The organism is Peribacillus simplex, from assembly GCF_030123325.1.
Lineage (GTDB): Bacteria > Bacillota > Bacilli > Bacillales > DSM-1321 > Peribacillus > Peribacillus simplex_D.
Window position 1 is genome coordinate 167,501 of record NZ_CP126106.1, and the last position, 85,000, is coordinate 252,500.

Sequence of the window (85,000 nt, forward strand, 5' to 3'; positions counted from 1 at the left end):
CGCGTCCAAGCAGTTAGGCCGGAAACGAGGCAAATCCCGTTTCCATTAAGGCGGAGCTGTGATGGCGAGGGAAATATAGTACCGAAGTTCCTGATTCCACGCTGCCAAGAAAAGCCTCTAGTGAGATGTAAGGTGCCCGTACCGCAAACCGACACAGGTAGGCGAGGAGAGAATCCTAAGGTGTGCGAGAGAACTCTCGTTAAGGAACTCGGCAAAATGACCCCGTAACTTCGGGAGAAGGGGTGCTTTTTAGGGTGAATAGCCCAGAAAAGCCGCAGTGAATAGGCCCAGGCGACTGTTTAGCAAAAACACAGGTCTCTGCGAAGCCGCAAGGCGAAGTATAGGGGCTGACACCTGCCCGGTGCTGGAAGGTTAAGGGGAGAGGTTAGCGCAAGCGAAGCTTTGAACCGAAGCCCCAGTAAACGGCGGCCGTAACTATAACGGTCCTAAGGTAGCGAAATTCCTTGTCGGGTAAGTTCCGACCCGCACGAAAGGTGTAACGATCTGGGCACTGTCTCAACGAGAGACTCGGTGAAATTATAGTACCTGTGAAGATGCAGGTTACCCGCGACAGGACGGAAAGACCCCGTGGAGCTTTACTGCAGCCTGATATTGAATTTTGGTACAGCTTGTACAGGATAGGTAGGAGCCTGAGAAGCCGGAGCGCCAGCTTCGGTGGAGGCGTTGGTGGGATACTACCCTGGCTGTATTGAAATTCTAACCCGCGCCCCTCATCGGGGTGGGAGACAGTGTCAGGTGGGCAGTTTGACTGGGGCGGTCGCCTCCTAAAGAGTAACGGAGGCGCCCAAAGGTTCCCTCAGAATGGTTGGAAATCATTCGTAGAGTGTAAAGGCACAAGGGAGCTTGACTGCGAGACCTACAAGTCGAGCAGGGACGAAAGTCGGGCTTAGTGATCCGGTGGTTCCGCATGGAAGGGCCATCGCTCAACGGATAAAAGCTACCCCGGGGATAACAGGCTTATCTCCCCCAAGAGTCCACATCGACGGGGAGGTTTGGCACCTCGATGTCGGCTCATCGCATCCTGGGGCTGTAGTCGGTCCCAAGGGTTGGGCTGTTCGCCCATTAAAGCGGTACGCGAGCTGGGTTCAGAACGTCGTGAGACAGTTCGGTCCCTATCCGTCGCGGGCGCAGGAAATTTGAGAGGAGCTGTCCTTAGTACGAGAGGACCGGGATGGACGCACCGCTGGTGTACCAGTTGTCTTGCCAAAGGCATAGCTGGGTAGCTACGTGCGGACGGGATAAGTGCTGAAAGCATCTAAGCATGAAGCCCCCCTCAAGATGAGATTTCCCATGGCGCAAGCTAGTAAGATCCCTGAAAGATGATCAGGTTGATAGGTCAGAGGTGGAAGCATGGTGACATGTGGAGCTGACTGATACTAATAGATCGAGGACTTAACCTACGCTTTTTAAAAAATGAAATACCTTCTTATTATCTAGTTTTGAAGGAATGAAAATTCTTCAAAAATGAATATAGTCTGGCAATGATGGCGAAGAGGTCACACCCGTACCCATTCCGAACACGGAAGTTAAGTTCTTCAGCGCCGATGGTAGTTGGGGGTTTCCCCCTGTGAGAGTAGGACGTTGCCAGGCTATTCATTTAAATCTTTAAATGGGTTTTAGGAAACATTATATTATTCCGCAGTAGCTCAGTGGTAGAGCATTCGGCTGTTAACCGAACGGTCGTAGGTTCGAGTCCTACCTGCGGAGCCATATGCTTCCATAGCTCAGTAGGTAGAGCACTTCCATGGTAAGGAAGAGGTCAGCGGTTCGAATCCGCTTGGGAGCTTCCCGATCTATCTATGAACACAAAACAGTTCGGCCCGTTGGTCAAGCGGTTAAGACACCGCCCTTTCACGGCGGTAACACGGGTTCGAATCCCGTACGGGTCACCATTTTAAATCATTAATCCGGAGGATTAGCTCAGCTGGGAGAGCATCTGCCTTACAAGCAGAGGGTCGGCGGTTCGATCCCGTCATCCTCCACCATTTCATTCTTTACTTGCCGGTGTAGCTCAACTGGTAGAGCAACTGACTTGTAATCAGTAGGTTGGGGGTTCAAGTCCTCTTGCCGGCACCATTTACAACCATATATTGCGGAGGGGTAGCGAAGTGGCTAAACGCGGCGGACTGTAAATCCGCTCCTTCGGGTTCGGCAGTTCGAATCTGCCCCCCTCCACCATTTTAATAAAATCCTGTGGATCAGTTATATATTCTCTGTATTGGGGAAATATATGATTACCACCTTTTTATTTTGTTGATTTATCATTGCATATCATATATTGGGCTATAGCCAAGCGGTAAGGCAACGGATTTTGATTCCGTCATGCGAAGGTTCGATCCCTTCTAGCCCAGCCATTTGCGGAAGTAGTTCAGTGGTAGAATACAACCTTGCCAAGGTTGGGGTCGCGGGTTCGAATCCCGTCTTCCGCTTAATAAATTTTAAATCCCTTAGGGGCCTTAGCTCAGCTGGGAGAGCGCCTGCCTTGCACGCAGGAGGTCAGCGGTTCGATCCCGCTAGGCTCCACCATCAACTACATACACCAAAACTTACGTCTTAAGCCAAAAATGGTTTAAGACTTTTTTTTTGTTTAGGCTCTTTTCGTAAAGATTGTTGTTTTAAAACGAAACGATTTAAGGTTGATTGGAGCGCAAGTGCGAGACTCCTGCGGGGGAGCGGCGGGACAGGTGAGACCCCCCAGGCGTTCACGCCGAGGAGGCTCACCGCCCGCCACGCGGAAAGCGAGCATCTGGAGGGGAAATCAACCACACCGCTTTACTTGGTAGATAGCAACAAAGTATGCGAAAACAGCCTTTGTTTAAGACATAATTGGGTAAACTAAACCCCAGAAAGATATTATTTCACACAAAACATATGTGATAGGAACGTGCATCTTTATACATGGAAATGTCGAGTTGAACCAATCGGCATATACGATATAAAATGATGGAAAGGGGGAATTGTATGTCTATTCAGAAAATTTCCGTCATCGGTTTGCCAATGGACCTTGGTCAAGCAAGGCGAGGGGTGGATATGGGACCTAGTGCCATTCGCTGCGCAGAGATCGTCGAGCGTCTTGAAAAGTTGAATATAGAAGTAGAGGATTTAGGGGATATAATTGTTGGCCGTCCTGAAAATGCAGATGAGCCTGGTACAAATCTAAAAAACTTACAGCTTGTAGCGAAGGGTAACTCCCTGTTAGCTACAAGAGTTGATGAAATAATAGAAGGAGGTTCCTTTCCGCTTGTATTGGGAGGAGACCATTCAATAGCTATAGGTACACTTGCAGGAGTCGCTAAGCACTATGAAAATGTAGGTGTGATTTGGTATGACGCACACGGGGATTTAAATACGGAAGATACTTCACCATCAGGGAATATACACGGTATGCCCCTGGCTGTCAGTATTGGGCTTGGACATCCGGACCTAATCAATATCCATGGTTTTGCTCCAAAAGTGAAACCGGAAAACATCGTTATAATTGGAGCAAGGTCATTGGATGAAGGGGAAAAAGAACTTATCCGTGAAAAAGGGATTAAAGTATTCACGATGCATGAGATCGACCGCTTGGGAATGACACGCGTCATGGAAGAATGCATTGATTATTTAAGGGAGAGAACGGATGGCGTCCACCTTTCATTGGATTTGGATGGAGTCGACCCAGCAGATGCACCCGGAGTGGGGACACCGGTGATTGGTGGTATAAGTTATCGGGAAAGTCATTTGGCCATGGAAATGCTTGCGGAATCCAACTTGATTACATCAGCTGAATTCGTTGAAGTGAATCCCGTTTTAGATGAGCGAAATAAGACGGCGATCGTGGCCGTGGCCCTAATGGGTTCGCTATTTGGTGAAAAATTACTATAACTGAAAAAAAATAAAAGAAACAGTAACCGGCTTGTAATGGGTTACTGTTTTTTATATGCTAGAAGACGTAGGTTTATTTACCAGGGTGTATGTAATAGGAACATATATATAGATAAATGGTTGCAAACGTATATCCATATTCACTTGAGGGCGCGTCTGTCTGTGAGATCTCCATTTTTAGTTAAATGGATGTATTGGATGATTAGAGAATCCAGTTTGCTGCTAACTTCAACAACTTCATTATCCACCATCGAAGAACGGGAAGCCAAAAACATCATTTTCTGTCTGTATTGTTCAATATGGTCCAAAATTTGTTCTGCAGTCATATAGAGAATCACTCCCTTGAATTTTACAATTTCTTACTATATAACCCTGTTTTTTTTTTCTTAAACATAAAATGTAAAACTTTGTTAAAATTAATGTATTAAATTTTTGAAACCTTTTAGCTTACGGTTCGTAGTAATCGTATAGCCGCATGAGCGGGGGTAATACCGGAAAATGGATGCACTCATTAAAGAGAGAATTAATCAAGTATTAAAGGGAGACCATAATGCATTTGGGGAAATTGTCGAAATATACAAGGACAAAGTGTTCCAAATATGTTTCAGGATGCTCGGTAACAGGCAAGAAGCAGAAGATTTGGCACAAGAGGCCTTTGTAAGGGCCTACGTGAATATTCGAAGTTTCAATATACAAATGAAATTTTCTACATGGTTATACCGGATTGCGACCAATCTTTGTATTGACCGGCTTCGCAAGAAAAAACCGGATTACTATTTAGATGCAGAGGTGGCAGGAACAGAGGGATTGAATATGTATTCCCAAATTGCATCGGATATGGCGAAACCCGAGGAAGAGGTTGAATCTTTAGAACTACAGGAAACCATTCAAGTGGAAATAATGAAATTGCCCGAGAAATACCGATCGGTTATCGTATTGAAGTATATTGAAGAGTTATCCCTAAAGGAAATCAGTGAAATACTCGATTTGCCGGTCGGTACGGTTAAGACGAGGATACATCGCGGTCGGGAAGCCTTGCGTAAACAACTGCGCCATTTATAAAAAGAAGGTGAGAAAAATGAACTGCCATGAGGAAATCATTGAATATATGCATGATTATTTAGATGAGGACATCAAACCGGAGCATAAAGAAGTTTTACGGGAGCACTTGCATAACTGTGCTGAATGCCGGGATTACTTTCATGAAATGAAAAAGGCGGTCGCTCTTGTACAAAGCACTTCCCATATAAAGGCCCCGGATGACTTTACAGCAAAGGTTATGGCTCAATTGCCAAAGGAAACGAAAACAACAGGTGCCAAACGTTGGTTCAAAAGCCATCCCTTCATGACAGCGGCAGCGATGTTCATCATATTGATGACAGGATCTGTTTTTTCCACTTATAATCAGGACGAACATTTTTCAGTATCAAAGCAGCCTAACTTAGTGGTCGAAGGTGAAACGGTGATTGTGCCTGAGGGTGAGACAGTCAAGGGAAATGTGGTAGTTCAAAATGGTAACATTCAAATAGATGGTGAAGTAGAGGGAGATGTGACAGTCATAAATGGGCATAAATATATGTCAAAAGCAGGGAATGTGACTGGGAGCATCCATGTTATTGACCAAGCTTTTGAGTGGATGTGGTATAAAGTAAAGGATACTGCAACCTCGCTGGTTCCTGCTAAAGAGGAGAAAAAGGAATAAGGAATGAAAGCTGGGAGGGGGCACCGTTTTTTCATTTACGGTGACCTCGCTCAGCTTTATTTTTTAAAAGGAAGGGAACCCTTTTTCATGATTCGTTTTTCCTATGTAAATTTCTCACACTAGTTTTTAGATGTATCATTTAAAAAATGGTATACTATTAAGGTTATCGTATAAAGATTGTAATTTGTATTTGGAGTAATACTGACTGGAGGAAACAACATGTCTTTAACCAACTTGACTGTTTGGGACTATGTAGTAAATTTCATTGATATTCTCCTTGTATGGTTTGTGATATATAAATTGTTAACTATTATTCGGGGCACGAAGGCTATTCAGCTGCTAAAAGGAATTTTTGTAATTGTCATTGTAAAAAGCTTAAGCAACCTGTTTGGTTTCAATACACTCGGATGGTTAATGGCACAAGTCATGAATTGGGGAGTATTGGCGATTCTCGTCATTTTTCAACCTGAACTGAGAAGGGCACTAGAACAATTAGGACGCGGGAAGCTCTTTGCAAGGGGCACCGTTCCAGAAGAGAATCAGCAAGAGCGTTTAGTCGAAGAAATCCTAAAGGCGTCCACCTATATGGCAAAAAGGCGGATCGGAGCCTTGATTACGATAGAAAAAGGTACGGAGCTAGGGGATTATGTTGAAACGGGGATACCTCTAAAATCCTATATTTCTTCAGAATTGCTCATTAATATCTTCATCCCTAATACGCCGCTCCATGATGGCGCAGTTATTTTACAAAATAACCAGGTGGCAGCTGCAGCTTGCTATTTGCCATTATCAGAGAGTCCATTCATATCAAAGGAACTTGGCACACGGCATAGGGCAGCCATAGGCATGAGTGAAGTTACGGATAGTCTTACGATTGTCGTTTCAGAAGAAACGGGAGGGATATCCGTCACTAAAAACGGGGAACTTTACCGGGATTTGAATCAAGAATCATTTAGGGCCATGCTTACAAGTGAACTGGTAGTGGAAAACATCAAATCAACTTCCTCAAGCATCTTTAACTGGAGGGGGAAAAAGAATGGATAAATTCACCAATAGCGCTTGGTTTATGAGAATCGTAGCTTTTGCCTTGGCGGCACTTTTGTTCATTTCCATTAACTTTGAGATGGAGTCGGATAAAAAATCACTTGGTTTATCGACTGCCCCTGAAATCAGTACGGAGACCATCGAAAATGTACCGGTTGAAGTGTACTATGACCGTGAGAATTTAGTGGTGAGCGGAGTGCCGGAGACGGTGGATGTTACTCTAAAGGGAGCAAAAAGCCTATTGATAAATGCGAAAAACCAAAGGGATTTTAAAGTGTATGTAGACCTTTCCGATCCTGCAATCTCAATGGGGGACAGAACTGTCACATTTAAAATAAGTGATTTGAATGAAAAATTAGTGGCGACGATCGATCCGGAATATGCGGAAGTCAACGTTCAGGAACGGGTGACGAAGGAATTCTCCGTTGAAGCCGAGTATAATAGCTCTCTACTTGAAGAGGGATATACCGCTGGTCAGCCAACAGTCAGCCCGAAAACTGTCAAAATAACGGGTGCTAAAGATGCAATTGAACAAATTTCCTATGTAAAGGCAAACCTTGAAATAAGTAAGGGGCTTAACGAAACGGTGAACGGCAAGGCAACAGTTAAAGCTCTGGATAGGGACCTGAATAAGCTGGATGTGACGATCGAGCCATCTACTGTTTCAGTTTCCTTAAAAGTGAGCATTCCTTCCAAGACGGTGTCGATAGCACCGAAGCAAACTGGCAAGGCAAAGGATGGCATTAGGATTACGAGTATAAGTGTCGACCCAAAAGAGGTCACCTTATTTGGTTCGGAAACGAGCCTTGAGAAAATAGATGTAGTAAATCTTCCTGTAAATATCTCGAAAATTGATGGTGATACAGAACTGGAACTCGATCTTGATAAACCGGAAAGTGTACAAAAAATGTCCTTGGGTAAGGCAAAGGTCAAGGTTCGTACAGAGAAAGTCGAAGTGGATGAAGAGAATGCAGAGCCAGTCGTAGAAGAGGAAGAACCAGAAACCGAACCAAAACAAGAAGAACAAGTAGTCGAAGAAGAAGCAGAAGAAGATGAACCGGCTGCCATTGAGTCTAAAACTTTCAACAATATACCAATAGTGCCTGTGGGCATGAAGGATGACCAAAATGCCGAATTGGAATCCGATGTAACAAGCATCACTTTGCTTGGTGAGGCGGATGAATTGAAGAAAATAACTAAAGACGACATTAATCTTACAGTAGATGTGAGTAATTTAGATGAAGGTACGCATGATGTGGATTTGGCGGTATCAGTGCCTGAGGGAGTGGAGTGGGAACTGGATTCTAAAACGATTTCGGTCACCATCACACCAAAAGACGAAGAGACATGACTTTTCTTTAACATCATCATTAAATTCAGTAACGATTCGAAGAAGGAGCGATAAAGATGGGTAAATATTTTGGAACAGACGGAGTCAGGGGTATAGCGAATAGCGAATTAACACCGGAGTTGGCATTTAAACTAGGCCGTTTTGGTGGCTACGTGCTTACTAGAAATACAGAAAAGCCCAAGGTGCTGATAGGGCGCGATACTCGTATTTCAGGTGAAATGCTGGAAGGTGCGCTTGTTGCCGGTCTTTTATCCATTGGGGCTGAAGTGATGCGCCTGGGTGTCATTTCGACACCGGGAGTTGCCTATTTAACAAAGGCCTTAAGTGCTGAAGCAGGTGTCATGATTTCCGCTTCTCATAATCCGGTAGCGGATAATGGCATTAAATTCTTTGGACCGGATGGGTTTAAGTTATCCGATGAACAAGAAGCGGAAATTGAAACACTATTAGATATGGAAAAGGATGAACTTCCACGCCCTGTTGGCGGAGATTTAGGCCATTTGAACGATTATTTCGAAGGAGGACAAAAGTATCTCCAGTACTTGAAACAATCAGTGGATGAAGATTTTACAGGCATTCATGTTGCTCTTGATTGTGCACATGGGGCGACCTCTGCCTTGGCCATGCATTTGTTTGCAGATCTTGATGCGGACATCTCTACGATGGGGGCATCTCCCAATGGCTTGAACATTAATGATAAGGTAGGTTCCACCCACCCTGAGGCACTTGCTGAATTCTTAAAAGAAAAAGGTGCGGATGTCGGACTTGCATTCGATGGTGACGGAGACCGCGTCATTGCGATAGATGAAAAAGGAAATATAGTGGACGGCGACCAAATCATGTATATCTGTGCGAAATACCTTAAAGAAAATAACCGTCTGAAACAGGGAACAGTGGTTTCCACGATCATGAGCAACCTTGGTTTTTATAAAGGTCTTGAAGAGCATGGCATACAAAGCGCCCAGACGGCAGTGGGGGATCGCTATGTGGTCGAGGAGATGCGAAAAGGCGGCTATAACCTTGGCGGCGAACAATCCGGACATATCATCTTCCTGGACTATAACACGACAGGCGATGGCTTATTGACGGGCTTACAGCTTGTGAACATCATGAGTGATACCCAAAAAACCTTATCAGAGCTCGCTGGCGAGATGAAGAAATATCCACAAACGCTGATCAATGTCAGAGTTACCGATAAACACGCTGTAACCGATAATGAAAAGGTACAAGAAGTCATCAAGGCAGTCGAAGAGGAAATGGACGGAAACGGTCGTATTTTAGTGAGACCATCCGGTACTGAACCGCTAGTCCGTGTTATGGCTGAAGCACCGACAGCTGAGGAATGCACTAATTATGTAGATCGCATCGTCGCAGTTGTAAGAGCGGAAATGGGAATGAACGAATAACTGATTCTATGCATAAAAGGAACGTAATTTCCTTTTATGCATATTTTTATTAAGAAGTTCTTTTTTTAGGTCTTGGTAATAAAGAATTGACCTATGTCCCTTGTTTAAGGTATGATTATCCTGATTTACAACTCATTTTCTAAAAATGGTTGTGTTAAAAAGGAGGGTAGGCAAGGAGAAACGGATTCACAAAAGCGCCTGAACTAAGTCTGGACGAGAAATGGCTTAGTTGACGAGGAGGAGGTTTATCGAATGATCGGCGGATACCTCCCGGCTGAAGTGCACAGCCGCAGTAATTCCAATCTTAAAACAGTAGGGCAACTTACTGCACAAAGGGTTGGAAATGCACAATGGGAAAAAGTGCTTTAGGGCATTTCCTTTATAAAAATATATATCAGAGATGAGGGGGCAGGGATGCCCCCGTGCATTCCTGTCCCCTCTAATCGGTTGGAGGAACAGAAATTATGTGTGGAATTGTTGGATATATTGGACTTAACGATGCAAAGGAAATTTTATTAAAAGGTCTTGAAAAACTTGAATACCGCGGTTATGACTCTTCTGGGATTGCTGTGCGCAATGAAGCAGGCGTTACAATCTTTAAGGAAAAGGGAAGAATCGCGGACTTACGCGGAGCCGTTGATGAAAATACTATGGCACATACTGGAATAGGACATACGCGCTGGGCCACCCATGGTGTGCCAAGCCGTGAAAATGCCCATCCTCACCAAAGTAATTCAGGTCGATTGACTTTAGTTCATAATGGTGTCATTGAAAACTATGCGATTCTAAAACGTGAATATTTGAAGGATGTTGCCTTTAAAAGTGAAACGGATACGGAAGTCATCGTTCAACTTATAGAGAAGTTCGTAAACGAGGGCATGGAAGTGGAAGAGGCGTTCCGTCAAACACTCACTCTTTTGGAAGGTTCATATGCCATTGCCCTATTGGATGCTGAAAATGATGAAACCATCTTAGTCGCAAAAAATAAAAGCCCGCTGCTAATCGGTGTCGGAAAAGACTTTAACGTTGTCGCTTCGGATGCAATGGCCATGTTGCAAGTCACAGATCAATTCCTTGAACTGATGGATAAGGAAATGGTTATCGTGACAAAAGAAAAGGTAACGATCAAGAACCTTTCCAACGAAGAAGTCATGCGTGCTCCGTACACTGCTGAACTTGATGCAAGTGATATTGAAAAAGGTACGTATCCGCACTATATGCTCAAAGAAGTCGACGAGCAGCCAGCTGTAATACGTAAAATCATTCAAGCATACCAAAATGAAGAAGGTAAACTTGCAATCGATTATAGCATTACTGAAGCCGTAAGTGAGGCTGACCGTATTTATATCATCGCTTGCGGAACCAGCTATCATGCAGGGTTGATTGGTAAGCAATTCATCGAAAAAATGACTGAAATTCCGGTTGAGGTCCATGTGGCATCGGAATTCACTTACAATATGCCGTTATTATCGAAAAAACCGCTATTCATCTTCATTTCACAAAGTGGTGAAACTGCAGATAGCCGTGCCGTGTTAGTGTCGATCAAAGCGCTTGGTCATAAAGCCCTGACCATCACGAACGTACCTGGCTCTACATTGTCACGTGAAGCGGATTATACGCTCTTGCTGCATGCTGGCCCTGAAATTGCCGTTGCCTCGACTAAGGCTTATACAGCTCAAGTGGCAGTCTTATCGATCTTAGCGAATGTAACTGGCCAATTCCGTAACATGGAGTATGATTTCGACCTTGTAAAAGAGCTTGGAATCGTTGCGACAGCAATGGAAGCCCTATGTGATTCGAAAGAAGAGATGGAAGACATTGCCCGTGAATACTTGTCCGTTACGAGAAACTGCTTCTTCATTGGCCGTTCTCTTGACTACTATGTTGTGCTTGAAGGGGCCCTTAAGCTGAAGGAGATTTCATACATCCAGGCGGAAGGCTTTGCTGGCGGAGAGCTTAAACATGGAACGATCGCCTTGATTGAAGAAGGAACACCTGTCATAGCCCTTGCTACGCAAGCGGGTGTCAACCTAAGCATCCGTGGTAATGTTAAGGAAGTGGTTGCCCGTGGCGCCAACCCTTGCATCATTTCCATGAAGGGGCTTGAAGAAGAGGATGACCGTTTCGTCATCCCGGAAGTGAATGAACTATTAACACCCCTTATCTCTGTTATCCCGCTGCAGCTCATTGCTTACTACGCAGCCTTGCACCGCGAATGTGACGTGGATAAACCACGTAACCTTGCGAAAAGTGTAACGGTTGAGTAAGTCGGAATGAATGCAATGTATGTTTTAGATTTAAAATGAAATCTAACTGTTTATAAAAAGTTGCGAAGCTTCACCCCTTTGGCTATGATTAGCCAAAGGGTATTTTTTTTATGTCTAAAAGAACGAGAACCTCTCAAGTTGGCAAGTGGTTTAAAGCAGGCCGAGGAATCGGTGCGCAGTGTAAATAAAGTCATTTCATACATATTGATTATGATACGGATGAGGGGAAAATGACATTATTCAAAAAAATTTCAATTTTAGGAGAGAGTGACATGGAAGTTTTTGCAGAATTTTTAGCGAAGATTGATGACCCGCAACATCGGGACCGAACGGAGGAAGTTTTGGCTTGGGTAATTAACAAATATCCAAATTTAATTCCGAAAATCGCGTGGAATCAGCCTATGTTTACCGATCATGGCACATATATCATTGGCTTTAGCGTAGCCAAACATCATTTGGCCGTGGCCCCTGAAATAGCAGGGATTAATCATTTCTCTGATGAAATTGTGCAGGCTGGCTATGATCACACCAAGCAGTTGGTGCGCATCAAGTGGGATCGTCCGCTTGATTACTCATTACTTGAGAGAATGATCGAGTTTAATATTTTGGATAAGGCTGACTGTTCAACTTTTTGGCGGAAATAAAAAAATCGGATTATTTAGAGTGAAATTAATTTTAATCAAACTTTAACTAAACCAATAGATTTTAAAAACAGCTGCCATTGCAGCTGTTTTTATCGAATCGCGAATTTCTTCATGAAATAGGAAGCAGGTTGCTAAAAGTCTTTCCCTTTGCGAGTTCACGGATATAGTCCCATCATGCATATCAATGATCTTTTTCACGATGGATAGACTAATTAAGCACGCCCATGCCAGGTCAGCTTTATAAAATAGCTCGAATATGTGAAATTGGTCTTTCTCGGAAGTGCCAATTCCATTATTGGAAATCTTTATGGATGCTGAATCATCAATCTGTTGTGAATCAATCGTGATTTTCCTCTGATGGCGGGTGAATGTAATACTATTGTGTATGAAAAGTTGTCCATACTGATATTAATGGAGTTAATTGCAATTGAAGGACATAGTCTTCCAAGGCAAGAACAGTGTTTCAGTGTAGATTACGAGTTTCTTTCTCTGTACTCCTGATTATGCCGGTGCATGATTGTACGGATTTCCTCTCTTTAAATACAAAAGCTTGAAAAAACCGATAGTTATGGTGATTTATTCAAGCGCATTCTCTCAATACAGTCTCTAAGTCTCTCAAAATCAATTCTTTTTGGAACGGAACTCCACACAAATACTTTTGCATCATATTTTTCAATAGACATATATAAGCGATCAGTGATTATTAAATCAGGATGTTCACCTTCGTTACAGAGTTGAATATGACTGGATATCCTTTTTATTTGATTAATGATATATTCGCTTGGATTTCCTTCCAGGATTGAAAAGATTTTAATCTTGATTGGATTGTTGTCCACTTTAAAATTAATTGTCCGCTTCAGTAATCCATTATACCTGCCCAATAATCTCTCCCGATGTTTCAATATTCTCGAAAGCGCCTTTTTCTTGGCAAGTTGATCATAGAAACGATTCATTAATTCCACTTGATTAGGGGAATCCTGTTCAAAAGCTATCTTATATGGATCCTCTTTAAATAGAAAGGTAGGCCCATCAAAAATCTGAGTATAGTAATGAAGGTATAATAGATTGGCAAACAAGGCACCATACTCTTCCGCGTCAATTTCCATCGAAAAGAATTCCATGAAAGTTTCCAACCAGTGTATGGTCGTTTGTACAAAAAGATTTTGGTTATGATGCTGGGCAAAATTCATGATTAAACTGATTTGGGGATTTTTTTTATCATAAAATTCAAAACAACTAATTACAGTAAAGGAAAACATCATTTCTAAAGTGATTTGCTCTTCCGTTAAAGTTGTTAACTCTTTAAATAGAGGTTCTGCCAATCTTGAAAATGATTTAAATAAATGATGATGTTTCGTGAATGATTCATAGGTGGGATCTTCTTCAATGATAAACCCCAACTTAGCTCTAGTAATGGATATGGCCAGCCAATACAACACATGCTCAGGGATGTTTTCCCTGTCTCCTTTTAGCATCCCAAGGATTTGCTCTCTGTTGACAGAGGAGAATGGCCAAACCTCGCCCCAGCATGAATTCCAATAAAACAAGTAGAAGAAATATCGAAATTGCTTTTCCGTACCATTGAAAGTCGCCATATGCTGTGTTGTATACTGTAATTTGAACTGATCTAAAAGCGGTTTAATTTTATTGATTCGTCTGTACATGGATGCATAGCTTGTATAATTCTTTTTTGAGAAGGCATGTATGTCACCAAACTTGTTATAGAATATCTGATCACACGCCTTATACGTTAAAGAATGTTCTAAATACCGCCTCTCGACCGATTTGATTGAGAAATTATCCTCTGTCTTTAAATAAAAGTTTTTATGCTCAAGTTCAATGATTTCTGCTTCTGGTCCAATTTCTTTCAAGTCATGTTTTAGTTCGTCAATAAATTTTAGGATTGTCCTATCCGATGCATTTAAGCTTTTTGCGATATCAGAAATGGAACAAAATTGATTTATTGAATGCAAGTAGATTAAAATCCGTACTTTTTGATAAACTGAACGATCTAAAAATTTATACATCCAATCACTTCCCCTCACTCTAAAACGTTATAAAAACTCCAATCACCTTTTGTAATTCTTATTACCCAATCCTTTTATACTAGAAACATCATCTTCTACAATGGCAAAATTATATAATTTTATCAATGAAACTACCTTCCATTCTTTTCATTCTTTTCATTCTTTTCATTTCTTGCCACAAAAATGGAAACATCCCACTTTTTAATGACATTAAAACCATATAAAAAGCAATGAACCCTTATCTAATTTATAAGTTTTTTTAATGTTTTTCGAAAATACGAAATGAGATTATGGTACATGGTGCAATACTTGAACTTGCATATTTAGGGAATCAGTCCTCCAGATCAAAGATCATGTACTGCACAATCATGCCTTTTAATCGGTTCCAATGGCTAATAGAGAAATAAAGTGCCGTACCTGATTAATGGTATCGGGATAAAAATGGTGAGTATCGTAATGTGATGGCTTAAAAAGTGAATATTGTGCTGTAGGAAGAACGGAGCATGAACTTGAAAGGTACTCCGCCCATGGTAAGCGGTATCTTTTTTACTTGCTTGACACAGAGTTCATATATGTACTTAACAATAACCAAATTTGAAAAAATCCGATTATTCATTCGAATATTAACGAGTGAATAGTTGGCATTTTTCGAAAAATGCTTAATTAAGGTACTAAATATGAACACTTCATTCTCTTGTATATCGCGATGAACTGTAATTATTATGGGTTGTAGAAACCCTGCGGCATCATGAAAAATTTCTATAGGATTAGAGGTGAAAAATAATGGGAAGCCAAACAAACGGAAAGAAGGTAGAACCAGGACTTATTCTTAACAAGGGTCGGTAGTGGATTTTAATAACCGGCAAATCTCAGGTTTTTCCGCGATAGTCTTTTAGGACCATCTTATTTTTCAATCTAAATGGCATCATTTTTATGGCAATGTAAGAAAGCCCACCAAATGATTGAAGGAGGGTGGAATGGTGAAAAAATCAATTATATATATAAGCATATTAATAGTTTTACTTGGAACAAATTTATCAAATGTACATGCCGAATCAAGCAGTTCATATGGTTCTGACTCAAATGTAGGGTTTTATGGAGAATATATTCATAAAAAAGATTCTGACAGTAATAAATCCCCCGAATCAGGTGTATCTGGAAATGAATCAAATGAAAATGGGGCATCAAATGATGCAGGGCTTGAAAAATTACCCCAAACGGGTGATCAATCGAGCACTCAAAATATGTTTTTGGGAGCTCTAGTAATTTTGTTAGCTTTCTTTCTTTTACAAAGAAAGTCATTAAGAGTCATAGATAAATAAAAGTCATGGAGGGAAATACATTGAAAAAACGGTTAAAAGTACTTACAGGCTCGGCTTTAGCAACATCACTAATTTTAGGCGGTTCAATTTCGGCATTTGCGGCAGATGGAGGGGAGTATAATTCCTCTAGTACAGTGAAGTTCAAACCGTATACAGGAATCACGAAGCCGGTTGACCCGAATGATCCAGATAAAGAGGTGAAACCTGAAAATCCGGATGGTACAGATCCAAATCCAGGAACGAATGGTCCATTAAGTATCGACTTCGCTTCAAGTTTAGACTTTGGCGAAAATGAAATTTCAAACGTGGATCAAGTATATTATGCAGCGCCCCAGAAAGTTAACGTCACAGATGATCTAGGTGCAGTCACTCAAGAAAATAGAGCCAATTATGTTCAGATTTCGGATAATCGCGGGAGCAATGCAGGCTGGACTTTAAAAGTGAAACAGGAAGGCCAATTTGAAAACGATGCTACACTGAACCCTGTTCTGACAGGAGCTGAAATAAAATTCACTGATGGTGTGCCAGTAACAAATATGGAAAATGTAACTGCGCCTACCGTTTCCGATATGACCTTAGATCCCTCAGGAGCCGAATCATTAGTGATGACAGCGGCTGAGAATACTGGTGCAGGAAAATGGCTTGATGTTTTTGGGACAGTGGAAAATGTGGACGGTGAGGCTAAAAATACTGCGATTACATTATCCGTACCTGGGAGCACTCCAAAGGATGCAGTCGAATACAGTACAAAACTAACATGGGTTTTAACGGATTCACCGGCAAATAACTAAACTAATAAAAGGGGGAGTTCACTATGAAAATTGCAAAATATCTTGTTGCTTCAACGTTATTGGTCACAGGTTTCGGAATCGCAGGACAAGGAGCCTCAGCAGAAGGCGGAGAATATGAATCTGGCGGTACCATTACATTTGCGCCATATACAGGTATCACACCTCCAGTTGACCCAGAAAATCCAGGTGAAGAGGCTAACCCGGAACCTACCCCAAATCCAGGGACAAGTGGTCCATTAAGCATTGATTTCGCTTCATCATTTGATTTTGGCACTCAGGAAATCACAACACAAGACATGGTTTATAATTCTGCTGCACAAAAAGTCAATATTACGGATGATCAAGGAGGGACCACGCAGGAGTTAAGGCCTAATTATGTACAAGTCAGTGATAATAGAGGTACTGAAACAGGCTGGACACTACAAGTACGACAAGATGCACAGTTCGAAACCACTGATAATGATGTATTGGATGGTGCAGCCATAAAAATCTTGAATAATAATGTAAACACATCTTCGACTTCTCCAGTACCAAGTACAGTCCCTGCTGAAATCGACTTAGTACCAGGGACACCATCAATAGTGGTGGCAGCAAAAGATGCTGAAGGTGCCGGTACTTACGTTTCTCGTTTTGGTAAAGCAGATGATGGCAACATGGATAAAAGTGTTCAATTATCAGTTCCAGGCAGTACGACAAAATATGCAAAAGAGTATAATACGACACTTACCTGGATTCTGACTGACACACCGGCAAATTAAAGTGACCGTGGTGCATTCATAGAGAAGATGATACATCGTATGAATTAAATACGGTGTATCACTATTTTATGACTTGTAGAATATTTCACTAGATTAAACTGGAATATTATTGAGCGGAAGATCATGAACAACACTTTTTCAATGGGAATAGAGGTGGAAACATAGGTATGAGAAAAGGACGTCTAACATATAAACGGAGATCCAGAAGGGCTTTAAAGGATTATTCATATATAGGGATATGGGGCATCATATTGGTTATTATGCTGCAGCAAATGAATATAAATGGTTTTTTCAATCTTGAATCCGCAGCCGCCGCAGCTACTGTAAGGCTATCATCGGAACAAAGTACTGTAAGTCTAGGTGATCAAATAAGGCTAGAGGTGAACTCGACCATAGAAGAAGCTGGAATTATTTCAGTAAAGGTTCCTGAAGGGTTGGCATATGACCAAGATGCTACAAGGCAATCATTACAAAATAATGGTAGTCCACCTATGGTGGATTATGAATCTGCTAAAAAAGAAATCACTATAGCGTATAGTGAACAACAAATAGGTGAAAATGAAGTTCATTTATTCTTTCAGGCCCAAAATGCCGGAAACTTTGTGGTAGTTGCGACATCTGATGGGAAGCAATCAAATGAGATCAGCATAGATATAGAGGCCATGGAAAAGGATGTACCAGATATAGAGGGGGGAACGATAAAAGAAGATGAGGCAAAGGCTGATGATCAAGAAATAAAGGAAGAGCCTGAAGAATCCAGTCAAGTTGTTGGAGAAAAGGAAGAACCTGAAGAATCCAGCCAAGTCGAGGAAGAAAAGGAAGAGCCTGAAGAGCCCAGTCAAGTTGTGGGAGAAAACGAAAAAACGGATGGTGAAAATGTAGATGCCGATCAAGAGGATGCATCAATTGATCAGAGTGATCAAGAGAAGGAACAGGATAATGAAGCTATAGCTAAAGAGGAAGAAGATCTTCCAGAAGTGGATCCTTCCAATAGTGTTGAAGGCAATATCATGGCTGCTGCTTTATCCGCTGACGAAAAAGACGTTGATAGTTGGGATACTTTTGTAGCTGCGGTGAAAAACACTTCCATATCTAAAATAAATTTAACTAAAGATATTGAAAATCCAAGTGCTCTTGGAGATACTCAAGGATTATCGACTTACCAGGTAACCAGAGACTTGGAGATTAACGGAAATGGACATAGGCTTTCCTTTAGAGACTCATCCATTTATTTAGGGAATCCAACCAATGGTATGGGTAACTTCCATATGCACGATATCGTATTGGCACAATCCTATTTAAGTGGACATTCAGAAGATATAGTCGGCTCAAGGCTTTATGACTCATACACAGGAAAATGGAAATACCGATTTGGAAATATTACTACAGAGCCCTCCGTACAAAGACTAGCTAGGGCTAAATATGCCGAAGTAACGGTTTATGGAGAAATGAATATTGATACACGCGCCGAAAATTTCTATCTGGGCAGCTTCAAAATGGAAAATGGCACGAAGTACATCGGGAATGTAAATTTTTATAATTTTTCGACATTTTATTACGAGTCCGCTGCAAGATCAGGGGATACTGGGGAATCCAGGGAATTTACAATCGGTGATGAAAGTATTGTTCGGCTAACTCAGTCTCAAAAATTAGGGACAACCTATCCCGCAGTCTATCTGTATTACAAAGATATCACGGTAGGGGAAAACGCTAAGCTAGATATCAACATGCCCGGAAATGCTGTTAGATTCAATTATGGAGATGGTTCATTTACTGTAAAAGGCGGTGCTTACGTTAATTTAACAAGCAAGCAAACTTCTGGATCTGTTGTTGAATATTATTCAAGCAATAATTCTTTCCATGTTGCTCCAGATGCAGAATTATATGTTATTGGGAATAGTAAAGATCCATTAATTAATTTAGGACCTCTTACCAGCCATAGGGGAAATAGCTTCACATTGGATAATCCGAAACAATATGATTTGCGGAATATAGGAAATAATACCGCGGTTGGTTTGGGAGCAAATACCTCTGCAACAGGATATGCGAATACTTTTGAAATCAATGAATCCGATATCGATTTATGGAAAACTGGCAGTAACGTTTTGGGGCCATCCGACTTCTCATATGCGGCAGTCGAAAACTTTACTGCTACCGGCCGTCATTCTACTACTGCCGGCCGTCAAACGGTAGTCTCCTCTGAACCGGCATTACAATCCGGGTTCAATACAACGTACTATAGGCGAATTGCGGGAATGAATACAAAACCTATATTAGAGTTTGAACCAGTGACAGATGCTGATTTAACCATTAAGGCAAGGGTGAAAATCGGGGAAACACCTGATAATGATGGCCTGGATGAGAACGGTGCCGTTCATTATATGGATGTATATGCTTCCGAGAATCAGGCCAGTGTTGATATCACTGATACACATGGTATAGTTCATCGGGATTTAAAAACGGATGCAAATGGCTATGTGCAGTATATGGATTCGATTTTTAATGTCGGCGGCCAAAAGATGTCTGGAGTATCAACAAGAGGGCCTTGGGTACAAGTTGGACAATCCGAAACGACAGTATTTGATGTAACCCCCCCAACACCGGCAGAGGTATCACTTCTAGAGATTGAAGAAGGAACATATCAGATAACTGGAACTGCTGATGAGGTGGGAGCAACTGTCCTTGTTGAAGTGGATGGGGATTCGTTAAAGGATGCTGAAGGGAATCTAATTAAAACGGCAGTAGCGGAAAATGGAACATGGACCATTGATTTACCAACACCATTGGCCGTAGGCCAAACTGTACAAATATTACTGAATGATAATACCGGTGAAATTACAGGGTTATCCGATGTTCCAATAACGAACAATATTATGGGGAATGTAAACCCGACTGTATCCATTGAATACCATGATGCCATTTTTAAAGCAGGTCCATTATTTACAGTGGCGGAATACTCAGGAAGTTTAACATTGCTTGCCCCTGACTCTTTATCATTTGGTAGTGATGTTCAAATATCTCCACAATCTAAACGGTATCAAATTGAATCGATGAATCAGAAACTTGGTGTACAGGATGATCGGAAACATAAATCCACTTGGAAGCTGAAAGCAGCCTTAGTGGATGAACTTTACAACTCTGCTTATGATAGTACGTTAACTCTGGTTTATTCAAATAATGGTAGTGACACAGTTCTTTCAAATACAGGATCGCTAATTTATGAACATCTTAGTACCGATGATGAACCACTATTTATAAATGACTTATGGTACGGAGACACAAAAAATGGCTTGTTTGTCGAGGCGAAGGCTGGAGAAGCTAGGGTCGGGGAATATGAGGCAAAGATTAAATGGTCATTGGAAGATACTCCAGCAAATGAGTGAAAATGGATGAAGATAGTCAAAGAACCTTATCAAATTAACCTTAATAGATCTTGATATTTTAATAATACTGCTAACAGGTGCCCCTGCAAATGGTATAACAAGTTGGTGTTTGTATAATAAATGAAGATGATACATTGTAAAGTAAGCCGCATCAACTTGGAGGTGCTGTCATATGAAAAAGAAATCCATTTTCATTTTATTACTAGTAAGTTGCCTATCTATCATTTTCACTTTTACTATCCTTAAGGCTTCGGCTGCGGAATTCAATTTTGCCGTGGAGACAGTCATCCCAAAAAATCAAGTGGATAAAAAAAAGACATATTTTGATTTGATGATGAAGCCAGGACAAAAACAAGTGCTGGAAATCAACTTGCGTAATGATACAGAGAATGATGTTAAAATAAATCCTCTTATCCATAGTGCAACGACAAACCTTAATGGTGTAGTTGAATATGGAGAGAATGATATAGAATCGGATTCGACTTTGCTGTACAAGATGGAAGACATAGTGAAGACGGAAGAGGAAATTATCATTCCAGCTAAAGGAAACTACAAATTAAAAATGGATGTAGTGATGCCAAAAGAAGATTTTGATGGTGTATTAGCTGGTGGCATAATCCTTCAGGAGAAAACTGAAGGTACCGGTGATAAAGAGAACGGGAATAATAAAGGTTTGTCCATTGAAAACGAGTTTGCCTATGTCGTCGCCATTTTATTAAGGGAAAATGAAAATGAAATCAAACCGGAAATTCAATTGAATGATGTGTTCCCAGATCAAATAAATGCAAGAAACGTAATCAATGCTAATATCCAAAATATCATGCCCATGTATATGAATCAAATGACCGTGAAAGCGAAAGTGACCAAAAAGGGAGATAGCCAAGTCTTGTACGAGTCTAATAAAGAGGGCATGCAGATGGCCCCAAACTCTAATTTTGATTATCCGATCTCACTGCATGGTGAAAGGCTTCAGGCCGGTGAATATACATTGGAAATGACCGCTGCCTCCATGGGAGAAGAATGGCATTGGAAACGTAATTTTAAGATTGATGGGGGTCTAGCAAAGAAGCTTAATGATAGTGATGTGACCATTCAAAAGGATTATACGTGGCTTTATGTAATAATAGGGAGCATCGTCATATTATTAGCCTTAATATTATGTGTTATTTTTATGCGAAGAAAGAAAAAAGAGAATGATGAGAATAAAGAACAAATAGTAGAAGAATAGATCGAATGATGTTATATGATTCCATATTTGAGATGCTAAAAAAAAAGAAAGTTATAATATGTGATGTTTTAACAATCATTTCATTCTTTTTTCTTTTATTAATAGGATTTTTGTTGGTTCTTTCACCTTGGGTACAAGAAGCGATGATCAAAAAGGAAATCACAAAGTACAATATAGTTAGTTTTTCTGAAGAGGAAATCCAAGATAATATTGATCATAAAAAGCCTTTTCCTGAGAATGCGAGTATAGAAGCTCCTGATTTTCTAAAGGTATTAGCGAATATTTCTTCAGTGAAACGAGAAGACGTGATAGGTGCAATAGTAATTGAGGGTGAAACCGTATCTTTACCGATCTTACATGGTACGAATACACAAAATTTACTTGTAGGTGCCACGACAGTTAAAAACGGTCAAGTAATGGGTAAAGGAAATTATGTGCTGGCTGGGCATCATATGAGAGATGACCGCCTGTTGTTTGGGCCTTTATTAAAGATTGAAAAAGGCGCATATATCCATATATCGGATAAACGGAAAATATTCACCTATAAAGTGAAAGAAAAGAAGATTGTCCATGAGACGGACGTTAGTGTTCTTGCAGATACACGAAGTCCTGAACTTACTCTGATCACTTGTGATGTTACGGGGATCGATACGGACAAACGTGTCATCGTTAAAGCGGAATTAGTAGATACGAATGATAATTCCAATCAGGCTGAATTCGAGGGAAAGTATGGATACGGAATGGGTACAGAGCCGACTTTGCATTCAAATGTCACTTATTTCCTTTGGGTTTTATTAGTGGTAGGCTTACCGTGTGTTCTGATGTTCATCATGTTAATCATAAAGAGACGAAAAGATGAGGTGAGATAGTGATATCTCGCCTTTTTCCTTTGTTCACAAATAATCTTCAAGCTAGCATATTTAAATTTCACTTTTCAATATGAATATAATAATAAATGCCTATATAAGCTAAATACTTACCGCTTTTAACCGATTAAATATGGAGATACAAAAAACAGTATAAGTTTGGTGGAAAAAATGATTATTTTGAATGAGTCCATTGTGTCGCCAATTCTTCTAAAGGTGTTGGAGGAACAGCAAATTCCAGTGCTGGAACAGGGGCAATGGGGAGACACATTAACATCAGAAAAGCTAAACATTCAAAAGGATACTGAATTTTTCAAGTCCATGGAAATGGACAAAAGAATTCTTACAAACTCTGAAAATGGCATAACATTGTTAGGTCATTTCCAACCGAATAGTAATGAATACATATGGTCAAAGCTATTGAAGGATAAGAATCAGGTGCGAAATTTGACGAAATTTTTATATCCTGATTTCTATTTCCAAGATATCGATTTATCCATAATAAGTGACCTGGATAAAAATCAAATACCGTTTCTTTTTAGAAGAAATGGTAGAAAAGTTCATTACCGAAAAATAAATAATCGATGTGAACATTTACAAAAATCTCTTTAACTTTGTTTACGGGAGGTTTTTGTTTGGATGGATGCGTGTGGGAGGTCATGAATCCATTACCTGAAATAGATAGAGCTCATTGGTTAATGCTTGGTTTTAAATGAATTTAGAGAGTATTAAAAATTGCTGGAAAAAAGTTTCCCCAAACTATTTGCAATCGCTACCATTTAATGTTATGCTTAGTCTTAATTATTTTTGTTCGGTACTAAGGATACTAAAAGTACTACTTTTCGTTTTCGATGATGACTTAGAGCAAGGATAGTAATACATTGTGCTTAGATGCACTAGGAGGCAACAACAATGGAACAAGGTAAAGTAAAATGGTTTAACGCAGAAAAAGGTTTTGGATTCATCGAACGCGAAAACGGAGACGACGTATTCGTACATTTCTCAGCTATCCAAAGCGAAGGTTTCAAATCTTTAGACGAAGGTCAAGAAGTTACTTTTGAAGTAGAACAAGGTCAACGCGGACCTCAAGCTTCTAACGTTCAAAAAGCATAATTTCAATAACAAAAAAAGACGGATCCTAATTATAGGGTCCGTCTTTTTTTGTTATGTGAAAATACATAACAAAAAACCCTGCCCAACGATGGGCAGGGTAAATGGTACAAGTAAAGTAAAACGCTTAAAAAGGTTTGCCTAAGTATATCACAGTTTTTCTAAAAAATACTAAATTAAATATATTATACTTATCAAGGCATCGATAGGAAATTACTGAAATCGTTGGATTGAAGGAACGTGAAGGAATTTATGTCCCTTCTTTTTTTTCGCCTGAAGTATGGAAGTTTCGGTTCAGGAGATTCATGGAGTCCCTGGAAAGAGGACAGCCTGCCCTTTGTGTTCAGCAAAATTCCAGGGGAACGACTGCGAAGGGAAACAAAAAACGATGGCCCACATATAAAGACATATAGGCACTTTCACTAAGCCGCTGTGAGGAAGGAGAAAAGATTCTTGTACATTCAAATATAGATTTGAATATTCAGGGAATTGTGTTATATTATAATCAAACGCAGATTTGAATGAGAGGTGTGAGAAGATGGCGGAACTGAAAGATATCTGTGATGTCCACCTGCATGATGAAGTGAAGGTTAATCGCATTCACGAGGAAATGAACCAGGTGAATATATCCAGCATGTCGAAGCTGTTTAAAGTTATCGGAGATGAAAATAGGGCGAAGATAGCTTATGCGCTCTGTAAGGACGAGGAATTGTGTGTGTGCGACCTGGCCCATATCATTGGTGCTTCGATGGCTACAACGTCACATCATCTTCGTACCCTTTATAAACACGCAATCGTAAAATACCGAAAAGAAGGAAAGTTGGCTTTTTATTCTTTGGATGATCACCATATAAAGCAATTAATCCTCATTGCATTAGAACATCAGCAGGAGGTAAGGATCGATGGCTGAGTCCCCATTAAAAATCTATCGTATCCAAGGTCTATCCTGCACGAATTGTGCGGCTAAATTTGAGAACAATGTCCGTGAACTAGAGGGTGTGGAGGATGCTAAAATCAACTTTGGTGCCTCGAAGATTTCTGTACAGGGCAGTGCGACTATCGAAGAGATCGAAAAGGCGGGTGCTTTTGATAACCTGAGAATCCGCGGTGAACAGGAACAGGTAAAGCAAAAGGAACCATTTTGGAAGCAAAAAGAAAATATAAAAGTGGTGTTCTCGGTTATCCTTTTGCTGATCAGCTGGACATTGGATAATCGATATGCTGATGGAAGCATCATGCCGGTGATCGGTTATGCGGCTGCAATCATAGTTGGGGGATATTCATTATTTGTCAATGGATTGAAGAATCTTGTCAGGCTTCGCTTTGATATGCACACCCTTATGACGGTTGCCATCATCGGGGCGGCCGTGCTTGGTGAATGGGGCGAAGGGGCGACTGTCGTCATCCTCTTTGCGATAAGTGAAGCACTGGAAAAATATTCGATGGATAAAGCCCGTAATTCTATAGAATCATTAATGAACATCGCACCTAAAGAAGCCTTGATCCGTAGGGGGCATCACGAAATGATGGTTGCTGTTGATGAGATTGAAGTGGGCGACATCATGATCGTTAAACCGGGTCAAAAGCTTGCCATGGATGGCAGGATCATGAAAGGGGCCTCGACACTTAATCAAGCAGCCATTACTGGGGAATCCGAGCCGGTTTTTAAAACGGTTGAGGGTGAAGTGTTTGCCGGAACCTTAAATGGTGAAGGGTTGCTCGAAGTGGAGGTCACGAAGCGAGTCGAGGATACGACTATTGCAAAAATCATCCACCTTGTTGAAGAAGCACAGGCCGAAAAAGCTCCTTCCCAAGCCTTTGTGGATAAATTCGCAAAATTCTATACGCCGGCCATTATGCTAATTGCCTTGGCCATTGCCGTGTTACCACCGATTGTGATGAACGGGGATTGGAGTGAATGGATTTACCGGGGGTTGGCTGTACTTGTTGTCGGTTGTCCTTGTGCTTTGGTCATTTCTACACCCATTGCCATCGTGACAGCTATCGGAAATGCTGCGAAACATGGTGTGCTGATTAAAGGCGGGGTCCATTTGGAGGAAGCGGGGGCCTTAAAGGCGATTGCGTTTGACAAAACGGGTACTTTAACAAAGGGCGTACCTGAAGTGACTGATTTCACAGTGTTAGCTGATGAGTTGAATGAACAGGACGTGTTGGCTATCGCGGCTGCTTTAGAAAGCAGGTCACAGCACCCCCTTGCCACGGCCATTCTTCAAAAGGCGGAAAACCACGATGCGGACTATCATTCTTTATTGGTAGAGGATTTTACTGCGATCACCGGTAAAGGTATAAAGGGGAAAATCAATCAAACAATCTATTACATTGGTAAACCAAACCTTTTTGAAGAAGAGGCAGGTTTAGTTTTCTCTGATGATGCGCTTAAATTAATCAGCGGCTATCAAAATACAGGGAAAACGGTGATGGTGCTTGGCGATCAAGTGAAGATCCTGGCACTCATCGCGGTGTCTGATGAAATAAGGGAAAGCAGTAAGGAAGCAATTCGGAAACTGCATGCATTGGGCATTGAAAAAACGATCATGCTGACCGGGGATAATATCGGAACAGCTAAAGCTATTGGAGCGGCAGCTGGCGTTCATGAGATCGAGGCGGAGCTATTGCCACAAGATAAATTGACAATCATCAAACGATGGAAACAAAAATATGATCGAGTGGCCATGGTAGGCGATGGTGTCAATGATGCCCCGGCCTTGGCAGCTTCCACGGTAGGAATCGCAATGGGCGGGGCGGGTACAGATACGGCCCTTGAAACAGCCGATATTGCCTTAATGGGTGATGACTTATCGAAGCTGCCTTATACAATCCGCTTAAGCCGCAAAACATTAAAAATCATTAAGCAGAATATCACGTTTTCATTGGTGATTAAAATCCTGGCCTTATTATTGATAGCGCCGGGCTGGTTAACACTTTGGATGGCGATTTTTGCCGACATGGGTGCGACGTTATTGGTTACATTGAATAGTCTTAGGTTATTGAGGATAAAAGAATAGAATATTATGGGCTCCCTGGTGCATCTTAAGGTGCATCAGGGAGCTCTTATTTATGAGTTTTCCAATTGTTTCATGTGAAACTTTGAAAAAAGTGATCGGTCCCGTTATTTTTTGTTGAATTTTCTTTTATAGTAAAGGGAAATCCGATAAACTTGGGCAGCAATCGTAATGCATATAATGTCTGGTATGCTACAATGTGGCTGGCTTTTAGGCAGTATGATAGGTTTGTTTAAGCATAATATAGGGAGTAAGGTATGTACGGAAGGGATTTGAAATGATGGAATTACAGCAGAGGGCAATCTTGGTTGGAGTTAATCTCAACGGTCAAAAGGATTTTGAGTATTCCATGGAGGAATTGGCCAATTTAACGGAAGCATGTGAGGTAGAGGTTGCAGGGACCATCACACAAAATTTGCATCGGGTGAACTCATCACATTTTATCGGCACCGGGAAGATCGAGGAAGTAAAAAATCTCTTTGAGCATAAAGAAGCTAATGTCGTCATTTTTAATGATCAGCTCTCCCCTTCGCAACTTCGTAATCTGGAGAGGGACATGGATTGCAAGGTGATCGACCGGACAATCTTAATTCTGGACATCTTCGCGCATCGGGCGAAAACGAAGGAAGCTCAGCTTCAGGTAGAAGTGGCAAAGCTTCAGTATATGCTCCCGCGTCTCGTTGGTTTGAGGGAGTCATTAGGCCGTCAGAGTGGCGGGGTCGGTACAAACAAAGGTGCAGGTGAAAAGCAGTTGGAGCTTGACCGCAGGAGAATCGAGGAAAATATAAGTGTTTTGAATAAAGAACTGGAAGACCTTGTTGCACACCGGCAAACGCAGAGGAAACAGCGGAAAAAGAATGCCATCCCTGTTGTATCCTTAGTCGGTTATACCAATGCAGGAAAATCTTCGATCATGAATGCTCTGATTGAGATGTTCCACCCAACGACCGAGAAGCAGGTGTTTGAGAAGGATATGCTGTTCGCTACGCTTGAGACATCCGTCCGAAACATCCCGCTGCCGGATAAAAAGGAATTTTTATTGACGGATACAGTGGGGTTTGTGTCTAAATTGCCCCATCATCTCGTGAAAGCATTCCGCTCCACATTGGAAGAAGTGGTAGAAGCGGACCTGTTGATCCATGTTGTCGATTTTTCCAATCCTAATCATGAGCAGCAAATAGAGATAACGGATAAGACTTTAAATGAGATAGGCATTAAAGGGATTCCAACGATTTTTGCTTATAATAAAGCGGACCTTACCGATTTGGATATCCCCCAGGTGAATCGTGGTTCTGTGTATATGTCAGCGAAAAACAAAGTTGGCATCGAGGAATTGATAGATCAAATTCGCAAGCATATTTTTGTCGACTATATTCACTGTGAAATGCTGATTCCATTTAATCAAGGACAGCTGGTTTCTTATTTCAATGAAAATGGTCACATAACGGAAACAGAATATGAAGCAATCGGATATCGAATAAAGCTTGAGTGCAAGAAAACGGATTATGAGAAATATAAACGATACGTTATTCATCCGGAATGAACCTGCCTGTTGATAAAATGTTAACGGTTTGTTGATAAGTGGAAAAGTCGATTCATTAATGTGGATAACTTTTGGTGGAATGCTTCTGTTCTGCAAAAACAAAGAGAATAACGCCATATAATATGTGAATAAGTTGTGGATAAAAGTGAAAAGACCCAGGAAACCAATATTTGAGTTTCCGGTCTTTTTTTTATGTGGACAAAGTGTTGATAATTAGGCCTTCAGAAAAAATCATCCAAGGAATATCAATAAGTAGGATGAAAAGTACGTTTGAATGTAGAAAAATGACGATGTTTATCACTTATTGTTAGGAAATATAACATGATTATTACATATTGCATATCTAGCATCTGGAAATACTTTACACTTTGTATAATGTAACTTACTTTTTAACATTATAAAATAAAGAATACTCAATTCTCTGATTTATCATCAGGATTTGAGTTTTTAAGATTAGTAGGGGGGGCTTTTTGTGTTAGAAGGAAGCAGGGACCGAGGCGTGACCAGTGAGAGAATGATAGAAAATAATAAACAAAACGAGAGAATTTTGGCTGGGAAATCGCCATGACTGCTAGTTGAATACATTGATGAAAACCATGTTGGCAATGCTTTCAATCGTTTAAATATGAGGACAGTGGAAAGAAATCAATTCCTCCCTTTTTATTTTTCAAAAATAAATGTTTGGAAGGAGAAATAGTGGATGAGTATGACGAGCCCGTTAAAAGGTGATCTGGAGATTAACTTTCAGGAAGCGGAGAGGGGTTTATCCCCAAGGGAAGCTTTGGAAGAATCGAATCGATGTTTATACTGCTATGATGCCCCATGCATCCAAGCCTGTCCGACCGGAATAGATATTCCAGGTTTTATTAAGAAGATAGCTTCAGGTAATTTTAAAGGGTCGGCCAAGACGATCATGACAGCCAATCCTGTCGGTGCCAGCTGTGCGCGGGTATGTCCGACTGAAGAGTTATGTGAGGGGGCATGTGTCCTGAACCATTCTACAAAGCCAATCATGATTGGCAATCTCCAGCGTTATTCCACAGATTGGGCCATCCAAAATAAACAAGCCCTATTCAAGGCCGGGAAGAAGAATGGCAAAAAAGTTGCCATTGTAGGAAGCGGTCCGGCGGGTTTGTCTGCAGCAAGGGAGTTAGCCTTGCTTGGCTACAGTGTAACCATTTTCGAAGCTGAAAAGAATCCAGGCGGATTAAATGCTTACGGAATTGTATCGTTCCGTTTACCTCAAAGCATTTCTTATTGGGAAGTTGAACAAGTAAAGAGTTTGGATGTTGATATTAAAACGAATACAAGGGTCGGAGTGGACGTTTCCGCAAATCAGCTGACTGCCGACTATGATGCGGTCATTTTAGCGATCGGCATGTCCGATGTTCCTAAGCTTGGAATTGAAGGGGAGGATTTGGCTGACGTTTATGATGCAATCGATTTCGTGAAAGCGACGAAAACAGGGGCAATCACTGATAAATTCATTGGGAAGAAGATGGCGGTTATTGGGGCTGGAAACACGGCGATCGATGCCGCGACCTGTTCTGTACGCCTGGGCGCCGAACAGGTGAGCATTATTTATCGTCGTACCCAAAAGGAAATGACAGCCTATGATTTTGAATATGAGTTTGCCAAACAAGAAGGTGTCGGGTTTCACTGGCTGACTGCCCCTTCCAGGATACTCTCGGATGAAAGCGGACAAGTTACGGGCATCGAGTGCGTGAAGATGGTGCTTAGCGCGGCGGGGGAAGATGGCCGGCGCCGTCCAGTCCAAATTTCCGGATCAGAGTTCGTCATACCGGTCGATGGGGTCATACGTGCTATAGGCCAATCCAGGTATGTAGGGTTGATTGAACAGTTCGGCATCCAACATGATGATGGTGTCGTAACATTGGAGGGTGATTCCTATAGGACATCGAATGAAAAGATTTTTGCGTGCGGTGACGTGATCTTCGGTAAAGGCCAAGGTGAGGCAATGGTTGTTTCAGCTGCCCAGCAAGGGAAGAAGACAGCCTATGAAATTGACTCGATTTTGATGGGTGAAGCGGTGGATATTGCTTAATAACTATGAAAATTAGGAGGCTTATCATGGCTGATTTATCAATTGATCTTGCAGGTATTAAATCCCCCAATCCTTTTTGGCTTGCTTCTGCACCACCTACTAATTCGGGTTATCAAGTCCAGCGCGCATTTGAAGCTGGCTGGGGTGGAGCTGTTTGGAAGACATTGGGTGAACCCATCCTGAATGTCTCATCACGTTTTGCAGCGGTCGGCTTTAATGGACAGAGAGTTGCCGGGTTCAACAATATAGAATTGATTACGGATCGTCCACTTGAAGTGAATCTGAAAGAAATATATGAAACGAAGAAGAGGTTCCCTGATCATGCAATCATTGCATCGGTGATGGTGGAGCCACAACAGGAAAAGTGGCATGAAATCATCAAGCGAATAGAAGATGTAGGGGTCGATGGTTACGAGTTGAACTTTGGTTGCCCGCATGGTATGGCAGAGCGTGGGATGGGAGCTGCCTCGGGACAGGTTCCCGAGCTTGTGGAAAAGCAAACATACTGGGCGAAGGAAGCTGCATCCAAACCCGTCATCGTCAAGCTTACACCCAATATAACCGACATTACGGTTACGGCTGAAGCGGCGGTGCGCGGCGGTGCGGATGCAATAAGCATGATCAATACGATCAACAGCTTGGCAGGAGTGGACATCCATTCATGGAATACGATTCCCCATGTAGGCGGCAAGGGGGCTCACGGAGGGTATTGCGGTCCCGCCGTGAAGCCGATTGCTTTGAATATGGTGGCTGAGTGTGCAAGGAATAAAATGATCAATGTTCCCATTTCCGGAATAGGCGGCATTTCAAACTGGCAGGATACGGTGGAATTTTTATTGATGGGTTCGACTGGAGTTCAAATTTGTACGGCTGCCATGCATCACGGTTTTAGAATAGTAGAAGACTTGATTGATGGCCTGACCAATTACCTTGATGAAAAAGGGATTTCTTCTGTGATGGATATTGTCGGTAAGTCCGTACCGCGCTATTCCGATTGGGGGAATTTAGATCTTAATTATAAGGTCGTTGCGCGCATTAATAATGATGTGTGCATTAACTGCAATAAATGCCATATTGCGTGTGAAGATACATCTCATCAATGTATAGATATGTTAAAGGACACGTCAGGCAGCTCCTTCTTGAGAGTGCGCGAAGAAGATTGCGTAGGCTGTAATCTTTGCTCGATCGTCTGTCCGGTCGATGGGGCGATCGATATGATCGAATTGACAAATGAATTACCGCCAATGACATGGAATGAGCGCCAATCGTTCCTTGGGGGCATAAGCAGTGAACGTGTTGATTTCGTAAAATGATGGAGGGGTCGAAGATGAAGAAAATCATTAAAAATGGAACGATTGCAACCGCTGCAGATACGTATCAGGCGGATATATTGATTGAAAATGAGAAGATTGCAATGATTGGCAAGGACCTGTCGGCTGAGGGGGCTGAAATCATTGATGCAAAAGGCGCTTATATTTTTCCGGGAGGCATTGATCCGCATACCCATCTCGATATGCCGTTTGGAGGGACAACGACAAAGGATGATTATGAAACGGGGACGATTGCTGCTGCATATGGAGGCACGACAACGATCATCGACTTTTGTCTGACTGAAAAAGGGGTGCCATTAAAGAAAGCAATTGAAACATGGCATGAAAAGGCCAATGAAAAAGCGGCCATAGATTATGGTTTTCATTTGATGATCAGTGAGATTAATGATGATGTATTGGCTGAGCTGCCAAGTATCATCGATAATGAAGGGATTTCTTCCTTTAAAGTGTTCATGGCTTACAAGAATGTCTTTCAAGCTGATGATGCCACATTATACCGCACTTTGCTGCAAGCAAAGGAACTTGGGGCACTTGTCATGGTTCACGCTGAAAATGGTGATGTCATCGATTATCTTACAAAGCAGGCGCTTGCCGAAGGTAACACCGATCCAATTTACCATGCACTGACAAGGCCTCCGGAGCTTGAAGGGGAAGCGACTGGACGGGCAGCTAAACTGACGGAAATGGCAAATGGTCAGCTCTATGTGGTTCATGTCACCTGTGAAGATGCGGTTGAAAAAATCACTGAGGCAAGAAATAAAGGGGTGGATATTTGGGGGGAGACTTGTCCGCAATATTTGGTTCTTGACCAGTCTTATCTTGAAAAGCCCCATTTCGAAGGATCTAAGTATGTATGGTCCCCGCCGTTAAGGGAGAAGAAAAACCAGGAAGTGCTATGGAATGCTTTGAAAACGGGGCAGCTGCAAACGATCGGCTCCGATCAATGCTCTTTTGATTTTAAGGGACAAAAGGAGCTTGGACGTGAAGATTTCACGAAAATACCGAACGGTGGTCCAACGATTGAGGACCGCATGAGCATCCTCTTTTCTGAAGGGGTCATGAAAGAGCGTATTACCTTGAATCAATTCGTCGACATGACCTCTACGCGTGCTGCCAAACTATTTGGATTATTCCCTAAGAAAGGGACGATTGCAGTGGGCTCGGATGCTGATATTGTCATTTTTGACCCGAAAGTTGAAAGGGCCATTTCTGCAGATACTCATCACATGGCTGTAGATTATAATGCGTTTGAAGGTATGGAAATTACAGGTGAACCGGTTTCCGTTTTATCGAGAGGTCAATTCGTCATTAAAGACAAACAATTTGTAGGCGAAGCTGGAAAAGGGCAATTCCTGAAACGGGCAAAATATAAAGCGGCGCTGAAGCCGGATACCGGGAAAAAGCTTCCAGTCTAATTTCGGTAAGGAATGTTGCAAATTAATTTAGGGGGATTATCTATGAGTGAGAAGAAAGAATATTTAAAGTCTCCCGATTTGCTGCCTATACCTCATAGTGAGAAAAATATAAGTGCAGCCGGATTTGGTTTCATTTGGGTGGGCATGGCTGTAGTATTGGCTGCCTTCGCAATCGGTGGGAACGGTGTTCAAAGTTTATCCTTAGGCTGGGTCGTTCTTGCAACGGTCATTGCCTGTGTGGCTCTCGGCTTTTTGATGACAATGACAGGAGATATTGGTGTTGAACATGGAATATCATTCCCGGTCTATATGAGGGCGCCGTTCGGTACGATTGGCACCCACATCCCTTCGGTTGTACGGGGTTTTGTAGCGTCATGCTGGTTCGGCCTCAATACTTACTTCGGAGCCACTGCAATGAACGCTATCTTCACAACCCTTTTTGATTTTGATAATTGGTTTATATGCTTCCTCATTTTTGCCGTTTTACAATTAGTCAACACGGCAATGGGAATAAAGTCGATAGAACGATTCGCCGACTTGGCGGCGCCCGTTATCATTTTAATTTCTGGCTGGATGTATTTCACTCTATCCGATCAGGCAGTGGCCCAAGGAAGAGATGTATGGTCCTGGATTGAAAGTCCGGTCACTGGCGGGGCTGCCGCCACGGCTTTCATGGTAGTCATCATGGCTAATATGGGATTTTGGGGCACGTTGACTGCGGATATGCCCACGCTTTCCCGCTATATAAAGGCACCAAAAAATGAAAAAAATTGGTTCAAGCGCAATAAGGGGCAAATAATTGGGAATATTATCACCTATCCCATCACACAGACGTTCATGGTAATCATCGGAGCGGTTTCTTATATGGCTGTTTCCAATTATGATCCTGTGGTTGCCATACAGGGATCAGCAAGTGGAATTGCTCTCGGCGTCCTTTTAATCATGATCGTATTCGCTCAATGGTCGACGAATACTACGGCCAATGTCATTCCCGCAGCTACCATTTTCTCCAATGTCATGGGTCCTAAAATGCCATTTTGGGCGGGAGTCGTTGTGGCGGGGTTTATTGGGATAGTGGTTCAGCCATGGAGCCTGTTCGGCATCATAATAGAAGTTTTATTAATAATAGGTGGAATCCTGGCATCCATTGTCGGCATCCTTGTAGCGGATTACTATTTCCTCCGTAAACGCAGAGTGAATGTAAAAGAACTCTATGAGAGTGAAGGCCAGTATAAATACTTGAATGGTGTGAATTGGGCAGGAATCATTTCTTGGGTGATTGGAGGAATCGGTGCCACGATTTTTTCAAATTATTCGTTTATTATTGGCTTACTTCTCGGCGGTGCAAGTTATTATATATTAGCTAAATATTGGTGGTTCAAGCAATATGAACAAGCTGAAATCATTGATCCCAGCGATGAGAAATATTTAGGCATTTCCGTAGGCAGGGATTGGAATATCGAAAAGGATCCAAAACTTGAGGAAGAGATGGTTTTTCCGGCTTCAACCGGCAAAGAGAACGTATGAAAAAAGGGGGGAAGGAAATGTCCGAATATCAAGAGTATCGCTTAGAAAGGGAACAAATCGACTTTTTACTTGAAAGAGGATATCGAATCACCCGGGTTTCCGAAAGTTTAAGTGGAGCTTTTCTCGATTTTGAACTGATTGAAGGAACGAAGCAGGAATGGAAGCAATTGAACATCAAAACCCCGGAAGGAAGGAAATACTTCTCTACATTGCTGTTCAAAAAATTGAATTGAAATAGTTATGGAACAGGCCTATTCCTCGCGAATGGGTCCTTTTTCTTGTATCTGTTCGAGTTTTTTGTAGAATTTTGACGTTAGATTTTCTAACAAGTGTCTGGAGATTTAAAGGTTGTCCGTTTATAATAGATTTTAAAGCAGTTTTATAAAAGGATGTGTATGGATGAATACATCGATTACAATCGAGGAAATTCTAACACGCAAGCATTTTAATCTGACGGATATAATTGCGGGTAGCAGTGGGATAAAGCGCCAAGTGAAGTGGGTACACTGCATGGAAGTCACCCAAATCAGCCATTTGTTAAATGGAAATGAACTGATTCTGACTACCGGTTTAGGGTGGAAAGATTGCGATGACACATTTCTATCCTACTTAAGGCAGTTAATTGAATGCGATGCAGCTGGACTCTGTATAGAGATTGGCGCCAACACCATGGCCGTGCCGCAATGTGCGATCGATCTCGCAAATGAACGGCAATTCCCTATCATCCTATTTCATGAAGAAGTCCCTTTCGTAGAAATCACGCAGGATATTCATTCCCTTATCATCAATAAACAATATGAGATGATCTCCAACCTAGAAAACTACTCCCAGCAGTTAAATAAAAATCTCCTCGAAATTGACCATTATGAACCAATTCTAAAATTTCTCCACAGCTATTTAAATGTACAGGTTATTCTTATCTTTAATGAAAATGATATAGCCAGCATTCCAAAAATAAAGAAAAAAATAACCTATCAAATGGTGGCGGACATATACGAAGAGAAGCGGAAATTGGATAAAACCGTTCTTGGACAGCCGATTCAAGTGCTGGGTGAAAATTATGCGGAACTGCTCATTTACAGCAATGACAGAGAGTTGACTGATTTTGATTCACTAATCTTGGATCGAACGGCTACCGCATTGGCACAGCATCTATTAAGGGAGTTATATATAGAAGAAAAGAAAATGTCGGAAGAAAGTAAATGGCTTACAAATTGGATTGAAGGTGAATATAGTGACGAAGCAATCCGGGAGAGGCTTTCCTATATTGATCCGAAAATGCAGTTGGATGGCGGAATTGTTTGCATTTGCAAACAACACCCAAAATATAATAAAAGTTCCACAAAATTAGATGGAACCTATTTTAAGATAATGTTTAGAACAGTTTTTGAACAGTACGGCTTTCAGATATTTTCCATGGAAATACATCAGCATCTTGTTTTTATTTTAGGTGATAATCGTGCATCTGAAGATTGGAAATCAAGGGTTACAAGCGCGGTGGATCGAATCATGAAAATGGATGTAAGCGGGCGTAATCGCATGGGTCTGCTTTCCATTGGGTTTGGAAAGCATGTTCAAAGGTTAAGTGAGATTTATAAAAGTTATGAAACGGCCCGTGAGACTTTGCTGCTTCAGGATACATTACCAGAGGATAACAGGAGCTTCTTTTATCAGGACTTACATATGCATCGCATGATTTCGCTCATAAATAAACATGGTAATCTGGAGGAAACGGTTTACGAATATTTAGGTCCGGTCATTGAATATGACAAGCAAAACAATGGTGAGTTAATGCCTACCCTGAAGACCTATCTTGCTTGTAACGGTTCCAAACAGGAAACATCGAAACAACTATTCATTGTCCGGCAAACGCTATATCATAGGCTTGAAAAATTGGAGAAACTGCTAGGTTCTGATTTTATGCGTTCGGATAAGCGCCTAGGCCTTGAATTCATGATTTTTGCATTGGACTTCTTACAATACAGCAGCAGGCAGATAAGCGGAAAATATGTAGACAAATATATTGGGAGATAAAAAAATAAGTACGGCTGAAGGGTGTCCCGGGGACATCCTTTTTTGAATGCAAGGAAATAATGCTGACATCAAATTTGCCTATATAGCAGCTTCTTGATGTCAGCATCTTATATTAATATTCATCTTTTTTGGAAAGGCAGCGGTCACATTCCAAGAGGTAGGATTCAGCTTGTTCAGTGATATGGGTCCCGCATTCCGAACATTGTTTAGGCGGCAGTGCCCTGAAGAATTCCAATGGGTTTTTGGTTTGCATGATGATTCCTCCTTATGATTTGGTTTAATTTAGTCTTCGTGTTTCGAAAGGCAGCGGTCACATTCCATTAAGTAGGATTCAGCTTGTTCAATGATATGGGTCCCGCACTCCGAACATTGTTTAGGCGGCAGTGTCCTGAAGAATTCCAATGGATTTTTCGTTTGCATGATGATCCCTCCTTCTTGATTTGGTTTAATCAGTCTTCGCGTTTGGAAAGGCAGTGGTCACATTCCATTAAGTAGGATTCAGCTTGTTCAGTGATATGGGTTCCGCACTCCGAACATTGTTTAGGCGGCAGTGTCCTGAAGAATTCCAGTGGATTTATAGTTTGCATGATGGTTCCTCCTTTTTTTATTTGGTTTAATCAGTCTTCGCGTTTGGAAAGGCAGCGGTCACATTCCATTAAGTAGGACTCAGCGTGCTCAATAATATGGTCACCGCACTCGGGGCAATGTTTAGCAGGGATATTGTTAAAAAACTCAATCGATTTTTTCATTTGCATGATATTTCCTCCTTTTAATGGTAGATATATTTTCCGATTGCTTTATTCTTCACGTTTGGAAAGGCAGCGATCGCATTCCATCAGATAGGAATCTGAGTGGTCCACATGTGTTTCACCACACTCCGGGCAATGTTTAAATGAATCGATTATGAATAAATCTGATTGATTTGCTTGCATGTCTCGCTCCTCCTCTTTATAGTACAGTTTTGGTTATTTGTTTGTTGTTATAATACAGTATATACCCGAATTTGGAAATTGTATAGGTATTTTACAGAAAATTTGAAATTTTTTTCATTGATAGTGTGAAAACCTTATAGGAAAGGGATTTATCATCCATTTACTTTTGTATTTTTCTTCACGGCAAGTAGGGAATGGAAGAAATGATGCTTTTAATGAAAGGGAAAAACAAAGAGGGAGCGAAAGGGACAGACGATTTTCAATTGGTTGAGCAAGGTATTAATGTAACAGATGTGGAACAGGAAAGTTCAGTGATAAGTGAATGCCTGTTTCAAAGCCTATGTAACACATAATAGCTTGTTTTAAAATGAAGGCAATATTCAAGTGAAAGCGATTATTTGTAAGTAAATGCTTATTTAACAATCAGAAAAAATGTCCGTGTGGTTTTAGTACATCAGTAAAGAGGTAACTTGCTAGTAGAAGTACAATAATGGGAGGTAGCATATGTCGAAAGCGATGATTATCATCAATCCGTCTTCAGGTAAGGAAAAGGCAGGAAAGATTTTGCCGAAAGCAAAAGAGGCCCTTGGTGAGATTTATGATGAGGTAAGCGTTTGTAAAACGGAGGGCGAGGGGGATGCTACGGATTTTGCAAAGGAGGCCTGTGCAGAAAGGTTCGATGCTGTCATTTCCATGGGTGGGGATGGAACGGTGAATGAGATAGTGAATGGCTTGGGCGAGCAGCAACATCGGCCTATTTTCGGAATCATTCCACTAGGAACCATTAATGACTTCGCGAGATCTTTGGGTATACCCCTGAATCCCAATGCAGCCATTGAGATATTAAAGGATATGCATATTAAGGAATCGGACATAGGGAAGATCAATGACCGTTACTTCATGAATGTGTTGGCAGTAGGGGCGATCGCCGAGGCTACCTATAATGTTACCGTTGAACAGAAAACCCGTCTAGGGTCTTTTGCATATTTCATTGAAGGAGCAAAAGCGATCATTAAAAAGACTCCATTTCCTTTAACGGTTGAACATGATCAGGGAAAATGGATGGGCGAGGCTCATTTACTAATTGCAACAATGACTAACTCTGTCGGCGGTTTCGAACAACTTGCACCAGAGGCGGAAGTGAATGATGGAAAGCTGCACACATTCATCATTAAGGATTTATCTCTTCCTCTCATCGTCAAGATTATTCCCAGTTTGATCAGGGGGGAGATCAAGGAGCATGACGAAGTTGAATATATTAAAACATCCAAGCTCCATTTAGCCACTTCAGAGGAACTGGCAGTCAATATCGATGGCGATGAAGGCATCCTTCTTCCTTTCCAGGCAAATGTACTGCACAAACATCTTCGTCTCTTTGTCCCGGGAACTAAATAAGTTTTTTTAGTCCCAACTTGTTATTTGGAATGTCCCTTCATAAAGACCATTTTCATTCATCAAGCGGGAAAAGCTGATTATGGTTAGCCAATCAGCTTTTTTTCTGTTTTATGTGTAACCAAGTTTGTTGATGGAGTGGATTTTATATATATCCAATCACCTCGAACTTCAGATATTATAACAGGTATCATTATTCAGGAGGATTCTAGGTTAGAATAGTTAATGCATGAATGAATGGGTATAAATATGTTACGCTAATAGTTATGAGAATAGATGAGAGAGGAAGTTTGATGTTTGTATGGAGTTTTTTCTTGTTATATTAGCCCTTCTTATATTGATTGGAGTGTCTAATGTAATTAATCATTTTATACCCTTTATACCTGTACCATTAATACAGATAGCACTGGGTGTCATATTTGCACTTTTACCCCTGGGTATGCATGTTGAGATGGAGACGGAATTATTTTTGCTGTTATTCATCGCGCCACTATTGTTCAATGATGGCAAAAATGTACCCCGAACAGCACTATGGAAGTTGAGGGCACCCATTCTAATGCTTGCACTGGGCCTTGTATTCATAACGGTTTGGGCAGGCGGGTATTTAATTAATTGGATGATCCCTTCGATTCCATTGCCGGCAGCATTCGCTTTGGCGGCCATTTTGTCACCCACGGATGTTGTGGCAGTGAGCGCTTTGGCGAGTCGGGTCAAGTTACCGAAGAGCATCATGCACCTTCTCGAAGGAGAAGGACTAATGAATGATGCCTCAGGTCTAGTTGCCTTTAAGTTTGCCGTTGCGGCAACAGTCACTGGTGTTTTCTCCTTAGTCGACGCAACCTTCAGTTTCATATGGATTGCAATTGGTGGGTTTGTAGGTGGAGCAATACTTGCTTTCATCATTATCAGGCTTCGTGTATTTCTTCGCCGTTTAGGGATGGAAGACGTCACGATGCATATGCTGATCCAAATCCTAACTCCTTTTATTATTTTCCTCGCTGTGGAACATTTCCACCTTTCTGGGATTTTAGCAGTCGTGGCTGGGGGAATTGTCCATGCCATTGAACGAGATCGGGAAATATCACCAACTGTGGAACTTCAGGTCGTATCAAAGAGTACATGGTCCGTCATTTTATATGTATTGAATGGTCTTGTATTCGTTTTGCTTGGCTTGCAAATCCCAAGCGTTGCGAAAACTATCTTTCAAGATCCAGCCTTCAATAATGGACAAGTGATCCTTTATATCGTGATCATTACACTTTTCCTCTTCGCTTTGCGATTCATTTGGCTTACGGCTGCCTGGTCGATTGGCTGGATGACGAAAAAAGCAGGCGCCCAAAAACCTGACTTCAAAGCGGCCGGAATCATTACCATTTCCGGTGTTCGCGGAGCTGTAACGTTAGCGGGTTCGTTTTCGATTCCGTATGTGTTGGCGGATGGAAGTCCTTTTCCAGAGCGTTCGTTAATCATCTTCATTGCAGCAGGAGTCATTTTGCTGACCTTGATTGTTGCGAGTGTATTTCTGCCAATAGTGGCACGGTCCGAAGAAGAGGAAGTGGTGGACAAGCAGGCTGACAAAACGAAAACTGCTGCCATTCACTCACATCAAGCGGCCATTCGGGTGATTGAGTCACAAATGACAGATGAAAACCGGGAAGCGGCTTTATCGATCATTTCGAGATACTTTACCAAGATCAATGAATTATCCTATGTAGAACAGGAGAAAGAACCTGCTGCATTAAGGGAAGAAGAGAAAGAACTTCGCTTCAAGGCCCTTGAAGCAGAGCAAAGATTCCTGGATAAGCTCATTAAGGATGAAAAAGTGGACCGGGAGACGGCGTATATATGCAAGGAATACATCCAGCGTATGGAAAGTGCCGTAACAAATCGACTGAAGTTCCGTTTTTTCAGGTCGGTAACGCTTTTCAGAAGAAGCATGCTAAGGGTTTTAAAATTATTTTTCCCTAATAAAAGTGAAATAAGAAAAATCAATCTTGAGAGATTGGAAAAGGTCAGGGATCTTAAAATCAGGATGTATAAAGCGGCCATCCAAGAGATACAGGCCGGAATTACAGCCGATAATCATAGGACATCCTCGATGATCATAGAAGAATATAAAGTGCTGATTTTAAAATGCAAACGTGAAAATAGAGGCCGGACCCCGAGTAAAATGGCCGATTATGAAAGAGAGCTGTTCTACAAAGCGATCCAGGCAGAACGGGACGAAGTGCAGGATATGTTTGAAAAACGAGTAATTTCCCGTGATGTTGCCAACATACTCCGCCAGCAAATCAATTTACGGGAAGCACTGACAATCAATGAAAATACACATTGATTTACTTAAGGAGCACTGCCTATATATTCGGCAGTGCTCCTTGCGGTTTGTGAAGGGAATATCGGACTCGTCATCGAATCATTAATGTATCCAATAATTGATGAAAGGGGGTGTGCTCAATGAAACAGGACAAGGAAATCGAGACCATCACCTTAACGCCTTATTTACCGGAACATCTTCACCAGCTTTCCCAGTTTTATTTACCGGATACACAAACCCCTTTTTCAGCTCTCCCCGAAGAGTCACTGAAATATTGCCGGGAAGATTACGACAGGAATCCTATCGTAATATTGGCTGAGGGTATTCCAGTTGGTTTTTTCGTTTTACACATTGGCGAGAATATCACTCCTTTCACCAACGATAAAAAAGCGATATTACTCCGTGGATTTCTTGTTGATCAAAAGCATCAAGGTAAAGGGGTTGCGAAGAAAGCCTTGCAAATCCTTCCGGAATTCGCAAAAGGGATTTTTCCAAACAAGGATTCGATCATCCTGGCAGTGAATGTCAGGAACGTGATTGCAAAATCTCTATATTCGAAATCGGGGTATCAGGATACAGGGATTCAAAAAGCAGGCAGAAGCGGGTTGATGGAGATAATGGAGTATCGATTAGATATGATGAACAAGGATATGGAATAAGGAACGAATAACAAATATTGTTGGATCTGGACTTTTCCAAGAGGAGAGGTCTTTTTTTGTCCAATTTGTTACAGGTTTCATTACGAAACCAATGAATTAGAAGGGCGGCTTTTAATAATGCTGCTGCCTTATGGTACACTTTACTTAATGCAAAATTCGTTAATCGAGGTGTAGTCCCAATGAAAACAGTCGTAGTCGTAGGTGGAGGCATTACCGGTTTATCAACCATGTATTATTTACAAAAAACAGTTAAAGCGAGGAGTCTCTCCGTACGATTGATATTAATAGAAGGAAATGAGGAACTAGGCGGTAAAATAAGGACTGTGCACAATGGTCCATTTAAAATTGAAGCGGGTGCCGATTCGATTGTCGCTAGGAAACAAAATATAAAACCATTTATTAAGGAATTGAACCTAGAGGATGAAGTTGTCTATAATGCGACGGGAAAATCATTCATCCATACAGATGGGATGCTTAAGGGAATCCCCGAGGATGCCCTATTCGGAATACCAATGAGCCTGGAGTCGCTGGCGAAAAGCGATCTGGTTTCCGCCCAAGGCAAGGTTGACGCCTTAAAGGATTTCTATACAAAAAATGAGACGTTTACGAAGAATGACTCAATTGGTTTATTTCTTGAAAGCTTCTTTGGTAAGGAATTGGTGCAAAAGCAGATATCGCCTGTCCTATCGGGTGTTTACTCAGGAAAATTAAATGAATTGACCATTGCCAAAACACTCCCGGAGATGCTGGATTATAAAAATGAATATGGCAGTATAATACGCGGTCTATCGGAAAATAAGCAGAAATACCAAAGTAAGGGAAATAAGAAGTTCCTTTCGTTTAAAAATGGCTTATCAACATTGGTTGATAGAATTGAGGAAAGCCTCGATATGGTGGAAATTTTAAAAGGGATTAGTGTGGATAAAATTGGAAGAGGAGATGAAGGGTACATCATTTCATTGGCAAACGGTGAAACGCTGGAAACGGACTTCATCGTATTGAGTACACCGCATACAATTGCCCAGAAATTATTGGGTGATCGGGAGTTGGATGAGGACTTCGACGGCTTGATCAATAGTTCGATGATTAGCGTTTATCTTGGATTCGATATCCCGGACAGCATGCTTCCTAAAGACGGGACAGGTTTCATTGCAGGTGATAATAGTGATTTGATCTGCAATGCATGTACATGGACAAGCCGGAAATGGGAGCATACTTCTGAAAACAGTCAGCTTTTGGTAAGGCTTTTTTATAAAAGCTCTAGTCCGGACTATGAACGCTTAAGGTCCCTTACAAACCAGGAATTGATCTCTGTGGCTTTACGCGATATTAAAAACAGTCTAAGCATTTCCGGGAATCCAGTAACGAGTGAAGTGACGAAATGGCATGAAAATATGCCGAACTACCATATTAAACATCCTCAAATCGTTCAATCACTGGAGGCGAAAATCTCCAAGGGTTATCCGAATGTCTTACTTGCGGGCTGTTCATACAATGGTGTCGGAATACCGGACTGTATCGCTGATGGGGAAAAGAAAGCGCAAGAGATATGTCTGAAGTTGTAAAAGGGGGACTGCCAGGTGGCGGTCCTTTCTGATTTACTATTGGAAGTGAAGCATAGAGAATAGTTGACCTCTCGTGATTCTTCCACAGAGACTCGGTTATCATCTTGGTGTTACAATCGGGCCGACTGCAAGATCTTTCGAGGGCAACAATTGTAATCATTTCAAGTCGATTTCGCTGAAATGGACTCGTGTTAAAAAAGTATCTTTATCACTCAAGTTTTTGGATACTACCATTTTAAAAACTAGGCAAAGAGTTCTATCTAAAAGTTAAACAAAGTTGATTGGATCGTAAGGTACGAGACTCCTGCGGGAAAAGCGTGTCCAGTGAAGACCCCGCAGGCGCAAGGGCGCCGAGGAGGCTTCCGGACCGCCCGCGGAAAGCGAGTGCCTGGAGAGAAAATCAACGTTCCAATTATACAAACCATTAAAAAACTGTAGAGGATTTTCATCGAGTTTGTATACAATCTGAGACTGCCTAGTGGCGGTCCTTTTTTGTATTCCCGCCTGGAAATTCCGTTTGAAGTTTCCTGCATTTCCTGTATAATGATATTCGTAAAATTAAACTGAAAGTTTACTTATATAAAACTTTATCTACTGTGGGTTTACTATAAGTAAACCGATTGAGGGTAATGGGATGCAAATTGGAAAAAAAATAAAGAACCTTCGCTTGAAAAAGGGATTGACCCAGGAAGAATTGGGGGAAAGAACGGATTTAAGCAAGGGATATATTTCACAGTTGGAAAGGGATCTTAGTTCCCCTTCAATTGAAACTCTTTTCAATATTTTAGAAGTACTCGGCTGCAAGCCGAAGCAGTTCTTCGATGAAGAGGATCAAGTCCAAAAAGTGGTTTATGAAGAAGAAGCACAAACATTTTTCATCGATGAAGAACGCGGGTATCAAATCCAGTGGCTCGTGCCTGAATCGAATGAAAAGGAAATGGAACCTATTCGGCTGACTCTCCAGGAAAAAGGGGAGTTCAAACAGTTTGAACCATCCTTGTCTGAAACTTTCGGTTATGTATTACGTGGAAGAGTCATTGTAAAGCTAGGTACACACACGTATTTTGTCAAGGCAGGGGAGTCGATTTATTTTCATGCTTCAGATGAACATCAAATCATCAATGATTTTGAAGGTCCGTCAGAGTTATTACTCGTGGTGACGGAATCATACTTATAGAATTCAATACAAAAGCAATCGTTGAAGATTGATGAGTAAGGTAATGGAGAGAGGGAAGAAGCTATGTCAAACGGGAATATAATACGCTTCGATCAGGTTACGAAGCAATTTGATGATGATACGGTAGTTCTCGATAATGTAAGTTTTGAAATCGAGAGAGGGAAGTTCTATACGCTCTTGGGTCCTTCCGGATGTGGGAAGACCACGATCCTTCGCTTGATTGCCGGATTTACGGAAGCCTCCAAAGGTGATATTTACTTCGAAGGAAAAAAAATCAATGATGTGCCAGCCAATAAAAGGCAGGTGAATACGGTATTTCAAGATTATGCACTTTTTCCGCATTTAAATGTATTTGAAAATGTAGCATTTGGTCTTCGGATCAAAAAAATGAAGAATTCGGAAGTGGAAATCAAGGTGAAGGAAGCCCTAAGCTTTGTTAATTTGGAGGGGTATGAAAAACGGGAGATCAGGGAAATGTCCGGCGGTCAGCGGCAACGGGTAGCGATTGCCAGGGCGATTGTTAATGAACCTGAAGTCATCCTACTGGATGAACCGCTATCTGCACTCGATTTAAAATTGCGTACAGAAATGCAATATGAATTGCGGGAGCTGCAACAGAGGCTTGGAATCACGTTTATCTTCGTCACTCATGACCAAGAGGAAGCATTGGCGATGTCAGATGAGATTTTTGTCCTTAACAAAGGGAAAATTCAGCAAAGCGGGACTCCTACGGATATTTATGATGAACCGCTGAATCGGTTCGTTGCTGATTTCATCGGTGAGTCTAATATTGTAAAAGGAAAAATGATTGAAGATTACCGTGTGGAATTCGTTGGCAGACAGTTCGAATGTGTCGACCAAGGATTGAACAGTAATGAAGCTGTCGATATCGTCATCCGTCCGGAAGATTTAGAGATTACTTCCGTAGATCGCGGAAAACTGCAAGTTCGGGTGGATTCCCAGCTATTTCGCGGTGTTCATTATGAAATCAGCTGTTATGACCATGATGGAAATGAATGGCTTGTCCAATCAACGAAAAAAGTGGCAGTTGGAGATGAAATAGGTCTTTATTTCGATCCGGAATCGATTCATGTCATGCGATTGGGTGAAACGGAAGAAGAATTCGATAAACGCCTGGAAGCGTATCATGATGGGGAAAGTCATGAAGAATAAAATATCCCGGAATATTTACTTCATACCCTATATCTTATGGATTGCTTTATTCGTGATCGCACCCATTTTGTTAATCCTTTACTATTCCTTCTTTGACATTGAAGGCAATCTATCTTTGATTAACTATCAAAAGTTCTTTACGCCTGTATATTTAAAAATGACTTTAAGCTCATTTTGGTATGCTTTCCTGATTACGGGGATATCCCTTTTAGTCGCTTATCCGACCGCTTATTTGTTAACGAAAACAAAGCATAAGCAGTTGTGGCTTTTGCTGATCATCGTTCCTTCCTGGATCAATTTACTTTTGAAGGCTTATGCCTTCATTGGTATTTTTGGCACTTATGGTGTGGCGAATGGTTTTCTAGAAGCGGTAGGAATCGGAAAGCAGCAGATTCTCTTTACGGATTTCAGCTTCATATTCGTTTCGGTTTATATTTTCATCCCGTTTATGATCTTACCGATATTCAATGCGCTTGATAAAATGAATCCAACCCTTGTGGATGCGGCCAATGACTTGGGAGCGTCCCGTTGGATGACATTCCGCCGTGTCATTTTCCCATTGACGTTAGATGGTGTAAAGACGGGATGCCAGGTAGTCTTCATCCCGGCACTTTCATTGTTCATGCTTACAAGACTGATTGCCGGTAATAGAGTCATTACGCTTGGTACGGCTATCGAGCAGCACTTCCTTGTGACACAGGATTGGGGAATGGGTTCCACAATTGCGGTATTTTTGATTATTATAATGTTCCTGATTATGTTTGTAACGGGTAACCGAAAGCAGGGTGTATAAATTGGGCAATAAATTATCACCAATATCAAAAGCGTTTCTCGTTTTGATTTTTCTCATACTCTATGCACCGATTTTCTTTTTAGTCTTTTACTCTTTTAACAGCGGTGGAACGATGTATGACTTTAAAGGGTTCACGATGGAGTGGTACAAGGAACTATTCCAAGATACAAGGCTGCTGATCATTGTATTGAATACACTTGTGATCGCTTTATTATCCGCACTGATCTCAACGATCATAGGGGTGATGGGGGCGATTGGAATTCGGTCCTTTACGAGCAGTAAATCTAAGAATACGGTATTATCATTGAATAATGTATTGATAGTCAGTCCCGATGTGATCATCGGTGCTTCCTTCCTGATTTTATTCACGATGGCCGGGATCAAGCTTGGATTTTACTCGGTACTGTTGTCGCATATCGCCTTCAGCATCCCGATCGTAGTGCTGCTGGTCCTTCCGAAACTTCAGGAAATGAGCCCTACTTTAATTGATGCGGCCCGAGATTTAGGGGCAAGCCGGTGGGATGTATTGACGAAGGTGATTCTTCCATACATCTTACCAGGTATCTTTGCTGGTTTTTTTATGGCATTGACTTATTCACTTGATGATTTTGCAGTTACGTTCTTTGTGACCGGTAATGGCTTCTCCACCCTTTCTGTGGAAATCTATTCACTGGCCCGCCGTGGGATTTCATTGAATATCAATGCACTATCGACACTGCTGTTCGTCGTGACACTGCTGTTGGTTGTCGTATATTACTTTATAACTCAACGTGTAAGGCAAACGGGAATGGGGGGGAAACGATGAAAAGGCTTGTCCAAATGTTTTTGATCATTTCCCTCGTATCCGCTTTGCTGCTATATGCGATTTCAAGATTGAATTCATCGCAGGGGTTTACGAGCAGCAATACGCTTACCATCTATAATTGGGGCGATTACATCGATACGGATCTAATCGAACGTTTTGAAGAAGAAACAGGGATAAAGGTCATTTATGAGACGTTCGATTCGAATGAGGCCATGATGACTAAAATCGAACAGGGCGGTACTACTTATGATATTGCCATTCCGTCTGAGTATATGATCGATAAGATGCGGCAGGAAGACTTGCTGATTCCCTTGGATCATTCCAAGCTTCCGAATTTGAAAAACATCGATGAGCGGTTCATCGACCTGCCATTCGATCCGGAGAATAAATATTCCGTCCCTTATTTCTGGGGAACTGTTGGAATTGTTTACAATTCCAAGATGCTCGGCGGCAAAGAAATAACGGCCTGGGCGGATTTATGGGATAAAGATTTAAAAAATGAAATCCTTTTGACGGATGGGGCTAGGGAAGTGATGGGCATGGGTCTGAACTCTTTGAATTATTCATTGAATGATATAGATGAAGAACACCTTCAAGAGGCAAAATCCAAACTTGATGCCCTCACCCCGAATATTAAAGCGATAGTGGGAGATGAAAGCCGCATGCTATTGGAAGCCCAGGAAGCGGCGATCGGCCTTGTTTGGTCGGGTGTCGCTTCTGAAATCATGGCAGAAAATGAAGATCTCGAATACGTTGTTCCAAAAGAGGGGTCCAATTTATGGTTTGATAATATGGTCATCCCGAAAACAACCAAAAACGTGGATGCGGCTCACCAGTTCATCAACTTCATGCTGGACCCGAAAGTTGCGGCACAGAATGCTGAATATGTAAGTTATTCGACACCCAATAAAGAAGCACTGAAATATATGCCTGAAGAAGTGGTGAAGGATGAACGTTTCTATCCATCACCGGAACTGACAAAGAAACTCGAAGTGTACGAAAACCTCGGGAAGAAAAACTTGGCCCATTACAACGAACTCTTCCTTGAATTCAAGATGCATCGTAAATAACACAAGAAGAAAAGCATCGTGTAGGAATTCCCTCCGTACACCATGCTTTTTCCCATTCCGTTACCTGTATATCAAAAGTCGATATAACGGTATAATTTCGTTTTTTGTAGTGATCAACCAATCTCAAAGTAACTTGGTAGTAGAATGAAATACTCTAAAATATCTGTAGAGATATAAGTATGTTAGTATAATGATAGGTTAGTGCATATTGAAGGTAAGATTAAAATCTTAAGGATTAATTAATATTTCCACGCTATCATTATAGAAAAATTAAGGGAGAGTATTCATGAAACTATTAAGAAGCACGAAGGCATATATTTGGGCAGGGAGCATTTTGATCATTGCGGGGATCATGGCATTTGCGATGATATCGTCCACGGATAAGACAATGGCGAGTATCGATGGCGAGAAAATCAATAAGGATGAGCTATATGATGCGCTTGTTGCGGGGTACGGAGCAGATACTTTGGACTTGTTGATTACGAATAAATTGGTTGAATTGGAAGCGGAAAAAGCGGGAATTAAAATTAAGGATGAAGAAATCCAGAAAGAAATTGATACTATGGCTGAGTCCTATGGTGATGAAAAGTCGTTAAAAGAGCAATTGGAAGCAAGCGGTTCTTCCATGGATGCCTTAAAAAAGGACATCGTGGTTTATCTGCAAACGAAAAAACTGGTCGAACCGAGAATTACCGTGACGGACGATGAAATCAGTACGTATTTTGAAGATAATAAAGAAACATTTGATCAAGCTGAACAAGTGGAAGCTAGTCATATCTTAGTAGAAGACGAAAAAACGGCTAAAAAAGTTGCGAAAGAAATTGCAGAAGGCGGTGATTTCGCTAAATTGGCAGCTGAATATTCCACTGATACACAAACGGCGGATAACGGCGGAAGCCTGGGGTATTTTGGGAAAGGTGATATGGTGGAAGAGTTTGAAGATGTTGCCTTTGATCTTGATATAAATAAAGTCAGTGATCCAGTCAAAACCGATTATGGCTACCATATCATAAAAGTAACCGGTAAGAAGGAAGCAAAAAAAGCTAATTTAGATGACAGTAAAGGTGTAATTAAAGAAACGCTTCTTTCTGAAAAATTACAAGAGGAATATCCCGTTTGGTTAGCGGAAGTGAAAAAAGATCATGAGATAACGAATAAATTAGAGGACTCTAACTAAGGTTATCAAGTGAAGTGATATACCGAACAAAGAAGCTGAGGCATAACGCCTCAGCTTTTTTAATGACTTGTACAATTTGGATGTTGATTTCCGCTCCAGGCACTAGCTTTCCGCGGGCGGTCGTGGAGCCTCCTCGGCTTGCGCCTGCGGGGTCTCCCCTAGACACGCTTTTCCCGCAGGAGTCTCGTACCTTCCACTCCAATCAACTCCGTTATTAGATTTAGATAGAACCATACCTATTGAGTTGAAGTTGTTGCTTTTGGGTCAAATGGCTCGTGATGAAAGGTAAGTTATCCGACCCCCATTTGCCTCAGCTTTCTAATGGCTTGTACAATTAGGACGTTGATTTCCGCTCCAGGCACTCGCTTTCCGCGGGCGTTCCGGGGAGCCTCCTCGGCTAGCGCCAGCGGGGTCTCCCTTGGACGCGCTTTTCCCGCAGGAGTCTTGCACCTTCCGCTCCAATCCACTTTGTTATTAAATTTAGATAGAAACCATACCTGGGAGTTGAAGGAGTTGCTTTGGGTCAGTTGGTTCAGGAACATCATTTGATGAAAGGTACATTTTCCGGACCCCTTGTGTCTGCAAAAAAAAGCTGAGGCATAATGCCTCAGCTTTTTTATATATTAGAAGTTGGATGAAATGGATTTTTGATTGGATAATCCTGATTTTTTAACGATTTCATCACTTTCTTTTTCATTTTTATCATTATCGGATTTCAATGATTGTGATGGTGTTTCTTTCAGCTGTTTACCGGCAACGACCACTTTTGAACTGATGTCTTTCAATTCACTTGTTGCGTCTTTAGCTGTACCAAGGGCATCAGTGGAGATATCCTTTACTTCGGATACTTTATCCACCACGTCTTCATTAACGGTTTCATATAGTGTTTCAACGTCATTGATTGCCTCTTTAATCGTCTCCGTTGCCCCTTTGACTCCTGATACCATCTGATCCTTCATTTCGCTGGGATTTTCCTTGACCTGTTCAATCATATTCATGGAGTTGTCTTTTAAAAGGACGGCAGAACGCTTTACTTTACTTCTTGTATTGGAGTCAAGCAAGGTCAACGCACCACCAACAAGCCCCCCAATCAGAATCCCTTTTAAGAGTTTGCTATTCGGTTGAGTTTCGATAGTTGATTGATTTTCGATGGTTGATTGAGTCATTTATATTTCCTCCTTTAGAATAGTAGATTGTGTGCTTACTTTGGGTTTTCCCTTATTTACCATAAGTTAAACTGGAAATAATAAACTATCATGGGATTGACATAATAAATAAAACAATAGTAATCTACATATAGTTAAATGACTGAACTACTTTTCGGGAGGTGCAACGATGACTAATGACAAAGTTTCTGGATTGATTGATCGATATATGAGGGTTTCCTTCTATGTCAATAAGATGGGTGAGCTTTTAATAAAAGACCAGATTTGTGATGTGCTGACGAATGAACAATACTATACTTTACGGTTCATTCAACAACAGCGGTTGTGTACATCGACGGAAATCAGTGATGCCTTTTATATTAATAAGAGTGCCGTCACGTCCAACATCAACAGGCTGGAAGGCAAAGGATTGATAGAACGGGAACAGGACCTGGTTGACCGAAGGGTCTTTCACTTGAAGCTTTCCAAAGAGGGGGAAGCATTGTTACAGGAAACGGAAAATAAGATTCATAAATTGGTAGAGAGCATCATGACGAAATTCGATTATGAAGAGATCGTTAAATTCCTTGATACATATGAGAAGCTTTCACAAATTTTCATTCAAATGAAAAATGAGGAATGGGAGGAAGTATAAATGAGGGGGATCATTAAGGGAAGATGGCTGGTCATTATCGTTTGGGTTGCAATTACAGCAGGATTATTGTTTGCGGCACCGAATATGGCGGAACTTGTCCGGAATAAGGGACAGCTGGATGTACCGGCAGAGTATTCCTCCGGGATGGCCAATGAGCTAATGAAAGAGATCCAGGATAAGGATGAGTCACAAGTGGCTCTCGTATTCCATGGTGATAAGAAGTTGTCTTCCTCGGAATTGAAGGAGATTGAGATAGCGATCCAAAAGCTTGAAAAGAATAAAGCAGAGCTTGGCATCAAAGAGGTCATGACCCATTTTAAAGAGCCCTCGCTAAAAGATCAGTTGGTCTCGGAGAATGAATCAACAGTTTTGACTTCCATCACGATGGTCAAGGGGGACCGAGAAGCTAAGGACGTGATCGATGCCCTTTATAAAGAGTTGGATCAAGTGGATGTCGAGCATTATTACACAAGCAGCTGGATGATCGATGAAGATCTTAATGCCAACTCCCAAGAGGGGCTGAAGAAAACTGAAGGCATCACGGTCGTCTTCATTCTGGCTGTATTGCTGATAGTCTTCCGTTCAGTGGTGACACCGATCATTCCGTTAGTAACAGTCGGTTTCACTTATTTATGTTCACAATCCATCGTCTCATTCCTGGTGGATATATGGGACTTTCCGATTTCGTCTTACACCCAAATATTCCTGGTAGGTATTTTATTTGGAATCGGGACTGATTATTGCATCCTGCTTCTTAGTCGTTTCAAGGAGGAGCTATCGTCACGGGAGTCCTTGCCTGAAGCGATCGTGGAGACATATCGTACCGCCGGTAAGACTGTCTTCTTCAGTGGGCTGACCGTAATGATTGGCTTTGCGGCAATCGGTTTTTCTACTTTTAAGCTCTATCAATCTGCGGCGGCCGTTGCCATAGGGGTTTTCATTTTAATGATTGCCCTTTATACGATCGTTCCATTTTTCATGGCGGTTCTTGGCAAGAAGCTATTTTGGCCGGCAAAAGGGAAGCTTGAGCATAGTGAAAGTAAACTATGGGGAATTCTCGGTAACTTCTCCTTGAACCGCCCATTGTTGGCGCTTATGATCGTTGCAATCGTCTGTGTTCCCTTTTTGTTTATGTATGATGGGAAGATTTCCTATAACTCCCTAGAAGAAGCGGGCGATGATGTTCCTTCCATCATGGCATTTAATATCATTTCCGATGAATTCGGGCCAGGACAATCCATGCCAACACAGATTGTCATAAAAAATGACGAACGCATGGATTCGGAGGATTACGTCGCACTTGCTGAAAAAATCAGCCAGGAAGTCGTCAAGGTGGATGAAGTCGATGTAGTTCGTTCCATGACCCGTCCGACAGGTGAACCCATTAAGGACTTATTTGTCGCGAACCAGGCCGAAACTTTAGAAAAGGGAATCGGGGAAGGAAATGAAGGCATTAAACAAATCAGTGATGGATTAAAAACGGCAGGCAGTGAGCTTTCCGATTCAGGACCGCGCTTGAAGCAAGCGACGGACGGAATAGGGGGTCTCATATCCGGGACCAATGAATTAAAGAGCGGCGTAGGTCAGGTGGAGAAGGCGTTAACAAGCATTGAAGCAGGCATTCGCGATGGATCCTCAGGGACTGGGGACATTAAAAACGGACTGATTGAGGTCAAGGCAAACTTGGAGAAGCTCGCCACCGGAAGCGGACAGCTCCTCGAAGGCTATGAACAATCAGCTAATGGGTTAAGTGAACTCACAGGGGGATACAAAGAGATTCAAACTAACCTTACGGGCGTATCACAAAGCCTTGCTGGGTTAAATCCTTCTTTTGAGCAAATGGAAGCCGCACATCCAGAATTACAGGCTGATCAGTCCTATCAAACGATCAAGCAAACGGTGCAAGGGGCACAGGGTGGCTTGGAGCCAATGGCAGCGGGCCTTTCCGAGCTCAATAGGAATCTTGGTTCAGTGTCCGGGGGTTTGAATACGGCGAATCAAAATATGGCAGAGATCGTAAAGGGTCAAAATTCTCTAGGAGAGGGCCTGAACCAATTGATTTCAGGTGTTGACACATTACAAAAAGGTCTAAGCACCATGGCCAATGGTCAGGGGGAAGTCATAAATAACCTGTCAGGATTTAAAGGTGGCCTTACCAGCTTAAGTAATGGGCAGCAAGAGCTCCTAAATGGTTTTTCAAGCCTTGGCGGGCAACTTACCGATTTGACAGATGGCTTAAATGAAAGTGCGGATGGTCTGAATGATGTCCATGATGGACTATCGTCCGCACAGGGTTATTTATCAGGGCTGGCAAAAACGGATAAAACGGTAACAGGCATGTACATTCCCAAAGAAGTAGTGGAAAGCGAAGAGTTCAGGGAAGCATTGAACGCGTATTTATCTGAAGATGGTAAAATCATGACCATGGATGTGGTATTCAAGGCGAATCCATATTCCAATGAAGCAATCGAGCAAATCAATTCGATTGAGGCAACCATTGAAAGAGTAACGAAAGATACAAAGCTTGAAAATGCGCAGGTGGCGATAGGGGGAATCACAAGTACACATCATGACTTGGGCATGATGTCTGAGGAGGATTTCTCGCGGACGGTCGTTTTGATGCTGTCGGGTATCGCAATCATTCTCTTTTTCATGCTGCGATCACTGGTCATGCCGGTCTATTTGATTGTGTCGCTCGTTTTGACTTATTATACAGCGGCAGCCATTACAGAGTTGGTTTTTGTTAATATTCTCGGTTATGCCGGCATCGGCTGGGCAGTTCCTTTCTTTGCTTTCGTCATCTTGATTGCTCTTGGCATTGACTATAGCATTTTCTTGATGGATCGCTTTAACGAGTGGAAAGATAAACCGGTCAAGGAAGCGATGTCACTGTCCATGAGAAAAATGGGAACGGTGATCATCTCAGCGGCTGTCATTCTGGGCGGAACCTTTGCTGCCATGATGCCAGCAGGTGTTTTATCGCTCTTGGAGATAGCCACTCTAATTTTGGTGGGGCTTGCTTTATATGCGTTTGTCATATTGCCATTGTTTATTCCTGTTATGGTTGCGACGTTTGGAAATGCAAATTGGTGGCCGTTTTTGAAAAATAAGGAGTAAAGGGAAGTAACCATTAAATAAAAGGAAGGCATCCTAATGGATGCCTTCTTTTATAGTTCACCACGACTGCTTCACGATGAACATGAAGCTTATGTATTCCTTTTTGGCATATCGAATCATAATTGGGGAATTCTTGTTTTATATTTCGCGATGATCTTTTGATTGTGTTCATCTGCCCCTTCGATATTACTGCTCAGGAATACGGGAGGGGTCTCCCCTGATTCAATAATCGTTTGGATGACTTGCGTGAAAATCATATTGAGGAGAACGGCGCCGATCACGGTCGATCCAGAACCAAAAGATATATTATTTGATTTCAGTAATGTGTCACCTTTGGCAATATGATTGTCTATGACCAAATCAACGACATCGTGGAGATAATGCTTTTGTTTATGCCGTGAAGGACAACTTTTTGCATACTCCGGTGATGTTAGTCCAATGACGAAGGCCCCTTTTTCTTTTGCGATAGTGGCGACATCTATGGGAACGGGATTTACGCCGGATGATGAAATGACGATACAGACATCACCAGGACGGATATCCTCATCATGCATGAATTTCTCTGATAGGTCATTTTGCCGTTCAAGTTGGGATGACCTTGAAGCTCCCTTAAAAAGCATCAAATCTTCAACGAAAATAGGACGAATTGCGGCTAACCCACCTGCCCGGTAGAATACCTCTTCGGTCAAAATATGAGAGTGTCCGCTTCCGAATAGATGGATGATTCCATCCGACATCACCGCTTTTGAGATATGGTCCACGGCTTCCTTAATTGATTGCTTTTCCTGTTCTCCCACAATTGTGAGTAAAGCCTGCACTTCTTCAAAGTATGTGTTCATATTTTGTGACACCCTCCGATTACCTTTGGCAATTAAAATACTTTAGTGATGAAAATATTCAATTTTATCTGCTTATAGTGATAGTGAACTTATACCTGTCCGCACGATATGCCGATTTAACATATTCAAGGGGAGTTCCATCCATTAGGAACGTATGCCTTTGAATGAATAGTATGGGTGAGTGCTTAGGAATCGCTAAATGGGTGACTTCTAATTCAGAAGCAATCGATGATTCCAAAGTTTGTGTAGCATAGTCTATTTTAAGTTTAACGTAATTCTCCACATATTGGTAAAGGGAGAGGTTAATGATTTCTTCCGTTAATCCTTTAATTAAATTGGCAGACATGTACACGGTCTCGAGCGCCATTGGAACATCATCAGCCAACCGAATGCGTTTTATTTCATAAACGGGAGCATAAAGGGAAATGTGCAATTCACTGGCAATCTTCTTATCAGCCGGAATGATTTCAAAGCTCAGCAGCTTACTGCTTGGATTTAATCCCCTGGCTTTCATATCCTCGGTGAAGCTGGTCAACCCATTGAGCTGCTGCTCCAATTTCTTATCGGCGACAAAGGTTCCCCTTCCTTTTTGACGGTATAAGTATCCGTCATTCACTAAATTATTTATGGCTTGCCGGACGGTCATCCGGCTAATTTCGAATTGCTCGGCATATTCACGTTCAGATGGAAGGGCATTGTGCGCTTGGAACTCACCGTTTTCTATTTGTCTTTTTATTTGTTCTTCGATTTGAAAATAAATCGGAAGAGGTGAGTTTTTATCAATCATCGACTTTCGCTCCTTTTAGGGTATTATCACTCCGGATAACGCTTTTTGGTCTGCGATAATTGTAACACTATTATGTTTTTTTAGGATAGATGCAGGGAAGTCCTCGGAAATGTCACCGTGCATCAATTTCTTCAAGGTTTCGGCTTTTTCTTCACCAGATATCAGCAGCAGAATTTCCTTGCTTTTCATGATGGTTGAAATGCCCATCGTAACGGCATGTGTAGGAACTTCGTCTATGGAATCGAAATAACGTGCATTCGCTTGGCGCGTTGAATCTTCAAGTGTCACGACATGTGTACCCGATGTGAATGAAGTTCCAGGTTCATTAAAACCAATATGGCCATTTTGCCCAATACCAAGTATCTGAAGATCGATCCCTCCCACGGAATCAATCATTTCGTCATACCGTTTACATTCTCCGTTGGTATCATCGGCTGTGCCATTTGGCAGGTGAGTACGCTCTTTATTTATATTGATGTGAGTGAATAAGGAGTCATTCATATAATAATGGTAACTGTTTGGATCATTTGGTTTTAAGCCGATATACTCATCAAGATTAAAAGATGTTACATTTTCATAAGAAGTATGATTATTCACATGGTCTTCAATCAAATTATCGTACATTCCTTTTGGGGTGCCGCCTGTAGCAAGGCCCAATTTGATATTTGGATTCCCTTTGACTTTTCCAATCACTATTTCTGCAGCTGTCCGGCTCATTTCCATGTAGCCCTGCACCTGTATGATCTTCATTATACATTCTCCTTTTTAAAAGCTAAATTTCCTCTGCAGAACGTCATTTCAACGTCCAAGCGGTCATTCAATATTACAAGGTCGGCGTCTTTACCAACCTGGATGCTTCCTTTTCTGTCAAAAATCCGAAGCTGTTTGGCAGGGTTTTCTGCCGTCATTTTTATAATGTCAGTCATGGAACAATCGGTATATTCCAATGTGTTCTTGATGGCATCGTTCATTTTCAATATACTGCCGGCTAGTGTACCGTCTGAAAGCGTTGCTTTCGTTTCGTTCACATACACAGGCTGACCACCTAAATCATAGGTTCCCTTTTCAAGCCATTTGGCACGAAGCGAGTCCGTTATCAAGATCATGCGTTCACTTGTAATTTGGTTATATGCCAGCTTCACCATTTCCGGCCTGCAGTGAATGCCGTCAGCAATAAGTTCAACATATAGCTCGTCTCGTAGATAAGCAGCTCCCAAAACACCAGGTTCGCGGTGATGGAGTCCCCGCATCCCATTATAAAGATGTGTAACGTGGGTAGTACCTGCCTGGATTGCTTCATCTATTTGGTCATATGTTGCATCTGAATGTCCAATGGAGGCTACGACGCCAGTTCCCCTTAAGTGGGCGGCTAGATCTAATCCATTTGGTTGTTCAGGAGCAAGCGTTACAAGCTTGATTTGATTTTCGGCCATTTCCTGCCACTTTTTAAATAGAGTGACATCAGGATCAATGATATAATCCTCAGGCTGCGCTCCTTTACGGGCTGGTGAAATGAAAGGACCTTCTAAATGAATCCCAACTATTTCAGCGTGTTCTTCCGTTTGATTTTCAATATATTTACCAGCATTAAGAAGTGCTGATTCAATGGCTTCGGTAGATTGAGTCATTGTAGTGGCCAGAAAGCTCGTGGTTCCTTCTTTGGGAAGAGTCTCCGCCATTGTTGATAATGCTTCATGTGTGGCATCCATTGCATCGGAATTAGATGCCCCGTGAATATGAATGTCGATGGCACCGGGAATTACCTGATAATCCGGTGAAAGAGTAATGACCTTTGCATCATCTTCCTGTTTGTAATGGCTGACTGGACCAACCTCGGCAATTTTTCCATCCACGACTTTAATATACCCATTTTTGTATGTTTCCTTTTCGCCATGAACTATTAGATTATTAATAATGAATGTTTTCATACATAATCTCCTTTATGAAAGTAAAACTTAATGAATGAGTCATGAAAAAGTCTCATATATTTTGCCCTCATTTTATCGTTTTTATCAAAAGTTGTCTAGACCAGTTAAGGAGTATAAGGAATAAAAAAGATATAATTGCTTTATTTTCGAACAATATAGTATATTTTCAAGTAAATTGGTATAGACATCTATATATTTTCTGTGCTAATATAATCCAAAGAAAAGTTATTATATTGATAAAATGAAAACGCTTTATACGTCTTTTCGTTCTGCTGAATCAAAAGAAGTTAGGAACAAGGGAGATGAGTTCGATGTTAAATTTTTTACAAAAGATTGGGAAGGCTTTAATGTTACCGATTGCTGTTTTGCCGGCAGCGGCTTTATTGCTTCGTTTAGGGCAACCGGATTTACTTGATATTCCATTTATGGCTGCCTCGGGAAAAGCGATTTTTGATAACCTTGCCATATTGTTCGCTTTAGGTATAGCAATTGGTTTATCAAAAGATGGAAGCGGTGCTGCGGCATTAGCAGGTCTTGTTGGTTACTTTGTTTTAACGAATGGTACACAAGCGATTAACAAAGATATCAACATGGCTGTATTAGGCGGTATTATATCGGGTATAGTTGCAGCTCTTCTATATAATAGATATTCCGAAATAAAACTCCCTGAATGGCTTGGATTCTTTTCAGGGAAACGATTCGTCCCGATCATCACTTCGCTGGCGATGATTATACTTGCGGGAATATTCGGTTTTGTTTGGCCGCCGATTCAAGATGTAATCAATAGTGTCGGAGACTGGATTACAGGTGCAGGGGCATTGGGTGCCGGCGTATTCGGCGTATTGAATCGCTTATTGCTTCCAGTAGGATTGCATCATGTCTTGAATAGTATGGTTTGGTTCGTTTTTGGTGAATACAATGGAGCGACAGGTGATATAAATCGTTTCTTCGCAGGGGACCCGACTGCAGGGCCCTTCATGACCGGTTTTTTCCCGATCATGATGTTCGGTCTTCCAGCCGCAGCATTTGCGATGATTGCAGCTGCTAAAAAAGAGAAACGTAAATTGGTGACGGGGATGCTTGTTGGGTTAGCTTTCACTTCTTTCCTAACAGGAATCACTGAACCTATTGAATTTTTGTTCATGTTCATCGCACCGGTGTTATATGTAATACATGCCCTTTTAACCGGGGTCTCCCTGGCACTTGCTGTCATATTGGATATCCATCATGGGTTTGGATTCTCCGCAGGGGCCATTGATTATTTCTTGAACTTTGGTATAGCGCAAAAACCGCTATGGTTAATACCGATTGGCTTGGTATACGCGGCAGTTTACTTCGTGATTTTCTATTTTGTCATCAAGATCATGGATTTAAAAACACCTGGCCGTGAAGACGATGAGGAAGTTGTGGAAGAAGAAACAATTGTGAAAACAGGGGATAAATATACCGATATGGGATCGCTTTTCATTCAAGATCTTGGCGGTAAAGAGAATATAATGCTAATTGATAACTGTGCAACGCGCTTGCGTTTACAAGTGGCCGATTCAGGAAATGTGAATGAAGCAGCCTTGAAAAGGCATGGTGCACGCGGTGTCATGAAGTTGAATAAATCGAGTGTGCAGGTCATTGTTGGAACGAATGTTGAATTCGTTGCAAATGCAATGAAACAACTTGTCAAGAATGGCGTCGATCCAAGCAAAGTGAAAACAAGTCCATCTGCACAAGTGGCAGAGGATAAAATGGAAGAAAACCAAGCTTTGGGTGCAAATGACTTTGTCCTTCCGATTGAAGGAACCGTTTTACCGATCGAACAAGTTCCCGATCAGGTGTTTGCCATGAAAATGATGGGGGATGGCTTTGCTATCGAGCCAGTCAACGGAAAACTAGTATCCCCAATCGATGGGGAAGTTCTAAGTATCTTCCCGACAAATCATGCACTGGGATTAAAAATGGATAATGGTCTGGAAATTCTGATCCATGTTGGGTTGGATACAGTTAAACTAAATGGCGAAGGCTTTACATCCCTTGTGCAAGAAGGTCAAAGAATAACAAAAGGAACACCTCTTTTGGAAATTGATTTAGATTTCATAAAAAGGAATGCACCATCAACGGTCACTCCTATTATATTCACTAACTTACCAGAAGGAACGGCAGTGAAATTGCAAAAGTCAGGGATCCAGAAACAAAATACACCAGATATCATCCAATTGGAAAAACTATAAAACGTATCAAAAAAGGGGTGTCGACATCCCTTTAGACTTTAGACTGTAGGCAAACTCAAGGAAAAGTGAGTTTGCCTGCAGTTTTTTTATGGCTTGTACAATTTGGATGTTGATTTCCGCTCAAGAAACTCGCGGGGCCATATCAAGGTATGTGGTCGGTTCATCCAGTAATAAAATCTCCGTTTTCTGTGCTAAAGCCATTGCCAGCCAAACTTTTTGTCTTTAACCACCGGAAAGTTTGCGATCTCCCGGTTTCGAAATGAAAGGGTTTTTGTGATATCCATGGCCCATTCAATCGTTTCTTTATCTTCTTTCGTTAGTTTATTTACGTTATTGCGGTGCGGATACCTATTGCTTGGCGTGGGGGAGCTGGAAGGCACCCATAAAAGCGGCATGAACGAAAATGCTTTGGAATTATCAAAACGTTTATCCATGAAGGATGGCAGAGTGAATGTTCAATTCAAGGAGTTTGAAGGGGAAGGGCATCTTTCAGTTTTGCCACCTTTGATTAACAGGGCCTTACGTTTTGCGTTGAAGAGAAATGTGCCATGTAAGGAATAGGTCTTTCCCAGTAAATCCATGGAAGGAACTTGATATAGAGACGCTGGTCAATGTTTCCGGAGTGTTACGGGAAGAAGTACAAACCAAGAAAGGCAAATAGCAAATATTGTTCTTTGGATTGCAGCAACAAGGGAGGAAAAATCGGAAAGGAACATATCGTGTTGATTAGGATGGGGAATTTCCATCTGGTTAATTTCCTGCAATCATTATTGCGGCCATATATGATAAAAAAAAAGAGCCTGTTGATTGGAAACAGGCTCTAAAAATTATATTAGGCACTTTAAGACTCAGCGGAAAAGAGTCTTAAGCATTCGAGCATATGCCGGTTATTTCTGAAGCATCAACGATACGCTGAACTTCCGATCCCTCAAGTGTCTCTTTTTTCAATAACTCTTCAACGAGCTCTTCATATTGTAAGCGATTCGACTCAATCAACATTTCCGTTTCAGAAATCGCTTTTGTGAATAATTCCTGCATCTTTTGCTCCTTCTCACCTTTATTAAAGGTGAGGGTAAATCCATCTTGAAGCATTCCGGTATCGACCATTTGTTCAAGCAGGTGCTTCGCCTGTTGTACATCTCCGCCTACACCGATGCTATGTTCTCCTAGATACATTCTTTCCGCCACGCCACCTGCTAAGATCATTTTGACTTGATCAAGCAATTCACTGGCTGTTGCCAGATGGAGTTCTTTTGGTATTGGCGCTACATATCCAAGGGCTTCCCCACGCGGAATGATGGTCGCCTTTCGGACGGAACCGGGCTTTGTCAAAGCTGCAATCAGGGCATGTCCACTTTCATGAATGGCCACGCGCCGCTTCGTATCCGTGTCATTCAAGGTACGTGATGTCGCTCCAAGTATCGTACGGTCAATGGCGTAATCAAGGTCCTGCTTACGAATCATGTCCTGTTCATTCCTCAGGGCATGACGTGAGGCAGTATCGAACAGGGAGCTTAAGTCAGCGCCGGAGAAACCGGATGTACTTTCAGCCAACTCATCCAGGGAAGCCAGGACATCTGTCGCTAGACGCTTTCCCTTCGTATGGATATCGATGATTTCCTTTCTTCCTTGTGTATCTGGAAGTGGAACTTGGAAAGAAAAATCGATCCTGCCCGGACGTAGAAATGCCTCATCGAGCATATCTTTCCGGTTGGTCGCTGCAATGAATAAAATGCCTTCATTTGGATGGCCTCCATCCAATTGCACAAGCAGTTCAGTTAACGTTTTTTCGCCTTCTTCCCCGCCATGAGCTTTCCTTTTACCAGCCAACGCGTCTACTTCATCGATGAAAATGACAGCTGGCGATTGCTTACGTGCATTTTGGAAAAGGCTGCGGACACGGGCTGCACCGACTCCAACAAACATTTCGTTGAAGGCTGAACCGCTCGTTGAGAAGAAGTTTGCACCAAGCTCTTTTGCAATTGCCTGTGCAAGCAGCGTTTTCCCCGTTCCAGGGGGGCCATATAATAAAATGCCTTGAGGCGGCTTAATTCCAATTTTAGCTGAACGTTCAGGTTCCTTCAGTGTAGTGAGTGTCTGTAGGATTTCCTGTTTGATTTCGGATTGCAAACCGCCTACATCATCCAAAGTTATCTCTGGCAGGGGCTTTGGGGTGGAAAGGCTTTGTTTTTTACTGCCGATCCGCAATCCGTTCTTTGATTTCTTCTGTATTATGACACCGGTTGTGACGAGAGCCGCCATTAATCCGCCTAAAATCCATAATGCAGATTTATTAGTTGATGAAAAAGAATATTGAACGTTATAAGTTTCGACAAGTTTATTGATCATTTGACTGTTGGGAGGAATATTGGAAACATATTCTCCATCTGGCGTGGAGATGTGAAGAGTGCCATTTCTTTTTTCTTCAATGGTGACTAGGGCTCCATTTTGGGCTTTAATCGTCTTTTCCACCGAAGAAAAGGGAATGACCATATCCTTTGACTGAGTAACAACATACCAACTGACTCCAGCAATTATCACAATGAGAGCCGTAAGGAACGGCAGCAATTTCGAAACTAATTTAGAGTTCGAGTTCAATTTTTCATCTCCTTTATGAGTATATATCCAGTATAAAATTTTTAAACATGTAATCTATAGGTCTTTATACCTTAAATTAAAGGTAAATAATGTGAAATGGGAGAAATAATATTTATTATGGAAGTTTAAAGAGTCCGGAATTAAGAAATATTTAATCTAACCAGCATATTAGACTTTTTAAAAGCTAAATGCTAAAGTGAAATGGTCTAAGTCATGAAAAAATAAAATGGTAGAAGAGTGTGAAGTTCTATGAGTAAATTTATAAAAGACTATATGATTACGATGAAGGATATCGTTAAAGAAGGGGATCCCATTCTGCGTCAGGTGACGGATGAAGTTAGCCTGCCAATTTCGGATGAAGATCGTGAAACATTGGAATGCATGATGCAATACCTGAAAAATAGTCAGGATCCAAAACTCCAAAAGAAGTTCAACTTGCGTGAAGGAGTTGGGTTGTCTGCAAATCAGATAGGCTTGAATAAACGCATGTTCGTCATGTATTTTCCCGACGAAAAGGGGAAGCTGTTTGAATATGCCCTTGTAAATCCGAAAATCATCAGTCATTCGGCCACAATGATCTATTTACCGCAAAGTGAAGGCTGCCTTTCTGTCGACCGTGATATTAAAGGTTATGTACCGCGTTATGAACGGGTTAAAATTAAAGCGGTGGATGGTAATGGCGAGGAAATAGAGATGCGGCTGAAGGGCTTTGCTGCAATCGTTTTTCAGCATGAGTTAGATCATTTAAACGGGATGATGTTTTATGACCGGATCAACACCGAAAATCCTTTCAAGCTTCCGGAAAACGTGGAAGTGAAAAGTCTGTAAGGTCAAAAAAGGCAAAGCGCCATGCTTTGCCTTTTTACCGTTTTATGGCTGCGGAAGCATATCCTCTTCCATATGCTTTTGCAAATCACTGAATATGGCCAGGGTGATTTGCTGGTACCGTTCTGAAGTGAAGTGGATGCCATCAACATTGATCAAGCGGACCAAGTAGCCGGAGGATTTGAACACCTCTAGTTCCGCTGCAAGGTATTTCAATAGTAGTAGAAAGGTTTTTCGGAAAAAAAGCGCTGCAAGTGCAGCGCTTTTTGTTTATTGCAATGATTCCTTTTTTGAAGGTGTTTCCACTCTTGTTTTTCCCATGAAGAACACAGTGACTGCAGCAAGACCGATCGGAATGAGGGCCAAGGTGAATATCAATGAAATCGAATCGGACATCGCATGAACGATTTTATCCAGGATAAAGTCCGGAATCTCGGCACGTGCATCCGATTGGAAGAGCTCACGTGGGTCATCCATCAATCCGGCTGTATCCGGACCTCCTTGCATTCCTTTAAACGCATCCGTCATTTTACTGGTGAATACATTAGTCTGAATCGCTCCATAAATCGTTACACCGAGTGTCATCCCAAAAGAACGGAGGAATGAGTTTGTGGAGTTGGCCGACCCCCTGAACCTAGGTTCCAAGTTGTGAATGGACGCAATAGGCAAAAGCGAGAAGGAAAAGCCCATTCCAAATCCAGTCAGAATCATGTACATGGTTAATAAAGTCCTGCTGGTATCAGGGGTGATGGTCCCTAATAGAAGCATTCCTGCAAAATAACAGATGACGGAAATCGTCATTAAGTTGCGAAAGCTTGTTTTTGTATTGAATATCCCGCCAACTGCACTGCCGATTACAGAACCAAGCATCATGGGAGTTAGGATCAATCCGGCATTTGTTGCGGAACCACCATAGACTGCCTGAACGAAAATCGGGATATAGACGGTTAAAATAATGAATGTACCGCCATAAAGAATGGCTAAAATCTGAGAAGTGGCAAATAATCGCCTTTTAAACAGCCATAATGAAATGATTGGATCTTTGGCTCTTTTTTCGAAAAAGAAAAATGAAACGAAGAAAACCACAAAACTGGCAAACAGACCTATGATAGGAGAGGAACTCCAGCCATACTCCCCGCCCAGTTCGAGAGCGAACATTAAGCTGATAACAGCAATGACGAGAGTTGCTGCGCCACCCCAATCAATTTTTTGCTCTTGGTTGTTGGGTGACTCCTTGTAATAATTCCAGATGAAAAATAAAGAAATGACCCCAATCGGAACATTGACGTAGAAAATCCAGTGCCAGCTGGAGTATTCAGTAATATAAGCACCTAAAAGCGGTCCCAATACACTTGAGGCCCCAAATACAGCGCCGAAAAGGCCAGTTAATTTCCCGCGTTTTTCAGGTGGGAAAATATCAAAAATGATCGTAAAGGCTATAGGCATCAAAGCGCCTCCGCCTATCCCCTGGATTGCACGGAAGATACTTAACTGCACGATGCTCTGAGCCATGCCGCATAATGCGGAACCGACCAAAAAGACTATAAGTCCAAAAATAAAAAACCGCTTTCTTCCATACATGTCGGAAAGCTTACCGAAAATCGGCATACTTGCCATAGTTGCGACCATATAGGCAGATGTCACCCATACAAACTTATCGAACCCGCCTAAATCAGAAACGATCGTTCCCATTGCAGTCGCAACAATCGTATTATCCATTGCTGACATCAAGATACCCAATAGTAAACCGGCAACAATGAACTTTTGTTTTTTTTGATTGTTCATTTATTTTCCTCCTTCAAATCAACCAGCTAATGAATTTCCTTTACATGGTTGAAGGGTAAACGTTAAGATGAAACAAAATATTTATCTTGAAAATCAAGATAAATTTAAGTGTAAAAGGGGTGGCATTTTATGTCAAGCGATAATGGGTTGAATGCAGCTCTGTTAGAGAGTTTAACACACAGATTGCAGCGGTATGGAATGAGGTCCGTTTTATTTCAACAAAACATGGCCCAGAAAATAGGGGTTTCCCATACGGACTTGAAGAGTGCTGAAATATTGAATGAAACAGGACCGATTACCGCCGGTGAATTATCCAAAATTACAGGATTGAGCACGGGATCGGTTACGGCACTGATCAATCGCCTTGAGAGATCCGGTTATGTTAAAAGAGAACGAGATCAATTGGATGGAAGAAGGGTAATGATTGCACCGATACCCGAAAGGCAGGAACAGATTAAATCGCACTATCAATCGCTCTCAATGGCAACCAAGGAGTTATGTTCGGCTTATAATGAGCAAGAGCTAATGTTAATCAATAAATTTATTGAGGATATCACAAAAATCATGGACAAAGAAAATGACAAGTTAATGAGTGAGCGTGAAAGGTAGCTGATATATAGGCTGCCTTTTTTATTTTTAGCGTGGCTTATCATCCGAAAGGAAAAGGGGTAGAGCTGAATATTTTGGAAGAGAATGCACAATGTTATGTTTCCATTAAAATATATATTGATAATGAATTTCATTATCTGCTAATATGAATCTACAAATCATTTCAAAGGGAGAATTCAATATGAAGAAAGCAAAGGCGTCATTAGCAGTCTTACTATCAACCAGTCTATTATTTGGCTGTGCGCAGAAACAGGAAGGAACTGAACCGGCAGATGATAAGGCCAAAGAAGTGGGTGCGAGTAAGCTAGATGGTGTATCTAGCGAGTACCGGGAATATGCCATTGGTGAAATAGAAGAGTTCGTAAACGCAACGGAAGAATTCACTACGGCCGTATCTGCCGGTGATATTGAAAAGGCGAAGGAATTATACGCACCAGCACGGATGCATTATGAGAGAGCGGAACCCATCGCTGAAGTTTTTGGCGATCTTGATCCCAAAATCGATGCGCGTGAAGGGGATGTCAAAGATGAAGAATGGGGCGGTTACCATAGGATTGAAATGGGATTATGGAAAGAAAATACAACGAAAGGATACGAAAAGTATGCAGAGCAATTAATGAGTGATGTCAATTTGCTTCGTGCCAAAGTTGAAACGGTTGAGGTAACACCCGATTTGTTGATCACGGGTGCGGTGGATCTATTGAATGAAGTTTCCACGAGTAAAGTGACAGGAGAAGAGGACCGATACTCCCATACCGATTTATATGATTTCGTGGCAAATGTTGAAGGTGCAGAGAAGATCTATGAACTGCTTACTCCAGCTCTAAAAGAAAAGGATGAGAAGCTTGCTGAGGAAATCCAAAAACGTTTTGACGATGTATACGGCTTGCTTGAAAAGCATAAGGAAGGGAATGGATACATCTCATATACGGATTTAAAGGAATCTGAAGTCAAAGAGTTAAGTCAAGCAATTGATGCATTAGCTGAACCACTTTCACAAATAGGAATTGTAACGGAGGAATCTTAATTGAAAGAACATACGCCGAAAGATGAAACCGGACTTTTTACAAAAAAGGTGAGTCGTCGAAATATGTTGAAAACGGCAGGGGTCGGTGGAATCGGAGTCGTGATAGGGGCATCCGGGTTTGGCGGGCTGCTGACACTTTCTGAACAAAAGGCGAAGGGGCAAACTAAGGATATTGTTCCTTTTTATGGAGCGCATCAAGCTGGTATCACCACTGAAGCGCAAGATAACCTTTACTTCGCATCATTGGAAGTAACCACGGATAAAAGATCAGACTTAATCCAGTTATTTAAGGATTGGACAGAGGCTGCGGCTCAGATGACAGCGGGGAATTTGATTGGTGAAGCATCACTTAATACGAATATGCCCCCAAAGGATACGGGTGAAGCGAAAGAATTATCACCTTCCAATTTAACGATCACTTTTGGAGTGGGTCCGACCCTGTTTTCGAAGGATGGTAAAGATCGATTTGGTTTGAAATCAAAAAGGCCTGCTGAATTAAAGGACCTGCCCAAATTCCCTTTAGATGCTTTAGAAGAAGAATGGAGCGGTGGGGATATTTGTATTCAAGCATGTGCGGATGATCTTCAAGTGGCTTTCCATGCCGTCCGGAACTTAGTGAGGATCGGCAGAGGAAAAACGATCATTCATTGGGCACAAACAGGTTTTCAACGGACTAAGCAAGCCGATTCACAAAAAACGACACCTCGAAACTTATTCGGGTTTAAGGATGGGACGGTCAATCCGGATACGAATGATGATAATGAAATGAATGAGCATGTTTGGGTGAAGGGTGAGGACGGTCCTGACTGGCTTGTTGGAGGCAGTTATATGGTGGTGCGCCGAATCCAGATGTACATTGAAGTTTGGGACCGGACTATATTGAAAGAACAAGAAAATACATTTGGCCGTCATCGCGACAGTGGAGCTCCACTAGGAATGAAAAGTGAGTTCGATACCGTTGATCTCGAAGCTAAAGACCCAAATGGAAATCGGATCATTCCAGAAGATTCACATGTGAGTCTCTCCAGGGGGGACGGAAAAGCAAAGATATTGCGGCGTCCCTATTCATATGCAGATGGAATGGATCCTAAAACAGGGAGCTTCAATGCAGGCTTGCTATTCATTTGTTTTCAGCGAAACCCAAGTAAACAATTCATACCCATACAAGAGCGACTGGCGAAAAATGATAAGCTCAACGAATATATCGTTCACAGGGGCAGTGCCATGTTCGCTTGTTTACCAGGTGTGAAAAAGGGTGGCTATATCGGGGATTCCCTTTTTGGATAAGTATAATTGCAAATGAGGACGTGAAAATCGCCAGCATGGATATTATCCAGTTGGCGATTTTAGTTCATGAAAAAGGAGGGACCACTATGACCGTTTCTAGATGGAAGAGTGGGATATTGGTTTTAGTCGTCAGTCTTTTATTTCTTTCGACTGATATAAAGATGGTTTCGGCGGGTGAAAACCATGATCAGCTCTTTGTTTATATTGGCGATAGTTTAATGAAGGTAAAATCAGGCGACCTTGAGGAAGTATCGAAAAATATCGCTCTATTCGAGCAAGATTGGAAAACGATAAAAACGGACAGCGAGAGTGCGAGGAAAGTCGACGAGAAACTATCCGCTGTAAAAAGTGCTGTGAGCGACCAAGCCTCCACAGATGAAATCAAAAAGCGATTATCGGCATTATCAAGTACTCTTGTTATTTATGATACAAACGAAAACCCTGTTGACAAGACTGACTATAAAGAACGGTTACAAGCGATACTTCCATTAATAGATAAGTTGGAGGCTTTGATAACTGAAGGTGACTTTGATCAAGCTAAAGTTCAATATACCAATCTTTTGAATCAATGGACCGATGCAGAGGTCATTGTCAGGGAGAAAAGTGTTGCTACATATGGTGAGTTTGAAACGAAAATGGCCTTTGTGCGGATAGCGATTACCCAAGACCCACCTGATCCGGAAAAAGCCCAAAAAAGTCTAACTGAATTGAAGGGTCTAATCGAGAATTTCCTTGCGGGTAAAGTTGAAGAAGGAAGCCAGAAGAACACCTATTCACTTGGGGATGTAACACAACTTTTACAAGGAAGTGCAACGGATATTGAAAAGGATGAAATCGATTCTGCCGTTGATAAGCTAAATGAAATCTTAACAATTTGGCCTAATGTAGAAGGGGAGGTTTCCACAAGGGACAGCAAGCTTTACAGTGATATGGAAACGAAAGTCCCGACCGCAATCAGCCTATTGCAATCGAAAAATGTAAAGGCGGATGAAGCAAAGGGAATCGTATCCGATTTAAACACAAGGTTACTCCCTTTAATTGATGATACGGGCTATACAACATGGGATGCCGCTCTGATCCTTTTACGGGAAGGGCTGGAAGCACTCTTGATTGTAGCTACATTATTGTCTTTCCTTAAGAAAATCGGGCAAGCGGACAAACAAAAATGGATTTGGACAGGGGTTGGTGCGGGTTTAGTTGCCAGTTCCATATTGGCGGTCATAATCAATATCGTTTTCTCTCAGATCACGGCTGCTTCAAGCCGGGAATATATTGAGGGAATCACTGGGATAATAGCAGTATTGATGATGTTGACAATTGGTCTTTGGCTTCATGGTAAATCGAATATCCATGCCTGGAACCGGTATATCGGCAAGCGAATGAACCAAGCCATTGCGACGGGAAGCATCATCTCTTTCGCTTTAATCAGTTTTCTATCGATATTCCGTGAAGGTGCCGAGACGATTATCTTTTATGCTGGAATGGCTCCTTATATGGATTTAAAGCAGCTGCTGAGCGGGATTTTCCTGGCCTTCCTCATTTTAGTGGTAATTGGTTTCATCATGCTGCGGTACAGTGTGAAATTACCGATGACCCTATTCTTTAAAGTGGCAACGATACTCATATATGCCTTGGCTTTCAAGATTCTTGGAGTCTCCATCCACTCACTTCAGGTTTCTCAAGTGATTCAGACAAATACGATCAGCTCCTTCCCATTTGTAGAAACGATGGGTCTTTATCCAACAATGGAAACGCTGGTGCCGCAAGGTGTATTATTATTGCTGATTGCATTGGCCACCATTTGGGTCAAAAAGAGTAATTCCTTACGTGCAACCGAATAATAAAATGGGACTGACAAATGTCAGTCCCATTTTATGTGTGGGATTAGCGAATAGATCGGCGATAGGAATATTGCTTCCAGTGATAAAGGATGAAGCAGCCGATGCAGAATCCAAGAATGGCTATGAGAGAAGCCATCCCGACCATCAAGGTGAATATATAACCGGTAACGTTCCAACCGAGCAAGAAAGAAGTGAATCCAAGTCCTAAGCAAACGACTGCTATTGCCTGGTTGAATTGTTGCTGTGAATGATCTTCAGGAATATAATCGGAGGGTTTCTTTTTCAGGAAGAGCTTGGCGAGACGCATCACTGGATTGAAATTAAAGAGAAGACCCAAAAGCCCTGCTGTTAAAGGAATCACTAATATCCATATTTGTCCCGTAAATAAGGCGGTGGCTACGCTTAACAAAATGACCCATTGATTCGTTCGTACTAAGGGACGGGGAATGGAACGGATTTCACTTGCCATATTAATACCAACCTTCCTTATGTGTTTTATAATATTTTATCTTTGTTTTAATCACTTGTGAAGTGGAAAGCTAATAAAATAAAACAAAAATCTCACCTTATTTATAATTATTTTAATCTAGTATTGATTATCATTATAAAAGTGTTATAATAATACAACAAGCAATTAAAGTGAGGAGGACAGTATAAATGGTAGCAAAAGTTTGTGAAACATGCGGAACACCAATAAAAAGGCTAAAGCATTCTTCCCTATGCCAATGCGGTCCTAAGATATTGAGCAATCAATTCTCAGTTAAAACAAAAAAATAAATCCGTGGATTAAATGATAAAATTAAACCGATTATTCAATTAATCGGTTTTTGTTTTTCCATTGAAGGGTAAAAAGAGGGTAATAAATATTTTTCAATTCAAATAAAATAATGTACGATTATGGAATAAAACGTCATGGAGGAAATGACCTGCTTTCAGTTTGTTAAACCATCACGTGACGGTTAGGAGGGGTTATGTTGGGAACGAGACTTTAAAAATTGGCGAGTTGGCGGAAATGGCGAACGTTACGAAACGAACCGTAGATTATTATACGAACCTAGGCTTGCTTAAAGCAGAACGTTCCGCCTCTAATTACCGTTATTATTCAGTCGGCGAACTTGAAAGGCTCCGCCGTATCGAAGGATACAAAAGAGAAAACCTTTCATTGGAAGATATTAAAGAACTACTTAAAAAGGATAATGAAGACACATCAGCAATTGAGGAAAAAGGTCTTCAACTCAAGAATAAAATGGATGGCCTGAACGAGGAACTTCAGGAGTTCATCACCTTGATTGAAAAGGATGGAAAAAGTGAGCATCATCTAAAAAAACAGATATCCAGTGAAAGCATGGCCTTGATCCAATCATTACTATTGTTGCTGGTATGATTAAAATTTATCTCTATAGTTTTATGCACGAAGGTGCATATTAACGATATAGGCTAAATGGTTTTGGTTCATGTAATAAGGCAAAAATCGCTTTTGAAACGAAAATAACCATTTATACAGGAGGTGCTTGGGATTAAGCCGTACATGTTAATCCGAAGGTCAGAAGGATTGACACTATATGGCGAACCCGCACATATTGGAGATTTTTATAAAATTATTAGCAGTAGCTGTATTAATAGCATTAACCGCATTTTTCGTTGCATCGGAATTTGCAATCGTGAAAGTCAGAAGTTCCCGAATCAATCAATTGATTGAGGAAGGGCATAGAAATGCCATCGCAGCCAAGAAAGTGACATCCCATATCGATGAGTACTTATCTGCCTGTCAATTGGGTATTACGGTAACGGCCTTAGGTTTGGGGGTGTTGGGTGAACCGACGGTCGAGGCGATCTTGAAACCATTGTTCACCAAATGGGGATTAGAGGAATCCGTAAGTCACATCATCTCGTTCCTGATCGCGTTCGGTTCAGTAACATTCCTTCATGTTGTAGTCGGTGAATTGGCACCTAAAACGGTTGCGATTCAAAAGGCTGAAGAGGTAACCTTGCTTTTTTCAAAGCCGTTAATTCTCTTCTACCGCATTTTATACCCATTCATTTGGTTACTGAATGGTTCTGCGCGCCTTCTGACAGGCATGTTCGGATTAAAGCCAGCATCTGAGTCAGAAATGGCCCATTCTGAAGAAGAACTGCGCATCATTTTATCGGAAAGCTATAAAAGCGGTGAGATCAACCAATCGGAATACAAATATGTAAATCAGATATTTGAATTTGATGAGCGTATTGCCAATGAAATCATGGTTCCGCGTACGGAAATGACCGTTATCGAAAAAGGCATGCCATTATTGGAAGTTGTTGAACTTATTCAAGAAGAACAATACACAAGGTATCCGGTCATAGACGGTGATAAAGATAACGTCGTGGGAATGGTCAATATCAAGCGACTTTATACAGCGACGATTACAGAAGATAATGTTACAGCTTTGACGGTGGATTCCTTTGTGACACCCATCATCCGTGTTCTTGAAACGATCGCCATTCATGATTTGCTGCTGAAAATGCAGAAGGAACGGATCCATATGGCAGTTTTGACTGATGAATATGGCGGAACGGCCGGTCTTGTTACGGTTGAAGACATCCTTGAAGAAATCGTTGGGGAAATCCGTGATGAATTTGACCAGGATGAACGTCCGCTCATTCAAAAGATTGATGAAGGGCATTATGTATTCGACGCTAAAACACTGGTTGAAGACGTCAATGATACCCTTGCAATCGATTTGCCGGAGGAAGATATCGATACATTGGGAGGATGGTTCCTGACAGGCAGATTTGAGATTGCTGTCGGGGATAAAATCGAATACGCCGGATATGAATTTACTGTAAAGGAAATGGACGGCCACCATGTTTTATATGTTGAAGTGAAGAAGATAAAATAAACAGGATCACAACAAGAGCCGAAAGTGGAAACTTTCGGCTTTTATTAGGTGCGAACAAGTCTATTTGGTGTTTATGGCAATGGTCAAGGCAGACTGTTACTTAATTGGAAAAGGAATTCCTTAAAAATTACACTGAAGGTAACCATTTCAGCTTGGGAAATGTTAAAATTGACTTGGAGCAATGAATCTATCTATATATCATTTTAAGGTTTCAAAGAATAAACGTAACACTAATGATAGTTTTAAGATTTATTTTGCAATGCCGTTTATTTATGGCTGGTATAAATAAGTATCGAAGGTGGGCGGGAAAATGGGTTTTAAGAAGAAGCAAATGGTGGGATTTGGTTTAATCTTGCTTTTCTTGGCTATTTTACTTTCTTTCATGATGGTTACGCTTAACAATTTAAAGAGCAGCATGACTGAAATAGTTGAAAATCGCTATGAAAAAGTTCAAGATTCGATGGAAATCCGTCAGCTTTTTTCCAGGTCGGACCGTGAGATCCTGTTTGCAGCTAATGATGCAAACAAAGAAGAAAGAGCAGAGAGCCTCGAAATCATCAATGAGAATCATAGTTTGATTGAGTCTAAAATTGCTGGGTTATCAGGTTCGTTAAATAAGGCGAAAGCAAAGCAATTATTGAAAGAGTTCGAGACTCAATATGCTTCTTACTCCATAACGGAGGCTGAGATCATCCAAAAGATAAAGTCGGGAGACTCTTCGAGTCTAACAAGCCTGATGGATGACCAGAGGGAAAAACGAACGAAAGTCATCAGTACGATGGACGACTTTAAGGATTATCAAGAAGGTGTCATGAAAGATACATTAAGTAATTCGAAACAAACCTATGAAGATATGATCGGTTTTGTAATTTTTGCTGTTATTCTCAGCATTTTGGTTATTTCCGTAACAGTTGTTTGGATGATTCGCAGTACATCGAAAGATCTGCAATCGATTACGAAGGTCATCGAAAATATCGATTATAAAAATTTATCGGTCATACCAAGAGTTCCGGTTCGGACTACTGATGAAATTGGTGATATAGCGAGATCGTTCAATGATATGGCGGAATCGCTTGAAGACTATAATCGAAAAGAGAAAGATTTCACCGAAAAGATCAGTGAACAGAACTGGATCCAGACCCGTGTTGCAGATATAGCTACCATGTATCAGCGCATTGTTGATGTGGAAGTTCTGGCTGACCGGTTCATTACAAGGCTTGCACCGATGATGGGAGCTTCAATTGGAGCTTTTTACGTCAAACGGGGTGAGGGTGTGGATATGCGTTTTGTAAAGCTTGCCAGCTTTGCTGGAGATGGCGAAGACTCAGGCAGACGTGAATTCCGTCTTGGCGAAGGGTTGATCGGACAATGCGCCCTTGAAAAGAAATCCAAAGTCATTGATGATATCCCTGAAGATTTTCAATTGGTTACGACAGGATTGGGGGAAGTTAACCCGAAAAGCATTGTCATTGCGCCAGTCGTTTTTAAGGATGAAGTTGTGGCGATGGTTGAACTGGCAAGTTTGGAGACTTTTACGAAGTTGCAAAAATCTTTCCTTAACCAGGTTCTTGATACTCTAGGAATCACGATTAATAATGTAGAGGGCCGGATGGAAATAGAGCGTTTATTGAAAGAATCACAAGCACAGACCGAAGAGTTACAGGCTCAATCGGAAGAATTGCAGTCACAGTCAGAGGAAATGCAAGCCCAATCGGAGGAACTGCAAACCCAGGCTGAAGAGTTGCGAATGATCAATGAACAATTAGAAGAGAGAAATCGTGAAACTGAAGAAAAATCGAAAGAGCTTCAAGTCGCAAAACAAAATCTTGAAAAACAAGCGGAAGAATTAAAGTTAAGTTCAAAATATAAATCTGAGTTCATGGCAAATATGTCCCATGAATTGCGGACGCCGCTCAATAGTATTCTGATTTTATCAGAAATGCTTTCAGATCCAAATGATAGTAAATTAAATGAAGAGCAACAGGAATTCGCTCGTGTCATTAATTCATCGGGCCAAGATTTATTAACGTTGATCAATGACATTTTGGATTTATCAAAAGTTGAAGTCGGAAAGCTTGAAGTTGTCTTTGACGAAATGAATTTGAGTGAACTTCCTGAGTTATTGCACCGTAACTTCGACCATGTAGCGAAGAAAAAGAACATTGACTTTATAATAGAAAAAAGTAAAAACGTTCCGGATATTTTCTTTACGGATGAACAGCGCTTCCAGCAAATTTTGAAAAACCTATTATCCAATGCATTTAAATTCACGGAAAAAGGTTCTGTGTCCGTCCAAATCCAAAAAGCTGATGAAGAAAATGTAGCACAATGGATACAGACAAAAGGAGCTAGCAATTGGGTTGAAATTAAGGTGACGGATACGGGCATCGGAATATCAAAAGAGAAGCAAAAACTTATCTTTGAAGCGTTCCAGCAAGGTGACGGAGCTACTATGAGGAAATATGGCGGTACGGGCCTAGGGCTATCGATTTGCCGGGAGTTTGCCAAACTTCTGGGAGGCTGGGTCATTGTAGATAGTGAAGAAGGGCAAGGCAGTACCTTTACTTTCTTTATTCCAAGCATGCCAGAGGGCTTCAAAAATGTCGGTGAAGCAATAGCTGCTTCTCCGGAAGTGGCAGCAGCTAACCACGATGATACTGCAGCGCCTTTTGGCGGTGAAGGAGAATCGGATGTAGTTATAATGGATGAAGAAGATCGGGATAAGGCCAAACCATTCTGCAATAAAACAGTACTGGTCGTCGATGATGATCACCGTAATATATTTGCGCTGAAAAATGCGCTGAAGCATGAGGGGATGGAAATCCTTACAGCTGAAAACGGCTACGAATGTTTGGAACTCCTTGAAAAAGGAAACGATATAGATGTTATATTGATGGATATCATGATGCCAGGCATGGACGGTTACGAAACGATGACAAGAATTCGCGAGCAAAGTAAGTTCGAGGATCTTCCAATCATCGCGCTAACTGCGAAAGCGATGAAAGGCGATAGGGAAAAATGCCTTAAGGCCGGCGCTTCCGATTATGTCAGCAAGCCATTGAAATTGGATCAGCTGCTATCCGTCCTAAGAGTATGGCTGACTAATTGATTGATAGTACGTACGGGTAAGGAAGGTTTTGCATGAAGGATACTTTAACGATTGAAGAAAGAGAAGATTTGGAAATCGAATTATTATTAGAGGCCATTTATTCGGTTTCTGGCTTTGACTTTCGTAAATATATGCGTTCTTCAATAAAAAGAAGAGTTGAAAATAGAATGAGACTGGACCATATTCGCAGGATTAGCGGAATGATAGAAATGGTTTTATATGAAAAAGGGTATGTCGAGAAGCTTTTGAGAGATTTTTCAATAAATGTCACTGAAATGTTTCGCGATCCGGAGTTCTTTAAAGCCTTTCGTTTGAATATTGTACCGCTCCTGAAAAAACTTCCTGAAATCAGAATTTGGCATGCGGGTTGTTCGACCGGTGAAGAAGCCTTTTCCATGGCTATCATCCTCAAGGAAGAAGGACTTTATGATAAGGCAAGGATTTATGCCACTGATATGAATGATGAAGTTATCCGTCATGCGGAAAAAGGGATATTACCTTTAAATAGAATGCAGTCTTATACGAAAAACTACTTGCAAGCTGGAGGTAACCAGGAATTTTCGGAGTATTATACAACCGATTATCAAAATGCGTATCTTCATTCGGATCTCCTTAAAAACATTGTGTTTTTCCAGCATAATTTAGTTACTGATGGTTCGTTCAATGAGTTTCATATCATCATGTGCCGGAATGTGATGATTTACTTTACCGGTGAATTACAGACCTATGTTAATCAGTTGTTTTATGACAGTCTTTGCAAAGATGGCTTCCTTGCGGTTGGCAGTAAGGAGACGCTTCATACATCATCCTTTTCGGAAGATTATGAGGACTTTGACTCAAAGGAACGAATTTATCGGAAATTGTAAAAAGAAAGAGTCCGCATATAAGCGGACTCTTTCTTTTTGATTTAGTGCATTATTTTCACTTTTTTTTGCATTTCTATGTTTAAGGTGCCGGAAGAAGGGGTATATATAATGAGTTGGTCTCCATCCAGAATCGCTGCCATGGTTTATCATTATCAAATGAGACAGAACTTCGTTATAATATTTAAGGGAGTTTTAGAAAGTACCGATCCATATAATGAAGATAAATGTTGCCGCTCGATATAAGCCAAAAGGGGAATGAAAGAATGACGATTTTAATCGTAGATGATAACCAGGTTAACCTTTTCGTTATAGAGAAAATTCTAAAACGAGCTGGCTATACGGATTTTCTATCATTAACTTCAGCTGTTGAGATGTTTGAATATTTACAGATGGATAGTCCGCAACCTAAAGAGACTTCAGTTGATATCATTCTGCTTGATATCATGATGCCGGAGATCGATGGGATAGAAGCGTGCAGGAGACTTCAAAGTATTCCTCACCTTAGAGATATACCCGTCATTTTTGTGACCGCCCTTGAAGATTCAAATAAGGTCGCCGAGGCACTTGATGTTGGTGGAATCGATTATATAATGAAGCCTATCAATAAAATAGATTTACTTGCGAGGATTCGCGTAGGGTTAAGACTTAAATATGAAAAAGATTGGCATAAAATGCAGGATGAAAAAATCCGCAATGAATTGGATCTTTCCATGCAGGTTCAAAGCAGCTTATTAAGTGAACCCATTATAAATGACCACTTAACTATAAGGGCATCATACTTACCTGCGAATAAATTAGCAGGGGATATGTACTACTGGCACCGCATCGATGAAAATAGGTATGGGATCATCCTGTTGGATATGATGGGGCATGGCATATCCGCCTCACTTGTGTGCATGTTCATTTCCTCCGTATTGAGGGATGCCATCAGGACACATACAGATCCAGTGGCAGTAATAAACGAAATGAATCACTGGATGAGTACCCTTAATAAAGAAGATAATCAAGTGCATTATTATTTTACCGCGATTTATATGATCATTGATACAGAGCAAAAGACAGTGGAATATGTAAATGCCGGACATCCTCCGGGATTTGCTTTAATGGACGATGGGAAAGTGGCCTCACTTTCAAAAGGGACATGTCCTGTTGGGTTCTTCTCGGAAATGAAAATAGAGAAATCCGTCATTCATTATGAAGAGAAGATTCAGCTGATGCTATTTACGGATGGAGTCATGGAAGCGATAGATCGAGAAGGGACGGAAGGACTCGACCAAATAAAAGAAGCGGTCTCGACGAGATGGTTTGATTGTAAAGAATCTCCCCCTATCGATTTTTTGATGCCCCCGGAAATGCAGCAAGATCAACCTGATGATATGTGTGTTGTTGTTATTCAAGCAAATTGAAGAAGGAAGAGGCGGCAGATTATCTGCCGCCTCTTCTCTATAAAAAGGGGGGGCACTTTTATATGAAATGAGAATGTTCGTTAAGAGTGTGAATCCTGTATTCGGCTATTTGCAATTAACGGTCATCTTTCAATTTACTAATGCCATCTTGGAGATTGCCTTTTAATTTATCGACTTTACCTTCTGCTTGTAAGTGAGGATCATTTTTCGCGTTTCCGACTTGGTCTTTCGTTTCACCTTTAACTTTATTTACAACACTTTTTACTTTGTCTGATAAACCGCTCATCATGTTACCTCCTTTTTCTTTATATGCTATATATACCCATGAAGTGTATGGGTAAACCTGATTTATATGAGAAAGGAGTTTAAGAAGCGATTATTGCCCTTTTGCTTAACCTTTGGATGAACTGATATGACCGATCGATGATATGATCTTTGTCATGATCCAACGAGGCCACATGATATGAATTTTCAAGGGGCGCCATCTCCTTATCACCGGACATGACAGCATCGTAAATCTGATAGGAGCAAGAGTCTGGTACAACGTGATCTTCTGGAGAATGAAAGATTAGTATTGGGCAAGAAACGTCTACTAGTTTTTGACTAGTATGTTCCATTATATCGAGCAATTGATTAATCGCTTTTGCCGGAACTTGGTCATATGTGATTTCTTTAGTTGTATCGTCTTTTATGTCAGGCTTGCCTTCAGGAACGAAGCGCGGAACCGATTGGTTACGATATTTTTCATATTCAGGAACTTGGAGAGCGGCATTGATGGTGAGAATTCCATCACAAGCCACTTTTGTCGCTAAATCGAGAACAAGGGCGCCTCCCATTGATTGTCCGATGGCGAATACATGGGTGCATGTTCGCTTTAATTTTGCATAAGCCATTTCAACATCTTGTATCCATTCCTGATAATGACTCGTTTCCATTTCATATTCATCCGTTCCGTGGCCCGCCAGTCGAGGAGCGAAGACAGTAAAGCCTTTGGCGGCGAATTTTTCACCTAAATACCTTACACTTTGTGGCGTTCCGTTAAAACCATGGCAAATAAGAATGCCGATAGAATTGCCGGGTAAGAAAAAAGATTCCGCACCTGGTATTACCATTGCTGCTGTCATAATCCCATCTCCTTTAATTTAGCTAAGTTTTATTGAAAGAAAGTTCATAAATAAAATTAACTATTCCGATTATTTTACTTGGTTATATAATAGCATACGGAAAAATGTGAAGTCAACTTGGTTATATTCCGAATTTCATTATCATTATGAAGCATTAAAAAAAGGATATAAAGATACTTATTAGACCTATTCCATGTATCGTTGCCATTCTTTCTACTATATAAGTACTGTCTTGTATTTGTTGATAAAATGAAGAAGCTAATAACCGGTGCAAGATATAAATATAAGAAATAGAAAAAAAGGCGTTGACTTTAAAGTGAAATGGGATTAATATAAATAAGCACCAACTAAGACAAACGAAAAACTTCATCACTTTCGGCAGATTGCTGAAAGAAATAACTGTTGACTTCTTTTTATGAAAATGATAAGATGAAATGGTCGCTGAAAAACACAGTGATTTAAAATAAGTTAAAAACTTCGCAGAAGTTGACAACTAATCAATAAGATGTTATGATGAATAAACAGCCGTTCGAAAGAACGAATGTGAAAATGCTCTTTGAAAACTGAACAAAACAAAGCGCCAACGTTAAATTTTAAGTGAGCACACACTATCAAAAAAGCAAATGAGCAAGTCAAACATTTCTTCGGAGAGTTTGATCCTGGCTCAGGACGAACGCTGGCGGCGTGCCTAATACATGCAAGTCGAGCGAATCGACGGGAGCTTGCTCCCTGAGATTAGCGGCGGACGGGTGAGTAACACGTGGGCAACCTGCCTATAAGACTGGGATAACTTCGGGAAACCGGAGCTAATACCGGATACGTTCTTTTCTCGCATGAGAGAAGATGGAAAGACGGTTTACGCTGTCACTTATAGATGGGCCCGCGGCGCATTAGCTAGTTGGTGAGGTAATGGCTCACCAAGGCGACGATGCGTAGCCGACCTGAGAGGGTGATCGGCCACACTGGGACTGAGACACGGCCCAGACTCCTACGGGAGGCAGCAGTAGGGAATCTTCCGCAATGGACGAAAGTCTGACGGAGCAACGCCGCGTGAACGAAGAAGGCCTTCGGGTCGTAAAGTTCTGTTGTTAGGGAAGAACAAGTACCAGAGTAACTGCTGGTACCTTGACGGTACCTAACCAGAAAGCCACGGCTAACTACGTGCCAGCAGCCGCGGTAATACGTAGGTGGCAAGCGTTGTCCGGAATTATTGGGCGTAAAGCGCGCGCAGGTGGTTCCTTAAGTCTGATGTGAAAGCCCACGGCTCAACCGTGGAGGGTCATTGGAAACTGGGGGACTTGAGTGCAGAAGAGGAAAGTGGAATTCCAAGTGTAGCGGTGAAATGCGTAGAGATTTGGAGGAACACCAGTGGCGAAGGCGACTTTCTGGTCTGTAACTGACACTGAGGCGCGAAAGCGTGGGGAGCAAACAGGATTAGATACCCTGGTAGTCCACGCCGTAAACGATGAGTGCTAAGTGTTAGAGGGTTTCCGCCCTTTAGTGCTGCAGCTAACGCATTAAGCACTCCGCCTGGGGAGTACGGCCGCAAGGCTGAAACTCAAAGGAATTGACGGGGGCCCGCACAAGCGGTGGAGCATGTGGTTTAATTCGAAGCAACGCGAAGAACCTTACCAGGTCTTGACATCCTCTGATAACCCTAGAGATAGGGCTTTCCCCTTCGGGGGACAGAGTGACAGGTGGTGCATGGTTGTCGTCAGCTCGTGTCGTGAGATGTTGGGTTAAGTCCCGCAACGAGCGCAACCCTTGATCTTAGTTGCCAGCATTCAGTTGGGCACTCTAAGGTGACTGCCGGTGACAAACCGGAGGAAGGTGGGGATGACGTCAAATCATCATGCCCCTTATGACCTGGGCTACACACGTGCTACAATGGATGGTACAAAGGGCTGCAAACCTGCGAAGGTAAGCGAATCCCATAAAGCCATTCTCAGTTCGGATTGCAGGCTGCAACTCGCCTGCATGAAGCCGGAATCGCTAGTAATCGCGGATCAGCATGCCGCGGTGAATACGTTCCCGGGCCTTGTACACACCGCCCGTCACACCACGAGAGTTTGTAACACCCGAAGTCGGTGAGGTAACCTTCATGGAGCCAGCCGCCTAAGGTGGGACAGATGATTGGGGTGAAGTCGTAACAAGGTAGCCGTATCGGAAGGTGCGGCTGGATCACCTCCTTTCTAAGGATAATTACGAGAGCGCTTTTGTTTTGTTCAGTTTTGAATGAGTAATTCATTCAAATAGGAAAGAGATGCATCACGATGTGATGAAAATCCTTTCTGCTTTGTTCCTTGAAAACTAGATAATAGATAGAAGGCAATTAATTTTTTTCAAAGCATCTGTAAGATCTTTTTTAACGGTTAAGTTAGAAAGGGCGCACGGTGGATGCCTTGGCACTAGGAGCCGATGAAGGACGGGACTAACACCGATATGCTTCGGGGAGCTGTAAGTAAGCTTTGATCCGGAGATTTCCGAATGGGGAAACCCACTGTTCGTAATGGAACAGTATCTTTACCTGAATACATAGGGTACTGAAGGCAGACCCGGGGAACTGAAACATCTAAGTACCCGGAGGAAGAGAAAGCAAACGCGATTTCCTGAGTAGCGGCGAGCGAAACGGAATTAGCCCAAACCAAGAGGCTTGCCTCTTGGGGTTGTAGGACACTCAACATGGAGTTACAAAGGAACGGGGTAAATGAAGCGATCTGGAAAGGTCCGTCGAAGAAGGTAAAAACCCTGTAGTTGAAACTTCGTTCCCTCCTGAGTGGATCCTGAGTACGGCGGGACACGAGAAATCCCGTCGGAAGCAGGGAGGACCATCTCCCAAGGCTAAATACTCCCTAGTGACCGATAGTGAACCAGTACCGTGAGGGAAAGGTGAAAAGCACCCCGGAAGGGGAGTGAAATAGATCCTGAAACCGTGTGCCTACAAGTAGTCAAAGCCCGTTAATGGGTAATGGCGTGCCTTTTGTAGAATGAACCGGCGAGTTACGATTTCATGCGAGGTTAAGTTGATGAGACGGAGCCGCAGCGAAAGCGAGTCTGAATAGGGCGAATGAGTATGAGGTCGTAGACCCGAAACCAGGTGATCTACCCATGTCCAGGGTGAAGTTCAGGTAACACTGAATGGAGGCCCGAACCCACGCACGTTGAAAAGTGCGGGGATGAGGTGTGGGTAGCGGAGAAATTCCAATCGAACCTGGAGATAGCTGGTTCTCTCCGAAATAGCTTTAGGGCTAGCCTCAAGATGAGAGTATTGGAGGTAGAGCACTGATTGGACTAGGGGCCCCCAACGGGTTACCGAATTCAGTCAAACTCCGAATGCCAAATACTTATTCTTGGGAGTCAGACTGCGAGTGATAAGATCCGTAGTCGAAAGGGAAACAGCCCAGACCACCAGCTAAGGTCCCAAAGTATACGTTAAGTGGAAAAGGATGTGGAGTTGCTTAGACAACCAGGATGTTGGCTTAGAAGCAGCCACCATTTAAAGAGTGCGTAATAGCTCACTGGTCGAGTGACTCCGCGCCGAAAATGTACCGGGGCTAAACGTATCACCGAAGCTGTGGATTGACACCATTGGTGTCGATGGTAGGAGAGCGTTCTAAGGGCGTTGAAGTCAGACCGGAAGGACTGGTGGAGCGCTTAGAAGTGAGAATGCCGGTATGAGTAGCGAAAGAAGGGTGAGAATCCCTTCCACCGAATGCCTAAGGTTTCCTGAGGAAGGCTCGTCCGCTCAGGGTTAGTCGGGACCTAAGCCGAGGCCGAAAGGCGTAGGCGATGGACAACAGGTTGATATTCCTGTACCACCTATACATCGTTTGAACGATGGGGGGACGCAGAAGGATAGGGTAAGCGCGCTGTTGGATATGCGCGTCCAAGCAGTTAGGCCGGAAACGAGGCAAATCCCGTTTCCATTAAGGCGGAGCTGTGATGGCGAGGGAAATATAGTACCGAAGTTCCTGATTCCACGCTGCCAAGAAAAGCCTCTAGTGAGATGTAAGGTGCCCGTACCGCAAACCGACACAGGTAGGCGAGGAGAGAATCCTAAGGTGTGCGAGAGAACTCTCGTTAAGGAACTCGGCAAAATGACCCCGTAACTTCGGGAGAAGGGGTGCTTTTTAGGGTGAATAGCCCAGAAAAGCCGCAGTGAATAGGCCCAGGCGACTGTTTAGCAAAAACACAGGTCTCTGCGAAGCCGCAAGGCGAAGTATAGGGGCTGACACCTGCCCGGTGCTGGAAGGTTAAGGGGAGAGGTTAGCGCAAGCGAAGCTTTGAACCGAAGCCCCAGTAAACGGCGGCCGTAACTATAACGGTCCTAAGGTAGCGAAATTCCTTGTCGGGTAAGTTCCGACCCGCACGAAAGGTGTAACGATCTGGGCACTGTCTCAACGAGAGACTCGGTGAAATTATAGTACCTGTGAAGATGCAGGTTACCCGCGACAGGACGGAAAGACCCCGTGGAGCTTTACTGCAGCCTGATATTGAATTTTGGTACAGCTTGTACAGGATAGGTAGGAGCCTGAGAAGCCGGAGCGCCAGCTTCGGTGGAGGCGTTGGTGGGATACTACCCTGGCTGTATTGAAATTCTAACCCGCGCCCCTCATCGGGGTGGGAGACAGTGTCAGGTGGGCAGTTTGACTGGGGCGGTCGCCTCCTAAAGAGTAACGGAGGCGCCCAAAGGTTCCCTCAGAATGGTTGGAAATCATTCGTAGAGTGTAAAGGCACAAGGGAGCTTGACTGCGAGACCTACAAGTCGAGCAGGGACGAAAGTCGGGCTTAGTGATCCGGTGGTTCCGCATGGAAGGGCCATCGCTCAACGGATAAAAGCTACCCCGGGGATAACAGGCTTATCTCCCCCAAGAGTCCACATCGACGGGGAGGTTTGGCACCTCGATGTCGGCTCATCGCATCCTGGGGCTGTAGTCGGTCCCAAGGGTTGGGCTGTTCGCCCATTAAAGCGGTACGCGAGCTGGGTTCAGAACGTCGTGAGACAGTTCGGTCCCTATCCGTCGCGGGCGCAGGAAATTTGAGAGGAGCTGTCCTTAGTACGAGAGGACCGGGATGGACGCACCGCTGGTGTACCAGTTGTCTTGCCAAAGGCATAGCTGGGTAGCTACGTGCGGACGGGATAAGTGCTGAAAGCATCTAAGCATGAAGCCC

The 85,000-nt window shown here is 42.0% G+C and carries 69 protein-coding genes, 9 tRNA genes, 4 rRNA genes and 1 pseudogene (2 of these 83 cut by a window edge); 63 read left to right on the top strand and 20 right to left on the bottom strand.

The genetic code is table 11. The annotated features are described in order from the left end of the window. The 12 genes from QNH43_RS00940 to rocF form a co-directional block, all read left to right on the top strand. A 23S ribosomal RNA gene (locus QNH43_RS00940) occupies positions 1 to 1,421 on the top strand; it begins 1,511 nt to the left of the window's first position. 74 nt (positions 1,422 to 1,495) lie between these two features. Further along, positions 1,496 to 1,611 (top strand): 5S ribosomal RNA (rrf, locus tag QNH43_RS00945). A gap of 45 nt (positions 1,612 to 1,656) precedes the next feature. Continuing rightward, a tRNA-Asn gene (locus tag QNH43_RS00950) sits at positions 1,657 to 1,731 on the top strand. A 3-nt stretch (positions 1,732 to 1,734) separates the two neighbouring features. Beyond that, positions 1,735 to 1,807 (top strand) — tRNA-Thr (locus QNH43_RS00955). 31 nt (positions 1,808 to 1,838) lie between these two features. Beyond that, positions 1,839 to 1,913: transfer RNA gene (locus QNH43_RS00960), tRNA-Glu, on the top strand. Between the two features lie 17 nt (positions 1,914 to 1,930). Next, a tRNA-Val gene (locus tag QNH43_RS00965) sits at positions 1,931 to 2,006 on the top strand. Between the two features lie 15 nt (positions 2,007 to 2,021). Further along, a tRNA-Thr gene (locus QNH43_RS00970) sits at positions 2,022 to 2,097 on the top strand. 18 nt (positions 2,098 to 2,115) lie between these two features. Next, positions 2,116 to 2,199: transfer RNA gene (locus QNH43_RS00975), tRNA-Tyr, on the top strand. Between the two features lie 101 nt (positions 2,200 to 2,300). Next, positions 2,301 to 2,375: transfer RNA gene (locus tag QNH43_RS00980), tRNA-Gln, on the top strand. Positions 2,376 to 2,378: 3 nt separating this feature from the next. After that, positions 2,379 to 2,450 (top strand) — tRNA-Gly (locus QNH43_RS00985). A gap of 21 nt (positions 2,451 to 2,471) precedes the next feature. Then, a tRNA-Ala gene (locus tag QNH43_RS00990) sits at positions 2,472 to 2,547 on the top strand. 435 nt (positions 2,548 to 2,982) lie between these two features. Beyond that, a complete protein-coding gene (rocF, locus tag QNH43_RS00995) occupies positions 2,983 to 3,885 on the top strand; it encodes an arginase (RefSeq protein ID WP_076372680.1) in 903 nt (300 codons plus the stop codon). A 140-nt stretch (positions 3,886 to 4,025) separates the two neighbouring features. On the opposite strand, the gene QNH43_RS01000 is transcribed toward rocF, so the two are convergent. Continuing rightward, positions 4,026 to 4,211, bottom strand: a complete 186-nt coding sequence (locus QNH43_RS01000; RefSeq protein ID WP_076372678.1) for an aspartyl-phosphate phosphatase Spo0E family protein — start codon at positions 4,209 to 4,211, stop codon at positions 4,026 to 4,028. Positions 4,212 to 4,383: 172 nt separating this feature from the next. Here QNH43_RS01000 and sigW point away from each other — a divergent pair, with 172 nt between their 5' ends. The 7 genes from sigW (at position 4,384) to QNH43_RS01035 (ending at position 12,299) form a co-directional block, all read left to right on the top strand. Then, entirely contained in the window at positions 4,384 to 4,947 is a 564-nt protein-coding gene (gene sigW, locus QNH43_RS01005; RefSeq protein WP_063236211.1) for an RNA polymerase sigma factor SigW, read from the top strand. Between the two features lie 16 nt (positions 4,948 to 4,963). Next, positions 4,964 to 5,587 (top strand): anti-sigma factor family protein, encoded by a 624-nt coding sequence (locus tag QNH43_RS01010; protein WP_076372676.1) that lies wholly within the window; start codon positions 4,964 to 4,966, stop codon positions 5,585 to 5,587. A 219-nt stretch (positions 5,588 to 5,806) separates the two neighbouring features. Next, the gene (gene cdaA, locus QNH43_RS01015; protein ID WP_034304935.1) at positions 5,807 to 6,631 is read left to right on the top strand and encodes a diadenylate cyclase CdaA; all 825 of its coding nucleotides are present in this window, start codon (positions 5,807 to 5,809) and stop codon (positions 6,629 to 6,631) included. Next, the gene (locus tag QNH43_RS01020) at positions 6,624 to 7,982 is read left to right on the top strand and encodes a CdaR family protein (protein WP_283916500.1); all 1,359 of its coding nucleotides are present in this window, start codon (positions 6,624 to 6,626) and stop codon (positions 7,980 to 7,982) included. Before cdaA ends, QNH43_RS01020 begins: the two co-directional genes overlap by 8 nt. A gap of 56 nt (positions 7,983 to 8,038) precedes the next feature. Continuing rightward, complete coding sequence (gene glmM, locus QNH43_RS01025) at positions 8,039 to 9,388, top strand: phosphoglucosamine mutase (RefSeq protein WP_283916501.1); 1,350 nt, start codon at positions 8,039 to 8,041, stop codon at positions 9,386 to 9,388. Between the two features lie 464 nt (positions 9,389 to 9,852). Next, positions 9,853 to 11,655: a glutamine--fructose-6-phosphate transaminase (isomerizing) gene (gene glmS / locus QNH43_RS01030; RefSeq protein ID WP_098371736.1), complete on the top strand. Its 1,803-nt coding sequence runs from the start codon at positions 9,853 to 9,855 to the stop codon at positions 11,653 to 11,655. 272 nt (positions 11,656 to 11,927) lie between these two features. Further along, positions 11,928 to 12,299, top strand: coding sequence for an iron chaperone (locus QNH43_RS01035; protein ID WP_283916502.1), 372 nt, complete (start codon positions 11,928 to 11,930; stop codon positions 12,297 to 12,299). A 42-nt stretch (positions 12,300 to 12,341) separates the two neighbouring features. On the opposite strand, the gene QNH43_RS27680 is transcribed toward QNH43_RS01035, so the two are convergent. Both QNH43_RS27680 and QNH43_RS01040 read right to left on the bottom strand, forming a co-directional pair. Further along, the gene (locus tag QNH43_RS27680) at positions 12,342 to 12,686 is read right to left on the bottom strand and encodes an ATP-binding protein (RefSeq protein WP_434060178.1); all 345 of its coding nucleotides are present in this window, start codon (positions 12,684 to 12,686) and stop codon (positions 12,342 to 12,344) included. A gap of 179 nt (positions 12,687 to 12,865) precedes the next feature. After that, positions 12,866 to 14,326: an AcpB/EbpR/MafR family transcriptional regulator gene (locus QNH43_RS01040; protein WP_283916503.1), complete on the bottom strand. Its 1,461-nt coding sequence runs from the start codon at positions 14,324 to 14,326 to the stop codon at positions 12,866 to 12,868. A gap of 980 nt (positions 14,327 to 15,306) precedes the next feature. On the opposite strand from QNH43_RS01040, the gene QNH43_RS01045 reads away from it, so the two are divergent. The 17 genes from QNH43_RS01045 (at position 15,307) to QNH43_RS01125 (ending at position 36,722) form a co-directional block, all read left to right on the top strand. Further along, a complete protein-coding gene (locus QNH43_RS01045) occupies positions 15,307 to 15,648 on the top strand; it encodes an LPXTG cell wall anchor domain-containing protein (protein WP_283916504.1) in 342 nt (113 codons plus the stop codon). A 20-nt stretch (positions 15,649 to 15,668) separates the two neighbouring features. Next, a complete protein-coding gene (locus tag QNH43_RS01050; RefSeq protein ID WP_283916505.1) occupies positions 15,669 to 16,439 on the top strand; it encodes a WxL domain-containing protein in 771 nt (256 codons plus the stop codon). Between the two features lie 23 nt (positions 16,440 to 16,462). Next, positions 16,463 to 17,197, top strand: a complete 735-nt coding sequence (locus tag QNH43_RS01055) for a WxL domain-containing protein (protein ID WP_283916506.1) — start codon at positions 16,463 to 16,465, stop codon at positions 17,195 to 17,197. Between the two features lie 167 nt (positions 17,198 to 17,364). After that, on the top strand, positions 17,365 to 20,580 hold the full coding sequence (locus QNH43_RS01060; protein WP_283916507.1) for a pectate lyase-like adhesive domain-containing protein: 3,216 nt from the start codon (positions 17,365 to 17,367) through the stop codon (positions 20,578 to 20,580). 172 nt (positions 20,581 to 20,752) lie between these two features. Beyond that, positions 20,753 to 21,808 carry a WxLIP family cell surface protein gene (locus QNH43_RS01065; protein WP_283916508.1) on the top strand — a complete coding sequence of 352 codons (1,056 nt, stop codon included), beginning with the start codon at positions 20,753 to 20,755 and terminating at the stop codon, positions 21,806 to 21,808. A 5-nt stretch (positions 21,809 to 21,813) separates the two neighbouring features. Beyond that, positions 21,814 to 22,677: a class A sortase gene (locus QNH43_RS01070; protein ID WP_283916509.1), complete on the top strand. Its 864-nt coding sequence runs from the start codon at positions 21,814 to 21,816 to the stop codon at positions 22,675 to 22,677. Positions 22,678 to 22,845: 168 nt separating this feature from the next. Beyond that, complete coding sequence (locus QNH43_RS01075; protein ID WP_283916510.1) at positions 22,846 to 23,286, top strand: hypothetical protein; 441 nt, start codon at positions 22,846 to 22,848, stop codon at positions 23,284 to 23,286. A 300-nt stretch (positions 23,287 to 23,586) separates the two neighbouring features. Continuing rightward, the gene (locus QNH43_RS01080; RefSeq protein WP_034304915.1) at positions 23,587 to 23,787 is read left to right on the top strand and encodes a cold-shock protein; all 201 of its coding nucleotides are present in this window, start codon (positions 23,587 to 23,589) and stop codon (positions 23,785 to 23,787) included. A gap of 535 nt (positions 23,788 to 24,322) precedes the next feature. Then, complete coding sequence (locus tag QNH43_RS01085) at positions 24,323 to 24,694, top strand: ArsR/SmtB family transcription factor (protein ID WP_283916511.1); 372 nt, start codon at positions 24,323 to 24,325, stop codon at positions 24,692 to 24,694. Further along, entirely contained in the window at positions 24,687 to 26,810 is a 2,124-nt protein-coding gene (locus QNH43_RS01090; protein WP_283916512.1) for a heavy metal translocating P-type ATPase, read from the top strand. Before QNH43_RS01085 ends, QNH43_RS01090 begins: the two co-directional genes overlap by 8 nt. A 274-nt stretch (positions 26,811 to 27,084) precedes the next feature. Beyond that, entirely contained in the window at positions 27,085 to 28,350 is a 1,266-nt protein-coding gene (gene hflX, locus QNH43_RS01095) for a GTPase HflX (RefSeq protein WP_283916513.1), read from the top strand. Between the two features lie 706 nt (positions 28,351 to 29,056). Next, positions 29,057 to 30,415 (top strand): NAD(P)-dependent oxidoreductase, encoded by a 1,359-nt coding sequence (locus QNH43_RS01100; protein WP_434060179.1) that lies wholly within the window; start codon positions 29,057 to 29,059, stop codon positions 30,413 to 30,415. Between the two features lie 26 nt (positions 30,416 to 30,441). After that, a complete protein-coding gene (gene preA / locus QNH43_RS01105) occupies positions 30,442 to 31,728 on the top strand; it encodes an NAD-dependent dihydropyrimidine dehydrogenase subunit PreA (RefSeq protein WP_283916515.1) in 1,287 nt (428 codons plus the stop codon). A gap of 14 nt (positions 31,729 to 31,742) precedes the next feature. After that, positions 31,743 to 33,161 carry a dihydropyrimidinase gene (hydA, locus tag QNH43_RS01110; protein WP_283916516.1) on the top strand — a complete coding sequence of 473 codons (1,419 nt, stop codon included), beginning with the start codon at positions 31,743 to 31,745 and terminating at the stop codon, positions 33,159 to 33,161. A 42-nt stretch (positions 33,162 to 33,203) separates the two neighbouring features. Then, positions 33,204 to 34,688, top strand: a complete 1,485-nt coding sequence (locus QNH43_RS01115; protein WP_283916517.1) for an NCS1 family transporter — start codon at positions 33,204 to 33,206, stop codon at positions 34,686 to 34,688. A gap of 17 nt (positions 34,689 to 34,705) precedes the next feature. Continuing rightward, on the top strand, positions 34,706 to 34,921 hold the full coding sequence (locus tag QNH43_RS01120) for a hypothetical protein (RefSeq protein ID WP_063236190.1): 216 nt from the start codon (positions 34,706 to 34,708) through the stop codon (positions 34,919 to 34,921). A gap of 166 nt (positions 34,922 to 35,087) precedes the next feature. Continuing rightward, complete coding sequence (locus tag QNH43_RS01125; RefSeq protein ID WP_283916518.1) at positions 35,088 to 36,722, top strand: PucR family transcriptional regulator; 1,635 nt, start codon at positions 35,088 to 35,090, stop codon at positions 36,720 to 36,722. 112 nt (positions 36,723 to 36,834) lie between these two features. Here the strand turns inward: QNH43_RS01125 and yhfH (QNH43_RS01130) are convergent, their stop codons facing one another. Genes yhfH (QNH43_RS01130) through yhfH (QNH43_RS01150) form a run of 5 tightly spaced genes read right to left on the bottom strand, consistent with a single transcriptional unit; the run spans position 36,835 to position 37,654 of the window. Then, positions 36,835 to 36,975: a protein YhfH gene (yhfH, locus tag QNH43_RS01130; protein ID WP_283916519.1), complete on the bottom strand. Its 141-nt coding sequence runs from the start codon at positions 36,973 to 36,975 to the stop codon at positions 36,835 to 36,837. Positions 36,976 to 37,004: 29 nt separating this feature from the next. Further along, entirely contained in the window at positions 37,005 to 37,142 is a 138-nt protein-coding gene (yhfH, locus tag QNH43_RS01135; RefSeq protein ID WP_076372632.1) for a protein YhfH, read from the bottom strand. Positions 37,143 to 37,171: 29 nt separating this feature from the next. Next, entirely contained in the window at positions 37,172 to 37,309 is a 138-nt protein-coding gene (yhfH, locus tag QNH43_RS01140; RefSeq protein WP_076372630.1) for a protein YhfH, read from the bottom strand. Positions 37,310 to 37,339: 30 nt separating this feature from the next. After that, positions 37,340 to 37,477, bottom strand: a complete 138-nt coding sequence (yhfH, locus tag QNH43_RS01145; protein ID WP_098372156.1) for a protein YhfH — start codon at positions 37,475 to 37,477, stop codon at positions 37,340 to 37,342. Between the two features lie 42 nt (positions 37,478 to 37,519). Then, positions 37,520 to 37,654 carry a protein YhfH gene (gene yhfH, locus QNH43_RS01150; protein ID WP_098372155.1) on the bottom strand — a complete coding sequence of 45 codons (135 nt, stop codon included), beginning with the start codon at positions 37,652 to 37,654 and terminating at the stop codon, positions 37,520 to 37,522. A gap of 203 nt (positions 37,655 to 37,857) precedes the next feature. Here yhfH (QNH43_RS01150) and QNH43_RS01155 point away from each other — a divergent pair, with 203 nt between their 5' ends. The 11 genes from QNH43_RS01155 to QNH43_RS01205 all read left to right on the top strand — a co-directional run bounded on the left by QNH43_RS01155 (position 37,858) and on the right by QNH43_RS01205 (position 49,779). Continuing rightward, the gene (locus QNH43_RS01155) at positions 37,858 to 38,007 is read left to right on the top strand and encodes a hypothetical protein (protein ID WP_283916520.1); all 150 of its coding nucleotides are present in this window, start codon (positions 37,858 to 37,860) and stop codon (positions 38,005 to 38,007) included. Positions 38,008 to 38,158: 151 nt separating this feature from the next. Continuing rightward, a complete protein-coding gene (locus tag QNH43_RS01160) occupies positions 38,159 to 39,049 on the top strand; it encodes a diacylglycerol/lipid kinase family protein (protein ID WP_076372626.1) in 891 nt (296 codons plus the stop codon). Positions 39,050 to 39,347: 298 nt separating this feature from the next. Next, entirely contained in the window at positions 39,348 to 41,381 is a 2,034-nt protein-coding gene (locus QNH43_RS01165; protein ID WP_283916521.1) for a Na+/H+ antiporter, read from the top strand. Between the two features lie 119 nt (positions 41,382 to 41,500). Continuing rightward, a complete protein-coding gene (locus QNH43_RS01170; RefSeq protein WP_283916522.1) occupies positions 41,501 to 42,019 on the top strand; it encodes a GNAT family N-acetyltransferase in 519 nt (172 codons plus the stop codon). Between the two features lie 179 nt (positions 42,020 to 42,198). Then, complete coding sequence (locus QNH43_RS01175; protein ID WP_283916523.1) at positions 42,199 to 43,584, top strand: protoporphyrinogen oxidase; 1,386 nt, start codon at positions 42,199 to 42,201, stop codon at positions 43,582 to 43,584. 634 nt (positions 43,585 to 44,218) lie between these two features. After that, positions 44,219 to 44,761, top strand: a complete 543-nt coding sequence (locus QNH43_RS01180) for a helix-turn-helix domain-containing protein (RefSeq protein ID WP_076372618.1) — start codon at positions 44,219 to 44,221, stop codon at positions 44,759 to 44,761. Positions 44,762 to 44,824: 63 nt separating this feature from the next. Then, positions 44,825 to 45,934 carry an ABC transporter ATP-binding protein gene (locus QNH43_RS01185; protein ID WP_076372616.1) on the top strand — a complete coding sequence of 370 codons (1,110 nt, stop codon included), beginning with the start codon at positions 44,825 to 44,827 and terminating at the stop codon, positions 45,932 to 45,934. Beyond that, a complete protein-coding gene (locus QNH43_RS01190) occupies positions 45,924 to 46,727 on the top strand; it encodes an ABC transporter permease (RefSeq protein WP_283916524.1) in 804 nt (267 codons plus the stop codon). The genes QNH43_RS01185 and QNH43_RS01190 overlap by 11 nt, the downstream gene beginning before the upstream one ends. A 1-nt stretch (position 46,728) precedes the next feature. Next, positions 46,729 to 47,532: an ABC transporter permease gene (locus tag QNH43_RS01195; RefSeq protein WP_283916525.1), complete on the top strand. Its 804-nt coding sequence runs from the start codon at positions 46,729 to 46,731 to the stop codon at positions 47,530 to 47,532. After that, a complete protein-coding gene (locus QNH43_RS01200; protein WP_076372612.1) occupies positions 47,529 to 48,602 on the top strand; it encodes an ABC transporter substrate-binding protein in 1,074 nt (357 codons plus the stop codon). Before QNH43_RS01195 ends, QNH43_RS01200 begins: the two co-directional genes overlap by 4 nt. Before the next feature lie 286 nt (positions 48,603 to 48,888). Continuing rightward, a complete protein-coding gene (locus QNH43_RS01205) occupies positions 48,889 to 49,779 on the top strand; it encodes a foldase protein PrsA (RefSeq protein ID WP_283916526.1) in 891 nt (296 codons plus the stop codon). A 623-nt stretch (positions 49,780 to 50,402) separates the two neighbouring features. Here QNH43_RS01205 and QNH43_RS01210 read toward each other — a convergent pair. Continuing rightward, positions 50,403 to 50,945, bottom strand: coding sequence for a YtxH domain-containing protein (locus QNH43_RS01210; protein ID WP_283916527.1), 543 nt, complete (start codon positions 50,943 to 50,945; stop codon positions 50,403 to 50,405). A gap of 169 nt (positions 50,946 to 51,114) precedes the next feature. Here QNH43_RS01210 and QNH43_RS01215 point away from each other — a divergent pair, with 169 nt between their 5' ends. Together QNH43_RS01215 and QNH43_RS01220 are read left to right on the top strand one after the other, a co-directional pair. Then, positions 51,115 to 51,579, top strand: a complete 465-nt coding sequence (locus QNH43_RS01215; RefSeq protein ID WP_283916528.1) for a MarR family winged helix-turn-helix transcriptional regulator — start codon at positions 51,115 to 51,117, stop codon at positions 51,577 to 51,579. Beyond that, positions 51,580 to 54,696: an MMPL family transporter gene (locus QNH43_RS01220; RefSeq protein WP_283916529.1), complete on the top strand. Its 3,117-nt coding sequence runs from the start codon at positions 51,580 to 51,582 to the stop codon at positions 54,694 to 54,696. It begins immediately after the preceding gene. Positions 54,697 to 54,812: 116 nt separating this feature from the next. Here QNH43_RS01220 and QNH43_RS01225 read toward each other — a convergent pair whose 3' ends face one another. The 4 genes from QNH43_RS01225 to nagA form a co-directional block, all read right to left on the bottom strand. After that, on the bottom strand, positions 54,813 to 55,535 hold the full coding sequence (locus QNH43_RS01225; protein ID WP_283916530.1) for an SIS domain-containing protein: 723 nt from the start codon (positions 55,533 to 55,535) through the stop codon (positions 54,813 to 54,815). A gap of 64 nt (positions 55,536 to 55,599) precedes the next feature. Then, positions 55,600 to 56,322, bottom strand: a complete 723-nt coding sequence (locus QNH43_RS01230; RefSeq protein ID WP_098372142.1) for a GntR family transcriptional regulator — start codon at positions 56,320 to 56,322, stop codon at positions 55,600 to 55,602. A gap of 15 nt (positions 56,323 to 56,337) precedes the next feature. After that, on the bottom strand, positions 56,338 to 57,072 hold the full coding sequence (gene nagB / locus QNH43_RS01235; protein WP_283916531.1) for a glucosamine-6-phosphate deaminase: 735 nt from the start codon (positions 57,070 to 57,072) through the stop codon (positions 56,338 to 56,340). After that, the gene (gene nagA, locus QNH43_RS01240) at positions 57,072 to 58,250 is read right to left on the bottom strand and encodes an N-acetylglucosamine-6-phosphate deacetylase (RefSeq protein ID WP_283916532.1); all 1,179 of its coding nucleotides are present in this window, start codon (positions 58,248 to 58,250) and stop codon (positions 57,072 to 57,074) included. Before nagA ends, nagB begins: the two co-directional genes overlap by 1 nt. A gap of 311 nt (positions 58,251 to 58,561) precedes the next feature. Here nagA and nagE point away from each other — a divergent pair, with 311 nt between their 5' ends. Then, complete coding sequence (gene nagE / locus QNH43_RS01245; RefSeq protein WP_283916533.1) at positions 58,562 to 60,472, top strand: N-acetylglucosamine-specific PTS transporter subunit IIBC; 1,911 nt, start codon at positions 58,562 to 58,564, stop codon at positions 60,470 to 60,472. A gap of 135 nt (positions 60,473 to 60,607) precedes the next feature. Here the strand turns inward: nagE and QNH43_RS01250 are convergent. Further along, positions 60,608 to 60,822, bottom strand: a pseudogene (locus QNH43_RS01250) (ATP-binding cassette domain-containing protein); the annotation flags it as partial. On the opposite strand from QNH43_RS01250, the gene QNH43_RS01255 reads away from it, so the two are divergent. Beyond that, complete coding sequence (locus tag QNH43_RS01255; RefSeq protein WP_283918467.1) at positions 60,755 to 61,033, top strand: alpha/beta hydrolase; 279 nt, start codon at positions 60,755 to 60,757, stop codon at positions 61,031 to 61,033. The pseudogene QNH43_RS01250 and the gene QNH43_RS01255 overlap by 68 nt on opposite strands. 303 nt (positions 61,034 to 61,336) lie before the next feature. Here QNH43_RS01255 and QNH43_RS01260 read toward each other — a convergent pair whose 3' ends face one another. Beyond that, positions 61,337 to 63,070: an AAA family ATPase gene (locus QNH43_RS01260; protein ID WP_283916534.1), complete on the bottom strand. Its 1,734-nt coding sequence runs from the start codon at positions 63,068 to 63,070 to the stop codon at positions 61,337 to 61,339. Between the two features lie 249 nt (positions 63,071 to 63,319). Here QNH43_RS01260 and def point away from each other — a divergent pair, with 249 nt between their 5' ends. Beyond that, a complete protein-coding gene (def, locus tag QNH43_RS01265) occupies positions 63,320 to 63,898 on the top strand; it encodes a peptide deformylase (RefSeq protein ID WP_283916535.1) in 579 nt (192 codons plus the stop codon). Positions 63,899 to 63,940: 42 nt separating this feature from the next. Here def and QNH43_RS01270 read toward each other — a convergent pair whose 3' ends face one another. Next, the gene (locus tag QNH43_RS01270; RefSeq protein ID WP_283916536.1) at positions 63,941 to 64,084 is read right to left on the bottom strand and encodes a hypothetical protein; all 144 of its coding nucleotides are present in this window, start codon (positions 64,082 to 64,084) and stop codon (positions 63,941 to 63,943) included. 81 nt (positions 64,085 to 64,165) lie between these two features. Further along, positions 64,166 to 65,680 carry an MDR family MFS transporter gene (locus tag QNH43_RS01275; RefSeq protein ID WP_283916537.1) on the bottom strand — a complete coding sequence of 505 codons (1,515 nt, stop codon included), beginning with the start codon at positions 65,678 to 65,680 and terminating at the stop codon, positions 64,166 to 64,168. A gap of 129 nt (positions 65,681 to 65,809) precedes the next feature. On the opposite strand from QNH43_RS01275, the gene QNH43_RS01280 reads away from it, so the two are divergent. The 4 genes from QNH43_RS01280 to QNH43_RS01295 all read left to right on the top strand — a co-directional run bounded on the left by QNH43_RS01280 (position 65,810) and on the right by QNH43_RS01295 (position 70,444). Beyond that, a complete protein-coding gene (locus QNH43_RS01280; protein WP_283916538.1) occupies positions 65,810 to 66,289 on the top strand; it encodes a MarR family winged helix-turn-helix transcriptional regulator in 480 nt (159 codons plus the stop codon). Between the two features lie 181 nt (positions 66,290 to 66,470). Further along, positions 66,471 to 67,316: an iron uptake system protein EfeO gene (efeO, locus tag QNH43_RS01285; protein WP_283916539.1), complete on the top strand. Its 846-nt coding sequence runs from the start codon at positions 66,471 to 66,473 to the stop codon at positions 67,314 to 67,316. Continuing rightward, the gene (efeB, locus tag QNH43_RS01290; protein ID WP_283916540.1) at positions 67,317 to 68,603 is read left to right on the top strand and encodes an iron uptake transporter deferrochelatase/peroxidase subunit; all 1,287 of its coding nucleotides are present in this window, start codon (positions 67,317 to 67,319) and stop codon (positions 68,601 to 68,603) included. Between the two features lie 86 nt (positions 68,604 to 68,689). After that, positions 68,690 to 70,444 (top strand): FTR1 family protein, encoded by a 1,755-nt coding sequence (locus tag QNH43_RS01295; protein WP_283916541.1) that lies wholly within the window; start codon positions 68,690 to 68,692, stop codon positions 70,442 to 70,444. 43 nt (positions 70,445 to 70,487) lie between these two features. Here QNH43_RS01295 and QNH43_RS01300 read toward each other — a convergent pair whose 3' ends face one another. Next, positions 70,488 to 70,913 carry a DUF4395 domain-containing protein gene (locus QNH43_RS01300; protein ID WP_283916542.1) on the bottom strand — a complete coding sequence of 142 codons (426 nt, stop codon included), beginning with the start codon at positions 70,911 to 70,913 and terminating at the stop codon, positions 70,488 to 70,490. A 483-nt stretch (positions 70,914 to 71,396) separates the two neighbouring features. On the opposite strand from QNH43_RS01300, the gene QNH43_RS01305 reads away from it, so the two are divergent. The 5 genes from QNH43_RS01305 to QNH43_RS01325 all read left to right on the top strand — a co-directional run bounded on the left by QNH43_RS01305 (position 71,397) and on the right by QNH43_RS01325 (position 78,704). Continuing rightward, positions 71,397 to 71,828, top strand: a complete 432-nt coding sequence (locus QNH43_RS01305; RefSeq protein ID WP_283916543.1) for a MerR family transcriptional regulator — start codon at positions 71,397 to 71,399, stop codon at positions 71,826 to 71,828. Between the two features lie 196 nt (positions 71,829 to 72,024). Next, entirely contained in the window at positions 72,025 to 73,323 is a 1,299-nt protein-coding gene (locus tag QNH43_RS01310; RefSeq protein WP_283918264.1) for a hemolysin family protein, read from the top strand. A gap of 310 nt (positions 73,324 to 73,633) precedes the next feature. Continuing rightward, positions 73,634 to 76,432 carry a response regulator gene (locus QNH43_RS01315; protein WP_283916544.1) on the top strand — a complete coding sequence of 933 codons (2,799 nt, stop codon included), beginning with the start codon at positions 73,634 to 73,636 and terminating at the stop codon, positions 76,430 to 76,432. Between the two features lie 32 nt (positions 76,433 to 76,464). Then, the gene (locus QNH43_RS01320) at positions 76,465 to 77,298 is read left to right on the top strand and encodes a CheR family methyltransferase (protein ID WP_283916545.1); all 834 of its coding nucleotides are present in this window, start codon (positions 76,465 to 76,467) and stop codon (positions 77,296 to 77,298) included. Positions 77,299 to 77,561: 263 nt separating this feature from the next. Then, positions 77,562 to 78,704, top strand: a complete 1,143-nt coding sequence (locus QNH43_RS01325; RefSeq protein WP_283916546.1) for a PP2C family protein-serine/threonine phosphatase — start codon at positions 77,562 to 77,564, stop codon at positions 78,702 to 78,704. Positions 78,705 to 78,819: 115 nt separating this feature from the next. Here QNH43_RS01325 and QNH43_RS01330 read toward each other — a convergent pair whose 3' ends face one another. Both QNH43_RS01330 and QNH43_RS01335 read right to left on the bottom strand, forming a co-directional pair. After that, positions 78,820 to 78,990, bottom strand: coding sequence for a CsbD family protein (locus QNH43_RS01330; protein WP_283916547.1), 171 nt, complete (start codon positions 78,988 to 78,990; stop codon positions 78,820 to 78,822). Positions 78,991 to 79,069: 79 nt separating this feature from the next. Then, positions 79,070 to 79,828 (bottom strand): alpha/beta hydrolase, encoded by a 759-nt coding sequence (locus tag QNH43_RS01335; protein ID WP_076372552.1) that lies wholly within the window; start codon positions 79,826 to 79,828, stop codon positions 79,070 to 79,072. Positions 79,829 to 80,469: 641 nt separating this feature from the next. Here QNH43_RS01335 and QNH43_RS01340 point away from each other — a divergent pair. Further along, positions 80,470 to 82,020: ribosomal RNA gene (locus QNH43_RS01340) — 16S ribosomal RNA — on the top strand. Positions 82,021 to 82,198: 178 nt separating this feature from the next. Continuing rightward, a 23S ribosomal RNA gene (locus QNH43_RS01345) occupies positions 82,199 to 85,000 on the top strand; it runs 130 nt beyond the window's last position. Together the 16S and 23S rRNA genes form the textbook arrangement of a ribosomal RNA operon.

What these genes read in the sequence shown, in the direction of transcription:
- rocF (WP_076372680.1), top strand. Translation starts at nt 2,983, where the DNA reads ATGTCTATTCAGAAAATTTCCGTCATCGGTTTGCCAATGGACCTTGGT.
- QNH43_RS01000 (WP_076372678.1), bottom strand. Translation starts at nt 4,211, where the DNA reads ATGACTGCAGAACAAATTTTGGACCATATTGAACAATACAGACAGAAA.
- sigW (WP_063236211.1), top strand. Translation starts at nt 4,384, where the DNA reads ATGGATGCACTCATTAAAGAGAGAATTAATCAAGTATTAAAGGGAGAC.
- QNH43_RS01010 (WP_076372676.1), top strand. Translation starts at nt 4,964, where the DNA reads ATGAACTGCCATGAGGAAATCATTGAATATATGCATGATTATTTAGAT.
- cdaA (WP_034304935.1), top strand. Translation starts at nt 5,807, where the DNA reads ATGTCTTTAACCAACTTGACTGTTTGGGACTATGTAGTAAATTTCATT.
- QNH43_RS01020 (WP_283916500.1), top strand. Translation starts at nt 6,624, where the DNA reads ATGGATAAATTCACCAATAGCGCTTGGTTTATGAGAATCGTAGCTTTT.
- glmM (WP_283916501.1), top strand. Translation starts at nt 8,039, where the DNA reads ATGGGTAAATATTTTGGAACAGACGGAGTCAGGGGTATAGCGAATAGC.
- glmS (WP_098371736.1), top strand. Translation starts at nt 9,853, where the DNA reads ATGTGTGGAATTGTTGGATATATTGGACTTAACGATGCAAAGGAAATT.
- QNH43_RS01035 (WP_283916502.1), top strand. Translation starts at nt 11,928, where the DNA reads ATGGAAGTTTTTGCAGAATTTTTAGCGAAGATTGATGACCCGCAACAT.
- QNH43_RS01040 (WP_283916503.1), bottom strand. Translation starts at nt 14,326, where the DNA reads ATGTATAAATTTTTAGATCGTTCAGTTTATCAAAAAGTACGGATTTTA.
- QNH43_RS01055 (WP_283916506.1), top strand. Translation starts at nt 16,463, where the DNA reads ATGAAAATTGCAAAATATCTTGTTGCTTCAACGTTATTGGTCACAGGT.
- QNH43_RS01060 (WP_283916507.1), top strand. Translation starts at nt 17,365, where the DNA reads ATGAGAAAAGGACGTCTAACATATAAACGGAGATCCAGAAGGGCTTTA.
- QNH43_RS01065 (WP_283916508.1), top strand. Translation starts at nt 20,753, where the DNA reads ATGAAAAAGAAATCCATTTTCATTTTATTACTAGTAAGTTGCCTATCT.
- QNH43_RS01070 (WP_283916509.1), top strand. Translation starts at nt 21,814, where the DNA reads ATGATGTTATATGATTCCATATTTGAGATGCTAAAAAAAAAGAAAGTT.
- QNH43_RS01075 (WP_283916510.1), top strand. Translation starts at nt 22,846, where the DNA reads ATGATTATTTTGAATGAGTCCATTGTGTCGCCAATTCTTCTAAAGGTG.
- QNH43_RS01080 (WP_034304915.1), top strand. Translation starts at nt 23,587, where the DNA reads ATGGAACAAGGTAAAGTAAAATGGTTTAACGCAGAAAAAGGTTTTGGA.
- QNH43_RS01085 (WP_283916511.1), top strand. Translation starts at nt 24,323, where the DNA reads ATGGCGGAACTGAAAGATATCTGTGATGTCCACCTGCATGATGAAGTG.
- QNH43_RS01090 (WP_283916512.1), top strand. Translation starts at nt 24,687, where the DNA reads ATGGCTGAGTCCCCATTAAAAATCTATCGTATCCAAGGTCTATCCTGC.
- hflX (WP_283916513.1), top strand. Translation starts at nt 27,085, where the DNA reads ATGATGGAATTACAGCAGAGGGCAATCTTGGTTGGAGTTAATCTCAAC.
- QNH43_RS01100 (WP_434060179.1), top strand. Translation starts at nt 29,057, where the DNA reads ATGACGAGCCCGTTAAAAGGTGATCTGGAGATTAACTTTCAGGAAGCG.
- preA (WP_283916515.1), top strand. Translation starts at nt 30,442, where the DNA reads ATGGCTGATTTATCAATTGATCTTGCAGGTATTAAATCCCCCAATCCT.
- hydA (WP_283916516.1), top strand. Translation starts at nt 31,743, where the DNA reads ATGAAGAAAATCATTAAAAATGGAACGATTGCAACCGCTGCAGATACG.
- QNH43_RS01115 (WP_283916517.1), top strand. Translation starts at nt 33,204, where the DNA reads ATGAGTGAGAAGAAAGAATATTTAAAGTCTCCCGATTTGCTGCCTATA.
- QNH43_RS01120 (WP_063236190.1), top strand. Translation starts at nt 34,706, where the DNA reads ATGTCCGAATATCAAGAGTATCGCTTAGAAAGGGAACAAATCGACTTT.
- QNH43_RS01125 (WP_283916518.1), top strand. Translation starts at nt 35,088, where the DNA reads ATGAATACATCGATTACAATCGAGGAAATTCTAACACGCAAGCATTTT.
- yhfH (WP_283916519.1), bottom strand. Translation starts at nt 36,975, where the DNA reads ATGCAAACCAAAAACCCATTGGAATTCTTCAGGGCACTGCCGCCTAAA.
- yhfH (WP_076372632.1), bottom strand. Translation starts at nt 37,142, where the DNA reads ATGCAAACGAAAAATCCATTGGAATTCTTCAGGACACTGCCGCCTAAA.
- yhfH (WP_076372630.1), bottom strand. Translation starts at nt 37,309, where the DNA reads ATGCAAACTATAAATCCACTGGAATTCTTCAGGACACTGCCGCCTAAA.
- yhfH (WP_098372156.1), bottom strand. Translation starts at nt 37,477, where the DNA reads ATGCAAATGAAAAAATCGATTGAGTTTTTTAACAATATCCCTGCTAAA.
- yhfH (WP_098372155.1), bottom strand. Translation starts at nt 37,654, where the DNA reads ATGCAAGCAAATCAATCAGATTTATTCATAATCGATTCATTTAAACAT.
- QNH43_RS01155 (WP_283916520.1), top strand. Translation starts at nt 37,858, where the DNA reads ATGATGCTTTTAATGAAAGGGAAAAACAAAGAGGGAGCGAAAGGGACA.
- QNH43_RS01160 (WP_076372626.1), top strand. Translation starts at nt 38,159, where the DNA reads ATGTCGAAAGCGATGATTATCATCAATCCGTCTTCAGGTAAGGAAAAG.
- QNH43_RS01165 (WP_283916521.1), top strand. Translation starts at nt 39,348, where the DNA reads ATGGAGTTTTTTCTTGTTATATTAGCCCTTCTTATATTGATTGGAGTG.
- QNH43_RS01170 (WP_283916522.1), top strand. Translation starts at nt 41,501, where the DNA reads ATGAAACAGGACAAGGAAATCGAGACCATCACCTTAACGCCTTATTTA.
- QNH43_RS01175 (WP_283916523.1), top strand. Translation starts at nt 42,199, where the DNA reads ATGAAAACAGTCGTAGTCGTAGGTGGAGGCATTACCGGTTTATCAACC.
- QNH43_RS01180 (WP_076372618.1), top strand. Translation starts at nt 44,219, where the DNA reads ATGCAAATTGGAAAAAAAATAAAGAACCTTCGCTTGAAAAAGGGATTG.
- QNH43_RS01185 (WP_076372616.1), top strand. Translation starts at nt 44,825, where the DNA reads ATGTCAAACGGGAATATAATACGCTTCGATCAGGTTACGAAGCAATTT.
- QNH43_RS01190 (WP_283916524.1), top strand. Translation starts at nt 45,924, where the DNA reads ATGAAGAATAAAATATCCCGGAATATTTACTTCATACCCTATATCTTA.
- QNH43_RS01200 (WP_076372612.1), top strand. Translation starts at nt 47,529, where the DNA reads ATGAAAAGGCTTGTCCAAATGTTTTTGATCATTTCCCTCGTATCCGCT.
- QNH43_RS01205 (WP_283916526.1), top strand. Translation starts at nt 48,889, where the DNA reads ATGAAACTATTAAGAAGCACGAAGGCATATATTTGGGCAGGGAGCATT.
- QNH43_RS01210 (WP_283916527.1), bottom strand. Translation starts at nt 50,945, where the DNA reads ATGACTCAATCAACCATCGAAAATCAATCAACTATCGAAACTCAACCG.
- QNH43_RS01215 (WP_283916528.1), top strand. Translation starts at nt 51,115, where the DNA reads ATGACTAATGACAAAGTTTCTGGATTGATTGATCGATATATGAGGGTT.
- QNH43_RS01220 (WP_283916529.1), top strand. Translation starts at nt 51,580, where the DNA reads ATGAGGGGGATCATTAAGGGAAGATGGCTGGTCATTATCGTTTGGGTT.
- QNH43_RS01225 (WP_283916530.1), bottom strand. Translation starts at nt 55,535, where the DNA reads ATGAACACATACTTTGAAGAAGTGCAGGCTTTACTCACAATTGTGGGA.
- QNH43_RS01230 (WP_098372142.1), bottom strand. Translation starts at nt 56,322, where the DNA reads ATGATTGATAAAAACTCACCTCTTCCGATTTATTTTCAAATCGAAGAA.
- nagB (WP_283916531.1), bottom strand. Translation starts at nt 57,072, where the DNA reads ATGAAGATCATACAGGTGCAGGGCTACATGGAAATGAGCCGGACAGCT.
- nagA (WP_283916532.1), bottom strand. Translation starts at nt 58,250, where the DNA reads ATGAAAACATTCATTATTAATAATCTAATAGTTCATGGCGAAAAGGAA.
- nagE (WP_283916533.1), top strand. Translation starts at nt 58,562, where the DNA reads ATGTTAAATTTTTTACAAAAGATTGGGAAGGCTTTAATGTTACCGATT.
- QNH43_RS01255 (WP_283918467.1), top strand. Translation starts at nt 60,755, where the DNA reads ATGGCCCATTCAATCGTTTCTTTATCTTCTTTCGTTAGTTTATTTACG.
- def (WP_283916535.1), top strand. Translation starts at nt 63,320, where the DNA reads ATGAGTAAATTTATAAAAGACTATATGATTACGATGAAGGATATCGTT.
- QNH43_RS01275 (WP_283916537.1), bottom strand. Translation starts at nt 65,680, where the DNA reads ATGAACAATCAAAAAAAACAAAAGTTCATTGTTGCCGGTTTACTATTG.
- QNH43_RS01280 (WP_283916538.1), top strand. Translation starts at nt 65,810, where the DNA reads ATGTCAAGCGATAATGGGTTGAATGCAGCTCTGTTAGAGAGTTTAACA.
- efeO (WP_283916539.1), top strand. Translation starts at nt 66,471, where the DNA reads ATGAAGAAAGCAAAGGCGTCATTAGCAGTCTTACTATCAACCAGTCTA.
- QNH43_RS01295 (WP_283916541.1), top strand. Translation starts at nt 68,690, where the DNA reads ATGACCGTTTCTAGATGGAAGAGTGGGATATTGGTTTTAGTCGTCAGT.
- QNH43_RS01300 (WP_283916542.1), bottom strand. Translation starts at nt 70,913, where the DNA reads ATGGCAAGTGAAATCCGTTCCATTCCCCGTCCCTTAGTACGAACGAAT.
- QNH43_RS01315 (WP_283916544.1), top strand. Translation starts at nt 73,634, where the DNA reads ATGGGTTTTAAGAAGAAGCAAATGGTGGGATTTGGTTTAATCTTGCTT.
- QNH43_RS01320 (WP_283916545.1), top strand. Translation starts at nt 76,465, where the DNA reads ATGAAGGATACTTTAACGATTGAAGAAAGAGAAGATTTGGAAATCGAA.
- QNH43_RS01325 (WP_283916546.1), top strand. Translation starts at nt 77,562, where the DNA reads ATGACGATTTTAATCGTAGATGATAACCAGGTTAACCTTTTCGTTATA.
- QNH43_RS01330 (WP_283916547.1), bottom strand. Translation starts at nt 78,990, where the DNA reads ATGAGCGGTTTATCAGACAAAGTAAAAAGTGTTGTAAATAAAGTTAAA.
- QNH43_RS01335 (WP_076372552.1), bottom strand. Translation starts at nt 79,828, where the DNA reads ATGACAGCAGCAATGGTAATACCAGGTGCGGAATCTTTTTTCTTACCC.